Raw genomic sequence first — 114,520 nt, 5'->3', positions numbered from 1 at the left:
GAACGCTCTACGTCTATTTCACCAACAAGGAAGAGTTGTTTTCGGCGATGATCGAGGCAGAGCGTGCCGCCTTCGTGGCGGCAGTCCGCACCGCACTTGCCGAACATGACGAACCCGAAGCCGGTCTGTACGAATTCGGGATAAGCTTCGTCACCCACATGACCGATGAAAAGGTCATCAACGCCATGCGCACCGTTCTCGGCGTTCGCGACCGCATGCCGGCGCTCTGTCAACGCTTCTTCAAGGGTCCGGTAAACCTGCGCACCATCATGTGCGACTTCCTCGAACGGCACGTCGCCGAAGGCACACTCAAGATCGACGACATCGATCTGGCCGCCGGCCAGTTCCTCGATCTCGCCAGCGGCAGTTTCTTCAAGCTCCGGCTGTTCGGAAGCATGGAAGAACCGCCTTCCCGCGATGAAATCGACCGCGTCATCCGCGGCGCGATCCGGGTTTTCATGGCCGCCTACGGTGCGCGCCGGCACGAGACCGCCTGACCGCATCCTTGACTGCCACCCTCGATCGGCCAAAACTCCGCAAGCACGATCAAACCCGGCTGCCGGCTTTCCTCTATGGAAGAAGCCGCAACCAAGGGAGTAGAGATGAGCGCCATCGCACGGGCGATATGGTTCATAGAGAGCCATTTCGAAAGCGATCTATCGCTGGAAGAGATATCGGAAGCAGCCGGATTGTCGCGTTACCACCTGTCACGCGTCTTCGGGCTCGTCACCGGCCACTCGATCAGCGGCTATATCAGGGGGCGGCGCCTCAGCCGCGCCTTGCCCGCGCTGGTCGGCGGCTCATCCACCATTCTCGAGGTTGCGCTTTGCGCGGGCTACGGCTCGCACGAGGCTTTCACCCGTGCCTTCCGCGACCAGTTCGGCATGACGCCGGATGCGGTGCGCCGGCAGGGGCACGCCCGTAACCTTGTCTTGTTGGAGCCGATCAGAATGGAACCCGCCCACCTCAACGACCTCGAACCGCCCCGCTTCGAAACCCTTCAGCCGATGCTCTTTGCCGGCTTGGCGGAGATCTACCTCTATGGCGGCAATGCCGCCATTCCCTCTCTCTGGCAGAAGTTCAATACCCATTTCGGCCATATCTCCGGCCAGAAAGGCAACATTGCCTACGGCATCTGCACACATATCGACGGCGAAGCGGAGAAATTCCGCTATATGGCCGCGGTCGAAATCTCCGATGCCGGCGATCTGCCGGCTGATTTTGCAACGCTAAAGCTTCCGGGACAGCGCTACGTCGTCTTTAACCATCGCGGGCATGTCTCCGGCATTTCCGTGACCATGAACCGAATCTTCGGCACGTGGTGGCCGACCTCGGGATTGGAACACGGCGAAACACCTGACATGTTCGAACGCTACGACGAGCGCTTCGATCCTGATACCGGCATGGGCGTCACTGAAATCTGGCTACCTATCAGAGCATGATGCCGAAAAGTGTGAGCGGTTTTCGGACGACATCATGCTCTAACTCTGTAATTTAGAACAGGAATCAAATTTGAGACCGACCCGGTCTTAAATCATCCTGTTCTAGGGAATAAAAGTCACATCGATTTCGTATACCCCCTTGCGGCGCTTGTGCAGCAGACCGCCGACACTACATTGCGGGCGTCATCGGTGACGCAAGGGGATATAAGCTAATGCAGGAAATTATGACGCTCATTCAGGATCCGGCCGCCTGGGTGGCGCTCATCACGCTGGTGGTGATGGAAGTCGTTCTCGGGATCGACAACCTGATCTTCATTTCCATTCTCACCAACAAACTGCCCCCCGAACACCGGGAGAAGGCCCGCAAGATCGGCATCGGTCTCGCCCTTGTCATGCGTCTGGCTCTTCTCGGCACCGTCGCCTGGATCGTGCAGCTGACCGAACCCCTGTTTACGGCTTTCGGCCACGGCTTCTCCTGGAAGGATCTGATCCTGATTGCCGGCGGCCTGTTTCTCGTCTGGAAAGCCACCAAGGAAATCCACCACACCGTCGATCCCATCGACCATCAGGAGGATTTCATCGCGAAATCCGTCACGACAGGCTTTGCATCGGCGATCGGCCAGATCCTGCTGCTCGACCTGGTCTTTTCGGTCGACAGCATCATCACCGCTGTCGGCATGACGCCGCATCTGCCGATCATGGTCATCGCCGTCATCGCCGCCGTCACGGTCATGCTGGTTGCCGCCAACCCGCTTGCCAATTTCATCGAGAGAAACCCGACGATCGTCATGCTGGCGCTCGCTTTCCTGCTGATGATCGGCACGACACTGATCGCCGAAGGCATGGGCTTCCATGTGCCGAAGGGCTACGTCTACGCCGCCATGGCCTTCTCGGCTCTGGTCGAGGTGCTGAACATGATCGCCCGCAATGCTCGCAAGCGGAAACGCGACGGCGCGCATTGAGGCTGATACGGGAGGGCGCGCTGCACTGGCGCGCGCCCTCAGCGCCAGCAGGCCGTTGCGGACGTGGTTTTTCTTGACGCGCCCGGTTGAATATGGCCTAAGGCCAGCCGAACGGACGATCGGCGGATAGTGCGGGCGCATGCCCTTTTTCGGCCGGTTTGCCGATGAAGATATCTGCATCCTTCGGCCGAACGTCGCTTTCCCTGGAAAGCCGTCCGGCGTTCATTGACGGGCCATACCAATGACAACTTCCGGCGTCCGCGTCCGCATCGCTCCCTCGCCGACCGGCGAGCCGCATGTCGGCACCGCTTATATCGCTCTCTTCAACTACCTCTATGCCAAGAAGCACGGCGGCGAGTTCATCCTGCGCATCGAGGATACCGATGCGACGCGCTCGACACCGGAATTCGAGACCAAGGTATTGGACGCCCTGAAATGGTGCGGGCTGGAATGGAAGGAAGGTCCCGATATCGGCGGTCCCTACGGCCCCTATCGCCAGTCCGACCGCAAGCCGATGTACCAGCCTTATGCTGAGGAGTTGCTGGACAAGGGCCATGCCTTCCGCTGTTTCTGCACGCCCGCGCGCCTCGAACAGATGCGCGAGGCGCAGCGCGCTGCCGGCAAGCCGCCAAAATATGACGGTCTCTGCCTCAGCCTGACGGCAGAGGAAGTGACCTCGCGCATGGCAGCCGGCGAGACGACCGTCATCCGCATGAAGATCCCGGCCGAAGGCTCCTGCGACTTCACCGACGGCGTCTACGGCGACGTCTCCATTCCCTGGGATTCCGTCGACATGCAGGTGCTGATCAAGGCCGACGGCATGCCGACCTATCACATGGCCAACGTCATCGACGACCATCTGATGAAGATCACCCATGTGGCGCGCGGCGAAGAATGGCTGGCTTCGGTACCGAAGCACATCCTGCTCTATCGTTATTTCGGCTGGGACCAGCCGGTCTTCATGCATCTGTCGCTGATGCGCAATGCCGACAAGTCGAAGCTGTCGAAGCGCAAGAACCCGACATCGATCTCCTATTATTCCGCGCTCGGTTATATCCCGGAAGCGCTAATGAACTTCCTCGGCCTGTTCTTCATGCAGATCGCCGAAGGCGAAGAGCTGTTGACGATGGACGAACTCTCCGAGAAGTTCGACCCGGAGAACCTTTCAAAGGCCGGCGCGATCTTCGATATCCAGAAGCTCGACTGGCTGAACGGCCGCTGGATCCGCGAGAAGCTGTCGGAAGAGGAATTCCGCGACCGCGTGCTGAGCTGGGCGATGGAAAACGACCGCTTAATGGCCGGCCTGCGCCTGTCGCAGACGCGCATTTCCAAGCTCGGCGAGCTGCCAGATCTCGCCGGCTTCCTGCTGAAATCCGACCTCGGCCTGCAGCCTTCCGATTTCGCCAAGATCAAGTCGCCGCCGGAAGAGATCCTGGAGATCCTCAACACCGTTCAGCCGGATCTCGAAAAAATCCTCGAATGGAATGTCGAGACCATCGAGGCGGAACTGCGCGCGATCTCCGACCGCATGGGCAAGAAGCTGAAGGTGGTGGTCTCGCCGCTCTTCGTCGCCGTCTCAGGCTCGTCGCGCTCCCTGCCGCTCTTCGATTCCATGGCGATCCTCGGCCGCTCCGTCGTGCGCCAGCGCCTGAAGCTTGCCGCACAGGCGGTCGCCGCCCTCGTCGGCGCGAAGTAAGAACAGTCAGAGGATTTCAACAATGGCTGACACCAAGACCGAAAACACCCTGTCCTCCGACGCCACGGAAGTGCGCGCCCAGAAGCTGAAGCTGCTGCGCGAGCAGATCGGCGACGTCTATCCGGCGCATTTCCACCGGACGATGACCAATGCCGAGCTTGCCGCAAACTACGAGAACCTGGAGCCCGACACCGAGACGCAGGACGTCGTCACTGTCGCCGGCCGCGTCTATTCCTCGCGCAACTCCGGCATGTTCATGGACATCCATGACGCCGGCGGCAAGATCCAGATCTTCAGTCACAAGGACACGACACCCGAAGAGGTCCGCGCCCTGCTGCCGATGATCGACATCGGCGACATTATCGGCGTCACCGGCATCGTCCGTCGCACCAAGCGCGGCGAGCTGACGATCAACGCTCAAAAGATCGAGATGCTGACCAAGTCGCTGCTGCCGATGCCGGAAAAGTGGCACGGCCTGTCCGACATCGAGCTGCGCTATCGCAAGCGCCATCTCGACATCATGACCAACGAGGATTCGAAACTTCGCTTCCAGCAGCGCTCGAAGATCGTCTCCGGCATCCGCCGCTTCATGGAAAATGACGGCTTCATGGAAGTCGAGACGCCGATGCTGCAATCGATCTATGGCGGCGCCACGGCCGAGCCGTTCAAGACGCATCACAACACGCTGAAGCTCGACATGTATCTGCGCATCGCGCCGGAACTGTTCCTGAAGCGCACGCTGGTCTCGGGCCTCACCGACAAGGTTTTTGAGATCAACCGGAACTTCCGCAACGAAGGCGTCTCCACCCGGCACAATCCCGAATTCACCATGATGGAATGTTACTGGGCCTATGCCGATTACGAGGACATGATGGACCTCGTCGAGCGTCTGTTCGAGGGTCTGGCGCTCTCCATTCACGGCACGACGGAATTCGACTTCGGCGACAAGCGGTTGTCCTTCAAGGGACCGTTCAAGCGCGTGCCGATGCCCGCTGCCGTCAAGGAAGCCACCGGCATCGACTTCCTCGCGATCAAGACCGACGAGGAAGCCCGGACCGCTGCCAAGGCCGCCGGCTTCGCGGTCGAGAAGGACTGGACCTGGGGCGAATGCCTTGCTTTCATCTTCGAGGAAAAGGTTGAATCGACGCTGATCCAGCCGTCTCATGTCACGCATTTCCCGAAGGACATCTCACCCTTCGCCAAGGAAGTGCCGGGCGAACCGCGCCTGGTCGAGCGCTTCGAGACCTATTGCAACGCCTGGGAACTCGGCAACGCCTTCTCCGAACTCAACGATCCCGAAGAGCAGCGCCGCCGCATGGTCGAGCAGCTCGAGCAGGCGCATGCCCGCGGCGAAAAAGAAAAGCAGCTGGACGAGGAATTCCTCGGTGCGATCGACCAGGGCATGCCGCCGGCAGGTGGCCTCGGCATCGGCGTCGATCGCCTGATCATGCTTCTGACCAACGCACCGTCGATACGCGACGTCATTCTCTTCCCGGCCCGCCGCAACAAGGCCGACTGACAGGAAGAAACATGAGAAAAACGAAGCGGAGCGCCGGCAGGTGCTCCGCTTTTTTCATGCCGTTGATTCAGCGGGTCTTGGCAGCTTCCGCCGGCGGCTCTTCGGCCGGAGCCTCCGCCACCACATCGGCACCCACGCCTTCTTTGGCTGGCGCAGCTTCATGAGCTGGCGTGGCTTCGCCTTCGGCCGCCGGCGCTGCGCCATGTGCACCGCCTGCCGCCTTCGTTTCTTTGCCCTTTTCGCCGTTCTTCGTCGAACCCACAGCGACCGGGTCGACGCAATCCTCAGGATCCTTGAAGGCGCTGCTGATCATGGCGATTTCATCGAGAGGCAACTCTATCCGCTCGCCGAAGAACAGCCCGTTTTCGCTGGCCCTGCCGTCATAGTAGCGCGCCGTATAGGGCTTGTCGTCGAGGCCGGGAACAGCCTTGTCGGGATGCGGGATATAGACGACATCGGCGCCGATCGCCCTGCCGCGAATGTCGGAGCGCAGGGTCGGGCCGTTCTCGTCAAGCACCACCACCTGCACCAGATCCGGCTTCTGCGCGGCATAAACGGCCTGGGCGACACGAAGCGCAGTCTTGACCCGTGTCATCCCGTCGGTCGGTTCGGTCTTGATGTATTTGCGCACCCAGACGTGATCCTGCTTCCGGATCGTCACCAGGTTGACGTCGCTGCACTCGAGCCCAGAGCCACCGGCGGCACCTATTAGTCTGTCCTTGCCGAGATAGACGGCCGCACCGCCGGAAACGCCCGCTAGAAGAGCGACTCCACCGATGATGATTGCCAATTTCCGGGAAGGCCGGAATATACGCAGTAAGGCCTTCACGCCAACTGCTCCGCCATCTGAAACTCCAACGCAGGACAAGTGCTGAGAACGTTAAGGAAATGACGTTTCAGAAAGTTTAAGTGGGTGTGCGAAGCCTGCGTCCTTTTGAGAAAACACCAAAAAAGGTCCGCTTTTCCAGGCCGCTTGCCACGGCCTATTCCACCATGCTCTAAACGCCCATGGCCTTCACGCTTCGTCAGGTTCAATATTTTGTCGCCGTGGCCGAACAGGGGTCGGTGACCCGCGCCGCACAGAACCTGTCGATCTCGCAATCCTCGGTGACGGAAGCGCTGAAAGAGCTCGAAACCGACCTCGGCGTCGAGTTGTTCGAGCGCCATCCGCGCGGCCTGACGATCACCCATAACGGCCACCAGTTCCTGCGCCACGCGACGAAGATCCTCGCCTCCGTCTCCGATGCGCGCACCAGCTTCTCCGGCCAGCAAAGCGCCCTCTCCGGCACTTTGAACATCGGCGTCACCTCTCTCGTCGCCGGCTATGTGCTCTCCGATCTCCTGGCGCGATATCGCCGCGCCTGTCCAGGCATCGAGGTCAGCGCCATCGAGGATAATGGCGGCTACCTCGAACACCTCCTGGTCGGCGGCGAACTCGATGTCGCCGTCATGGTAATCTCAAACCTGCGCGACCGCATGGCGCTGCAGGCCGAGATTCTCGAAACCTCGCCTTATCGGCTCTGGCTGCCGATGGGCCATCCGCTGGTATCGGCCGACATCATCTCGGTCGCCGATATCGCCCGCGAACCGCTGATCATGCTGACGGTCGACGAAATCGAGGAGAACACCGGCAAGCTACTCTCCGCCCTCGGCGCCCGCCCGCATGTCGCCTTCCGCACCCGCTCGGTGGAGGCGGTGCGCAGCCTGGTGGCGACAGGCGCCGGCGTGGCGCTGCTTCCCGATCTCGTCTACCGCCCCTGGTCGCTGGAAGGCGACCGCATCGAAAGCCGCGACGTCTCCGGGTCGTTGCCGGTCGTCCAGGTCGGCATGGTCTGGCGCAAGGGCTCCAGCCTGCCGCAGGCAGCGCGCGACTTCGTCGGCATCGCCGAAAGTCTGCGGTCAGGCCGCATCCGTTGATATCGGAATTTCCGATATCGCCCTTCTGATAAATGAATTTGCGAAAGCGGCATTTTCGCGGCACCATTCCATCCGGGAACAAACCGCCACGAAAAGTGGCACCAGACCGGGAGACGGATGATGACCAATCGCTTGAAATCCTGCACGGCAGCACTCGCTTGCCTGAGCTTCGCGACGCAGGTGATCGCCGCCGAACCGATGAAGACGCTTGGCAAAGGCGAAGGTGCCGTCAGCATCGTCGCCTGGGCCGGTTACATCGAACGCGGCGAGACTGACAAGAACTACGACTGGGTCACCGATTTCGAAAAGCAGACCGGCTGCAAGGTTTCCGTCAAGACCGCCGCCACCTCGGATGAAATGGTCTCGCTGATGAACGAGGGCGGCTTCGATCTCGTCACCGCATCGGGCGACGCATCGCGGCGCCTCATCGCCGGCAAGCGTGTCCAGCCGATCAACACCGATCTGATCCCGAGCTTCAAGACGGTTGACGAGCGCCTGCAGAAAGGCCCGTGGTATACGGTCGACGATGTGCATTACGGCGTGCCCTATCTCTGGGGGCCGAATGTGCTGATGTATAATACCGATGCCTTCAAGGACAAGGCGCCGACCAGCTGGAATGTCGTCTTCGAGGAGCAGACCCTGCCGGACGGCAAGTCGAACAAGGGTCGCATCCAGGCCTATGACGGCGCGATCTATATCGCCGACGCCGCCCTGTATCTGATGGCCCACAAGCCGGATCTCGGCATCAAGGACCCTTACGAACTGACCGAAGATCAGTATAAGTCGGCCCTTGACCTGCTGCGCGGCCAGCGCAAGCTCGTCTCCCGCTACTGGCACGATGCAATGATCCAGATCGACGACTTCAAGAATGAAGGCGTCGTCGCATCCGGCTCCTGGCCTTTTCAGGTCAACCTGCTGCAGGCCGACAAGCAGAAGATTGCCTCCACCTTCCCGGATGAAGGGGTCACCGGCTGGGCCGATACCACCATGCTGCACGCCGACAGCGAACATCCGAACTGCGCCTATATGTGGATGGAACATTCGCTGCAGGCCAAGGTCCAGGGCGACGCCGCCGCCTGGTTCGGCGCCGTGCCCTCCGTTCCCGCCGCCTGCAAGGGCAACGCGCTGATGGGCGATGCCGGTTGCGCCACCAACGGCTTCGAGCACTTCGACAAGATCAAATTCTGGAAGACCCCGGTCGCCAAATGCACGACGCAGAGCGAATGCGTGCCCTATCACCGCTGGGTGTCGGACTATATCGGCGTGATCGGCGGAAGGTGAACCGATCCGCTCGTATGCCTTGAATCCCCTCCCCAGCCCCTCCCCACAAGGGGAAGGGGCTAAGAGTGGCACCGCCGAAGCCTGCCGAAACACCAAGGTATTTGCGAAAGGGTACGGCAGGTTAAGCCCCTCCCCCTTGTGGGGAGGGTTTGGGGCGGGTCTTCTAAGCCAAGACCAAAGCCCTCTCTAAACGTGCAAGACCGGAGTCCCCCATGACGTCAGCCGTCCGTTTCCAGCAAGTATCGCGCCATTTCGGCCAGGTTCGCGCCGTCGACGGCGTCGATCTTGAGATCGCGCCCGGCGAGTTCTTCGCCATGCTCGGTCCGTCCGGCTCCGGCAAGACGACGTGCCTGCGATTGATCGCCGGTTTCGAGCAGCCGAGCGCCGGTCACATCCAGATTTTCGGCGAGACGGCCGATGGCGTTCCGCCCTATCGCCGCAACGTCAACACCGTGTTTCAGGATTACGCGCTCTTCCCGCATCTCAATATCCTCGACAATGTCGCCTACGGGCTGATGGTCAAGGGTGTCGGCAAGGCGGAGCGGATGAAGGCCGCTGGTGACGCCCTCGAACTCGTCAAGCTGCCGGGCTACGGCGCCCGCCGTCCCGGTCAGCTGTCCGGCGGCCAACGGCAGCGCGTGGCGCTTGCCCGCGCCCTCGTCAACAAGCCGAAAGTGCTGCTGCTCGATGAGCCGCTCGGCGCGCTCGACCTGAAGCTGCGCGAGCAGATGCAGGAGGAATTGAAGAGCCTGCAGCGCGCGCTCGGCATCACCTTCGTCTTCGTCACACATGATCAGGGCGAGGCGCTGTCCATGGCCGATCGCGTCGCCGTCTTCAACAATGGCAATATCGTCCAGGAAGGTACGCCGCAGGATATCTACCGCCGCCCTAAGACCCGTTTCGTGGCCGACTTCGTCGGCTCCTCGAACGTGATCGCACCTGATCTAATGGCCTCGCTCGGCGGCGACGGCCGCTGGGCAAGCCTGCGACCCGAGGCGATCCGTCTGGCCAGCGACGGTATCGAGGCGACGGTCGAAAACGCAAGTTTCCTCGGCGCCGCCACCCGTCTCAGCGTCGATCTCAGGGGCAGCCGGTTGCATATCACCCTGCCGGCCGGCACACCTGTGCCTGATGTCGGCGCCGGTATCCGCCTCGCCTGGCAGCCTGCCGATATCCACTACATGGACGATGCGGCATGACGGCGCTCACCATCTCCGAGACCAGGACATCGATCCTTCCGGGACGCAGCGGTTTCTTCGGCCGGCTGTCGGATGCCTTCTGGCGGCACCCGAAGCTCTTGCTCTTCCTGATGCTGACGCCGCCGCTGCTCTGGCTCGGCATCATCTATATCGGCTCGCTGATCGCCCTGCTTCTGCAGAGCTTCTTCGCGATCGACGATTTTTCCGGGCTGGTGAATTACGAATTCACGCTTTCGACCTATGCCCAGCTTTTGAGCCCGACGAATTTCGACATCATCATCCGCACTGTCGTGATGGCCGCTCTCGTCACCCTCGCATCCGCATTGATCGCCTTCCCGATCGCCTACTACGCCGCACGTTACGCACAGGGCAAATGGAAGGTGCTCTTCTATCTCGGCGTCATGCTGCCGCTCTGGTCGAGCTATCTCGTCAAGATCTACGCCTGGAAGCTGATCCTTGCCAAGGAAGGCATTCTCACCTGGATCTTCGAGAAGCTCCATCTCTCCTGGCTGCTCGACGGCATTCTCAGCCTGCCGGTGGTCGGCGGCAATTCGCTCTCGGTGAGCTACCTCGGCACATTCATCGTCTTCGTCTATATCTGGCTTCCCTATATGATCCTGCCGACGCAGGCGGCCCTCGAGCGTGTGCCCGGCAACCTGATCGAAGCCTCGGCCGATCTCGGCGCGACACCGCGCCAGGCCTTCCGCACCGTGCTGCTACCCCTCGCACTCCCCGGCATCGTCGCCGGTTCGATCTTCACCTTCTCGCTGACTTTGGGCGATTACATTATTCCGCAGATCATCGGCTCGTCCAGGCTGTTCATCGGCCAGGCCGTCTATGCCCAGCAGGGAACCGCCGGCAACGTGCCGCTCGCCGCTGCCTTCTCGGTCGTGCCGATCGTCATCATGGCGCTCTATCTGTCGCTCGCCAAAAAGCTGGGGGCTTTCGATGCGCTCTGACCTCAAGACATCGCCACTGCCGCTGAAAATCGCCGCTGCCGGTGGATTGCTCTTCCTGCACCTGCCGATCCTGCTGATCTTCGTCTATGCCTTCACCACCGAGGAAAAGAGCTATCAATGGCCGCCGCCCGGCCTGACGCTGCAATGGTTTAGCGTTGCCTGGAACCGGCCCGATGTCTGGTCGGCACTCGGCCTTTCCGTGCAGGTTGCCGTCATCGCCACCGCGATCGCGCTCGTCCTCGGCACGCTCTGTGCGGCGGCCGTCAGCCAGACGAAGTTCTTCGGCCGAGAGGCGATCTCGCTGCTGGTCATCCTGCCGATCGCCCTTCCCGGCATCATCACCGGCATTGCGCTGCGCTCCGCCTTCAGCCTGTTCGACATCCCGTTTTCGATCTGGACCATCGTGCTCGGCCACGCCACCTTCTGCGTGGTCGTCGTCTACAACAATGCGGTCGCCCGCTTCCGCCGCACCTCCGGCTCGCTGATCGAAGCCTCGATGGATCTCGGCGCCGACGGCTTCCAGACCTTTCGTCATGTCATTCTCCCGAATATCGGCACCGCCCTTCTCGCCGGCGGCATGCTCGCTTTCGCCCTTTCCTTCGACGAAGTCATCGTCACCACCTTCACCGGCGGCCAGCAATCGACCTTGCCGATCTGGATGCTCGAAGAACTTATCCGCCCGCGCCAGCGCCCCGTCACCAATGTGGTCGCCATGGTCGTGGTGCTCGTCACCTTCCTGCCGATCCTGGCAGCCTATTACCTCACCCGCGACGGCGACCAGATCGCCGGCGGCGGCAAATAACAGGGAGAACATCATGGATATCCAAATGCTGATCGGTTCCCGCTTTGAAAAAGGCACGGAAACGGAGGAGCACATCCTGAACCCTAAAACCGGCGAGACGGTGATCGATCTTCCCGAGGCCTCGCTTTCCCAAATCGACGCCGCCGTCGATGCCGCCGAAAAAGCCTTCAACAGCTGGTCGCAGACGACGCCGGGCGAACGTTCCGGTTACCTGCTGAAGATCGCCGACGCGATCGAGAAGGATGCCGCCGGCTTCGCGACACTCGAGGCGTTGAATTGCGGCAAGCCGATCAATTCAGTGCTGAACGACGAAATCCCGGCGATCGTCGATTGTTATCGCTTCTTCGCGGGCGCGGTGCGCAACCTGCACGCACCGGCCGCCGGCGAATATCTGCCCGGCCACACCTCGATGATCCGCCGCGATCCGATCGGCATCGTCGGCTCGATCGCGCCGTGGAACTATCCGCTGATGATGATGGCCTGGAAGCTGGCGCCGGCGATCGCCGGCGGCAATACGGTCGTCTTCAAGCCTTCGGAGCAGACGCCGCTGACGGCGCTGAAGATGGCCAAGCTGCTCTCCGACATTCTTCCCGAAGGCGTCGTCAACGTCATCCTCGGCCGCGGCGAGAGCGTCGGCAACGCGCTGATCAACCATGCCAAGATCGGCATGGTATCGATAACAGGCGACGTTGCCACCGGCAAAAAGGTGCTGCAGGCCGCCGCCAAGACCGTGAAACGCACCCATCTGGAACTCGGCGGCAAAGCCCCTGTCATCGTCTTCGACGATGCCGATATCGATGCCGTCGTGTCAGGCATCCGCACCTTCGGCTATTACAATGCCGGCCAGGACTGCACCGCCGCCTGCCGCATCTATGCCGACGCCAGGGTCTACGATAATTTCGTCGCCGACCTATCCTCGGCGGTCGCAAGCATCCGCTTCAACCAGGCCGACGATACCGAAAACGAGATCGGCCCGCTGATCTCCAGACGCCAGCGCGACCGCGTCGAAAGCTTCGTCGCCCGCGCTTCCGAGCATAAACACATGGAGATCACCACCGGCGGCCAGGTATCCGGCGACAAGGGCTTCTTCTTCACCCCGACCGTCGTGGCCGGCGCCCTGCAAGACGACGAGATCGTCCGCCGCGAGGTCTTCGGCCCGGTCGTCTCGGTCACCCGCTTTTCCGATACCGACGACGCCGTTGCCTGGGCAAACGACAGCGATTACGGCCTCGCCTCCTCGGTCTGGACCAAGGATATCGGCCGCGGCATGAAGACGGCCGCCCGGCTGCAATATGGCTGCACCTGGATCAACACACATTTCATGCTGGCCAACGAGATGCCGCATGGCGGCCTCAAACAGTCGGGCTACGGCAAGGACATGTCGGTCTATGCGCTGGAGGATTATACCGCCGTGCGCCACGTGATGATCAATCACGGCTGAGCGACGGAAAAGACCGGATCTGGAGGGGTCCAGGCCGAAGTTCCGCGCGTTCATATTCGCTTTGGCGGCGTCGGCAGTGCCGGGCTGGTCACCAGCGGTCGGGAACAATTTCCCGGCTGCCGCGTATTTCCAGCAAACGCAAAGGATGTTGCCATGCTGAAATGGGCTCTGATATTTTTCGTGATTTCAATCGTCGCCGGCTTCTTCGGATTTTCCGGCGTATCCGCAGCCACTGCGACCATCGCCCGCGTTCTCTTCGGCATTGCGCTGGTGATCTTCCTGATCTTCCTCGTTCTCGCGCTGATGGCCGGCCAGGCGATCTTGTAAGCGCTGCAGGCGCGACGCAGGCCCGAACAATTCCGTGGCTCGACAAGGCGCGGACTACAGCATGTCGCGCAGAAGTTCTGCAGCTACAATACAGCCCTTAGCCAGGGATGAATGCCTGTGAGACGCTTTCTCAGCAGCCTGTCGATTGATATCGCTCGCGCCCCCGAAGCCGCCAGGACGAACATGCCGCCGGCAATCGCCAGGTCCTTTTCGAAATGCAGGAGTTCGTTCTGGCTGGCTAAATTCGTGTGAAAAAGCAAGGCCGTCGCCACGCAGAAGAAGGCCAGCGCTAACGCGCCAAGCCGGCAGAGAAAGCCTGTCGCAATGGAAAGGCCGGCGCCGATCTGGAGGGCAATCGTGGCAAACGCAACCGGCGCCGACAGCCCCAGCTGTGCGAAAGTGTCGACCGTCGCGGTGATATCCGATGCGAGGACCGAACCTTCGTGCAGGAAGATCAGCGACAGCAGCAGCCTGCCCAGAAGAAGAATGAGATCGACCAGTCGAGGCCGGCTTGAGACGCTTTTCATCATACCCTCCGGTTTGAGCAGGCGGTTGGCCGCCCGCTCCGCCAGATGGCACTATAGCAGGCTTGCCCCGACATTGATCGCCAGCGCCAGGATCGTCGTATTGAACAGGAACGACAGCAAGGCATGCAGCAGCGTCAGCTTGCGCATGCTGGTCGAGCCGACCGCGACATCCGCCGTCTGCGCGGCCACGCCGATGGTGAAGGAGAAATAGAGGAAGTCCCAATAGCCGGGTTCTTCGATTCCATCCGGAAATTTGAGGCCGCCCTCTTCGTCTGCCCCGCCATAGAAATAATGGGCATAATGGATGGTGAAAAGCGTATGAAGAAAGATCCACGAGATCAGGATCGTCAGCACCACGGCACCCGCCCGCGCCAGCGCGACGTCAGGTGTCGCCTCCTTGATCGAATGAAGCTCGATGCCGATGCCGGCAATGCTGGCAATTGCAGCACCGATCGAAAGGGCCAGCAAGACGGTGTCGGAGAAATCGAGATCCGCGGAGCGTTTCCGGATGCTTTCGACCGTCGCCCGCAGCATCTTGCGCCAGCTGAGCGCGACGAAAACGCCGGCACTGACATTCCAGCCGAACAAAATATTGCCGGCGCTGACGTCGCGCGAGGTCACAGCCAAGAAGACCACCAGTCCGGCAAGGACGGCGATGATGAAGCTTGCATGCTTGCGAGCAAATGCCACAAGCGAATTTGCCGGTTCCTCACCCGCCATATCAGTCTCCGACAGCATATGCCCTTGATAACAGCATGAAAAAGGCGCGGCTGCCAGCCGGCATCCGCGCCCTCGATTGCATGTCTAAGCCTATCAGGCGGCAGCGAGTTGCAGTTCCTTCTGCACCATGGTGCGCAGCGTCGTGAGATCCTTGGCGAAAGCGCGGATGCCTTCGGAGAGTTTTTCCGTCGCCATCGCGTCTTCGTTCATCATCCAGCGGAATGTCTTCTCGTCGACCGAAACCTTCGGATCCGGCTTGCTGTTGTCCGGAGAGAGCTTGCGCTCCAGCTTGCCTTCGTCCTTGGCAAGTTCGTCGAGCAGGTTCGGGCTGATCGTCAGGCGGTCGCAGCCGGCAAGGGCCTCGATTTCGCCAGCGCTGCGGAAGGAGGCGCCCATGACGATCGTCTTGATGTCATTCGCCTTGTAGTAGTTGTAAATTTCGCGGACGGAGATGACGCCCGGATCTTCCTCCGCGGTGTAGTCCTTGCCGGTCGATTTCTTGTACCAGTCGAGGATGCGGCCGACGAAGGGCGAAATCAGGAACACCTTGGCGTCGGCGCAGGCAATCGCCTGGGCCTTGCTGAAGAGAAGCGTCAGGTTGCAATCGATGCCTTCCTTCTGCAACACTTCCGCGGCGCGGATGCCTTCCCAGGTGGAGGCGAGCTTGATGAGGATGCGGTCCTGATCGATGCCGCGATCCTTATAAGCGGCGATGATCGCCCGCGCCTTGGCAAGCGACGCCTCGGTATCGAAGGAAAGATCGGCATCGACTTCGGTCGAAACACGGCCGGGGACGAGCTTCACCAGGGCGGCGCCGACGGAGATGGCCAGGCGATCGGCGACGGCAGAGGAAACGGCTTCGGGATTGCCGCCCTGCTTCTTGCCCCAGGCGACGGCTTCCTTGATGGCGTCGGCAAACATCGGCGTGCCGAGCGCCTTCAGCACGATGCTCGGGTTGGTCGTGCAATCCACAGGCTTCAGGCGGGCGACGGCTTCGATGTCGCCGGTATCGGCGACAACGGTGGTAATCTCGCGGAGTTGGTCAAGCTTGGATGTCATGGTCAATAATCCTTGTTGAACTTGGGCTGCGACCGGCGCGAGTTCCGCCCGGCAAAGGTGATCTACCGACAGCTTGTCTGCCTGCTGCGGGCGAAAATGCGCGCATCCGTCACGGATGATTCATAAACGTGAAGGACAGTGGCCGTGTTCCCGCGGCCAAGCGTTCGCCCGAACGCAAGCAACGGCTGCGGCTGAAAGGCCGGTCGTGACTTTCGGCATGCCCGCACTATGTCCTCCTCGGACGGACAGAACGATTTCCTGTCGCCAGGACTATCGCCATTCGCCCGAGGGAAAGTCAAGGACATTTGTGCATTTCAATTGACATAAGTGTCACACCCGTCATTATCCCCGCAACAAAGGTGCCGTGATAGCCGTTGATCCCAAAAAGGGATTTAGGGCGGGAATTCGGCTGGAGGAAATGTGGTCAAGCTCAAACGCGGCACGCACACGGCCTATTCCGAGGCATCCTCGCTGCGGCTGAGGGCGGCATGGCTCTACTATAATGAGGGCCTGACCCAGAAGGACGTCGCCGAACAGCTCGGCATCAGCCGCACCACTGTGATCCGCCTGCTCGACGAGGCGATGAAGCGCAGCGAAGTCCAAATCTGGATTAACGATTCGATCGGCGACTGCGTCGAACTTGCGGTAAAGCTGGAGCGCGCCTATGGCCTCGACGAGGCGATCGTCGTGCCGGCGCCGGTCCATGGCGACGTCAATTCGCTGGCGCGGAATGTCGGGCTGGCGCTTGGCCAGTTCCTCTCCGAAGCCATCCCCGACGATTATACCATCGGCGTCGGCTGGGGCCGCACCATGACCGCCTCGCTGTCGAGCTTCCGGCCGCCGCGCCGCGCCAATTGCAAGGTCGTCTCGCTGCTCGGCGGCATCGTCGCCGTGCACCAGACGAACCCGATCGATTACACATGGCGGCTGGCCAATCAGCTCGGCGCCGAATGTTATATGTTTCTGGCGCCGCTTCTCGTGGATTCCATCGAGACCAAGCGCAATCTGATCGAAAAATGCGGGCTGGACACGATCTACCGTCTCGCCGAGAACCTCGACCTAGCGATCGTCAGCTGCGGCGATATCGGCCCGCATTCGACCTCGCTGTCGGAGGGCTGGATATCGAAGGCCGAGCTGCGGGAGCTGATGGATGCCGGCTGCGTCTGCGACACGATGTTCAACTTCCTCGACAAGGACGGCAATTCCGTCGACCACTCGATCAATCGGCGTGTCATGTCCGTCGATCTCGATACGCTGAAAGAGGCCAAGCACATCGTGCTCTCCTCCGGCGGCGCCCATCGCGCCATCGCCATCCGCGCCACGATCAAGCGCATCGGCTGCAATACGCTGATCACCGATGAAAGTGCGGCCCGAGCATTGCTGGAATTGGCCGAAACATCGCCACCAGCCTCTTCTCCCCAGCGGGGAGAAGTGCCGGAGCAATAGCGAGGCGATGAGGGGGTGAGCGACGCAAGGAGAGAACGGTCGGAACGGTAAGCGACGAACGATCCGCCGCTCAGGCATGCGCCGATTCCCAACCGAGCATCGCCCGCTTGCGGGTGAGGCCCCAGTGATATCCCGTCAAAGCGCCATTCTTGCCGAGCGCGCGATGGCAGGGCACGACGAAGGAGATCGGGTTTGCCCCGACCGCCGCCCCCACGGCGCGCTGCGCCGTCGGCCGGCCGATATCGTTGGCGATATCGGAATAGGTGACGGCCTTGCCGAACGGGATCTTCATGAGGCTCTGCCAGACGCGCACCTGAAAATCGGTGCCGATCAGCACGACGCGCAGCGGCTGCTCGGAAGACCATCTGCCGGGCTCGAAGATTCGGGCGGCGTAGGGAACCGTCGCCTGCAGATCCTCGATATAACAGGCATTCGGCCAGCGGCAGGTCATGTCTTCGAGGCAGGCCCGCTCGTCGCCGGAATCGCTGAAGGCAAGGCCGGCAAGGCCGCGGTCGGTCACCATGATTAGCGCGATACCGAAGGGGCAGATGTGGAAGCCGTAACGGATGGTGAGGCCACCGCCCTTGGCCTTCCACTCGCCGGGTGACATCGCCTCATGGGTGACGAAGAGATCATGCAGCCGGCTCGGCCCGGACAGACCGACCTCGATCGAGGTCTCCAGTAACGGCATATCTTCCTTGCGCAGCAGCCGCTTGGCGTGATCGAGCGTCACCGCCTGCAGGAAGCCCTTGGGCGACAGGCCGGCCCAGCGGGTGAAGGTCTTCTGCAGCTGGGTCGGCGACTGGTTGAGCCGCGCGGCGATCACCTCCAGCGAAGGCTGGTCGCGGTAATCCTCGGTGATCAGTTCGATCACCCGGCGCACAATGTCATAATCAGGGCCGTCAGGCGTGATGTCTTTTTGCAGGTTCGCAATCATATTCATCGTCTTTCTCCTTGTCGTAAGGAGATAATCAATAGGCTGTTCGCAAACCACCCGTTTCTTGCGCACCTGTAGTTCAGATACGCTGCTTGACCGTGGCGAGCGCGCCCTTGAAGGCTTTGGCGAAGCTTTCACGATCGTCGGGGTTGAGGAAGGAACCGATATCGGTGCGGCGGCCCTCGCCGAAGATCTGCATGGAAAGGATGCCGATCTCCTGGTGCCGGCGGATGAGGAAGCGCGCCCAGTATGGGTTGAAGTGATGCTCCACCATTCGTCCCGATGGCGCAAACTTGCGCACCGACACATCGGTGCGCGACACCGTTACCTCCTCGCGCGCCCGTCCTGAGCGGTAGCTCAGCCAGAATGCGCCATAGAGAAGCAGGAAATCCAGCCCGAAGAAGAAACCGATCGGCCAGGCGCCGGTCGCGACGAAGAACGTGCCGTAGAGAAAGCAGAGGGAACCGGACAGGATAAGCAGCACCCTGAAACCCCGGCGGCCGAGCGACCGGTGGGGGAAGAGTTCGGCAGCGAAAACAGGCTGCTCGTTGAAGCTGTCGGCGTTGCTTTCCATCATGGCTGCTGAGTATAGATTCACCATGGCGAATCCGAAACTCAAATCCGTTGGCAAACCGTCGCAAAACTCGAATGTGATCGCCCGCCGCAAACCGGCGGCGGCGGTGAAGACCGCCTATTCGCCGGCCGAGCGCGAGGAGATCTTCCGCCGCTTCTCGGTGCAGCGGCCGGAACCGAGGGGCGAACTCGAGCATAGCAATCCCTTCACCCTGGTTGTCGCGGTCGCACTGTCGGCGCAGGCGACCGATGTCGGCGTCAACAAGGCGACCCGCGCGCTCTTCAAGGTTGCCGATACGCCGGAAAAGATGCTCGATCTCGGCGAGGAGCGGCTGCGCGATCATATCAAGACGATCGGCCTCTATCGCAACAAGGCGAAAAACGTCATCGCGCTCGCGCAGATGCTGGTCGACGATTTCGCCGGCAAGGTGCCGGAGACGCGAGAGGAGCTGGTAAAATTGCCGGGTGTCGGCCGCAAGACCGCCAATGTCGTGCTGTCCATGGCCTTCGGCCAAGCGACGATGGCCGTCGACACCCATATCTTCCGCATCGCCAATCGCATCCGGCTTGCCCCCGGCAAGACGCCCGACGAGGTCGAGGCGCGGTTGATGAAGGTGATCCCGAAACATTACCTCTATCACGCCCATCACTGGCTGATCCTGCACGGGCGTTATACCTGCAAGGCGCGCCGCCCGGAATGCGAGCGCTGCGTCATCGCCGATCTCTGCAAGTCGCCGGAGAAGAGTTGGGATGTGCCGGCGCCGCTCGTCGAGCTACCGCCGCAGGTGATCGGCGAGGCCGTCGAGTAAGGTTGTTATCGCCTGCTCGTAATCCCGCCGCTCTCCGCCCGCTTCGATCGCGATCGCGGCACGGTCGAAAGCCGCCGACAGCAGCGATGTCAGCGGGCCGAGCAGCGTTCCCGCCCCAGGCACAAGCGCCGCCAGTCCTGCACGCAAGGTCGCCTCCGCATTCTCGGCATCCATTGCCGCAGTCGCCGGCAAGCCGAGAACCGCAGGCGCTTCCATCAGCAAAAGCCGGGTTCGTCCGGGCTGGGCCATTGCGCTGAAATAGGCCGAAGCGCCGGCAATCAGCGCAGCGCGCGCCCCATCCCCAGGCGCCGAAGACGCCTCGATTACCTTAGCCACCTCTTGCATCTCGCACGCGATCACCGCGCGAAAAAGCGCCTTCTTGTCTTCAAAATGATGATAGAGCGCACCTCGGGTCACCCCTGCAGCCGCGACGATCTCCGGCGTTGCCGTTTCGGCATAACCTTTGCCGACAAAGAAGCCCCGGCCGGCGTCGATCAGCGCTTGCCTCGTCTGTTCCGTTCTCTCGCGATTGCTGCGGCCCATGGGGTCTATTTACATACAAACCGCATGTATGTTAATAGGCAAAAACATACATCCTGTATGTAAATTTAGCAAAGGAGCAAGGCATGAGATCGACCAGCTACTATCCGGTGATCATGACGGACGATGTTCCGGGTACCGCCGCCTTCTACATCAGCCACTTCGGCTTCAGGGCACTTTTTGAAAACGACTGGTACGTTCACCTGCAATCGGCAGAGGCCGAGCATGTCGCGCTCGCCATCCTCGACAGCAACCACGAGACCATTCCTGCGGTCGCGCGCACCAACGCTCGCGGCCTATTGCTCAATTTCGAGGTCGAAGATGTCGACGGTGTCTACGATGCCTGCCGCAACGCCGGCCTACCGATTTTGCGGGAGATCCGCGACGAGGATTTCGGCCAGCGGCATTTCATCACCGCCGATCCGAACGGCGTGCTGATCGACATCATCAAGCCGATACCGCCGAGCGCGGACTTCGCAGCGATGTACGACGCCTCCGCCCTGCCCGGTTGAGCCTCAGGCTCGCAAACCAGTGTCTCGCGCGGAAATCAGCTTGTGCAAATGCACCATCATGCCGGCGGCAAACAGCGGCGTGAGAAGATTGACGAACGGGATCGCCAGAAACATCGCGATCACCAGCCCGCCGAGGAACACGGTGGATGCGTGTTTGGCGCGGAAGAGCCGCGCCTCCTCCGGCGAACGAAACCGCATGGCGGCGAATTCGAAAAATTCCCGTCCAAGCAGATAGCCGTTCACCAGAAAGAAGGCGATCAGATTGACGCCGGGGATGAACAGCAGCAGCAAGGCAACGACGTTGCCGAGGATCACCACGCCGAGGAACTTGATCGAGCTTGCCATCGCCGGACCGAGCGGCATGGCGCTACCCGCTGCGTCCTTGGGATAATCGCGTTTTTCGATGACATCGGCGACATCGTCGAGAAACAGGCCGGCGATCAGCGCCGTGACCGGCGAAAGCAGCAATGCCAGCATCAGCGCAAGGCCGATGCCGGCGAGAATTGCAAATACCAGGGCGAGCCACCCCGCCCAATCCGGCACATCGGGAACGAAGCTGGTGAGCCAGGGAAAGAGGAAAGCCATGAAGGCCCCGCGCAGCGCGAACCACAGGCCGACCAGCACGAGGATTGTCAGGCCGAGCACTTTCCAGAAGACTGCGCGTGTTTCCGGCGCAAACAAATTGGTGAGCGATAGTCGAGCGGCGTCAAGGATCATGTCTCAGGCGTCTCCGGTTGCGCGGAAGATGTAGGAAAGATGGAGACTACCCACAAGAGAGAATAAAATTGCATGTGGTAATAGAAAACTTGTCGAAAATTAAATGCTAATATAGTATTGTCGCCTATCAAATATGCATGAGCCTGAGAAGCAGCTTCCGAAATAGTTGCAAAGACGAGGGGTCGCAACAGCGCGTCCACGGAACGCCTCTGAGGAAAAACGGGGGAGGCTGATGTGGAAGACTTTGTGCAAAAGCTCAGGCAATACGCAAAAACCGGCACACCGGCCGAACGCCGTATCGCGAAATATTTCACCGAACACCTGAACGACCTGCCGTTTGAGACAGCGGCATCCGTCGCCGACCGGCTGGATCTGTCGCCGATGACCGTCGGGCGCTTCCTGCGCGCGCTCGGTTATCAGGGATTGGACAGTGTCAAAGTGGAGATTCGCGAGACCGTGACGACATCGCCGGCGCAATTGCAAAGCGCCATGAGCGAACTGCATCAGGACGCCGCCGAGGGCAAACCGCTCGCCGTGCTGGTTGCCGAACAGATCCAGGCGCTCCACCATATCTATCATCTGACGGCGCAGCCGCATTGGTCCGAAGCCGTCAGTCTGATCAGCACCGCCCGCGAAGTGTCGATCGCCACGCATGCCCGGCTCGCAAGCCTTGCCCATCATTTCTGTCAGCGGCTGACGCAAGCCCGTGACGGCGTGCGCACACTCGACGGCGCCGACAACCGTTTTGCCGAACTCTTCGCCCGGCTGGCCGTCGACGATGCGCTGCTCGTCATCATCGATTGTCGCCGCTTCGCCAAGGCGCGCCTGCTTGCCCGAACCGCCCGGCGCTACGGCTATAAGGTCGTGCTCATTTCACCGCAGCAAGCAGACTGGATGGCCGACCAGTCGAATGTCATGCTGCCCTTGCCGCCCGCGCGCGCCCCCGATCTCGACAATCTTCCGCCGCTGATCGCGCTACTCGATTGTCTCGCGGAATCCGTCATCCTCCAAGTCGGGGAAGAGGCAGCCCTTCGCCGCCGTCGCATGCTGGAATTTGCGACCGTTCTTGGCGAAACGGCGAACCACTGAGCCGTCACGGCATTGTTTCCAACTCGGCGCGGTGCCGGTGCATGGCGAGAAGACGGCGGTAGTCGCGGTCATAGAGCGTCTGTTTTGCCTTGTCGGGAAGCCGTTCATCGCCGCCAGGATACATCGCCTCGCCGGCCGCCGCCAGGTCCCCGTGCAAGCCGCAGGCGACGGATGCGGCGATCGCCGTGCCGAGCAGCACCGCCTCGTTCATCTTCGGCACCACGACCTTGCAACCGGTGGCATCGCTGTAGAGCTCCATCAGCACCGGGTTCTTTACATGCCCGCCGGCAATATGCAGCGTATCGGGCACGTAGCCGTATTCCTTCATCATTTCCAGGATATGGCGGATGCCGAGCGCAATCGCCACGGAGGTGCGCCAGTAAAGCGCGCAGAGGCCATCGAAGGACGTATCGAGGCTCAGACCGCTGACGACGCCGACAGCGTGTGGATCGGCGAGCGGCGAGCGATTGCCATGGAAATCCGGCAGCACGAAAATGCGCGCCCCGAAGCCCTCGCCCTCCTCGGCCCGCAACTCGGCAATGCGAGCGACGATCCTCTGATGCAGTGCTGCCGTCGGCTCGCCGCCGGCGGCATGCATGCGCACGATGTGGTCGAGCAGCGCGCCGGTCGCCGATTGCCCCGCCTCCACCAGCCAGGATTGGGGAAAGACCGCCTCATAATAGGGGCCCCACATGCCATGGCTCGGCTGGCGTTGCCTGGAGAAGGTGACAATACAGCTCGACGTGCCGGCGATCAGCGCCAGCTGGTGCTCGCGCTTTGCCGGATCGGCGGCATAACCGCCGAGTGCGCCGAGCGCGCCGGCATAGGCGTCGATCATCCCGGCCGAGACATGGCAGTCCGTTGTCAGCCCCAGCGCCGCCGCCGCCTCCGGCGTCAGCCGACCGACGCTGCCTCCGACCGGCACGGTCTCATCCGGCAGCTGGCCGCGCGCCTGAAGGTCCTCGAGACCGATCCGCTCCAGGAAATCCTGCTGCCAGCCCTTTTCGAGATGGGCGAGATAGTGCCATTTCGCCGTCAGCGTGCAGCGCGATCGGGCAGGCGATCCGGTCGATTTCCACGTCATGAAATCGGCGAGATCGAAGAAGTAGCCGGCCTTTTCCCATGTCGAGGGCAGCTTCTTCTTCAGCCACATCAGCTTCGGCATCTCCATTTCGGGCGACATGACATGCCCGGAATGTTCGAGCACGGAGTGCTCCGTCGCCGTGCAGAAATCGGCTTCCTTCAGCGCCCGGTGATCGAGCCAGACGATCGTGTCGAACCGCCTCTCGCCGCCGGTTGAAACGCTGAGCTGCCGGCCCTCGACATCGCGCACGACAAGCGAACAGGTGGCGTCGAAGCCGATCGCCCCGACCGAGGCGGCGGCGATCCCTGATTGCTCCATCGCCCTGCGCACTGCCATGCAGGCAGCCGACCAGATGTCTTCGGAATCGTGCTCGGCGTGGTTTTCGCGCGGTCGGTTCATCACGATCGGGTGTTCGGCCTTGGCAAGCAGACGGCCGCTGATATCGAAGACGCCGGCGCGCGCGCTGCCGGTGCCGACATCCACCGCAACCACATGATCACGCATCAAATCTTGGTCCCATCCAGCTTATGGTTGCGGACAAGGTGTATCAATTCAGACATGGCGTCAAACACCACATCAGGCGAAAGCCGGTCGAGTTCGGCGCGATAGCCGGCGAAGTTGGCATGCGATCCGCCGGTGAAGGCGAAGACCTTCATACCTGCCGCCTTGGCGGCGGCAATGCCGGCCGGACTGTCCTCGACGACAATGCAATGAGCAGGCTCCACCTGCATTGCACGCGACGCATGCAGGAAAAGATCGGGCGCCGGTTTGCCGCGCTTGACCATCGTCGCGCTGAAGATGTCGGGCAGTTTGTCGAGAAGCCCGGTGACCGACAGCGACAGCCGGATTCGTTCCAGCTGGCTGGATGAGGCGACGCAGCAGGGAATGTCGAGCCCGTCGATCGTCGCGGCGATACCGTCGATCGGCTTCAATTCGGTGCGGAAACGGGCATAGAGATCGGTGCGGATGCGCTCGAGGAATTCCTCATCGGCATGGACGTTGAATTCGGTTTCCAGCGTATCGATGAGCGTCGACAGGCTGCGGCCGAGAAAGCGCTCATAGGCTTGGTCCTCGGTGATCGAAACGCCGAGATCGTTCATCGCCCCGACCAGCACGCTGATCGAGATCGGCTCGCTGTCGACGAGCACGCCGTCGCAATCGAAGATGATCAGCCGTGGTTCAGCATCAGCCATGGAGGACCCAATCTCAGTTCAATTTCGGACGCACGACCGTCCCGCTTCCACGCAAGGCCGGACGGATGGCGGCAACGATGCCACCATCCGGATTGCCTACACTGCGAGCTTGCCGTCGAGATAGAGCTGCAGCGTCTCCCGCGTGCCTTTATCCCACAGAGTTTTGAGAGCATGGGCGAAACGCTTACGGAAAAGTTCGGATTTCGCCACCTCGCCGAAAATATCGTCGAAGGCGAGGAAGGCCGACGGATCGTCCTTGGCCTTCAGTGCCGCCGCATGCAGGCGCTCGGCGCTGGCGTCGTTGAAGACGATATCCTGGCCGCTGTCGGTTTTGCCGGCGAAATAGCGGCACCAGAGCGCCGAGACCAGCGACAGGCCGACGACATCCCGGCCCTGGCGGAGATTGTCGAGTGTCGACGGCAGGATGAATTTCGGCTGACGGTTCGATCCATCCTGCGCCAGCCGCGGAATGGTGTCGGCAATCTTCGGGTTGAGCAGGCGATGTTCGATCAGCGCGAAATAATCCACCAGCGACGTATTCGGTACCGGCGGCACGATCGGGATGATCTCGTCTTTCTCGAGCTTGGCGAGGAAGGCGCGGATCAGCGGGTCTTCCATCGAATCATGGACGAAATGAATGTCCATCAGCGCCGCCGGATAGGCGATCGCCGCATGCCCGCCGTTGAGGATGCGGATCTTCATATGCTCGTAAGGCGTGACATCGGGCACGAAGGTTACGCCGACCTTTTCCAGCGCCGGCCGTCCGGCGGTGAACTTGTCCTCGAGTACCCACTGCTTGAATTCCTCGCAATAAACCGGCCAATTGTCCTCGATCTCGAAATTGTCCCTGAGGAAATCGATCTCCCGCTGGCCGGTTGCCGGCGTAATGCGGTCGACCATCGCATTCGGGAAGGCGACATTCGCCCGGATCCACGCGGCAAAGCCGGGATCCGACAGTGCGGCCGTGCCGACCACGGCATTGGCGGTGACGATGCCGTTATGGGGAATGTTGTCGCAGGACATGACGGTGAAAGGACCGATACCCCTGGCCTTGCGCGCCTTCAGCCCGGCGACGATCAGACCGAACACCGTCTTCGGCGCGTCGGGATTCTGCGCGTCGGCAGCAATCGCCGGATGGGCCGGGTTGAACGTGCCTGATGCATCGATGAAATAGCCGCCCTCGGTAATCGTCATCGAGACGATGCGGATTTCGGGATCGGCGAGCCTGGCGATGATCGCGGCGGGATCGCCGACCGGCAGGATGTCGATCATCGGCGCGGTGACGCGCGCTGCCGTCCTGTTGTTGTCCTGCTCGACCACCGTCGTCAGGAAATCCTGTGCCGCGAGCTTCTCGCGCATGGCGGCATCAGACGGCAGCACCCCGGCGCCGACGATCGCCCAGTCATGATCCGTGCCCGCGTTGAAAAGATCATCGAGATAGATCGCCTGGTGGGCGCGGTGAAAATTGCCGACGCCGAAGTGCACGATGCCGGCTTTCAACGACGCCCGATCATATCCAGGGATGGCGGCAGTGCGCGCCGCGTCGGAAAGCGTTGCCAGCGATAGTTTGCACGTCATGTTTCAGTCCCCTTGAAGGTCTTGCCGAAACGGCCGGGCGCCATCGCCCGGCTCGTATGCCTGCCCCCAACCGGCGGCCTGCCTCAGATGGCAAGGCCGCCCTCGTTGAATTTGTGAATACGCGAACGGTCCGGCGTCAGATAGACCGTATCGCCCGCCTTGGCGGCAAAATCGCCGCTGCCGCGCGCCGTCACCATGCCGATCTCCCCGGCATCGATATGCAGAAAGGTGTCGGAGCCGAGATGTTCGGCGACCACCACCCTGCCCTTCCAGTCGCCACTCTCCATCGACAGCAGCATATGTTCGGGACGGATGCCGATCGTATGCGCGCCGAGCTGAGCCGCATTCTGGCCTTTGATGAAATTCATCTTCGGCGAACCGATGAAGCCGGCGACGAACAGATTGCGTGGGCGGCTGTAAAGCTCGAGCGGCGAGCCGACCTGTTCGATATTGCCCCTGTTCAAGACGACGATCTTATCGGCCATGGTCATTGCCTCGACCTGGTCGTGGGTGACGTAGACCATCGTCGTCTTCAGCTGCTGGTGCAACTCGCTGATTTCGAGGCGCATGTTGACGCGCAGCGCCGCATCGAGGTTCGACAACGGCTCGTCGAACAGAAAGGCCGAAGGCTGGCGCACGATGGCGCGGCCGATTGCGACGCGCTGGCGCTGGCCGCCGGAAAGCTGGCGCGGCTTGCGCTCCAGGTAGTCGGTGAGATTGAGCACCCGGGCCGCATCCGTCACCTTGCGGTCGATCTCCGCCTTGTCCATGTTCGCCATCTTCAGCGGGAAGGCGATGTTGTTGCGCACGCTCATATGCGGATAGAGCGCATAGGACTGGAACACCATGGCAAGGCCGCGCTCCGACGGCGCCTTTTCCGTGGCGTCGCGGCCGTCGATGACGATCTTGCCGCCGGAGACGTCCTCGAGGCCGGCGATCAATCGCAGCAGGGTGGACTTGCCGCAGCCTGATGGGCCGACGAAGACGACGAACTCACCGTCCTGGATGTCGAGATCGATCGAAGGGATGACCTTGGCTTCGCCGAAGACCTTGGAAACCTTCTGAAGGGTAATGCTGCCCATGTTTGTCTCCCTTTATCTTATTTCACAGCGCCGAAGGTCAGGCCGCGGACGAGTTGTTTTTGGCTGAACCAGCCGAGGATCAGGATCGGCGCGATGGCCATGGTCGATGCCGCCGAGAGCTTGGCATAGAACAGGCCCTCCGGGCTGGAATAGGATGCGATGAAGGCCGTCAGCGGCGCTGCCTTGGAGGCGGTGAGATTGAGCGTCCAGAATGCCTCGTTCCAGGCAAGGATGATGTTCAGAAGCAGCGTCGACGCAATGCCCGGCACCGCCATCGGCGTCAGCACGTAGACGATCTCCTTCATCAGCGACGCCCCGTCCATGCGGGCTGCTTCGAGGATTTCGCCGGGAATTTCCTTGAAATAGGTATAGAGCATCCAGATGATGATCGGCAGGTTGATCAACGTCAGCACGACCACCAGGCCGGTGCGCGTGTCGAGCAGGCCCGAATTGCGGAACAGCAGATAGATCGGGATCAGCGCGCCCACAGGCGGCATCATCTTGGTCGACAGCATCCACATCAGCACGTCCTTGGTCCGCTTGGTCGGCGAAAACGCCATCGCCCAGGCGGCCGGAATGGCGATGATCAGGCCGATCAGCGTCGAGCCGAAGGAAATGATCACCGAGTTCATGAAGTGGCTGAGATAGTTCGACCGGCTCTGCACTTCCGCGTAGTTCTCCGTCGTCCAGTGGAAGAACAGAAACTGCGGCGGCGAGGCGATGGCGTCGGCTTCCGACTTGAAGCTCGTCAGGAAGGTCCAAAGGATCGGGAAGAAGATCAGGATGCCGAGCGCCCAAGCGATCGCGGTGACGATGACCTTGCGCCGGGTTGTGACTTTTCTGGCCATCTCAAGCCTCCAGATTCTTGCCGACGAGGCGGACGAGGAAGATCGCGACGATGTTGGCAAGCACGACCGCCACGATGCCGCCCGCCGAAGCGCCGCCGATATCGAACTGCAGCAGTGCCTGGGCATAGACGAGATAGGTGAGGTTGGTGCTGTCGGTGCCGGGCCCGCCATTGGTGGTGACGAGGATTTCGGCAAAGACCGAAAGCAGGAAGATCGTCTGGATCAGGATCACCACGGTGATGGCGCGGGCCATATGCGGCAGGATGATGTAGATGAATTTCGAGATCGGCCCGGCGCCGTCCATCTCGGCCGCTTCCTTCTGCTCCTCGTCGAGCGACTGCAGCGCGGTCAGCATGATCAGGGTGGCAAAGGGCAGCCACTGCCAGGCAACGATGAGAATGACGGAAAACAGCGGCGCATTGGCCAGCCAGTCGATCGGCTGCAGGCCGAGCGCCTTGGCAAGATGTGCAAAGAGGCCGTTGACCGGGTTCATGAACATGTTCTTCCAGACGAGCGCTGCCACCGTCGGCATGACGAAGAAAGGCGCAATCACCAGGATGCGCACGATGCCCTGTCCGTACATCGGCTGGTCGAGCAGCAGCGCGAAGGCAATGCCGCCGATGACGGTGATCAGGAGCACGCCGGCAACGAGCACTAGCGTGTTGATCAGCGCCGCGAAGAAGGCCGGATCGGACAGGAAATATTCGTAGTTCAGGAAACCGACGAAGCTCTCCATGCCGGGGCTGAGCAGATTGTAGTTCAGCGTCGAGAAATAGATCGTCATCGCCAGCGGGACGATCATCCATGCAAAGAGGAGCAGCACGGAGGGCGCAATCATCAGGCGCGCTGCGGAGCGGGTATGCAAGGTTGCCATGGCAATCACCGATCTGATCTGAAGCGGGGAGCGGCCGCCGGAAAGCTTTGTCCGAAAAGTGGCCGCCGATGCAGTTCGGGCATCGGCGGCCCAGAGGGGCGGATTGTCAAGGATCCGCCTTGGCTCAGGAGGAGTTATTTAATGTAGCCGGCCTTGGTCATTTCGCGGGTTGCCAGCTGCTGTGCGCTCTTCAGCGCCTGGTCGACCGAAATCTGGCCGGCAAGGGCTGCCGAGAACTGCTGACCAACCGCCGTGCCGATGCCCTGGAATTCCGGGATCGCCACGAACTGGACGCCGACATAAGGGACCGGCTTGACGGTCGGCTTGGTCGGATCGGCCGAGTTGATCGAGTCGAGCGTCATCTTGGCGAAGGGAGCAGCCTTCTGGTAGTCCGCATTCGCATAGAGCGACGTGCGGGTGCCGGGAGGTGCGTTCAGCCAGCCTTCCTTTTCAGCGACGAGGTTGGTGTAGTCCTTGCTCGTGGCCCAGGCGACGAACTTCTCGGCGGCTTCGACCTTCTGCGAGCCTGCCGGGATGGCGAGGTTCCAGGCCCAGAGCCAGTTGCCGCGCTTGCCGAGGCCCTTGTCCGGGGCGAGCGCGAAGCCGACCTTGTCGGCGACCTGCGACTGCTTCGGATCGGCGACGAAGGAAGCGGCGACCGTTGCGTCGATCCACATGCCGCACTTGCCGGTCTGGAAGAGCGCCAGGTTCTCGTTGAAGCCGTTGGAGGAAGCGCCCGGAGGGCCGGCATCCTTCATCAGCTTGACGTAGAAGTCGAGCGTGTCCTTCCATTCCGGCTGATCGAACTGCGGCTTCCACTTTTCATCGAACCAGCGGGCGCCAAAGGAATTGGACATCGCCGTCAGGAAGGCCATGTTCTCGCCCCAGCCGGCCTTGCCACGCAGGCAGATGCCGTAGATTTCCTTGTCCTTGTTGGTGATCTTGCGGGCAGCGTCCGCAACGAAGTCCCAGGTCGGGGCGTCGGGCATCTTCAGGCCGGCGGCGTCGAACAGGTCCTTGCGGTACATGACCATCGAGCTTTCACCGTAGAACGGCGCCGCATAGAGCTTGCCGTCCGTGGTCAGGCCGCTGCGGATCGCCGGCAGCAGATCGTCGACGTCGTAGTTGGCGCCGAGATTGTCGAGCGGCAGCAGCCAGCCCTGTTTTGACCAGATCGGAACTTCGTAAGTGCCGATCGTCAGAACGTCGTACTGGCCGCCCTTGGTTGCGATGTCGGTCGTAACCTTCTGGCGCAGCACGTTCTCTTCGAGGGTTACCCATTCAAGGTCGATGCCGGGATTCTTCGCCTTGAAATCATCCGTCAGCTTCTGCATCCGGATCATGTCGCCGTTATTAACGGTTGCGATCGTCAGCGTCTCGGCCGAAGCCATGCCGGCAAACGCCAGCGCTGAGCAGGCGCCCAGCAGAAAAGTTCTCAATGTCATATCTTCCTCCCAGAAGATGGGTGTGAGCATTCGCTTCGCTCGTGGGCAATTACTCAACAAACAATAAAGAATGTCAATCGGCAATCGTTGCTGCGGTGCCGAAGGCAGCAGCTATCCACTTGATTTAAAAGAAGTATTTTTTGCTCAATTCCTGAGCAAAAACTCAGCCGTCTCTTCGTCGGTAATCAGCGCATTGATTTGCTGGCCGACAACGGCGGCCCGGATCGCCTTGAACTTGCGCTTGCCCTTGGCGAGCCCAATGACCATCGACGCGTCGCGGGATGGGATCGGCGCCGAGGCGACGCGTTCGTTGATCGGGTTGTCGAGCAACCTGCCGTCGACGTCGAAGATCCAGCCGCAGATCTCGCCGACGGCGCCGCCGCGCATCAACTCCATCATCTCGTCTTTCTCCAGGAAACCGTCGACGCAGAGCGGCCCGTCGATGCCGAGCTCGCCGATGCCGACGAAGGTGACGTCGGCCTGCGCGCTCATATCGAGCGTCGAGCGCACCAGCTGCTGCCCATGCAGCAGCTCCCGCTCTTCCGCCGAGGTGACGAGCACCGGCAGCGGCATCGGATAGTGCCGCGCCTTGACCGCATCGGCCATGCTGAAGATGACGTTGTAATAGGCGGCCGATCCGTCCGGCGCGATATTGCCGGTCAGCGAGACGATCCGGTGATTGGGACATTCGATCGCCGGCAGCTGGTCGACGGCCGCCTTCAGCGTACGGCCGGTGCCGACGGCAAGCACGATCGGCTCGGCCCGTTTCAGCCACCGCTCGATCTCGGCCGCGGCCGCCTCGGCAATACCGACGGTCGCCGACGATCCGGAATCGCTCGGCACCACCTCGACATGTTTCAGCCCGAATTTCCGCCGCAGCTGATTGGCGAGCTCCAGGCAGGCGGCGATCGGATGATCGAGCCGCACCTTGATCAGACGCTCGGCAACCGCCAGCGATACCAGCCGCTGCGCCGATTGCCGCGAGATACCCATCGCGGCGGCGATTTCATCCTGCGTGCGCCCGGCGACGTAATAGAGCCAGCCGGCACGTGCCGCATCGTCGAGGCGTGCCGCGGTCTCGGATCTTTTTGCCATTCAATGCCTACCACGCAAAGTGAGCCGGCGGGCCGCCGCCGAACATGATTTGAAATTGTATCGCGCCAGATCAAAACAAAATTCCGGCAAATGTCGAGCCTGTTGAAAAGCGCTCCGCCAAATAACCGACGTTACTCAGGCAAACCATTGCATGACGAGATAGATCGCCGCCTTCCCCAGGCCGTAAATCACGCCGCCGGCAATGACCAGCGACACGGCCGTCATGATGAAGCCGATCAGCGCGAAGAGCCCGTCGCGGCCCAATATGCCGAAAGCGAAGACGGAGATCGTGATCGCCGGCAGCATATTGCCGAGCGGGACCGGCAGCAGCAGCACGATCGACAGCAGCAGGCATGCCGCCCCGGCAAGATATTCCGCCGGCGGCTCGGCGAAGATCGCCAGCCTCGGCTTCAGCATGCGCTCGGCCCAGGCGAGCCGGCGGTGGATACGGCCGACAATGGTTTCGAAATCCTCCCGCCGCATTGACCGGTCGGCAATCACCTTCGGCAGCCAGGGTTTCAGCCCGAAGGTCAGCTGTGCTGCCAGAAAGATCAACGGCGCGCCGAGCACTGCCGAAGTTCCGGGCGGCGTGGGAAAAGCGTTCGGCAGCGCGAAGATCAGCATCAGCGCACTGATCGCCCTGTCGCCCATCGTCTGGAACAGGTCGCCGATCGAAATCCGCTCCCGGCTCCGGTCGGCGGCCAGCTGCCGCAGGATGGATGAAAGGCGACGGCCTTTGGGACGTGGCGGACGCGGTCTTCTGCGTCTGTGGGAATCGGCGTTTTCGATGGTCATTGATCCGGGAAATGATGGAAGTGTAGGGCCGAATTTTGGCGATGCAATATGCCAATTGAATGACTTGCGGGGTTAGAAATGGCGGCAGGGGCGGCGATCATGTCCGCCCCACACCGTGCACTACCCCCTCTGCCCTGCCGGGCAGAAGGGTGACACGCGGCATACCCAAGCCCGACGCCAAACGAAAAGCTTGTAATTCCCGCCCAACAGTGCGAGCAGACGCCGAAGACCAGAAAAACGGCAGCGTGCAATGATCATTTCATTCGACATCGGCGGCTCCGCCATCAAGGGCGGCATCGCCCGCTCCGAGACAGACATCGTCCCCCTCGGCCGCCGTCCGACGCCTCGGGATGATTTTGCCGCTTTCGTCGACACCTTGCGCGCCATCACCGCCGAGACCGGCGAACAGCCGAGCGGCATTGCACTGTCCATCGCCGGCGTTGTCGATCCCGATACGCAGCGCCTGATCTGCGCCAATATCCCCTGCATCCATGACCGCACGCTCGCGGCCGACCTCGAAGCCGAGCTCGGTTTGGCCGTGCTGATCGCCAACGACGCCGACTGTTTCGCCATGGCCGAAGCGAGCCTCGGCGCCGGCCGCGGCCACCGCATCGTCTTCGGCGCCATCCTCGGCACCGGCGTCGGCGGCGGCCTGGTTGCCGACGGGCGCCTCGTCAACGAGGCCGGCGGTTTCGCCGGCGAATGGGGTCACGGGCCGATCATCGCGTCCAGCGCCGGCAATCCGCCCGTCGCCATCCCCGCCTATGCCTGCGGCTGCGGCCAGACGGGCTGCGTCGACACCGTCGGCGGCGCCCGCGGCCTGGAGCGGCTGCACAAGACGCTGCATGATCTCGACCTGACGAGCGAAGAGATCATCGCTCAATGGCAACAGGGTGAGGAAAAGGCGACACGCACCATCGACGTCTATGTCGATCTCGTCGCCTCGCCCTTGGCGCTGACCATCAATATCACCGGCGCCACCATCGTGCCGGTCGGCGGCGGGCTGTCCAACGTCGAGCCGCTGCTTGGCGAACTCGATCACGCCGTGCGCGCCCGCACCCTGCGAAAATTCGACCGCCCGCTGGTGGTCCGCAGCGAATGCCGCATCGAACCCGGCCTGATCGGCGCCGCGTTGCTGGGGCTGAAGGCGGAAGCGTTGCTTCCTAAAGCATAGGCCACATCCGCACGATCGCCGCGAACCGGTCCCAGTCCTTGCGTTCCAGCGGCGTCCAGGCGGCTTCGGCGACGGCCGGAAGGCGCGGGAAGACCAGTCGGTTGAAATAGGCGCGAGAGAGGAAGTTTTCAGTCCAGATGCAGGACTGGATGCCGCGCATCTTCTCCTGCAGCGCGTCCGGCAATTCGCCCTCGGCCTTATAGGCGTAGCTATGTTCCGGCGGCGCATGGCCGGCCCAGCTGGCACCGGGCTCATCCCAGGCTTCGGCCTGCGCCATGTCGAGATAATAGGCTTGGCCCGGCGTCATCACCACATCGTAGCTTTGCTGCGCCAGCTCGATCCCGACCGCAGGCTTTTCCCAGGCCATCAGCAGCGTGCCGTCGCGGTCGACGCCGCCGCCATGCGACACCTCGTTCCAGCCGGCGAGCTTCCTGCCGCGCTCCGACAGCATCGCCTTGATGCGTCTCAGGAAATAGGATTGCAGTTCGGCGGTGCCGGCGAGCCTCTCCCGCTCCATCAACGCCTTGCAGAGCGGCGACGACAGCCAGGCGCCCTGCGCCACCTCGTCTCCGCCGATATGGATATACTCACCGGGAAACAGCGTCGCTATCTCGTCGAACACCTTGCCGAGAAATTCATAGGTGAATTCGACCGCTGGGTTGAGGGCATTGTTGGGATAACCCTGCACCGCGCGGTAGCTGTCCGGCGCCTCCTGCCCGTCGACGAGTGCGGGCAGCGACAGCAGCGTCGCTGTGCTGTGGCCGGGAATGTCGATTTCCGGCACCACCTCGACATGCAGCGAAGCGGCATGCGCGACGATCCGCGTGACATCCTCCTGCGTGTAATGGCCGGAGCGCGGTTCGGCCCCGTCGCCGAGCTGCGGCACGAGCACCTCATTCGGGCCGCGGCGCGCGCCGATCTCCGTCAGCGCCGGATAGGCCTCGATCTCCAGCCGCCAGGCTTCATCGTCGGTCAGGTGCCAATGAAAGATGTTGAGCTTGTTCCAGGCGAGGATATCGATCAGCCGCATGACGTCGGCCACCGGATAGAACTGTCTGGCCACATCGAGATGGCAGCCGCGCCAGTCATAACGCGGCTGGTCGGCGATCGTGCCGAAATTGGGGAATTTGAAGGTCTCCCGATCGGCGCGCGCCCCGTGCATGAGCTGTGCCAAGCTGATCAGCCCGTAGTGCCGACCCGCCGCATCCGCAGAGGAGAGCACGATCTCATGCGCGGTAAAGCGCAATTCATAGGCAAACTCAGCGATTGACGATTCGGTGACGAAACGAATAGGGCGCCCGCCTTCGACGGCACTCAGCGAAAACGGCACGTTGTCGGCAGGATAGAGCCGCTGGTAAAGCGCGAGCACCAGGCAAAACGCCTTGATCGCATTGGGCCGCGTCTTCCCCGCCGGATAGAGGACGACCGGCAGCTCTCCCGCCTTCAACGCCAGCGCCAACGGCCAGGGCAGCAGCGAATAAGGCTGCTCGACCCGGCCCGGCGGCAGAAGTGGCGGCGCCACACCGCCATCCAGGCCTTCGTGAATGAGATCGCCGAAACCGACGGGAACATGGCGCCCGTCGCCAAGTGTCAGATAGGCCGATTTGGCGCCTGCTGTCGCATGTCTCGGCTCCCGGGTCAGCCCTTCGACGGTAAATCGCCAGTGCCCACCCGGCTGCACGCTCAGCCCCTCGGGCGGCAGGAATTCATGGAAATGCGCGACCTGCCGCTTGAGGCTGCCGCCGTCGCAGACGTGTTTGTCGGCAACCCGTGTCTCCGACGTATAGGCGAGCGAGAAGCCGGACAGCGGCTCGGCCGAAAGATTGAAGAGCGTGACGGTCAAGCGCCCGAAACCGCCTTCGACCGGGCGCCAGCTTGTTTCCAGACGATAATCGGCCATGGTCGCGCTCTCTCCCCGTCAACGAGCAGCAGCGATCGCGGCTGCTGTCCCGGCATGCTCCCGCAAGTTTAGCTCTTTCGAGAGGTCAAGGGAATCAGCGCGAACACGGACGAAGCGGCCGCAATGAGAATCCGCTGCAAGACTTTAGAGAGGAACCAGTGGCCCGAAAGGAAAACGGCGCGGCTTTCGCCGCGCCGTCCTCACTCGGCTGCCAACGCCGGCGGACGTCTGTCATCCGCCTCTTCCTGGATGGCGTCGGCATCCCGGCCTGGCTCGTCCTTCGCCTTCGGCTCGCGACCGAAGAAAAGGGCGTAACCGGCGGGCAGAACCAGAATGGTGAGCACTGTGGCGACGAGGATGCCGCCCATCATCGCATAGGCGAGCGGCCCCCAGAAGACGCCACGCGAGATCGGGATCAGCGCCAGGACGGCAGTCAGCGCCGTCAGCATGATCGGCCGGAAACGCCGGACGGCGGCGCCGACGATCGCCTCCTGCCGGTGCATGCCGGCCTTGATATCCTGATCGATCTGATCGACCAGGATGATCGAGTTGCGCATGATGATGCCGAGCAGCGCGATGACGCCGAGGATCGCCACGAAGCCGAAGGGCGCGCCGCTGATCAGCAAGGCGGCTGCGGCCCCAATGATGCCGAGCGGCCCGGTGGCGAGCACCAGCATCGCCTTGCCGAAATGCTGCAGTTGCACCATCAGCAGCACGATGATGACGGCGAGCATGATCGGCGCCTTGGCGGCGATCGACATCTGGCTTTCCGCCGCATCCTCGGCGCCGCCCTGGATCTCGACATTGTAGCCGGCCGGCAGACTGTCGCGCAGGTCCTTCATGTCGGCATACATCTTCGTGACAACGTCATTCGGCTGCACGCCATCGGGCAGCGTCGCTCGCACGGTGATCGTCGGCAGCCTGTCGCGCCGCCATTCGATGCCCTGCTCCATGACAGGCACGACCTTGGCGACCTGCGAGACCGGCACGAAACCGCCGAAATCCGTCGGGACATAGACCGAGTTGACCGCCGACAGCAGCGAGCGGCTGGCATCCGGCTCGCGGGCGACGATCGCGACCGTTTCCTCGCCATCGCGGAAATCGTCGAGCGGCGCCCCGGACATGGCGGTCTGCAGCATCTGACGCACGCGCTGCGAGGTGACGCCGAGAGCGCGTGCGCGATCCTGGTCGATCACCAGCTTCATCGCCGGCACCTGCTCCAGCCAGTCGTCGTGAATGGCGCCGAGCATCGGGTTGGCCTCAAAGCGCGCCTTCACCTGATCGGCAATCGCTCGCACTTCCTGGCGGTCAGGCCCCATGACGCGCATCTGCACCGGCCAGCCTGTGGGCGGGCCGAGGAAGAGCCGGTCGACCTTGCCGCGGATCGACGGGAAGTCTTCCGCAAGGATCGTGCGCAGCTTGACGATCAGCCTTTCGCGGGCCGGTTCGTCATTGGCCATGACGAGAAGCTGGGCGAAGTTCGGGTTGCGCAGCTGCTGGTCGAGCGGCAGGAAGAAGCGTGGCGCGCCTTCGCCAATATAGGTGGCGATGAACTTCTTGTCGGGATCGTCCATCATCTTGGCTTCGAGCGCCTTCGCCTGGACCTCGACCTCCTTGAGGCTGGTGCCCTCGGGCAGCCAGAGATCAACGAGAATCTCCGGCCGCGAGGATTGCGGGAAGAAATTCTGCGGAATGAACTGGAAGGCCCAGAGGCTGGTAACGAAGGTGCCGAGCGTCAAGAGCAGCACGATCACCTGGTGGCGAACCGCCCAGCCGACCGTGCTGCGCAGGCGGCGATAGAAGCGTGTATCAAAGGCGTCATGATGCTCGCCGGCGTGATGGCGCTGCTTGAGGATCATATAGCCGAGCCACGGGGTGAAATAGACGGCGACGAACCACGAGGTCACCAGCGCGATGCCGACGACATAAAACAGCGAACGCACATATTCGCCGGCCGTCGATGCGGCGAAGCCGACGGGAATGAAGCCGGCCGTGGTGATCAGTGTGCCGGTCAGCATCGGGAAGGCGGTCGAGGAATAGGCAAAGCTTGCCGCTTCGATCTTGACCAGACCCTCCTCCAGCTTGCGCTCCATCATCTCGACGACGATCATCGCATCGTCGACCAGCAGGCCGAGCGCGATGATCAGCGCACCGAGCGAGATGCGCTGCAGGTCGATGCCGAGTTCGTACATCAGCGCGAAGGTGGCGGCGAGCACCAATGGAATGGCGATGGCGATGACGAGGCCCGAGCGCCAGCCGATCGACAGGAAAGAGACCACAAGCACGATGACCAGCGCTTCACCGAGCGCATGCATGAATTCGCTGACCGCATCCGTGACCACGTCGGGCTGGTTGGCGATCTGATCGACCGCGACGCCATAGGGCAAAGCTTCTTCGAAGCGCTGGTAGGTCGCTTCGACGCCCTTGCCGACATCGGTCACATTGAAGCCCTTGGCCATCACCACGCCGACCTGAACGCTGTCATGGCCGTTGAAACGGTATTTGCGCTGATAGGGATCTTCGAGCCCGGAACTGACGGTGGCGATATCGCCGAGCCGTGTCACCTGGCCGCCGGCGCGAAGCCGCAGCTCGCGAATATCCTCCGCCTTCTTGACGTCGCCTTCGACGGAGATGCGCACCGAGCGCACGCCGGTATCGACCGAGCCTGCCGGATCAATATTGTTCTGGCCCTTGATGGCGTTTTGCAGATCGAGGATCGTCAGGCCGCGCTCGGCGAGCGCCTTGGACGAGACGTCGATATAGATCTTCTCAGGCTGGTCGCCGATGATAACGGCTTTCTCGACACCCGGTGTCGTCAACAGCATGTCGCGCGCCTGGATCGCGAATTTCTTCAGTTCCGGATAGGAATAACCGTCGCCGCTGATCGAATGCAGCGTGATGAACGTGTCACCGAACTCGTCGTTGAAATAGGGGCCGAGCAGGCCCTGCGGCAGCTCGCTGGAGATGTCGCCGACCTTCTTGCGCACCTGGTAGAAGGCATCCGCCACCTCCTGCGAATTGGTATCGCCCTTGACCTGCAGGGTAATGATCGCGCTGCCGGCCCGGGTGTAGGACTTGACCCAGTCGATATGCGGCGTTTCCTGCAGTTTGCGCTCAATCTTGTTGACGACCTGGTCTTCCATTTCCTGAATGGAAGCGCCCGGCCAAATCGCCTGCACGACCATGACGCGGAAGGTGAATTCGGGATCCTCGCGCTGGCCCATGCGCATCAGGCCGAGCACGCCGGTGATGATGATCAGCCCGAAGAGGAAGCGGGCGATGCTCGGATGTCCGATCGCCCAACGCGATAGATTGAAGGGCCGCTTTTCGGTGGTGTTGGCGTCCATGGTTTTCTTCCCTTTTGCGACGCGATCAGCGGACCGTCTGGTCCGTGTCGGCCAGCGCCGACTGCTGGTCCGGCACCTTCACCTTCAGGTTTTCGCTCATAAACTGCGTGCCGGCGGAAACGACGAGATCGCCGATATCGAGGCCGTCGGTCACATGCACGCCGTCACCGGTGAAATCGGCGACCTTGATGTCGCGGCCATGGACGGTCGCCGTATCGCGGTCGACGGTCCAGACCATCTGCTTGCCGTCCTTCTCAGCCAGCGCGCTGAGCGGGATCGAGACATAGTTGTTGCCGTTGCTGACGTCGGCTTCGATCGTCGCCGTCATGCCGAGCAATACCTGCGGATCGTTCGGCAGGCTCACACGAACTGCAAAAGTACGCGACTGCTGATCGGCGCTGCCCGAAACCTCACGCACCTTGCCGTCGAGCACCAGTCTGTCGTCGGCCCAGAAGCTTGCTTTGACTGTCTTGCCGGGCTTGAATTCGGCAATGTCGTTTTCCGGAACCGCAATCTGCACTTCCTTCTCACCATCGACGGCGACGGTGACAACGGGAGTGCCGGAGCCGACGACCTGGCCAATATCGGCATTGATCGCAGTCACGATACCGTTCTGGCCGGCCTTGAGATCGGTATAGCTTACCTGGTTCTTCGCCTGGTTGAGCGCGGAGAGCGCGGCATCGCGCTGCGAGATCGCCTGGTCATGGCTGAGTGCGGCCTGTTCGAGCTGCGATTTCGGAGCAACGCTCTTGTCGAAAAGCTGCTCGGCGCGCTTGTTGGCAAGATCGGCGGTTTCGACACCCCTTTCCGCCGCGGCGAGATTGGCTTCCGCCGTCTTGACCGCGAGCTGGTAATCGGTGGAGTCCATCCGGGCGAGCACGTCGCCCGGCTTCACCTTGTCGCCGATATCGACGAGGCGTTCGATGATCTTGCCAGCGACGCGAAACCCGAGGTTCATCTCCGTGCGTGCCTTGACCGAGCCCGAATAGTCGAGTTTGCGCGTGTCGCCGGCCTTGGCGATTTCGACGACCTTCACCGGCCGGATAGCTTGCTTGACCTCAGCTTTCTCTTCCGAGCAGGCGGAAACGCCGATGCCGATAGCACTGATGAGCATGAGGCTGGCGACGGACGGCATGCGAGGGCTGAAGGTCTTGAGCGAAAACATCGTCCGCACTCCTGAATCGTTGGGGGGTCGACGGCGGCGGCCGTCCGTTATTTCTTCAGCGCTCTGATCACATAGTCGATCAGTTCGTCGACGCTGGCGCGGTTGGTTTTGGCAAGACATTGCGCCACCATCTGCGGGTGGCAGAGATTGATCGTCGCCGCGCCGAAGCAACGCGAGGCAACGACCGGGTCCTGTTCGGCGAATTCTCCGGCGGCAATGCCTTCGGCGATGATTTCGGCAATCAGATCATGGACGCGATCGATATGTTTCTCGATGACGTGCCAGTCGCGTTCGATCGCGACGACGATCATCTCGTGCACCTTCATCTCGTCGAGCATCAGGTCCAGCGTCAACTGATGCTGGGTCTGGACATAGCGGCGCAGCCGCTCCTCGGCGCTGATCGGCTGGTGACGGATGTCGTAGGCGATTTGATAGGCTGTGGCGAGCATGCGGCCGCATAGCGCCTGGTGGATTTCCACCTTGGAGGCGAAGAAACGATAAATATTGGCTGGCGACATGCCGAGATCGCGGGCAATGTCGGCCACCGTCGTCTTGCTGTAGCCGTAGTGACGGAACAGCCGCTCGGCCGCATCGAGAATGCGTGTGACATTCTCCTGCCGAGTGACGTCGATCGTGTGCTCCGCGATGTCGTTCATGAGTTTCGATGCCTTGAATTACGACTGACGAATTTTGAATTTCGTCAGTCGTAAAATATTAAGCGTCACTTGTCAATACTGCGCGGCGCAACCCGGCTGCCTCGAGGGACGGGCGCGATTGCAGCCTATGCGTGTCTGTTTGGGAGATATAAGGGATTTCGTCAAGCGTTCGAACGATATCGAAAGAGACGAAAAGTGCCGCGACGCAAAACGCGCGCGGCACATCGCTATCAGCAGCAGGTCAGTCGAGCTTGACTTCGAGCGTGATCGGAACGGCGGCAAGCGCTTTGGAAATCGGGCAGCCGGCCTTCGCCTTGTTGGCGAGTTCGGCAAAGGTTGCCTCATCGGCGCCGGGAATACGGCCGGAGAGCGAAAGATGGATTGCGGTGACGGCAAAGCCGCCCTCGACACTTTCGAGCGTCACCTTGGCGGAGGTTTCCATATGCTCGGCGGTGAAGCCGGCTTCACCGAGGATCAGCGACAGCGCCATGGTGAAGCAACCAGCATGGGCAGCACCGATCAACTCTTCCGGATTGGTGCCGGGAATGCCTTCGAAGCGGCTGGCAAAGCCGTAGGGATAATCTTTCAGAGCGCCGCTCTGCGTCGAGATCAGGCCTTTGCCGTCCTTGAGACCACCGGTCCAATGGGCCGAAGCCGTGCGATTGATCTGCATGCCGTCCTCCTGTTTTCGATTGTGTTTTCAGAGCATGATGCCGAAAAGTGTGAACGGTTTTCGGACAACATCATGCTCCAACTATTTCCAGCAGCGGCGGCGCCGCTCCACGCCTGCGGGAGATCAGGTTGGCCCTCCCGACAGGCAATATAACGCTCTATCTGCAGAAGACGACAGGCTTGTAAAAATCTGCTGCAATCCGACCTGTTCAGGCGGGATGCTGCTGCACGCTGAGGCCGCCATCAATCGTCAGGCAGGTGGCGTTCATGAACGGGCACTCATCGGAGACCATGAAAACCGCCGCCATGGCGATCTCCTCCGGCGTCGCGATGCGGCCGCCGGGATGCAGCCTCATCGTCTCGGCCTTGGCCGCCTCCGGATCGGGGAAGCTGTTCCAGTAGTCGATCACCTTTTGCGTCGAGACGTAGCCTGGCGCCAGTGCGTTCACCCGGATATTGCGGGCCGCATATTCGAGCCCGAGCGACTTCGTCATTCCTAGCAGCGCGTGTTTTGCCAGCGGATAGGGAAATGTATGCGGAATGATGGTGAAGGCGTGCGTCGAGGCGACATTGAGGATGACGCCGCCGCCCTGTTCGATCAAGCCGGGCAGTACCGCCTTGCAGCAGTTCCATGCACCTTTGAGATTGATGTCGAAGCAGCGATGCCATTCGTCATCCGTCGTCTCGAGCGGCTCGGCAAAAACATTGACCCCGGCATTGTTGACGAGTGCGTTCAGCTGTCCGATCTCTTTACTGGCCCGCGCGACCGCCGTCGTGATCGTCCCGGCATCGGTAATGTCGGCCGGCAGATAACCGAGCCGTCCGCCGCTGCTCTGGAGTTTTTTTGCCGCCTCCGCCAGCAGCACGCCATCGCGATCGATGAGAAAGACAGCGGCATTTTCCCGGAGAAAAGCCTCCGCGATCGCAAGGCCGATACCCTGCGCAGCGCCTGTTATAAGGATGTTTTTGCCTTGCAGGCGGTTGCCCATCTTTCACCCCTCCGGTTGAGCCGGCAGCGGCGACATCAGGATCGTCACCTTGCCGGCAAGTACGTCACCCGGCGCAAGCGGTGTGAGCCCACCGAAGTCAGGCAGGTGATGGCCGTTCGGCAAATGGCTCATCGGCTCGAGACAGAAGAAGTCGCTTCGATCGACCGGCATATAGAGCATGAAGCGATCGAAGCCGCCGTCGGCTTCCAGCGCCGCCTGAATTCCGAGTTCCGGCCAGGCGATGGCGGCCCGCCTATTCCAGCCCTCGAAGGCATTGTTCATCCATGTCTGCGGCAACAGCTTGCCGGACCTGAAATCGAATTCGTTAGGTACGGGGCCGGGCATATCGGGAAGATGATCGGGCCGCTCGTTCCAGTAACAATTGGCCGCAATCGTCAGCCTCGTCTTTGGCGTGCGCGCAAGGAAGGGATGCTGGCCCAATCCGAAGGGAAGAGCGGTTTCGCCCCGGTTTTCAACGGAAAGCGTCAGCACCAGAGTATCGCCGGCGAGACGGATCTCCTGCCGGGTCAGATACGCATAGGGTGAAACCTCGTCGGCGCTGCGGGAAAAGGAGAACTGCGCATGCTCCACGCTGGCCTCTTCAAGCTGCCAGAGGCCGAGCCAGCCGTCACCGTGCCGATAGAGCGGATCGGACGTATTCGGCTGGAAGGCATAGTCGCGTCCGGCAAAGGACATGGCGTTGCCTTCTACGCGATTGCCGAATGGCACCATCGCAAAATTTGCCATCGCACCATTCGGCCCGCCGGCGGCCACGAAAAAGGGCATCTTTCGATACGTCGCGGCGGCGACCGCCGCACCCCGACGGCTGACGCGGACGGCGAGATCGCCGCGCGTGAGTACGATGTCGCCCCCGATCTCTCCGTCACTCATCCACGCCGTCCCGCAGCCGAAGATCTCAAATTGTCGAGCAGCACGGCGATCAACAGGATCAGGCCGCGCACGACATACTGATAGAATGCCTGGATATTCAGGAGATTCATAACGTTTTCGGCAATACCCATGATCAGCACGCCGACGATGACGCCGCTCATCGCAGCCCGGCCGCCGGCCAGCGAAACGCCGCCGAGAACGCAGGCCGAAATCACCGAAAGCTCAAGCCCCGTCGCCGCATTCGGCTGACCGGAGGTAATGCGCGATGCCAGCAAAATGCCGGCGATACCGCAGACCAGACCCTGCAGCGCAAAGATCCAGATGCGCATGTTGACGACGTTGACACCCGCAAGCCGCGACGCCTCCGGATTGCCGCCTATTGCCAGCGTGTTCTTGCCGAAGACGGTGCGGTTGAGCACGAAACCGAAGAGGACAAAAAGGAGCAGCATGATCCAGATCGGCGTCGGCACGTTCAGGAAACGCGACAGGGCAAGCTGGTAGAAGGCAGGATCATTGATACCGACAGCGCGGCCGTCCGAGGCGATCAGCGCCAGGCCGCGCACGATCTGCATGGTCGCGAGTGTGGTGATCAGCGCGTTGATGCGGAAGCGGGCAATGACGATGCCGTTGACGAAACCGACGACGGCGCCGCACAGCAGGGCGGCCAGCAGCCCGACGGGAATGGAACCGGTTGCGTTCGAGGCCATCACCGCGACCATGCCGGAGAAGGCGACAATCGAGCCGACCGAGAGGTCGAAGTCCCGGGATGCCAGGCAGAACATCATGGTGCAGGCAACGATGCCGATCGTGACGACCGATTGCAGCAGCCCCAGCATGTTGCGTTCGGTCAGGAAGTTCGGCACGAAGAGCGAGACGATCACGAAAGCGGCGGCGAAAATCACCACCAGCCCCTGTTCGCCGAGAAGGATTTTTTTCAACGAATTCATCGTCGGTGTTCCCAGTTCTAAATGGCGCCTGCGGCGTTCTTGTCGGGGAGCGCTGCCGTCAGGATGCTGCGCTCGTCGAAATCCTGGCGGGCGACATTGGCGGCCACCCTGCCCTGGCACATCACCATGATGCGATCGGAAATGCCCATGACCTCCGGCAACTCGCTTGAGATCACCACGATCGCCATACCGCCGGCAGCCAGCTCGTAGAGGATTTCGTAGATTTCCGATTTCGCCCCGACATCGATGCCGCGCGTCGGTTCATCGATCACCAGAACCTTGATGCCCTGTTCGGAGAGCCAGCGGCCGAGAATGACCTTTTGCTGGTTGCCGCCCGAGAGATTGATGATGTCCTGCTTGCGCGACGGCGTCCGCACCCGAAGCCGGGCGATGAACCGATCCGCCAGCGCCGCCTCTTGTCTCGGGCTCAGAATTCCGAAGGGCGAGAAATGCCGCCGCGAGGAGATCGCCATATTCTCCTCGATCGACCGCCCCTGGACGATGCCGTCGAACTTGCGGTCCTCGGGGCAGAGCACCAAGCCGGCATTGATCGCCGCCTTCGGATTGTTCGGCGAAACAGCAAGCCCATCGATCGTGACCTGACCCTGATGCCTGATGTCGGCGCCATACAGCAGCCGCGCCATTTCGCTGCGGCCCGCGCCGATCAGGCCGAAGAAGCCGAGGATCTCGCCCTGGCGGACGGAAAAACTGATCGGATTGCGCAGCTTCGGCCCCGACAGCCCCTTGACCTCCAGCCTGACGCCGCCGAGCGCACGTTCGCGCCATCCCCAGACATTGCTGATTTCACGCCCGACCATTTCCGAGATGATCTGTTCGCGCGTCGTCTCGGCGATCTGAGGATGGTGGGCGGCAAGCTTGCCGTCGCGCAACACAGTCAAGCTGTCGCAAAGCCGAAAAATCTCGTCGAGGCGATGCGAGACATAGAGAATGACCGTTCCCTTCGCCTTCAGCCTGTCGATGAGTGAAAACAGGATTTCGCTTTCGCGCGACGACAGCGACGAGGTCGGTTCGTCCAATGCGATCACCCGTGCATCGAGCATGACGGCTTTGGCGATCTCGACCATTTGCCGCGCGCCAATCGATAGCGAGGCGACCTTGGCCGACGGATCGATATCGATGCCGATGTCTTCGAGCTTCGAGCGCACCGTCTCGATCAGCGTCTTCGAGTGGATGACACCGCCCTTGGCCGGAAAGCGCCCGAGCCAGAGATTTTCGGCGACCGTCAGCTCCGGAACGAGCTGCAGTTCCTGGTGGATGACGATGACGCCGGCATGGAAGGCATCGCGAACCGATCCGTATTTCTGCTCCTCACCGCCAATCAGGATGCGGCCGGCATCGGCGGCCTGATCGCCCGACAGCACCCGGATCAGCGTCGATTTGCCGGCGCCGTTTTCGCCCATCAGTCCGTGAACGGCGCCCTTCTCGACGGAGAAGGAAACATTCGCCAGCGCCTGCACGCCGGGATAACCCTTGGAAATATCGTTGAATTCGAGGAAGGCCATCGTCGCTCCACCGAGTAAGACCCGGCGGCATGTGAAGTGGCCGCCGGGTGTACATCATCCTGGAAGGATGATCATTCGATGCCAAGATCCTTGCGGACCTTTTCGTAGTCGCCGCGCAGCGCCAGCGAACCGGAGGTCAGCGTCAGTTTTGCCGGCTCCTTGTTGTTGGCGATCCAGTCGTACATGTTCAGCGCCGTCTCATAGCCGTGACGCTTCGGCGAGATGATGACGGTGCCGAAGAAGCCCGTCGCCGCCGGCTTCTTGAACTCATTGATCGCCGATTCCGCGCCGCCGATGCCGACACCGATGACGTTTTCCGCCGGAATGCCGACCGACTCGGAAGCCCGGACGGCGCCGAGAACGGCTTCGTCGTTGAGACCGAAGGCGACCCAGTATTTAACGTCGGCATGTTTGTTGAGCACGGTGGTTGCCGCGTTGAGGGCTGCTTCCGTATCTGTCTTCGCTTGCGGCGCGTCATAGATGTTCTCGGCCGGAAAGCCGGCGGACTTCAGCACCGAGACCGCGCCCTCGACGCGGTCGACGGCGGTCGGCAGTTGATCGTAAGACACCCTGATCGCGCCGACATTCTTCATGTCCCAACCGCGCTTCTTGATCTCGTCGACGATCGCCTGTCCGACGCCCTCGCCGATCTTGGTGGCCGAAATGCCCATATGCGGCACATCTTCCAGCGGCTTGCCGTCGGCGCTGACGAGACGGTCGTCGACCGTCATCAGCTTCAACTGGTTGGCTTCCGCCTTGGCGATGATGCCGGGGCCGAGTTTGACGTCGGGCGTGCAGATGATGAAGCCCTGCACACCCTGGGCTCCGAGATTGTCGATCGCTGACTGAACCTTCTCGCCGTCTTCGGCGCCGATCTTGACGACGGTGAAGCCTTTTTCCTTGGCGGCCTGATCAGCGAATTTCCATTCGTCCTGGAACCACGGCTCTTCGGGCTGCTTGACGATGAACCCTATCTTGACGTCTGCGGAAAACGCCGAGCCGGCTGCCAGAATGGCGAATGTGCCAGCCAGGATGGCTGCTTTGAACAAGCGCATGTCTCTCTCCCTAAAACCGAGCAGCTGCCTCCCAGGCAGCGTCCAATCAATTATGATAAATCATCATACCAGTCAATTGCCAATGTATGATGATTGGAATAATAGGATTATCACCGAGGCCTAGGAGGAGCGTCGCAAAGCGCATCGAATTCGGATAATGAGATTCGGTTGCCTAGCGCCGGAAATAGAGCGGAGAGAGGTGAGTTGGAAACAATCGAGCCACAGAGCGGCGCCAAAAGCCCCGACATCGAGCGGCGCCCACGCGTCCGCCGCAACGTCACGGCTGCAATCGCCGAGGACATCTGTGCGGACCGCTATCCCTCGGGCTCGCCGCTACCCCGCGAGAATGATCTCTGCGAACTTTACGGTGTCAGCCGCACTGTTATTCGCGAATCGCTGAAAGTGCTGGAATCAAAGGGCCTTGTCCGCGGTAAACCGCGGGTCGGAACCACCGTCTGCGACAAGGACGACTGGAATATCCTGGATGCCGATGTGCTGGAATGGATGGGTCCCTATATCAAGGATTTCGACCTGCTCGGCTGCATTCTCGAAGCCCGCCGCACGATCGAGCCGGCTGCGGCCGAATACGCCGCCGAGCGCGCCAGCGCCCAGGAGATCGCCGATCTCGACAAGGCCTGGCGGCAGATGCGCGACAGCGCCGGCGATCCGGAAAGTTTCACCGATGCCGACGTCTTGTTCCACGCGGTGCTGCTCACCGCCAGCCACAACCAGGTCTTCCGCCGCCTGTCGAGCGCCATTCACGCAGCGCTGAAATATGCGCTGCACGCCTCCAACATCGGCGTCGAAAACCGCGAGGATGCGGTACTCGTTCATGGCCAGTTGGTCGAGGCCCTGCGCATGCGCGACAAGGCTGGCGCCCGCGAATGCGCCAACCGCATGCTTGATCTTGCGGTGCGCGACCTTGCTGCCGCTGAAAAGGCGATCGGCCGAACGAAATGATGGATCACTGAAAGAACAGCGATGAAGATCACCAAACTCACCACCTATATCGTGCCGCCGCGCTGGCTGTTTTTGAAGATCGAGACCGACGAGGGCATCATCGGCTGGGGCGAACCGGTGGTCGAAGGCCGGGCGCTCACCGTCGAGGCCGCGGTCCACGAACTGGAAGACTATCTGATCGGCAAGGATCCCTTCCTGATCGAGGACCACTGGACGGTGATGTATCGCGGCGGCTTCTATCGGGGTGGTGCGGCCCATATGAGCGCGATCTCCGGCATCGACCAGGCGCTCTGGGATATCAAGGGCAAGGCGCTGGGCCAGCCGATCCATTCCCTGCTCGGCGGCCAGCTGCGCGACCGCATCAAGGTCTATTCCTGGATCGGCGGCGACCGTCCTTCGGATGTCGCCAACAATGCCAGGGAAGTGGTCGCCCGCGGCTTCAAGGCGATCAAGCTCAATGGCTGCGAGGAAATGCAGATCGTCGACACCAACGAGAAGGTGGAAAAGGCGGTCGAGACAATCGCCCTAATCCGTGAGGCGATTGGCCCGCATATCGGCATTGGCGTCGACTTTCACGGCCGCGTGCACAAGCCGATGGCGAAAGTCCTCGCAAAGGAACTCGAGCCCTACAAGCTGATGTTCATCGAGGAGCCAGTGCTGTCGGAAAACAAGGAAGCGCTGCGCGATATCGTCAACCATACTTCGACACCGATCGCGCTCGGCGAACGGCTCTATTCGCGCTGGGACTTCAAACAGGTGCTTTCGGACGGTTATGTCGACATCATCCAGCCGGATCTTTCGCATGCCGGCGGCATCACCGAATGCCGCAAGATCGCGGCGATGGCCGAGGCCTATGACGTGGCGCTTGCGCCGCATTGCCCGCTCGGACCGATCGCGCTCGCCGCCTGCCTGCAGGTCGATGCCGTCAGCTATAACGCCTTCATCCAGGAACAGAGCCTCGGCATTCATTACAACAAGGGCAACGATATCCTCGATTACATCTCCAACAAGGAGGTATTCCAATATGCCGATGGTTTCGTCTCGATCCCGCAAGGGCCGGGTCTCGGCATCGAGGTCGACGAAGCCTACGTCATCGAGCGCGCCAAGGAGGGCCATCGCTGGCGCAACCCGATCTGGCGGCATGCCGACGGCAGCTTCGCCGAGTGGTGAAAGTGGAGGGTCGCGCAAGCGGCCCTTTTTCTTTCCGCGTGTAGGATGTCGCGTGTCCCGTCCGTCATAGTGGAAGCTCAAAGAGGAGATTTCAGAATGGCCAGAGCAATCGCAATCATCGTCGCCCGCATCATCTTCAGTTTCGTCTTCTTCATGGCCGCCGGCTTCAAATTCGCCGATATCGGCGCGACGGCAGCCTACATCACCGCCGCCGGCTTTCCGATGGCGACATTCCTGACCTGGGTCGCCGCCTTCTTCGAGATCGCCCTGGCGCTCGCCTTCATATCGGGCGCCTTCTTCACCGAGGCCAGCCTGCTCGCAGGCATCTACGTGATCTTCCTCGCCTTCGCCTTCCACGGACCATCCCATTGGCAACAGAACCAGGCCGAGTTCGGCTTCTTCATCGATCACTTCACCTTCCTCGCCGGCCTGCTCTTTGCCGCCGTCCATGGGCCGGAGAAATGGGCGCTTCGACATAGCCTTCTCCGATAGCGCCACCGACGCGCTCCTTCCGGAACCAAGAGCCGTGCAAAACATTGGCTTACCGGTAAACGGCAAGGAGAGCCCGCCCATGGAGCTGAAGGGAAAGATCGCATTGGTGACCGGTGCCGGTTCTGGCATCGGCAAGGCGGCGGCGCTCAGGCTCGCCGCCGAAGGAGCAAAGGTCGCCGCACTCAGCCGCACTGCCGACGAGGTCGAAAGCACTTGCGCAGAGATCAAAGCGGCGGGCGGCGAATCGATCGCGCTGATGGCCGACACCAGCGACGAGGCGCAAATGCGAGCGGCGGTGAAGGCGCTGACAGAGACCTTCGGCGGCCTCGATATCGTTGTTGCCAATGCGGGGATCAACGGCGTCTGGGCACCGATCGATGATCTGAAGCCGGATGAATGGGACAAGACCATCGCCGTCAATCTGCGTGGCACCTATCTGACCTTGCATCTGACCGTCCCGTACCTGAAAAGGAATGGCGGCTCGATCGTCGTCGTCTCCTCGATCAACGGCACCCGGACATTCACGACGCCGGGCGCCACTGCCTACACCGCAACCAAGGCCGGCCAGGTCGCCATGGTCCAGCAGCTCGCCCTCGAACTCGGCCGGCATGGTATTCGCGTCAACGCCGTCTGCCCGGGTGAGATCGAAACCAATATTGGCGCCAATACCGACAGCCGCCATCGCGAAGAGACGGAGGTTCCGGTCATCTGGCCGGAAGGCGATATCCCGATTGCCGGCGGCAAGGCAGGCAAGAGCGAGGATGTCGCCGAAACCATCCTCTTCCTCGCCTCCGACCGAGCTCGACACATCACCGGGACGCCGATCTGGATCGACGGCGGCCAGGGACTGTTGCGATAGCGCAGCTGTAACGATCAGGCGTTCAGCCGGGCGCCGTCGAGCGTATAGAGCTCCTGCGCGCGCTGCACGCCGCGCAATGCATAACGCCCGACGCAGGCGATTGCCGCGCGCTGTTCTTCCGGGATCGCCGCGGCGAAATCGGAGGAGATCAGCAGGTTGAGATCGACCGAACGGCACATCGAAGCGATGCGACTGACCTCATTGACTGCAGGGCCGATGACAGTGAAATCCAGCCGGTCCTGGCTACCGATATTGCCGTAGAAGACATCGCCGATATGCAGGCCGATATAGACATCCGTCGTTGGCCTGTTATCGGCCTCGCGTTCGGCGTTGAGCTTGGCAAGCTTTTCGCGCAGAAGCGATTGAGCTTGGAGCGCCGCACGGCAGGTCTCCGCCGGCACCTCGCCCTTGAAGATGGCGAGCACGCCGTCGCCGATCAGCTTCAGCACATTGCCGCCGGCCTCATGGATCGCCGAAATCACCACCTCGCTATAATCGTTGAGCAGCGGGATGATTTCCTCCGGCGGCACCCGATCGGAAATCTTGGTGTAATTCAGCAGATCGGAAAACCAGAGTGCGGCCGAAATCCGCTCCGATTTGCCGCGGCTGATCTTGCCTTCCATCACCTGGCGCGCCGCATCCTCGCCGAGATAGACTTCCGCAATGGTGCGGGCGATGCGCCCGAGCGCGATACACTTGATCGCCAATCCGAGGACCGGCACCAGCTTGCGCAGGATGGCGAGGTCGTGATCGGAAAAGCCTTCGGGGTGCTTCGTCGAGAAATTCGAGAAGAAGCAATCCATCTCGCCGATCGTGCCGGCCTCGGCAAAACGATGCATCATCGCGATGTAATCGGTATGGCCGGCCGCAGCGATCGTGTCGAGCATGCTGAAATCGATCGGATCGCCGAAGCCGATGCGGCGGCGCACCTCCCGCTCATTGCCGGACCAGAGATAATAGAAGGACGAACGCTTCCAGCTCTCGGCAGCCTCGCCCACACCCGACGGGCCATATTCGAATTCGGTCTCGATCTCCTCCACGCTATCCCAGCGGAAGGCACGGCCCTCATGCACGGGGTGCAGAGTATCCATCAGCGCCATTCCGCGGTCGAGCCGCAGGCCGGCCTTCCGGCAGGCCGCGCAGAAACCGGTCATGAGTTCGGATTCCGAAGCGCCCGTCAGTCCCTGCTCGGTGATCCAGGCCGCAATCGTACTGACGTCGCTGTAATCCATACCGCTCACCTCTACTCGTGTCAGAGCTGTAGCCTGAAGTCGGCGTTGAAGGAAGCCAATTGGCTCAATCGCCCGCAGGCATGTTGTAGGGCGTGACGATTTCAACTGATGAAAGCGAGGCCGGAACCGCTCGCCCCGATGCTGACGCCCGGCTCATGATCGCCCTGAAGGCCGAGCGCGCATCGGTCCTAAGATCGTGATGCAGCACGAAGCCGATCCGCCGAGCGGCAAGCAAGGTGCGATTATCAGCATCGAGATCATGGGCGACAAAGACGCCCACCGGGCGCTTGGCCGCATCGAAGGCCGCCAGCACCGCTCGGTTGCCGCCGCCGATCGAATAGACCGCATTGATAGTGGGATCGGCGGCAAGGGCTGCCGCCGCGAGCGTTCCCGTCGCCGCATCGGTGCCGTGCCCCTCGCTGATTTCGGTGATGCCGATCTTGGGATAATACGCGCGGATCACGCGGCGAAAGCCAATTTCGCGCTCCTCTTCGCCGCGAAACCGCCCGCTCGACAGCGTCACCAGCACCTTGCCGCCACGGTTGCCGAGCACTTCGCCGATGAGATAGGCCGCGGTCTCGCCCGCCGCCCGGTTGTCGGCGCCGGCATAGGTGATGCGCGCCGAATTCGGCAGGTCGGTCACCAGCGTCACCACCGGAATGCCGGCCGCGTCCAACCGGGCGACGGCGGTGGCTACCTCGGCGACGTCCGGCGCCTTGAGCACGATGCCGTGCGTGCCGCGCAGGCGGATGCGGTCGAGAAGCTGCACCATCTCGGCCGGCTTCATCACCTCGGCGAAATGGAACCGGCAGCGGAAGACGCCGGGCAGAAAGGCTGCCATCTCCGCCTCGAAGGCTGTGCGCACCGTATCGCTGAAACGCTGAGGCGTCTCCATGACGATATCGATCGCCAGCATGCGGCCGCTGTCCATCGCGCCTGCCTGCTGTTTTTCCAGCTCCGCGATCGCCGCCTTCACCCGCAGTTCCGTCTGTTGGCGCACACCCGGCCGGCCGTTCAGCACCCGGTCGACGGTCGCGGTGCTCAATCCGGCCTGGAAGGCGATGTCCTTGACGAGAAAGCGATAGGCCATGATATCGATCTGATGGTTTTTTGATGGATTCCTGATCTATATCACCCGGCACCGCGGCGTATAGTGCCTTCATCGACAGAGGAGGAGCCGCCATGAAAACCGACAACCCGCAGAAGCTACGCGCCGATCGTGTCTGGCTGAGCGAAGACAGCTGCGATCTCGAGGATTTTCGCCGTCTCGCGGAAAAGACCACCGCGCTTGCCGATTATCCCACCGCCTCGGCAGTTGAAAAAAACGTGCTGATCTATGACAGCCGCAAGGTGATGGCAGCAGCAGCCACGCCGGAGGGCCGGCGCGCGGTCCTGGCCGAGATTTGCGAGGCCTTCGGCGAAGGCCTCGGCGTCGCCGTGTTCAAGCATGCTTACGAGGATACCGGCACCATCGATCGCGCCAGCGCGATCTTCGACCAGATCATCGAGGAACAGCACCGCACCGCGACCGGCGGCGGCGATCACTTCGCCAAACCCGGCGCCAACGACCGCATCTGGAATTCGCTGGAAAAACATTGTCTCGCCGATCCGGCGAATTTCGCCGAATATTACGGCAATGCCATCATCGCACTGGCAAGCGAAGCCTGGCTCGGCCCGAGCTACCAGATGACGGCGCAGGTCAATCGCGTCAATCCGGGCGGCGCGGCGCAATCGGCACATCGCGATTACCATCTCGGCTTCCAATCGTCTGCAGTGATCGAACAGTTTCCGGCGCATGTGCACCGGCTCTCGCCGGTGCTGACGCTGCAGGGCGCGGTCGCCCATTGCGATATGCCGCTCGAAAGCGGCCCGACACTCTTCCTGCCACACAGCCAGACCTATGTGCCGGGCTACCTCGCGCTCAAGCGCCAGGAATTCCGCGATTATTTCGAGGCCAACCATATCCAGCTGCCGCTCGGAAAAGGGGACGTCGTTTTCTTCAATCCCGCCCTCTTCCATGCTGCCGGCACCAACCGTTCGGCCGATATCAAACGCGTCGCCAATCTCCTGCAGGTCTCCTCCGCCTTCGGCCGCGCAATGGAAACCGTCAACCGCGAGAGAATGAGCACCACGCTCTTTCCCGCCCTGAAAACATTGCAGGGCAAGCTCTCTCAAGACGAAATCGCCAACGCCGTCGCCGCCTGTGCCGAAGGCTACTCCTTCCCGACCAACCTCGACCGCGACCCGCCGCTCGGCGGCCTGGCGCCGAAGACGCAGGCGCAGCTGCTGCATGAGGCATTGACGGAAGGCTGGAGCGACGAAGCCTTCACGGCAGCGCTTGCCGAGCAGGCGCGGAAGAAGTTGAGCTGACGTAGAGATAAAAGCTCCCGCACCCGCGGGAGGCTATTCGCACATCATCACCAAGGAGGAACTATATGAGCACGGACCACGGCCGCCTCGATGGCAAGATCGCCATCGTTACCGGCGGCACGCAAGGATTGGGCGCCACCATTGCCCGCCTCTTTGCCGAACGCGGCGCAGAAGGCATCGTCATCTGCGGCCGCAACGAAGCCAAAGGCAAGGCGAAGGCCGCGGAGATTTCGGCTGCGACCAGCGCGAAAGTCGTTTACGTCAGGGCCGACCTATCCGAGGTCGAGGACGCCCGGAATGTCATCCACGCCTGCGACGAGGCTTTCGGACGGGTCGACGCGCTGGTCAATGCGGCCGCCATCACCGATCGCGGCACCATCCTCGACACCAGCCCCGAGCTCTTCGACGCCATGTTCGCCGTCAATGTGCGCGCGCCGTTTTTCCTGATGCAGGAGACGGTGAAGGTGATGCGCCGCGAAAAAATCGAGGGCACGATCGTCAATATCGGCTCGATGTCGGCCAAAGCGGGCCAACCCTTCATCGCCGCTTATTGCGCCTCAAAAGGCGCACTGGAAACGCTGACGAAGAACACCGCCTACGCGCTGCTGCGCAACCGCATCCGCGTCAATGGCCTCAACATCGGCTGGATGGCCTCCGAGGGCGAGGACCGCATCCAGCGCGAATATCACGATGCCCCCGCCGACTGGCTGGAGAAGGCGGCAGCGGGCCAGCCCTTCGGCCGCCTCGTCGACCCGCATGAGGTGGCGCGGGCCTGCGCCTACCTGTCATCGGCCGAATCCGGCCTTATGACCGGCTCGGTCATCTGCTTCGACCAGTCGATCTGGGGTGCTTACGACGGTTCACCGCACCCTGTTGCGGCGCTCTGATCGGTCAGGAGCCCGGCATTTCCCATGCCGGGCTCTGGCACCTCCCAGGATTTGCAGCTAGGAAGGGACGGCAGCATTCAGGGAGGAACTGGCTTGGCCGACAATCCGCTTTATGACATTCGCGATGAACGTTTTAGCGCTCTGGTCATCGGCAGTGCCGCACTCGAAGAGCTTTATTCCGGCTGCCGCTGGACGGAAGGCCCGGTCTGGTTTTCCGACCTGAACTGCCTGCTCTGGAGCGATATCCCCAACGAACGCATGATGCGCTGGACACCGGATGGTACGGTCTCCGTGTTCCGCTCACCCTCCAATTACGTCAACGGCAATACTCGCGACCGACAGGGCCGGCTGGTCTCCTGCGAACATGGCGGACGCCGCGTCACCCGCACGGAAGTCGACGGCACCATCACCATTCTGGCCGACAGCTACAAGGGCAAGCGGCTGAATTCGCCGAACGATGTCGTCGTGCATTCCGATGGCGGGGTCTGGTTCACCGACCCGACTTACGGCATCCTGTCGGACTATGAGGGCCACAAGGCCGAGCCCGAGCAGCCCACCCGCAACGTCTATCGAATCGATCCTTCAAGCGGCGCGATCGAGGCCGTTATCGAGGATTTCATTCAGCCGAACGGCCTTGCCTTCTCGCCCGACGAGACGAAGCTCTATATTGCCGATTCCGGCTCGGCAAAACATGAAGTCCCGCGCCATGTGAGAGTTTTCGACGTCGTCGACGGCCGAAGGCTGGAAAACAGCCGCTATTTCTGCAGCCTCGATGCCGGCAATCCCGACGGTTTCCGCTTCGATGTCAGCGGCAATCTCTGGACCAGCGCCGGCGACGGCGTGCACTGCTTTTCGCCTGATGGCACCTTGCTCGGCAAGATCAGGGTGCCGCAGACGGTGTCCAACCTCACCTTCGGCGGCCCGAAGAAGAACCGGCTCTTCATCACCGCTACACGCTCGGTCTATTCGATCTATACCAAGACGAACGGCGCCCAATATCCGTAAGGATCGATCGAAGGCCATCACACTCAGCTGCGCCGCTCGCGGGGCTCGACCGCCTGACATAGGTCGTGTGGAAGTGTCCGGCAGTTCCGGGATGACGACATGCATGAAAAAAGCTAAAGCGCACCACAGGAATCAGATGACGCGGAGCGCTTGCGCGGCTCGCACCTTATGGCTTCAAGGAGGAATACAAGATGACCCGATTTTCGAGCGCCGAAAAGCGCCGCACCGCTCCTGATGCCATGACCAGGAGAGCCTGAGATGCGGTCCGTCGTTTCCTTCAACGAAGGCTGGAGTTTCCACGAGGGCTTCGGCCAGCGCCTGCTCGAAAGCTTCGATGCCGCCAAGTCGGTCAGTCTGCCCCATACCGCCGTCGAACTGCCTTTCAACTACTTCGATGAAAGCAGCTATCAGCGCGCCTTCACCTATCAGAAGGTGCTGCGCTGGCTGCCGGAATTCGAGGGCCGTGAAGTGTCGCTCGTCTTCGACGCCGCCATGGCCGACAGCGTCGTCTATCTGAACGGCGAAGAAATCATCGCCCATAAGGACGGCTACACTCCCTTCGAGGCCCGCCTCACCGGCAAGCTCATCAAGGGTGAGAACCTCGTGACGGTGAAGATCGACGGCAGCGAAAACCCCGCGATCCCACCCTTTGGCGGCCGCATCGATTATCTCACTTATGCCGGCATCTATCGTGACGTCTGGCTGAAGGTCACCGATCCGGTATCGATCCGCAATCTCAAGATCGAAACCGCAGACGTTCTCGCCCCGGAAAAATCGGCGACCATCCACGTCGATATCGCCAATCCCGAGGGCCGCAGCTTCTCGGCAACCGTCACCGCCACGCTGAAGCAGGCAGACGGCACGGTGATCGCCACCGCAGCGACCGAGACGATCGGCGACCGCACCAGGCTTTCCTTCGGCGGCCTCACCGGCATCACGCTCTGGGAGATCACCGATCCCACGCTTTACGAAGTCACCGTCGAGCTCAGGACGGAACACGGCTCCGATCGTATCTCCACCCGCTTCGGCTTCCGCACCGCCGAATTCACTCCGGAAGGTTTCCTGCTCAACGGCAAGCCGCTGAAACTGCGCGGTCTCAACCGCCACCAGTCCTTCCCCTATGTCGGTTATGCCGCCGGCCGGTCCGCCCAGGAGCGCGACGCCGACATCATGAAAACGGTGCTGAAGTGCAATATCGTCCGCACCTCGCATTATCCCCAGTCGAAATGGTTCCTCGACCGCTGTGATGCGATCGGCCTGCTGGTTTTCGAGGAGATCCCTGGTTGGCAGCATATTGGCGATGCCGACTGGCAGAAGGAATCGATCGAAAACGTCCGCCGCATGATCGAGCGCGACTGGAACCATCCCTCGATCATCATCTGGGGCGTACGCATCAACGAGTCCCAGGACAGCCACGATTTCTACGTCGAGACCAATCGCTTGGCCCGTGAACTCGACAGCACCCGCCAGACCGGCGGCGTGCGCTATATCACCGAGAGCGAGCTACTCGAAGACGTCTATACGATGAACGATTTCATCCTCGGCAATGAGGAACTGCCGGGCGCCAACCGCCCGCGCACCGCATTGCGCGGTCAGGAGGAAAATACCGGTCTGTCCCGCAAGGTGCCGTACCTCATCACCGAGTTCAACGGCCACATGCACCCGACGAAGATCTATGACCAGGAACAGCGCCAGGCCGAGCATGTGCGCCGCCACCTCGAGGTGCTGAACGCCGCCTATGGCGACCCCGATATCTCGGGCGCCATCGGCTGGTGCATGTTCGATTACAACACCCACAAGGATTTCGGCTCCGGCGACCGGATCTGCTACCACGGCGTCATGGACATGTTCCGCGAGCCGAAATTCGCGGCCTACGCCTATATCAGCCAGTGCGATCCATCCGACGAGATCGTCATGAAGCCGGTGACCTTCTGGGCGCGCGGCGAGCGCAATATCGGCGGCGTGCTGCCGCTGATCATCCTGACCAATTGCGACCAGGTGGAACTGCAATATGGCGGGCTCAGCAAGCGCATCGGCCCGGACCGCGAGAATTATCCGCATCTGCCGCATCCGCCCGTCGTGCTCGACCATCGCCACTTCACCGCCGACGAACTCGGCACTTGGGGTTTGGAATGGATCGACGGCACCCTGACGGGCTATATCGGCGGCGAGCCGGTGGCCAGCCTGACGCTGGCGGCCGACCCGCTGCCGACAACGCTGGAGATCATCGCCGACAGCCAGACGCTGAGAGCCCGCGAACGCGACAGCACCCGCGTCATCATCCGCGCCCTCGACCAGTGCGGCCAGCGCCTGCCCTTCATGAACGACAGCATTTCTCTGAGGGTACATGGACCCGCAAGGATCGTCGGCCCGGCCAACGTGCCGCTGCAGGGCGGCACATCAGGCTTCTGGCTGGAGGCGACGGGTCTGGTCGGCGAGATCACCGTCGAAGCGGTCTCCTCGCGGTTCGCGCCGGTGACCCTTAGCGTAACGGCGGTCGCCTAACGCATTGAGCGTCACGCAATCCGCACTTGGCTATCGGGATCGAAGAACACAGCCTTGTCGAGATTGAAGGCAAGGCGTGTGCTTTGTCCGGGAGCGATACCGGTATCGGCGCGCAGGCGGGCGACGACGGATTTGCCGCCAAGCTTGGTGACGGCGAAGGTGTCGGAGCCGGCCGGTTCGACCACTTCGATCAGGCAGTCGCCTTCGGTCAGCGAACGCGCCTTGCGGTCGGCGCCGTCGGGATCGGTCAGCGCCTCGGGGCGAATGCCGAAGATCACCGGCTTGCCGGCATAGCGTGTCAGGCCGTCATTGCCTGCGATAACAGGCAATCTCAGCGGTGCGCCATTGGCCCGCTCCAGCGAGACCTCGAGCCCGCCGGTGCCGTTCTCGACGGTGGCGTTGAGCAGGTTCATCGCCGGCGATCCCATGAAGTCGGCGACGAAGAGATTGGATGGGCTGTTATAGATCTCGGCCGGCGTGCCGAACTGCTGCAGCACCCCTTCCTTCAGCACGGCGATCTTGGTCGCCAGCGTCATCGCCTCGATCTGGTCGTGGGTGACATAGACGAAGGTGGTGCCCATGCGCTGATGCAGCCGCTTGATCTCGGTGCGCATGTCGACGCGCAGCTTGGCATCGAGATTGGAGAGCGGCTCGTCGAACAGGAAGACCTGCGGATTGCGCACCAGCGCCCTACCCATGGCGACGCGCTGGCGCTGGCCGCCGGAGAGCTGGCTCGGCTTGCGGTCGAGCAGATGGCCGATCTGCAGCATGTCGGAGACCTGCTTGATCGCCTTGGCCCGCTCTTCCTTCGGAACGCCGCGGATCTCCATGCCGAAGGCGATATTGCCCGCCACCGTCATGTTCGGATAGAGCGCGTAGGACTGGAACACCATGGCGATGTCGCGCTTGGACGGATGCAATCCGCTGATGTCGCGGCCGTCGATCCGGATATCGCCCGAGGTGATCGTCTCCAGCCCGGCGATGGTGTTGAGCAGGGTCGACTTGCCGCAGCCGGACGGGCCGACCAGCACCAGGAAGCCGCCCTTTTCGAGTTCGAGGTCGATGCCCTTGAGGATGTCGACGGCGCCGAAGCGCTTTCTGAGACCGGAGATTTCCAGAAAGGCCATGGCTTACCCTTTGACAGCCCCCGCCATCAGACCGCGCACGAAGTAGCGGCCGGCGAGGATATAGACGACGAGCGTCGGAACGGCCGCGATCATCGCCGCAGCCATGTTGACATTGTATTCGACCACCCCGGTCGAGGTGTTGACGACATTGTTCAGCGCCACCGTCATCGGCATGGAGTCACCGGTGCCGGCATAGGCCGAGGCAAACAGGAAGTCGTTCCAGATATTGGTGAACTGGTAGATGACGGTGACGACGATGATCGGCAGCGAGTTCGGCAGCATGATGCGGCGGAAGATCTGGAAGAAGCTGGCGCCGTCGACCTGGGCGGCACGCACCAGCTCGGTCGGGAAGGCCTCGTAGAAATTGCGGAAGAACAGCGTGGTGAAGCCGAGGCCATAGACGACATGGACGAAGACCAGATTGACCGTCGGATTGCCGAAGCCGAAGTTAAAGCCGGTGGCGTTCTGCAGCGTCATGCCGAAGCGGCCGAGCGAGCCGAGGATCGTGGCCATCGGCAGCAGCACCGACTGGAACGGGATGAAGCAGGCAAACAGCATCAGCCCGAACACCAGCGTGTGGCCGGGAAAGCGCCATTTGGTCAGGATATAACCGTTCAGCGCGCCTAAGATGGTGGAGATCGCCACGGCCGGCACCACCATCTTGATCGAGTTCCAGAAGTAACCCTTGATGCCGGCGCAGGTCAGCCCGACGCAGGTCTCGCCCCAGGCCTTCACCCAGGGATCGAGCGTCGGCGCCTGCGGCAGCGCCAGCATGTTGCCGCCCTGGATCTCGTCCATGGTCTTGAACGAGGTCGTCAGCATGACGGAGAGCGGCATCAGGTAGAGGATGGCGAAGATGACCAGCAGGCCGTAGATGATCAGGCGGCCAATCCAGCGGGCGCTGTTGCCGCGCTCCGCTCCTTCGGCTGCCGATGCCGATGAGGACGTGCCGATGGAAGAGGTGAGACTGCTCATCGGGCCTTCTCCTTCAGTTCGGAATAGAGATAGGGCACGATGATTGCCGAGATCGTCATCAGCATGATGATGGCGCTGGCCGAGCCGACGGCCATCTCGTTGCGCTTGAAGGTATATTCATACATGAAGTTGGACGGCAGCCAGGCCGAGCCGCCCGGCCCGCCCGAGGTCAGCGCCACCACCAGGTCGTAGGACTTGATCGCCATATGGGCGAGCACGATGAAGGCCGACAGGAAGATCGGCCGCAGCAGCGGAATGACGATGCGCCGGTAAAGCTGCAAGGGCGAAGCGCCGTCGATCTGCGCCGCCTTCATGATCTCGCCGTCGATGCCGCGAAGCCCGGCCAAAAACATCGCCATGACGAAGCCGGAGGCCTGCCAGACACCGGCGATGACGACGGTGTAGATGACGAAGTCCTTGTTCTTGATCCAGTCGAAGTGGAAGCTCGTCCAGCCGAAGTGGTGCAGCGTCTGCTCCAGTCCGAGGCCGGGATCGAGGAACCACTTCCAGGCAACGCCGGTGACGATGAAGGAGAGCGCCATCGGATAGAGGAAGATCGGCCTGAGCAACCCCTCGCCGCGGATCTTCTGGTCGAGCAGGATGGCGAGGAACAGGCCGAGGGCCAAGCAGATACCGACATAGAGGAAGCCGAAGATCGCCATGTTGGTGATCGAGGTATACCAGGAGGATGGCGGATCGCTCTCGAAGGTCCAGCGCCACAGCCGCTGATAGGCGCGTGCGCCGGTCAGCGCATAGGAGGGAAAGGTCTTGGAATTGGTAAAGGAGAGATAGGCCGTCCAGACGATGAAGCCGTAGACGAAGACAAGCGTGATGACGAAGCTCGGCGCCAGCACGATCTTCGGCAACGCATCCTGCAGCCGGCCTCTGATCGAGACGCTCGTCGCTTGCCGCGGCGTCAGAACCGGATCGGTGGTGGCAACTGTGCTCATGGATATCATCTCCTCCCCTGCATCATCGGCCCCGCATGAATGGTCGCAGGGCCTGAAGCTTCCCCGCAAGAGGCGGGGAAGCGTGTTCATCGACCGTGATCTCAGCGGGCGTCGTCGATCGCCTGGACGAGCTGGGTGACGGCCTCGTCGGAGCTCTTGATCTGGCCGTGGACGAACTTCGAGACGACGTCCTTATAGGCGTTGGCAATCGCCGGAGGCGCGCCATAACCCTGAGCCAGCGAACCGAACAGCGTGCCGCCTTCGTTGGCCGCCTTCAGATCGGCAATGCCCTTCTTGCCGCAGGCGTCGAAGTCGGTATCGGGAACGTCGGTACGGGCCGGCACCGAACCCTTGACGACGTTGAAGGCCGACTGGAAGCTCTTCGACAGCGTTGCCGTCGCCAATGCCACCTGCGCCGCCTTGCGGTCGTCGGGAACGTTGAACATGCCGAACATGTCGGAGTTGTAGACCACGCTGCCTTCGGTGCCGGGGAAGCGGTAGCAGAGGAAGTCGGTATCCGGCGTCTTCTTGGCGGCGACGAATTCGCCCTTGGCCCAGTCGCCCATCACCTGCACCAGCGCGTCACCCTTGATCACCATGGCGGTCGCCAGGTTCCAGTCGCGGCCGGAGAAGTTCGGATCGACGTATTTGACGATCTTGGCGAGGTTGTCGAACGACTTCTTCATCGTGTCCGACTTCAGCGACGCCTCGTCGAGATCGTTGAAGGCCTTCTTGTAGAATTCCGGTCCGCCGGTCGACAGCACGATCGAATCGAACATCGTCGCTTCCTGCCAGTTCTGGCCGCCGAGCGCCAAGGGGATGACACCTGCAGCCTTGGCCTTGTCGAGCAGGGCGATCAGATCGTCGAAGCTCTTCGGCTGAGTGCCGCCGATCTTGTCCATCACGGCCTTGTTGATCCACAGCCAGTTGACCGAATGGACGTTGACCGGGGCGGCGACCCATTTGCCGTCATAGACCGAGAACTTCTGAAGTGCGGCCGGCACCGACTTGTCCCAGCCTTCCTTCTTCGCCGTTTCCGTCAGGTCGCCCATGACGCCGGCCTGGGCGTAATCGAGCACGGTATAGCCCAGCATCTGCGAGGCCGTCGGATAGGTGCCGGCCGCCACCATCGCCTTCAGCGCCGTCATCGCCGCGTCACCGCCGCCGCCGGCAACCGGCACATCCTTCCAGGCAAAGCCTTCCTTCGACAGATCCTGCTTCAGAACGTTCAGTGCCGCTGCCTCGCCGCCAGACGTCCACCAGTGCAGCATCTGCACTTCCTTCACGTCGGCAGCCTGCGCCGCACCAAGGCCAGCCATCATCACGACGGCAATGGCCGCCGAGCTCAAAAACTTGCGCATGAATTTCCTCCCATTGAAATCGGCGGCGGGCCCTCCCTGCCGCCCGATGTTTTCCACCGTTCCGGCGGTCGACATCGGCCGCACTCCTCCGCGCGGTTGCTAATTTAAAACGTTATAAGCCTCTGATCGTCAAGCCCTTTCTCGACTCCCGAGAAAAATATGCCTATTTCGATATCCTATTGAATTTTATGTATATTATTGATTTGGCTAACAGATCGCAAAAATTTAAAACGTTTTCATTCCTCGATTGCGCGTCCGAGTCATCGTGTTATTGTATCGCCAATTCCAGCACGGAAAGCCGAAAGTGACCGAACCGTCCCGGCCGCGACGCGGCGAAAATCTCGATATCACCCATAAGCGCGGCAAGCCGACCTTGCGGACGATCGCCACGATCGCCGGCCTTGCGGTGACGACGGTGTCACGCGCCCTCTCCGATGCGCCGCAGATTTCACTGGAAACCCGCCAGCGCGTGCACCGCATCGCCCGCGAGATCGGCTATCTCCCCGATCGGGCCGCGCAGCGCCTGAAGACCGGCCGCACCAATGTCATCGCCATCTTGCTCGATTCGCACGAGGAAGTGGTCGGTTTCAGCACCTCGATCATGTACGGCATCGCCAAGGCGCTGAAGGAAACCTCCTATCACCTCGTCGTCGCCCCGAACTTCCTGTCGACGACCGATGTCGAGGCCGCCGAATATATCGTCCGCAACCACCTTGCCGACGGGCTGATCTTCACGCGGACCGAACCGCTCGATGCCCGCGTCCGCCTCCTATTCGAAACCGGCTTTCCCTTCATCTGTCACGGCCGCACGGAATTTTCGACGCCCCACCCTTATGTCGACTACGACAATTTCACCTTTGCCTACGAGGCGACACGCCGGCTGATTGCGAAGGGCCGTAGAAAGGTGGCAGTGATCCTGCCGCCGAAAAGGCTGACCTTCTGCCAGCATATCCTGCACGGCTTCATGACGGCGGTGCGCGAAGCCGGCATTGCCTATGAGATCCCCGAAACGGTCGATCTCGACACGCCGGCGGATGTGCTGCGCGATTGCATCTGCAGCCGCGCAGCCGCCCCGGATGCGCCCGACGGCTTCATTTGTCCGGGCGAAGTCTCCGCACTCGCCGTCATCAGCGGCATGAGCGACGCCGGCCGGACACTGGCTGTCGACTACGATATCGTCGCCAAGGAAACATCCCGCCTTCTCACCCAATTGCAGCCGAAGGTCGACACCATTCACGAGGACCTGACGGCGGCGGGCGAGGATCTCGGGCGCATGCTGCTGCAGCGCATCAACAACCCCGACGCCGAAGACCTGCATCTGCTGCTGCCGCCGCAGATCAATTTCCCGATCGGCTAATCCCTCTGAAGCCTATTCCCAACAGGCGTGATTTGCCCTAGAAGCACGCCGTAATCCGGTCGCAGCCCACCCGGTCAAAACAAGGGATCCAAAATATGAAGACTATTGTCGTCTGCTCCGGCGGACTCGACTCCGTTTCGCTTGCTCACAAAATAGCAGCGGAACAACAGCTTATCGGCCTCGTCTCCTTCGACTACGGCCAGCGGCATCGCAAGGAACTCGATTTCGCCGCCCGGTGCGCCGCACGCCTTGCTGTTCCCCATCATATCATCGACATCGCCACCATCGGCGGCCATCTCGGCGGATCGGCCCTGACCGACAATGTCGAGGTCCCGGATGGCCATTACGCCGAGGAGACCATGAAAGCCACCGTGGTGCCGAACCGTAACGCCATCATGCTGGCGATCGCGTTCGGCTTGGCGGCCGCGCAGAAGGCGGATGCCGTCGCCGTCGCCGTGCATGGCGGCGACCACTTCATCTATCCCGATTGCCGGCCGGGCTTCATCGACGCCTTCCAGCATATGCAGAACGAAGCTCTGGACGGTTATGCCAGTGTCAGACTGCTCGCACCCTATGTCGATGCTCCCAAAGCGGCGATCGTGGCCGACGGCGCGAAACATGCGACACCGTTTGTGGAAACATGGTCCTGCTACAAGGGCGGCAGGCTCCATTGCGGGCGTTGCGGAACCTGCGTCGAACGCCGCGAGGCCTTCCACCTTGCAGAGATTCCCGATCCCACCGAGTACGAAGACGGGGATTTCTGGAAGGCAGCGGTGTCGCAATATTCCGCCGCGGAGGTGCGTTGATGTACCGCATCACCAAGGAGTTTCATCTCTCCGCCTCGCACCAGCTGGACCACCTGCCCGCCGATCATCAATGCGCCAGGCTTCACGGCCACAACTATATCGTGGTCGTCGAACTCGCGGCCGAAAGCCTCAATGACGACGGCTTCGTGCGCGACTATCACGACCTCTCGCCGCTCAAGCGCTATATCGACGAGGCGCTCGATCATCGCCATCTGAACGAGGTCTTCGGCCATTCGAAAGTCACATCCGAGTTCCTGGCAAAGCACTTTTACGACTGGTGCAAGCAGCGCTTCCCGGAGACATCGTCCGTCCGCATCAGCGAGACGCCGAAGACCTGGGCGGAGTACCGGCCATGAGCGCAGGGACCATTCGCGTCAGTGAGATCTTCGGCCCGACCATCCAGGGCGAAGGCGCTTTGATCGGACTGCCGACAGTATTCGTCAGGACAGGCGGCTGTGACTATCGCTGCTCCTGGTGCGATAGTCTTCACGCGGTCGACAGCGCCTACCGGGATCAATGGATTCCGATGGCGGTCGATGCGATCTGGCAGGAGGTGACGAGGCTTTCCGGCGGCAGGCCGATGACGATTTCCCTTTCCGGAGGCAATCCGGCGATCCAACCTCTGGGGCCGCTGATCGAGCTCGGCCATTCCCAGGGATACCGCTTCGCGCTGGAAACGCAGGGAAGTGTGGCCAGAGACTGGTTTCGCGATCTCGACGTCCTGGTCTTGAGCCCCAAGCCGCCGTCGAGCGGAATGCTGACCGATTGGGGTGAGATCGACAATTGTCTACGGCATGCCGCCGGCGGACCGGAGATCGCATTGAAAATCGTCGTCTTCGACGACGTCGATTACGCCTTCGCGCAACGGGTGGGCGAGCGTTATCCCTATATTCCCTTGTTTCTCCAGCCGGGCAACCATACACCGCCGCCGCCTGATGACGACGACGCCCGCATCGATATCGATGGCCTCATGGACAGGATGCACTGGCTAATCGATAAGGTAACCGCCGACGGATGGTTTGCCCCGCGCGTGCTGCCGCAGCTGCACGTGCTGCTGTGGGGCAACAAGCGCGGCGTGTGAGCCGGTCTATCGTTCCGGAAAGGCGAAGACATCGACAGGCTCTCCGAGCCCGCGCAGCGGGAAGGTGCCGAGACTGTCCATGTCTTTCGCGCAGCTTGCCATTTCGACGAAGGCCCGCGACAAGAGCACCGGACGCTTGACCTCCTTGGTCAGGCTTTCCAGCCGCGAGGCGACATTGACCGCCGGGCCGATGACGGTGAAATCCAGCCGGCGGCGCGAGCCGATATTGCCGTACATAACATCGCCGACGTGCACGCCGACGCCGTAGCGTAGCGGCTCGCGCCCCATGCGCACATGTTCCTTGTTCAACTCGGCCATCGACGCCTGCCCCTCGCGGATTGCCTGCAGCAGATCGAGGCAGGCCGTTTCCTTGGTCAGCGGGAAGATCGCCAGCAATCCGTCGCCCATGAACTTCAGGATCTCGCCGCCATAACGCTCGATCGGATCCGACATGGCGTCGAAATAGTCGTTCAGCAGGTGGATGACATCGTCGCGCGGCCAGAGATCGGAAATCGCCGTAAAGTCGCGCAGGTCGCAGATCATGATCGCCGCGCCGACGGTGGCGCCGCTGCCGCGCGTCGTCACGCCCGACAGGATCTGCTCGCTCGCATGCGGCCCGACATAGGTCTGCAGCAGCGTGCGCGCCATGATGTTCTTCAGCCTGATTTCGCTGACCAGCGTCAGGGCCGGCAGGAGATCGCGCAGGAAATCGACATGTTCGCGCTCGAAGCCACCCGGTCGGCTGGTGGAAAATGTCACGACATGCCGTTTGCCGAAGGTGTGCTCGACCGGCCAGGCGATATATTCGGTCAGGCCGTCGTCATGCAGTTCCTGATAGAATGCATCCAGGTCACCGTCGGCTGCGCCTTCCAGCCGTTTGCGCAGCTCCTCGGCACCCTGATGGATCGCATTGATCGGACTGTTCAGAAACTCCGGCGTGTTTTCGACACCATAGGCGAATGTGTCGATCTTCGCCTCCGCAAGACCGTCCTTCCAGAGGATGCGGGCGCCGACCCATTGCGGATGGTTCGTGCGGAAATGCAACGTCGCCCGCGCCACCGGCACCCCCGCCGAAAGCAGCTTCCCGCACATTTCCACCAGGATATTGTCGATGAAACGTTCGCTGCGCGTCTCGTTCACTAGCCAGTCGAGAACCCGCCTTCTGCGGATCGGCCAGACACCCTCCTCCGCCTCGACGGCACTCCCGGCCTTGTTTGGAAAAGACGACATCAAAAACTCCCGTTACGCCAGATCACCCGGCAAGGACCGAACTCGATTTCCGCTGTATGTGGTCGACGGGCAAGCAAATGATAAGGGGAAACTGCGGTCAAACCTCAAAAATCCCAATCCTCGTCTTCGGTCGCCACCGCCTTGCCGATAACATAGGAGGAACCGGAGCCGGAGAAGAAGTCATGGTTTTCGTCGGCATTCGGCGACAGCGCAGACAGGATCGCCGGGTTGACCTTGCAGGCCTCGCCCGGGAAAAGCGCCTCGTAACCGAGGTTCATCACCGCCTTGTTGGCATTGTAATGCAGGAATTTCTTGACGTCTTCGGTCAGCCCGACGCCGTCATAGAGCGCCTCGGTATATCGAGCCTCGTTGTCGTAGAGTTCGAGCAGCAGGTCGAAGGCGAAATCCTTGATCTCCTGCCTTCTCTCTTCCCCGAGCAGCTCCAGTCCGCGCTGGAACTTGTAGCCGATATAATAGCCGTGCACCGCCTCGTCGCGGATGATCAGCCGGATCATGTCGGCCGTATTAGTCAGCTTGGCGCGGCTCGACCAGTACATCGGCAGGTAGAAGCCGGAATAGAACAGGAAGCTTTCGAGGAAGACGCTGGCAACCTTCTTCTTCAGGGGATCACCAGAGCGATACTGCTCCATGATCAGCGCCGATTTGCGCTGCAGGAATTCGTTTTCCTCCGACCAGCGGTAGGCATCGTCGACATCAACAGTCGAGCACAGCGTCGAGAAGATCGAGGAATAGGAGCGTGCATGTACCGCCTCCATGAAGGAGACATTCGAAAGCACCGCCTCCTCATGCGGCGTTACCGCATCCTCCATCAGCCTGATGGACCCGACACCGTTCTGGATCGTGTCCAGCAGCGTCAGCCCGGTGAAGACGCGGATGGTCAGCTGCTGCTCGGCCGGTGTCAGCGTCGCCCAGGAAGGAATGTCGTTCGACAGCGGCACCTTTTCGGGCAGCCAGAAATTGCCGGTGAGGCGGTTCCAGACTTCGAGATCCTTATCGTCCTCGATGCGGTTCCAGTTGATGGCGCGCACGCGCGAGGCCGGTTTCAATTGCATGTTCATTGTGGTCCCTCTCAAGGAATTTGTCCGGATTTGCCCCTCATCCGCCTGCCGGCACCGACCGGGGTTGAACCACTGGTCTCGACCCGTCCTTCGGACCCCCGCCTGCGGGGCGAAGGGAATATGCCGCACCGGCTTCGTCACCCCTCAACGCTGCGTTTGGCACGTCCCCTCTCCCCGTTTTTACGGGGAGAGGGTTAGGGTGAGGGCAAATGCTCCGGAGCGAAGTCAACTCAAAGCGTGCAAGACACACACCCCTGCACTTCCGTACCCGAAAGTGCCATCTGGCGAAGTCGGATGTAGTAGATCGTCTTGATGCCCTTCCTCCAGGCGTAAATCTGCGCCTTGTTGATATCCCTCGTCGTTGCCGTGTCGCGGAAGAACAGGGTCAGCGACAGGCCCTGGTCGACATGCTGGGTCGCCGCCGCATAGGTATCGATGATCTTCTCCGGCCCGATCTCGTAGGCGTCCTGATAATAATCGAGATTGTCGTTGGTCATGAACGGCGCCGGATAATAGACGCGGCCGATCTTGCCTTCCTTGCGGATCTCGATCTTCGAGACGATCGGATGGATCGAGGAGGTCGAGTGGTTGATGTAGGAGATCGATCCGGTCGGCGGCACCGCCTGCAGGTTTTGGTTATAGAGGCCGGAGGCCATCACCGCCGTCTTCAACGCCGCCCAATCGTCCTGCGTCGGAATAGGGATGCCCGATTTGTCGAACAGCGCCTGCACCTTTTCGGTCGCCGGCTTCCATTTCTGCTCGATATATTTGTCGAAATATCCGCCGGAGGCATATTTCGAGTTCTCGAAGCCCTTGAAGCTGCTGCCGCGTTCGACCGCCAAAAGATTCGAGGCGCGAATCGCGTGATAGGTCACCGTATAGAAATAGATATTGGTGAAATCGACGCCTTCCTCGGAGCCGTAGAAGACCCGTTCGCGGGCGAGATAGCCGTGCAGGTTCATCTGGCCAAGGCCGATCGCATGGCTCTCGTCATTGCCCTTCTCGATCGAGGGAACCGAAGCGATGTGGCTCATGTCGGAGACGGCCGTCAGCGCCCGGATCGAGGTTTCGATCGTCCTGCCGAAATCGGCGGAATCCATGGCTGCGGCAATGTTCAGCGAACCGAGATTGCAGGAAATATCCTTGCCGAGATGTTTGTAGGAGAGGTCGTCATCGTATTCGCTCGCCTCGCTGACCTGCAGGATCTCCGAGCAGAGATTGCTCATCGAAATGCGCCCGGCGATCGGGTTCGCCCGGTTCACCGTGTCCTCGAACATGATGTAGGGATAACCGCTTTCGAACTGGATTTCGGCGAGCAGCTGGAAAAATTCGCGCGCCTTGATCTTCTTCTTGGAGATGCGGGCGTCCGCCACCATCTCGCGATACTTTTCCGTCACCGAAATCTCGGTAAAGGGCACGCCATAGACGCGCTCCACATCATAGGGCGAGAACAGGTACATGTCCTCGTTATTCCTAGCGAGTTCGAAGCTGATGTCGGGCACGACGACGCCGAGCGATAGCGTCTTGATGCGGATTTTCTCGTCGGCATTCTCACGCTTGGTATCGAGGAAACGCATGATGTCGGGGTGGTGGGCATTGAGATAGACCGCGCCCGCGCCCTGGCGCGCGCCAAGCTGGTTGGCATAGGAGAACGAGTCTTCGAGCAGCTTCATGACCGGGATGACGCCCGACGACTGGTTCTCGATCTGCTTGATCGGCGCGCCCGCCTCGCGGATATTGGTCAGCGACAGCGCCACCCCGCCGCCGCGCTTCGACAGTTGCAGCGCCGAATTGATCGACCTGCCGATCGATTCCATATTGTCCTCGACGCGCAGCAGGAAGCAGGAGACCAGTTCGCCGCGCTGTTTCTTGCCGGCATTGAGAAAGGTCGGCGTTGCCGGCTGGAAACGGCCGGAAATGATTTCGTCGACCATGTCGCGGGCAAGGGCCTCGTCGCCCCGCGCCAAAGCCAGTGCCACCATGCAGATGCGGTCCTCGTAGCGCTCGAGATAGCGTTTTCCGTCGAAGGTCTTCAGCGTATAGCTGGTGTAATACTTAAAGGCGCCGAGGAAGGTCGGGAAACGGAATTTCCTCGCATAGGCCTGGTCGAACAGATCGCGGACGAAATTGAAGGAATATTGGTCGAGAACCTCCTGCTCGTAATAGCCTTCGGTCACCAGGTAATCGAGCTTTTCCCGCAGATTATGAAAGAACACCGTGTTCTGGTTCACATGCTGCAGGAAATATTGCTTGGCCGCCATGCGGTCCTTGTCGAGCTGGATCTTCGCTTCGTCGTCATAGAGGTTCAGCATCGCGTTCAGCGCGTGATAGTCGAGGGTTTCCACCGCTTTCAAAGGGCGTTCGCCAGCAGCAAAACTGTCATGCGGTTTTGCGCCCGCATCCCGCGTTAAAGTTGTTCCCGTGTCCAAAATCGTTCCATCCCGTCTTTGACGTTGACGACATCCTCCTCGGTGCCCATGAGCTCGAACCTATAGAGGCAAGGCACCTGACATTTTCGCGAGATTACGTCGCCGGCGAGCCCGTATGTCTCGCCGAAATTGCTGTTGCCCGCGGCGATCACGCCGCGGATGTGTCCTCGGTTCTCCGCATCGTTAAGGAAGCGGATCACCTGCTTGGGAACGGCCCCCTTTACGATCCCTGCGGCGACGTTGCCGCTATAGGTCGGCACGACAAGCACAAAGGGTTCGCGGATATGGAACGGCCCTGCGCCGCCTGTCGGAATGCGCGCCGCGCGCAGTCCGAGCTTGGCGACGAAGCGATGGGTATTCTCGGATCGGCTGGAATAATAAACGATCAGCCCCATCGCTTGCTCCGATCAGGAGAGCGCGCTGATCATGTCAGGACGGAACCCCGCCCAATGCCGCTCGCCGGCGATGACGACGGGGGCCTGCATGTAGCCGAGGCTGCGGACGCGATCGAGCGCTTCGGCATCCTGCGAGATATCCACGATGTCATAATCGACGCCCATGCGGTCGAGAGCGCGGTAGGTGGCAGTGCACTGGACGCACGCAGGCTTGCTGTAGACGGTAATGGTCATGATATTCCTCGTGACGACGCGATTGGGCGCAGGACATCGATCGGAAATCTGTCGATATCCGTCGAAAATTCTTCGATGATCTGAGCTATGCGGCCGTTTAGCCGCTGAGCATACTCCGCCCTCTACCTCTAGCGGGTGGCGGCCTGAACTGAGATGCTGACATGACTTCACCCCGAAGTAGCTCAATACGAAGGTTTCGGGGCGGTGGTTCGGGCCTGCGAAACGCGACGCGGAGATTCCCCGCAGCCATGCAACGCGACCTTCCGGACACCCCGCCCGTGGACGTTTTGCTCGAGGCAGGTCTCCTGGCTCACGGGTCAAAGCAGTCTGCCCCAGCCTTCCCGGAGCATCATGCTCCAGTGACCTGAAATCGGACAGTTGCTCGCCGCTTACAGTTGCGGGGGCAGCTCCGGCATTGCCGCACCATGATGGCGAAGCGCACCGAATTCCCGTCTTAGCCATCAATCCCTACGAATCGACGGAACCTCGAACACTATATATGGTACTCGAATCGCTGATGACGTCAACAAGTTGTTGTGGCAGCGCAGCAATGGCGGGGACGAATCGCCGTGCCTGTGTATGATGTGGATAACGAAGCGTTAACGGAAAAGCGCTGTGGAGAACTCCTTTATAAAAGGGAGCCGGCAAAAGCCGGCTCCTCGAGATTGTTCGGAGATTTAAGCGCCCTTCACCGGCCCGTGGTCCGCAACACATGAGCGGCGGCGACCATGTTGACGAGTGCCGGACGCACCTCTTCCCACTTGCGGGTCTTCAGGCCGCAATCCGGATTGACCCACAACTGCCCGTCCGAGAGTCGCCCGCGGGCAAGCTGCATGAGCTCGGTCATCTCGGCGACCTCGGGAACGCGCGGCGAATGGATATCGTAGACGCCGGGGCCGATTTCGTTCGGATATTTGTAGCTTCGGAAGGCTTCCAGTAGCTCCATCTTCGAACGGGAAGTCTCGATGGAGATGACGTCGGCATCCATCGCGGCGATGGCGCCGATGATCTGGTTGAACTCCGAATAGCACATGTGGGTGTGGATCTGTGTCTCGTCGGCAACGCCGGTCGAGCACAGGTGGAAACTTTCCACCGCCCAGTCGAGATAGGCCTTCCAGTCCGCCTGACGCAGCGGCAGGCCTTCACGAAGTGCCGCCTCATCGATCTGGATCATCGCCGCACCCGCCTTTTCGAGATCGGTCACCTCGTCGCGAATCGCCAGCGCGATCTGCCGGCTGACATCTGCACGCGCAAGATCGTCGCGGACGAAGGACCAGTTGAGGATCGTCACCGGCCCCGTCAGCATGCCCTTCACCGGCTTTTCCGTCAGCGATTGCGCATAACGCCACCATTCCAGCGTCATCGGCTTCGGGCGCGAGACGTCGCCGAAGATGATCGGCGGACGGACATAGCGTGAACCGTAACTCTGCACCCAGGCATGGGCGGTGAAGGCGAAGCCTGAAAGCTGCTCGCCGAAATACTGCACCATGTCGTTACGCTCGAACTCGCCGTGAACGAGCACGTCGAGTCCGATCTCCTCCTGCCAGCGGATCGCCGATTCCGTCTCCTTTCTGAGGAAGGCCTCGTAATCGGAGCCGCTGATCGCACCCTTGACATAGGCCGCGCGCGACTTGCGCACTTCCGGCGTCTGCGGAAAGGAACCGATCGTCGTCGTAGGGAAGAGCGGCAGTCGCAACCGGTCGTCCTGAAGCGCTTTGCGCGCGAGGAATGCGCGACCTCGGCGTTTCATCCTCCCGTCGATGCCTGCCAATCGCACCGCAACTCCGGCGTCATGAACCCTTGAGGAAGAGGCGCGGGCAGCGACGGCGCGCAAAGACGCTTCAAGCGCACCGATAACGCCGCTCCGGTCCGCAGCACCGCTGCCGAGCACGGCAAGCTCGTCCAGCTTCTGCGTCGCAAAGGCGAGCCATGTTTTCAGCTCGCCGTCGAGCCCTGCTTCCAGATCGAGATCGATCGGCACGTGAAGGAGGGAGCAGGACGGCGCGATTTGAAGTCGATGTTCCCCTAACCTGGAAACCAGCGGCGCGATCCTGTTCAGGATGGCGTTTAGATCGGCCCGCCAGATGTTGCGTCCGTCGATGACGCCGAGCGACAGCACGAGACTATCAGGAGTCCTTTCCAGGAGAATCTCGACCTGCTGCGGCCCGCGCACCAGATCGACATGAAGGCCTGCGACCGGCAACTCAATTGCCGCCGGAAGATTGTCGCCCAAGTCGCCGAAATAACCGGCGAGCATGATCTTGAGATCCGGCACCACTTCGCCAAGCGCCCGGTAAGTCTGGTTGAGCGCGGCGCGCTCGCTGTCGGAAAGATCGAGGACGAGGCATGGCTCGTCGACCTGTATCCAGTCGGCACCTGCCGCACTCAACTCGGCAAATATCTTGGCGTAGACCGGCAGCAGCCGGTCGAGCAGCTCGACCGTGTCGAAGCCGGCCTCGGTGGATTTGGCGAGTTTCAGGAAGGTGACTGGCCCTAGAATGACCGGCCGCGTATGGATACTTAGCGCCTTCGCCTCCAGGAATGCCTCCAGCGGTCTATTCGCAGTCAGCGTGAACGCCTGGTCACGCCTGAGTTCCGGAACCATGTAGTGGTAGTTGGTGTCGAACCATTTGGTCATCTCCAGCGCCGGCACCCCGTGACCATGGTGGACATGGCCGCAATCGCCGTGATGGCTCTCGCCGGTCGAGCCGCGCGCCATCGCAAAATAGGTGTCGAGATCGACAGGACCGCCCTTCCAGCCATAAGCGGCCGGAATCGCGCCGACCATCACCGCGAGATCGAGAACATGATCATAGAGCGAGAAGTCATTGGAGGGGATGATGGCGATCCCCTTTTGCTGCTGCAGCTCCCAGTTCTCGGCGCGCAGCTTTTTCGCCGTTTCCAGGAGTGCTGCCGCGTTGCTCTTGCCGGCCCAGTAGCTTTCCAGCGCGAATTTCAGTTCGCGGTGGCTTCCGATCCTCGGAAAGCCGAGATTTGCAGTCTTGATGCTCATTTCCTTACCCCGAAGGTTATGGGCAAGGCACTGGCGAGACGCATCGACGAACGGACATGAAGGTACCGTTTCGCAGAAGGCGGCACACCGGGACACCCCGCCCGTGGACGTTATCGATCGTGGCAGGTCTCCTGACTTGCGGGTCGTTGCCACCGTCCAGTCTTCCCGGGCGTCTTTCCCAGTGACGTCAATTGGACGGCGGCTCTCCGCCTACAGTTGCGGGGGCAGCTTCGGATTGGGCGCTACTGCATAATTCCTGAAATCGGATTCCATTTCAGGATAAAATTATGCAGCAATTCAACACAGCGCCGCACCGAATTCCCTCTTAGCTCCGGACCGAACGATCCGCAGAACCACGATGCCGCGAGAATGCGCCCGCAAGCGGATGCCGTCAAGAAATATAAAGAAATGTTTATATCTTTATTCGAAGCAGTCGCAACGCATTGATCGTTACCAATACTGTCGCGCCGGTATCGGCGAGGATCGCCGCCCAGAGCCCGGTGATGCCGGCAATCGTCGTCACCAGGAACACCGCCTTCAACCCGAGCGCGATGGTAATATTCTGCAGGATGTTGCGCATCGTGCGTTTGGACAGTTCAATCATCCGTGCGACGTCGCCGACGCGTCCGTGCAACACGGCGGCATCGGCCGTCTCCAGCGCCACATCGGTGCCGCCGCCCATGGCGATGCCGATATCGGCAGCAGCCAGCGCCGGCGCATCGTTGATGCCGTCGCCGACCTTGGCGACGATGAAGCCCTGGCGCTTCAATTCGCCGACGACTTGCTGCTTGTCTTCCGGCATCATCTCGCCGCGCCAGTCGATGCCGAGCATGCCGGCAACGGCTGCCGCCGTTCGCTTGTTGTCGCCCGTCAGCATGATCGCCTTGACGCCTGCCAATTTCAGTGTGGAGAGCCCGGCCTGCGCATCCCCGCGCGGCTCGTCGCGCATGGCGATGAGGCCGGCCGCAACACCATCGACGAGCAGGACCGAGACACTCTTGCCTTCGTCGTTCAGAACAGTGATGCGCGCTTCCTGTTCGCCGTCCAGCGCGCCGCGCTCGCGGGCAGCGGGCGGCGACAGCAGGTCCAGCGTCTCGCCGCCGACCTTGCCGCTGATACCCTTGCCCGGCAGTGCTTCCAGCTCGAAGGCCGGCGGCACGGGAAGGCCGTCCGCCTTGGCGCGGTTAAGGATCGCCAGCGCCAAGGGATGGCTGGAACCCTGCTCCAGCACCGCGGCGCGCGAGAGCACCTGCGCCTCGCTCAATCCGAAGGAAACGATATCGGTCACCTGAGGCTTGCCTTCCGTCAGCGTGCCTGTCTTGTCGAAGGCGACCATCGTCACCTTGCCGAGCGTTTCCAGCACTGCGCCGCCCTTCATCAGCAGCCCGCGCCGCGCACCCGCCGAAAGCGACGCGGCGATTGCCGCTGGCGTCGAAATGACGAGCGCGCAGGGGCAGCCAATCAGCAGGATGGCAAGGCCCTTATAGACCCATTCATTCCACAAGCCGCCGAACAACAGCGGCGGCAAGACCGCAACAAGTGCTGCGATCACGACCACGCCGGGCGTGTAATAGCGCGAGAACCGATCGATGAAGCGTTCCGTCGGCGCCTTGGATTCCTGCGCTTCCTCCACCAGCTTGACGACGCGGGCGATGGTATTGTCGGCAGCGGCCGCCGTGACGCGGACCCTGAGCACCGCGTCGCCATTCACCGTTCCGGCGAAGACGACGGCATCGACGCCCTTGCGCACCGGCGTGCTTTCGCCCGTTACCGGCGCCTCGTCGATCGCGCTCTCGCCCGAGATGATGATGCCGTCCGCCGAAATGCGGTCGCCCGGACGCACCATGATGATCGCGCCGACGACAAGGCTCTCCGCCGGCACCTCCCGCGTCTGACCGTTCTCTTCGAGCAGCGCATTCTTCGGCACCAGCGCGGTCAGCGACTGGATGCTTTCGCGCGCCTTGCCGGCGGCCACGCCCTCCAGCAGCTCACCGACGAGGAACAGGAATACGACGGTCGCCGCCTCCTCCCCCGCATTGATGATGACGGCGCCGACGGCAGCGATCGTCATCAGCATCTCGATCGAAAATGGCGTGCCGGAGAGAGCCGCCATGACCGCCCGCCGCGCGATCGGCACCAGACCGACCAGCATGGCGATGATGAAGGCATAAGATCCGATCGCCGGCACCAGATGGCCGATCGCATAGGCGGCAATCAGCGCTGCACCCGAGAAGATGGTCAGCCGGCCCTTCTTGCTCTGCCACCAGGGACCGGTCGTCGGCCCATGGTCATGTCCATGCAGACCTTCGATTTCCTTTTCGCCACGGGCAAGGCCGTGATCGTGACCTGCGTGATCGTGGTCATGGCCTTCGTGATCGTGATCGTGACCCACGTGATCGCCGTGATCATGCGAGCCGTGGTCATGTGTCGGCGCCACGCCTCCGGCAAAGGGCGAGACGGAATATCCGAGCCCCGTCACCTTCTTCTCGATCGCCTTGAGATCGCTGCCGTCATGCCGGACGGTCATCGTGCCGGCCATCACCGAGACGGAAACATCCGCGACACCCGCCACGCGCCTGACCGCGGTATCGATCTTGGTTGCACAGGAGGCGCAATCCATGCCGCCGACCCGGTATCGTGTCTCGCTCGTTTCAGCCATGATCCGCTTCCTTGTCAAACAGAAGCATCTCTCCTACATCCTCTAGCGACTAGAGGTGCAAGAGAAAAATCATGAAAAAGATCACCATTGGTGAAGCGGCTCGCCAGAGCGGCGTCAAAGTGCCGACGGTGCGTTATTACGAAAGCATCGGCCTGCTCGCCGCGCCGAGCCGCAGCGAGGGCAACCAGCGCTCCTTCGAGCCCGCCGACATCAGCCGCCTCGCCTTCATTCGCCATGCCCGCGAACTCGGTTTCGAGATCGAGGCGATCCGCACGCTGCTCACCCTGCAGGATGATCCGCACCAATCCTGCGCCTCGGCCGATGCCATCGCCAAGGCCCGCCTCGTCGAGGTCGAACAGCGCATCCGCAGCCTGATGGCGCTGAAGGCCGAGCTGGAAACCATGGTGGAAGGCTGCGGCCATGGCCGGGTCGACCAATGCCGCGTCATCGAGGTTCTCGCCGACCACGGCCAGTGCACGCATTCGCGCCACTGACGAACTGACAATCTTGCAAGCAACCAACGCCCACGTCAAAACTGCAGCAGAAAGAATCGGGCGAAGGCATCCATGAACCAGAAGCGAATTGCCATCATCGGCGGCGGCCCGGCGGGCCTTGCGGCCGCCGAACTGCTTTCGCTCTCCGGCCATGCGGTGACGGTTTACGACGCCATGCCGACCTTCGCCCGCAAGTTCCTGCTGGCCGGCAAGTCGGGCCTGAACATCACCCATTCCGAAGATTATGCCCGTTTCGCCACGCGCTTCGGCGCCGCCGCCGGCCGTCTGCGTCCCGCGCTTGATGCCTTTACCCCTGGCGATATCAGGGATTGGGCAGCGGGGCTCGGGACGGAAACTTTCGTCGGCTCGTCCGGTCGGGTTTTTCCAACGGTGATGAAAGCCTCTCCCTTGCTGCGCGCCTGGCTCAGGCGATTGGAGGCGCAGGGCGTCACGCTGCGCAGCCGTCATCGCTGGGTCGGTTTTGCCGAGGAGGGCTACCTTTTCGAAACGCCCGAAGGACGCAGCATCGTCCATTGCGACGCCGCCCTGCTGGCGCTCGGCGGCGCAAGCTGGCCGCGCCTCGGCTCCGATGCGCGCTGGCTGCCCTGGCTATCGGAGAAAGGCGTCGAGATCGACGCCTTCCAGCCCGCCAATTGCGGCTTCGTCGTCGGCTGGAGCCAAAACTTCAGCGAGCGTTTCTCCGGCGAGCCGGTGAAGTCGGTCACCGCTACATCCGAGGCCGGCACCTTTCCCGGCGAATTCGTCATCACTGCAAGCGGCATCGAGGGCAGCCTCGTCTATGCCAATGCCGCCAGCCTCCGCGACCGGCTTCTGACCCACGGCAGCGCGGCCCTGACGCTCGACCTCACCCCGGGCCGGACGACCGAAAGGCTGGCGCGCGATCTTGCGCGGCAGGATGCCAAATCGAGCTTCTCAAACCGCCTGCGCAAGGGCGCCGGCCTCGACGGCGTCAAGGCGGCCTTGCTGCGCGAACTCGCCCCCGAGCGCAACCGGACCGACCCCGAACGTCTCGCCGGCATAATCAAAGCCCTGCCGATCCCCGTTCTGGCAACCCGGCCGATCGCCGAAGCGATTTCCTCGGCCGGCGGCATCCGCTGGAGCGGCATCGACGACGGCTTCATGCTGAAGGCGCTGCCGGGCACCTTCGTCGCCGGCGAGATGCTCGACTGGGAGGCACCGACCGGCGGTTATCTCCTCACCGCCTGTCTGGCGACCGGCCGGGCGGCGGCGCGCGGCATCGAAGCCTGGATCCAGCGCTAGGCCGAGGCCGGATGGAATGTCATGGCAAGGCCGTTCATGCAGTAGCGAAGCCCTGTCGGCTTCGGGCCGTCATCGAAAATATGCCCGAGATGGCCACCGCAGCGGCTACAATGCACAGCGGTCCGCACCATGCCGAAGGTGGAGTCGTTCTCGGTGCCGACGGCATCTTTCAGCGGCGCCCAGAAGCTTGGCCAGCCGGTGCCGCTATCGAATTTGGTCGCCGAGGAAAAAAGGTCCTGATTGCAGCCGGCGCAGGCGAAATTGCCCTTCCGCTCCTCGTGCAGCAAGGCGCTGGTAAAGCGGGATTCCGTTCCCGCCTGGCGCAGGACAGTATATTGATCCGGCGTCAGCAGCTTGCGCCATTCAGCCTCGCTATGCGTCACCGCGAAGGTCTCGCCGGCAAACGCCTTGCCGGCCAGGCCCAAGTGAACCGCGAGCGTCCCGAAAGCGACACCCATCAGCAACAATCGTCTGTTCATCATCGTCGGATCTCCTCGCCGGGAAACTTCGTTTCTGCACAGAACTACGGACAGGAGCGGTCTTTTGTTACATGATGACGGCTCGAACACCGAAATGTGAATTCAACTGTTTTGTCGGGAGGAGCCGCACTTGGATACCCACCAGGCGCCGGCTGATTGCAAACCCGCCGCTTTTCCATCAGACTATGCTTCGGTGGGAGGAGCCGATGCACGAAAACTCAGCACATGCCGATCACGTCTACACGTCTGCCCAGCGCGATTCCGCCGCGGCCAGTTCTCCAGTGGTCGCCTCCTGGCGGCGATGCATGACCATGCACCAGCTCGCCCCCGAGGATGAACGGGCGCCGCTGCGCCTGACCGACGAGGAATTCCGCCGTGCCCGCGAGCAGTCCGGGCAGCTGATCGCCAGCGCGACGGAAGAACTCGATCGCCTCTTTAACACCGTTGGCAAGGCCGGCTGCTGCCTGCTTCTGACCGACAAGAACGGCATCGCCTTGGAACGCCGTGGGGCTGCCGGCGACGACAAGGAATTTCACGAACTCGGCCTCTGGACCGGCTCGGTCTGGACCGAGGCAAGCATCGGCACCAACGGCATCGGCACCGCCCTTGCCGACGAGCGCGCCGTCGCCATCTTCCGCGACCAGCATTTTTTCTGCTCGAATACCAGCCTCAGCTGCACGACCGCGCCGATCCGCGATCATCGTGGCCGGCTGGCCGCAGCCCTCGACATCTCCACCTGCCGTGAAGACGTCAACGAGATGACCTTGGCGATCCTGACGCAGACCGTGCGCGATGCGGCGATGCGTATCGAACTCAACCTCTTCCGTTCGGCCTTCATAGGCGCCCGCTTTCTGATGGTCCCGGCCGGCGCCAATTCCGCCGCCGCCCTGCTTGCCGTCGACCGGCACGACCTCGTGCTCGGCGCGACACGGGCCGCCCGCATCGCGCTGCAGCTGGACGACAAGCGGATTGCCGCCGGCATTCCGGCCGCCGATGCGCTGCATGAAGCTGGTGTCTCACAGCAGGAAGAGATTATCGAAGCGGAAAAGGCAGCCTTGCTGCGGGCACTGTCGCGCACCAGCGGCAACGTCTCGCAGGCAGCCGTCGCGCTCGGCATCAGCCGCGCCACCCTGCACCGGAAGATGAAGAAGTTCGACCTGCATTGACGAAGCGGCCGAAGGTTCCGCCGACAACTGCGGTCCTTATGCGATCTGTCGCATGTCTGCGACAGTGTGCACTGCGGTATGGAAGACCTCCCCTGTTCCCTTCAGCAAAATCCGCACAATTTCCTCCCACTGGTTCACTTGGAACCTGGATCACCATGGGAGGATGACATGCTTCATCAGAAAATCGTCGAGTCGCCGTTCAAGCTGAAATACGGCAACTATATCGGCGGCGAATGGCGCGAGCCGGTCGAAGGCAAATATTTCGAAAACCTGACGCCCGTCACCGGCGGCAAGCTCTGCGACATTCCCCGCTCCAATGAAAAGGACATCAATCTCGCTCTCGACGCCGCCCATGCGGCCAAGGAGAAATGGGGCCGCACTTCGGCTGCCGAGCGCTCCAATATCCTCATGAAGATCGCCCAGCGCATGGAAGACAAACTGGAATTGCTCGCCCAGGCCGAAACCTGGGACAATGGCAAGCCGATCCGCGAAACCATGGCGGCGGACATTCCGCTGGCGATCGACCACTTCCGCTATTTCGCCTCCTGCATCCGCGCCCAGGAAGGGTCGATCGGCGAAATCGACCACGATACTGTCGCTTATCACTTCCACGAACCGCTCGGCGTCGTCGGCCAGATCATTCCGTGGAACTTCCCGATCCTGATGGCCACCTGGAAGCTGGCGCCGGCACTTGCCGCCGGCAACTGTGTCGTCCTCAAGCCTGCCGAGCAGACCCCGGCTTCGATCCTGCTCTGGGCCGAATTGGTCGGCGATCTCCTGCCGCCCGGCGTGCTCAACATCGTCAACGGTTTCGGCCTTGAGGCCGGCAAGCCGCTGGCGACCAGCCCCCGCGTTGCCAAGATCGCCTTCACCGGCGAGACGACGACCGGCCGGCTGATCATGCAATATGCCAGCCAGAACCTCATTCCGGTGACGCTGGAGCTCGGCGGCAAATCGCCGAACATCTTCTTCGCCGACGTGATGGCTGAGGATGACGATTTCCTCGACAAGGCGCTCGAAGGCTTTGCGATGTTTGCCTTGAACCAGGGCGAAGTCTGCACCTGCCCGAGCCGCGCCCTCGTCCAGGAGTCGATCTACGACCGCTTCATGGAAAAGGCGGTCAAACGCGTCGAGGCGATCAAGCAGGGCAACCCGCTCGACAGCGCGACGATGATCGGCGCCCAGGCATCGACGGAACAGCTGGAAAAGATCCTCGCCTATCTCGACATCGGCAAGCAGGAAGGCGCCGAGGTGCTGGCTGGCGGCACGCGCAACGATCTCGGCGGCGAACTGGCGAACGGCTACTACGTCAAGCCGACGATCTTCAAGGGCCACAACAAGATGCGTGTGTTCCAAGAGGAGATTTTCGGGCCGGTGGTTTCGGTCACGACTTTCAAGGACGAGAAGGAAGCGCTCGAAATCGCCAATGACACGCTCTACGGCCTCGGCGCCGGCGTCTGGAGCCGCGACGCCAACCGCTGCTATCGCTTCGGCCGCGAGATCCAGGCCGGCCGCGTCTGGACCAACTGCTACCACGCCTATCCCGCCCATGCCGCCTTCGGCGGCTACAAACAGTCGGGCATCGGCCGAGAAACCCATAAGATGATGCTCGAACACTACCAGCAGACCAAGAACATGCTGGTGAGCTACAGCCCGAAGGCGCTCGGCTTCTTCTGAGACTGATATGGGAGAGGTTTAAAACCCCTCCCCACAAGGGGGAGGGGCTGACGATGCCGCTCCACCAGCTTTCCTTGCCGAACTCTCAGCAAGGGATATGCCGCTTTTAGAGCGAGGCATTTCAATAAGTTAAGTCCCTCCCCCTTGTGGGGAGGGGTTGGGGAGGGGAATCCCTTTCCCCAAACGTGCGGAGGAAAACCATGGAAACCACCGTCAACGGCGAACCGCGTGTGCTCGCGACCGACGCGGCACTCGCGCTGATCGCAGAGATCACGCGCGATCATCCCGATATCCTCTTCCACCAGTCCGGCGGCTGCTGCGACGGCTCTTCGCCGATGTGTTATCCGGCTAATGAATTCATGGTCGGTGACAGCGACGTCAAACTCGGCGAGATCGGCGGCGTGCCGGTCTATATCAGCGCCAGCCAGTTCGAGGCGTGGAAACATACCCAGCTGATCATCGATGTCGTGCCCGGCCGCGGCGGCATGTTCTCGCTCGATAATGGCCGCGAGAAACGCTTCCTCACCCGCTCCCGCCTCTTCGGCGGCGGCGAGGCCTGCGCCGTCCCGGATGTGAGAGCCCGGCCGCTTTGAGCGGGAATTTCGCCTGTAGTATTCCCATAGTACCTTCTGCCTGTCGCTGTTTGCTAATCTCCAGCCGTTGGTTTCAAAGGAGGATACGATGCCAGCCTCAAAGATCCTGATGATCACCGGTGATTTCACCGAAGATTACGAAACGATGGTGCCGTTCCAGACGCTGCTCGCCTGCGGCTATACGGTCGATGCCGTCTGCCCCGGCAAGAAGGCCGGCGAGACGGTCGCCACCGCCATCCATGATTTCGAGGGCGACCAGACCTATTCGGAAAAGCGCGGTCATAATTTCGCGTTGAACGCCACCTTCGACAGCGTGCGCGCCGAAGATTACGATGCCCTCGTCATTCCCGGCGGCCGCGCGCCCGAATATCTTCGTCTCAATGCCGACGTCATCAGATCCGTCCGGCATTTCTTCGACGCCGGAAAACCCGTCGCCGCCATCTGTCACGGCGCACAACTGCTTGCCGCCGCCGGCGTGCTGAAGGGCCGCACCTGCTCTGCCTATCCGGCCTGCCGGCCTGAGGTCGAGCTTGCCGGCGGCATCTATGCCGACATATCAATCAGCGACGCGGTTTCGGACGGCAACCTGGTCACGGCGCCAGCCTGGCCGGCCCACCCGTCGTGGCTGCGTCAGTTCATGGCCGTGCTCGATGCGGCAGCCCTGCTCGAAACCAACGCCGCCTGAGGAGGATGGCACCGGGAGAACGACATGTGCGAACTGTTTATCAAGGCGGATGCACGGCTTTGGGAAAGCACCACCCGGTCGCTGCGCATCGACGGCATGGTCACCAGTGTAAGGCTGGAGAATTTCTTCTGGTCGAAGCTCGAAGAAATAGCCCGTCGCGACGGCATGAATGTCGTCCAGCTGATCACCCGGCTGCATCATGAATCGATCGATGCCGGCCATGATCTCGGAAACTTCACCTCTTTCCTGCGCGTCTGCTGCGCCCGTTATCTCGACCTGCAGCTTACCGGCGACATCCCGGCCGATGTCGCCCGTCCGATCTCAGACCTGGACGCACCCGTCATCCTTGGCCGAGAAGGGGCGAAGTATCACTGAAGGCCGGTCTGGCAGGACCAAGCACTGACGGGCAACTCCCGCGGATCGCTCCGCGGGAGTTCCGCAAGGTCTCTGATTTTGTCTGGAGCAATTCCAGGCAAAGTGCGAAGCGCTTTTTTCGGGATTTGCACAAAAAAACAAAAGGTTAGACCGATTCTGCGCTTCTGTGAAAAGTTGAGCCGCTTGCGACGGCGGGCTTGCGCTGCCGGGCGGACTGGATCAACTATGCCCGCACCACTCAACACACCACCGTCAGGAGAACGATTGTGATGATGAACGAGCAGAAAGCCGTGATCGTCACGGGAGCCGGCGGCAATCTCGGCAGCGCCGTCGTCCGCGAGTTGGCTGCCGGCGGCGCGAAACTCGTCTGCATGAACCGTTCGAGCCAGGAGTTGGAAGTCTTGGCCGGCGATCTTCCCGCCTCTACGGAATTTTTGTCGATCGCCGGGACGGATCTCACCGATTATGCCTCCTGCGCCGCCGCCGTCGCCCGAGCCGTCAAGCGCTTCGGCGGGGTCAGCGCATTGGTCAATACCGTCGGCGGCTTCCAGATGGGACCGGTCGGTCCGGATGCTCCCGCCCAATGGGAGACGATGATGACCGCCAACGCCCGCACCGCGCTGACGATCAGCGCCGCGGTTCTCCCGACGATGAAGGCATCAGGTTACGGTCGCATCGTTCACGTCGCTGCCGCACCAGGCCTGAAGGCCGGCCCCAATCAGGCCGCTTACGCCGCCTCGAAAGCCGCCGTCATCCGGCTGACCGAAGCGCTCGCTGCCGAATGCCGCGACGACCGCATCACCGCCAACTGCATCCTCCCCGGGACGATCGACACGCCCGAGAATCGCGCCGCCATGCCCAATGCGAAAACGGAGGGCTGGGTATCGCCTCAATCGATCGCCCGCCTCATCGCCTTCCTGATTTCACCGGCCGCAGCCGTCGTCACCGGCGCGGCGATCCCGGCAACCGGGCGCGAATAACGCAAGGCGCGGCGTGATCTGCTGCCGCTCCTTTGCTCGGATCAGTGGGCGGTGAACGACGAATCTGCAAGTTTTGGTCCCCGACATACGATCTGACTTGAGCTTCTGTTCGCCTTAAGGCAGCCTCATCTCCGCCGGCTCAGATGGTGGGCAGGAGACAGCGGGCGGACCTATGGTGGTGATGATCGCATTGCGGCGGCATTTGCCAGGAAGCGGGTGGTTTCGATGACGGACGGTCCGGCATTGCACGCCGTCAGCGCCACCGATCTGCTGCGCGAGGAATGGTTCCTCGGCGTCAGCCTCGCAACGAGCTTGGTCTTTCTTGCTTTCCAGGAACAGCTCTTCGCACAGCTCTCCGATCCACTTTGGTTCACTGTGGTTTTCGGCTGGCTGTTTGCCGTGGTGCTCGGCTCCGCTCTGTCGGTCGTGCGGCACGCAGACCATCTGGCGGAGCGGCTGAAGGAGCCTTACGGCACGCTCATTCTGACGCTTGCCATCACCTCGATCGAGGTGATGGCCATATCAGCCGTCATGCTTCACGGCGAAAACAATCCGACGCTTGCGCGCGACACGCTGTTTGCAGTCGTCATGATCATTCTGAACGGCATGGTCGGCCTGTCGTTGCTGCTGGGCGCATGGCGGTGGCCGGAGCAGCAGCATAACCTGCAGGGCGCCAACGCCTATCTCGGGGTGATCGTGCCGCTGGCGACGCTCAGTCTGGTCATGCCGACATTTCTTGCAGGCGCGGGCGGACAGCATCCATCGGCAGCAAGACAACTGATACTGGGCGTCATATCGGTCGGCCTTTATGCCACATTCCTGTCTCTCCAGGCCGGCCGCCATCACGATTATTTCACCACCGATCGCAACCACGATCAGCATCCCGGCGAACCCGCTCCCCCTCGCGGGCAGCTCTGGCCCCATACCGTTTTGCTCTTCGCCTATATGGGCCCGGTCGTCTTTCTGGTCGAGCAGCTTGCACGGCCGATCGACTACATTATCGAAACCCTGCATGCGCCCACCGCATTCGGCGGCGTTGTCATGGCCATCCTTGTCGCGACGCCCGAGGCGATCAGCGCCGTGCGCGCATCCATCGCCGATAATCTTCAGCGCTCCGTCAATATCTTTTTGGGTTCGGTCTTATCGACGATCGGGCTGACCGTGCCGGCGATGCTGGTCGTTAGCCGTCTTTACGGGCACCCGGTCACCCTCGGCCTGGAACACGGCGATCTGGTGATGCTGGTGCTCACTCTCGCCGTCAGCATCATCACCTTTGCCAGCGGCCGCACGCATCTGATGCAGGGTGCCGTGCATCTCGTGCTTTTCCTGGCTTACGTGCTGCTCATTTTCCAGCAATGATGTCCGCCGGCGCGAGAACAGAAAAGTAAAGAGTTCCACGCCCCCTCTACCTTCCGCTATGATGACAGCAGCAATTGCACAACCTGCAAGCATCGCAATGCTTGCTGGATTGACGTAACGATACGGAGACCGGACTTGAGCTCACTGTTGCTTGGCGGGCTTGTATTTGTTTTTCTGTCGGCGGCAACATCGATAGGAATGATGGTGCGCGGCCGCTTGCCGGATCATCATCTCAGCTCGGAATCCAAGGATGTCATCAGGCTCGCGACCGCGGTGGTGGGAACGCTGTCGGCCTTGGCGCTCGGCCTGCTGATCGCGTCCGCCAAATCGGCCTATGACAATGCCGAAGTGGAAATGAGAACGGCGGCGGCGCGGGTCCTCCTGCTGGACCGCGTCATGGCGCAATACGGCCCGGAGACCGACAATGCGCGCCGGCTGCTGCGCCAACTTATCGAAAGACGGCTGAGCCGCGGCTGGACTGCCGAGACTACCGACGCGGCATCCGGCAAGGCGCTGGGGGAGTATCAGGATATAGAGGCTGTCCAGGGTGACCTTCGATCCCTGTCGCCAAGAGATGCCGTCCAGCACGCTCTCCAGACACGCGCCCTCGATGTCAGCGGCATGGTGGCGGAAACTCACTGGCTGCTGGTCGAATCCGGCAGTGAGGGCCTGCCCGGGGCGTTCCTGGCAGTTCTCGTCTGTTGGCTCTCGCTGCTTTTTGCAACCTTCGGCCTGCAGGCGCCGCCCAACCCGACGGTGCTGTCCATTCTCTTTGTCTGCGCGCTTTCCGTTGCGGGCGCGGTCTTCCTGATCTCGGATATGGCCAACCCCTACATCGGGCTGGTCCGCGTTTCGGACGCACCCTTGCAATCCGCCATGGAACGGCTCGGGAGACCGTAGCCGCCCACGAACCCCTCGTGCCCGGGGTCTTCGTGGCTCAAACAGTTCAATTGCGCCCCAAGGGCTATTGCAATTTTTTGGAATGCCGCGACATAATATCGCATGCCTTGAACCTTCGGCAGGCCGATTGGGGGTCGCCGTCGAGGCACGCATGCAAACTGTGACTCTTGACCTGTCGAGGCGGCGACAATGCGTGGGAGATTGCATCAGGCTCTGCGACTTTTTGTGACATTTGCCGGCATGGCAATTCTCGCCGGCTGCGAGGAGAGCGGCAACAGCTACGTTCCCCCTCCGCCGCCTGCAGTTCGGATCGCGCAGCCGATCCAGCAGCCGGTGACGCTCTATTTCGAACTCACCGGCAATACGGCGCCGCTCAATGCCGTCGATATAGAGGCGCGCGTCCAGGGCTATATCCAATCCATCGACTACCAGGACGGCATGCTGGTGAAGAAGGGCACCAAGCTTTTCGGCATCGAGCGCGACACCTACCAGGCGCAACTGGATCAGGCCAAGGCATCGCTCGCCTCGCAGCAGGCCTCACAGGTCGGCGCAAAGCAGGAATATGACCGGCAGGTCAATTTGTCGAAACAACAGGTCACCACCCAGACCGCGGTCGACAGCGCCAAGGCAACGCTCGACGAGGCGAATGCCGCCATTCTGAACGCCCAGGCCAATGTCGAACTCGCGACGATCAACCTCGGCTATACCGAGGTGCTTGCTCCCTTCGACGGCATCGTCACGGATCACCTCGTCGATATCGGCACGCTGGTCGGCGTGTCCGGCCCCACCAAACTCGCCAGCATCGTCCAGACCGATCCGCTTTACGCCTATTTCAACGTCAGCGAAACGCAGGTGCTGATGATCAAGCAGACCCTGGCAAAGCAGGGACATACTTTCAGGCAGACGGACCTTCCGAACATACCTGCGGAGATCGGCCTGCAGACGGAGGAAGGTTACCCGCACAAGGGACATCTCGACTACGTATCGCCTCAGCTCGATGCCTCCACCGGCACGCTTCAGGTGCGCGCCCTGTTCGACAACAAGGATCATGCCATGCTGCCCGGCCTTTTCGTACGGGTTCGGGTGCCGGTCGGCCACAACGACAAGGCCCTGCTGGTGCGCGACGATACAATCGGAACGAACCAGCTGGGCAGCTACGTGCTCGCTCTCGGCAAGGATGACGTCATCGAACAGAAGCGGGTGAAGACGGGCCAGCGTGAAGGTCAGCTCCGCGTCATCGAGTCCGGTCTCGATCCGGCCGACTGGATCGTTGTCCAAGGTGTTCAGCAAGCCGTTCCCGGCAGCAAGGTCACGCCTGAGAAGATCGAAATGAACCCGACGGCCAATGCCGCCGGCGATGCCAAGACCAAAACCACAACGCAATGAATTCGCCACCACGCTTCATCTGAACGTCTGAGGACAACAGCATGATCTCGCGTTTCTTCATCGAGCGGCCGGTACTCGCCAACGTCCTGGCATTGGTCTTCGTGCTCGTCGGCGCGGTCGCCCTGTTCCAGCTGCCTGTAGCGCAATATCCGAATGTCGTCCCGCCGACGGTGCAGGTGACGACGCGCTTCCCCGGCGCCAGCGCACAGACCCTCATCGACACCGTGGCGCTGCCGATCGAGCAGCAAGTCAACGGCGTGCAGGACATGCTCTACATGCAGTCGACCAGCGCCAGCGACGGCACCTATGCGCTGACCGTAACCTTTGCCATCGGCACCGATCCGGATCAGGCGCAGGTTCTGGTGCAGAACCGCGTCGCCATAGCAATGTCGTCGCTTCCCGAAGCGGTGCAGCTTCAAGGCGTGACGACGCAGAAGAAATCGACGGCGATCCTCGGCTTCGTCACGCTGACATCGCCCGACAGCCGCTATGACAGCCTGTTTCTCTCGAACTACGCCGTCATCAACCTGCAGAACGAACTCGCCCGCCTGCCCGGCGTCGGCAACGTGACGGTGTTCGGCGCCGGCCAATATGCCATGCGGATCTGGATGGATCCGAACCTGCTGCAGGCACGTGGCCTGACGCCGCAAGATGTCGTCAATGTCGTGCAGCAGCAGAGCCAGGAGGTCACCGCCGGCCAGATCGGCATTCCGCCGGTGCCGAAAGGGCAGGTCTTCCAATACACGCTGAATGTCAACGGCCGGCTGAACGAGGCCGCCGACTACGAGAATATTATCGTCAAGGTCGAAAGCGGACAGGGCGGCCGCATCACCCGCGTCCGCGACATCGGCCGCGTCGAGCTCGGCGCGCAGACCTACAGCCAGTCCTTCACGCAAAACGGCCGGCCGGCCGCCGGCATCGGCATTTTCCAGCTGCCGGAGGCAAATGCGATTGCCGTGGCGCAGGCGGTGAATGCGAAGATGGCGGAGCTGTCGAAGAGTTTTCCGCCGGGCCTCGAATATCATCTGCCGTTCGACACGACGAAATTCGTCAAGGCCTCCATCGACGAGGTTTACGTCACCCTGATCGAGGCGGGCGTGCTCGTTCTCATCGTCATTCTGGTTTTCCTGCAGGATTGGCGGGCGATGCTGGTGCCGGCAACCACCGTGCCCGTCACCATCATCGGCGCCTTCGCAGCGATGGCGGCACTGGGCTTCACCGTCAACCTGTCGACGCTGTTTGCCATCGTTCTCGCCATCGGCATCGTCGTCGATGATGCCATCGTCATCGTCGAAGGCGTCGCCCGGCACATCGAGGCCGGCATGCCCGGCCGGAAGGCGGCCGAGAAGGCGATGGAGGAACTGCTCGGCCCGGTCATCGGCATCACGCTGGTGCTGATGGCCGTTTTCATTCCGGCCGCCTTCCTGCCTGGCCTGACCGGCCAGCTCTATCGGCAGTTCGCGCTCGTCATCGCCGCCACCGCGCTGATCAGCGCCGTCAATGCCGTGACGCTGAAGCCGACGCAATGCGCCCTCTGGCTGCGAGCCCCGGTGCCGCCCGAGAAACGCAACATCTTCTACCGCGGCTTCAACAGAGGCTATGATTGGGGCGAACGCCACTATGCCGGGTTGATCGGATCGATGACCCGCCACAGCGGCATGATGGCGATCGCCGCACTTGCGCTGATCGGCATCGCCATCTGGGGGCTGTCGCGACTGCCGACCGCATTCCTGCCTATCGAGGATCAGGGTTATGTGCTGATCAGCGCGCAGTTGCCCGACGGCGCCTCGAAGGAGCGGACCGATGCCGTGATGGAAGAGGTCGGCAAAATCGCCGAAGCCGCGCCCGGAGTCGATCAGGTGCTGACCATCAGCGGCCTTTCCGTTCTCGACAACAATGCCAGCTTGCAGAATGCCGGCGTCGCCTATGTCATTCTCAAGGATTGGGACGAGCGCGGCAAGCAGAAGGGACAGGACCTGCTGTCAATCTATCAGCATCTGAACGACGCGCTGCAGCATGTGCTAACCGCAAAAACGCTGGTGGTCGTGCCGCCGCCGATCCAGGGCATCGGCAATGCCAACGGCTTTACCATGCAGGTCGAGCTCCGCAACGGCGTCTCCGACTATCCGCTGCTACAATCGCTTGCCGATACGATCGTCAAGAATGGCAATGCCCAGTCATCGCTGCAAAGGCTGAGCACGCCGTTTCGCTCGAACGTGCCGCAGCTTGCGGTCTCCGTCGATCGCATCAAGGCGGAGACGCTGGGAATTACCGTGGGGCAGGTATTCTCCGCCCTCTCCGGCTATGTCGGATCGAGCTATGTCACCCAATTCAACAAATTCGGCCGCACCTTCCAGGTCTATGCGCAAGCCGCATCCGATTTCCGTGTCAGCCCAGATGACATCCGCAATCTGAAGGTCAAGGCCGGCGACGGGACGATGGTGCCGCTCGGCACGGTCGTCGATGTCACCACGACGCAAGGCCCTTCGCTGATCAGCCTCTACAATCTCTATCCCACCGCCACCATCGTCGGCGGACCGGCCGCCGGTTTCAGTTCCGGCCAGTCGCTCGAGGTCATGGAGCAGATCGCCGATCATACATTGCCGGCGGGAACCGGCTTCGAATGGACGGCCCTCTCCTATCAGGAGAAGGCCGTCGGCGGGCAGATCTACTTCGTCTTCGCGCTCGCCATGCTGCTCGTCTATTTCGTGCTCGCCGGCCAATATGAAAGCTGGATCCTGCCGCTGGCGGTCATTTTTGCTGTGCCGCTCGCCCTGCTCGGCACGGTGGCGGCACTCACGGCAGCAGGTGTGGCCAACAATCTCTATACGCAGATCGGCCTCATCCTGCTGATTGCGCTGGCAGCCAAGAACGCTATCCTCATCGTCGAATATGCGAGGGAAAAACGGGCGGAAGGCATGGAAATCCTGGAGGCGGCCGTGGAGGCCGCCCGCCTGCGCTTCCGGCCGATCCTGATGACGTCCTTCGCCTTCATTCTCGGCGTCCTGCCGCTTGTGCTGGCGACGGGCGCCGGCGCATCGGCCCGCAAATCGATCGGCATATCGGTCTTCAGCGGCATGATCGCCTCGACCTGCCTCGCCATCCTCTTCGTTCCCTCCTTCTACGTGCTGCTGCAGCGCCTCGAGGAACACTGGAAGCGGCGCGGCGCGACCGCGAACAAGCCCGCAAGTATGGCGGAGGCCGAGGTATCGAAAGTCGGGTAAGCCGATCGCAGCACTTACTGTACGATCACCTGCACATAGACGTTGCCGCTCTTGGCGTAATAAAGGCCGCCGCACCGATAATAATAGCCGCCATAATAGGGACCGTAGAGACACCCTGACGGGAGCACGGCAATTGTCGTCGCCGTCCGCGTGACGACCCGTCGCGTCGTCCTGCGGGCAACGCCCGCATAAGAAAGCGGCGTCAACGGCCTGCCGATGACGGCGCCCGCCGGCGTGGCGAACCCGATCGACAGCGGCATTGAACCTTGGCCCTCGACGCGAAAGTCGGTGAATGTCAGAACACCGGCCAGGCCGAGAGCGAACAGCAGTTTGTTGGAGGTCATTTTGGTTCTCCCGCATCGGCAGCCGCCGGAAGCTCATCGAGCGATTGCAGCTCGCTGAGATCGACTGTCTTCGCACTGCCAGGAATCTCGATGTTGTAGGAAACGGCCGCGACATCTGCGCCACTCTTGAAATCGCCGATCTCAAGCGTGTATTGCGGCGCCTGGACGACATGTTTGCTGGTGATGACGTATCGGCGCGGTATGGGTTGCGCGCCGGCTTGTATCCAGATCTGCCAGTCGATCTCGGGCGTCCGGAAAGCCAGATAGTCGCATTCGACGCCATCCACGAAAGCACTGGAAATGTGTTTGGCCTCGGTCACATCGGACATCAGCGTGTCATAGACGTTGGAGGACAGCAGATCGGCGCCGGGAGCCTCAACGCCGGCGGTCATCAGCCTGTCGATCAGCTCGTCGAGCGAACCCTTGCCATCGACCTTGGCATAGGCGTCGAGGTTCTTGCCGTGCACCGTCAGCGACGACCCGTCGAAACTCACATCGAGGTCGGCAAAGCCGCCGGTCCTGGTGACGCGCAGCTTGTCCGGCCGCGTCAGGTTGGCCGTCCCCGAGCTGACGAATTGGAGTTTCTCGAAGGCGGGCGTCACCGCTTCGAGCGATGATTGGTAGGTGAAGGATATCGTCTTCTGCGCCGACAGAAAATCGGACATCGTCTTTAGAAGCGCTTTCGCATCATCCGCCCATGCGCTGGTCGGCGGCGCGAGGCTGGCGGCAAGCGAAGCATAGAGGAGGATCCGCTTCAATCGCGGGAAAGAGAAAGTCGATGACATGGCAATGCCTTTCGTTGGTGTCGTCATTGATTTCATCGAATTGCAGATGGCGGCTGCCGGACCCGCCGCAGCCGGACATGAAAATTAAGGGATGCAATGCATGCAGGCGGGCAAACGCCGCTTGCATGCCTTTGAGTGATCGCGGGTACCGAATTCTCGCTGGGGCGCGACGACCTCTTTCTGAGAGAAGTTTCGAACGGGCGCTACAATCCCGAGGTCAGCACCCGATGGCAGGCTGGTGATACGCGCTGCAGATTGTCGCGCAGACAGGCAATGCCCCGGCCTCCCCCTAATGGCACCATCCGGCACAAGGCCCGGAAGTCCGCTCCGCAGGTTTCCCGCAGGATCATCACTTCCTCACGTGGGGAGAAGGCCGGCATCATCGCCTGAGGGGCCGGCGTGATCGCACCGGTGGCCGCCGCACCGCCGGTCGCAGCTCCGCTGGGTGCCCCCAATGCCGCAACGGCTTGCTGACATGGCGCCGATAAAGCAGCATTATGCTGTTGCAGACAGCTGAGCGCCGCCGCACCTCCCGGCGAGACACCCGAACATTGCGCCATGAAATCCCGCTGGCAGGCCGATTTGACCGCATTGCGCTGCGCCTGGGTCGGCTGCTGCGCCGGTGTGCCGGTCGCAGGCGCCGGAGTAGAGGCCGCGGTATTTGCAGGTGCAGCCGGCGTTGGCTGCGCGGATGTCGATTTCGGTTTGACGTTCACCGCCGAAACCGCTTTCTGGCAGCCTGCCGAAAGCGTAGCGCTGTGCTGCTGCAGACAGGTGAGCGCCTCGATACCTCCCGGTGTCACCCCGGAGCATTTCGCGATAAAATCGGAGCGGCACTCTGCCCTGATGGCATCGCGCTGCTCTTCGGTCGGCGCTTGCGCAGATGCAACCCCAGCGAAGAAGAGCACCGCACAGAACGCGGGCAAGCCGGAGATTACCAGTAGAAGACGACGCCTCCGATATCGAGACGTCAGTAGAGAAGATTTTCGCATGACTCCCCCCTATAAATCTCTGATCTACTTCATGAAATCGAACTGCCCTCTGAATAGGATAATAGGCGCCGCCGTGTAGACGGACGTTGCTTACCGCTATGGAAATATAAAAAGCACGCTGATCTACGTATATTAGAATATTATCTCTTTAGCAACTATCCAGTCGTCGCTCGCAGATCGGTCGCAACATCGTTCTGTCGCCCAGAAACGCCAAAAGCCCCTTCCGGGGCTTTTTGGGATAGGGAAAGGAATGTTGGTTTCGCGTTCAGGATTTGGGAGTTTTCTGTCCCGCTGGGTCGGCTTTGCCTCCGGTACGGCCCTATCGAAAGCGCGCGCTTTCGCAAGCGACCTTCGCCACATCCGGACCGACCCGAACCTACTCGGTCGATGACAATAATCTTGTGAAAAATCGAATATTAGGGCACAATTTATGAACGCAATGGAAGTTGCGGCGCAGTCTCAAATCCGGCCGTCTCGCGCCGGGCGACAGTTCGCGTCGGAAGGTCGGCGTCGATGGATCAGGGGTTCTTTCTTCTGTTCGCTACGGTATCCGTGATCACGGCCCTGACGGTGGTCCTGGCGCGCAATCCGGTTCACAGCGCATTGGCGCTGATGGCGTGCTTCCTGCAGGTCTCGGCAATCTTCGTCTTGCTCGAGGCACCATTGCTCGCCGTCATTCAGATCTTCGTCTATGTCGGCGCGATCATGGTGCTGTTCCTGTTCGTGATCATGATGATCGATGTGCGCGAAGCGGTGTTGCAGCGGTTCTTGCCGGGCGGCAACCTCCCGGCTCTGGTACTGCTCGTCCTGCTCGGGGTCGAGATGCTCGTGCTGGTGCTCTGGAGCAACCGCTTTTCGCTCATGGAGCCCGTCGCCATGGGCGGCGGCGATAACGTCAGGCAGCTTGGAACAGCCCTTTTCGCCGACTATCTCCTGCCGTTTGAAGCCGCCTCCGTAATCCTGCTGGCCGCCCTGATCGGCGCCATCATGCTGGCGCGGAAGGAGCAGGGATGATGGTTCCGCTCTGGTGGTATATTGTACTCGGCGTGGTCCTGTTCGTGATCGGAGCGGCGGGCGTGCTGCTCAGGCGCAATATTCTCGTTGTACTGATGTCGCTGGAACTGCTGCTCAACTCGGTCAACGTCAATTTCATCGCTTTCGGGCGCTACCACGCCGATTTCCGCGGGCAGATCTTCGCGATCTTCGTCATCGCAATCACCGCGGCGGAGGTTGCCGTCGCCCTCGGTATCCTGGTCGCCCTCGTGAGGAACAAATCCACCCTCAAGGTCGACGACGTGACAGTGATGAAGGGATAGCGGCTTTGGACCCGGTTGTATCGATCCGGCCGTTGCTTGCCATCGCTGTCGCCGGTCTGGCTGCCCTTGCAGTTCTCCTTTTGAACAACCGCGAGAGACTTCGCGATCTAGTCTCGCCATTGGCCGCGATCGCCATGTTCGCGATTGTCGTGTCGATGGCGCCCACGGTGCTGGCGGGCGGGACGGTCGAATTGCGCCTGTTCGAGATTCTGCCGGGGATTGACTTTGCTTTCCGGGTCGATGCGCTCGGCATGGTGTTTGCCACCGTCTCGTCGCTGCTATGGATCGTGGCGGCGATCTATTCCATCGGCTACATGCGGCATTTGAACGAGCATGCACAGACCCGGTTCTTCGCCTGCTTCGCCAGCAGTCTTGCGGCCGCCGCCGGCGGCGCCTTCGCCGCCAATCTGTTTACGCTGGTGATCTTCTACGAAGTGCTCAGCCTCGTTACCTATCCGCTCGTCTACCACCACGAGGACGAAGAGGGATGGAGGGGCAGCCACAAGTACCTCGTCTATCTGATGGGCGCCTCGAAAAGCGCGCTGCTCGCCGCACTGGCGCTGACCTACCATATTGCGGGATCGCTCGACTTTGTCGCGGGGGGGGTGCTGGCGGGCCGCGATGCCTCGGCAGCGCTGCTGACGGTGGTTTATTTCTGCTATCTCTTCGGCTTCGCCAAGGCCGCTGTGATGCCGATGCACGCCTGGTTGCCCGCCGCGATGGTGGCGCCGACACCGGTCAGCGCGCTTTTGCATGCAGTGGCAGTGGTCAAGATGGGTGTGTTCTGCGTGCTGCGGGTGGTGTTCCATGTCTTCGGCACGGGGTTGGTGGGCGGACTGGGCCTCGGCATCGCCACGGCCTATCTGGCATCGTTCACGATCCTGATGGCGTCGGTTTACGCCCTGACGCGGGACGACCTGAAGGCCAGGCTCGCCTATTCGACGGTCAGCCAGCTCTCCTACATCGTGCTGGGCGCGGTTCTGTTGTCGCCGGTCGCGATGGTCGGCGGGATCATCCACATCGCGGCGCACGCGTTCTCCAAGATCACGCTCTTTTTCTGCGCCGGGTCGATCTATTGCGCGTCGGGCAAGCGCAACATCAGCGACATGGCCGGTATCGGCCGCAGGCTGCCCTGGACGATGGGGGCATTTTTCGTCGCCTCGCTCAGCATGATTGGCGTGCCGCCAACCGCAGGCTTCGTCAGCAAGTGGTTTCTGGCTAAGGGCGCCGTGGCGGCGGGAGAGACCGCATTCCTGGTCGTGCTCCTGGTAAGCTCGATTCTGAACGCCGCCTATTTCCTGCCGATCAGCTATGCCGCCTTCTTCCAGGCGGAGAGACAGGAGAGCCGGACGACGGTCCGTGAAATTCCGCTGGTGACGATTCCACTGGTCATAACGGCAATCCTATCGGTGCTGATGGGCATTTTCCCGGGCTATTTTCTTACCCTGGCGGACGGAGTGATCCGATGATCAAGCATGTCGTCGACTTCTTTGGTGACGAACAATATGCGAGGCCGCGCCGCCGACTGTTCTACCTCGTGCTCGTCCTGATCGTCGTCGCCGACTTTCTGGTCTTCCGCGAACACGCCGAATATCTGTGGGACAGCCTGCCGGGCTGGTCCGCCGTCTACGGCTTCGTCTCCTGCGTCCTGCTTATCTTCGTTTCCAAGTTTCTCGGCCATCGGGTCGGGCTGATGCGGCGCGAGGACTATTATGACTGACTTCATCCATCCGGCTCTGCTCTTTATTCTTGGCGCCCTGCCGATCCCGTTCCTCTGCGGATCGGTCCGCAAGGCCTATCTGCTTCTGATCCCTGCACTGGCGATCCTTGCCGTGCTTGCGATGGAGCCGGGCAGCTATGGCGAAGCACGGTTCATCGGGCAGGAGATCCTGATCGCAAAGGTGGACAAGCTCAGCATCGTCTTCGCCACCGTTTTCACCATCATGGCGCTGATCGGCATGGTCTACGCGCTGCACCTGACGGATGCCGGCCAGCATGTGGCGGCATTCGTCTATGTCGGCAGCGCGCTTGGCGTCGTGTTTGCCGGTGACTACCTGACCCTCTACCTGTTCTGGGAGGGCATGGCATTTGCTTCCGCCTATCTGGTCTTCGCGCAGCGTGATGGGCCGGCGATCCGGGCCGGGTTCCGCTATCTCATGGTCCATATCACCGGCGGCGTCGTCCTGCTCGGCGGCATCATTTCCCACGGGCTTGCCACCGGTTCACTGCTTTTCGGCCCGATCGCGGGGGCCATCACCAATGGAGGACTGGGGGTCGGCGACTACCTGATCCTCGCCGGCTTCATCCTCAACGCGGCCGTGCCGCCGCTCAATGCCTGGCTGACCGATGCCTATCCGGAGGCGACCGTCACAGGGGCGGTGTTCATGAGCGCGTTTACCACCAAGACCGCCGTCTATGTGCTGGCGCGGGCGTTTCCGGGGACCGAGCTCCTGGTCTGGCTCGGCACCATCATGGCGCTCTACGGCGTCATCTACGCTGTGCTGGAGAACGATTGCCGACGGCTTCTCGCCTATCACATCGTCAGCCAGGTGGGCTATATGATCGCCGGCATCGGCATCGGGACCGAGATGGCGGTGAACGGCGCCGCCAGCCACGCCTTCGCGCATATCCTCTACAAGGCGCTGCTGTTCATGGGTGCCGGGGCCGTCATCTACGTCACCGGCCGACGCAAGCTCACCGAGCTCGGCGGGCTTTACAAGACCATGCCGCTGACCGTGGCGCTTTACATGGTCGGTGCCTTGGCGATCTCGGCCTTCCCGTTCTTTTCGGGTTTCGTCACCAAATCGATGGTGATAGCGGCCGCAGGAGCGGATCACCGCGCGCTGGTGGTGCTGGCGCTGACGATGGCATCGTCCGGGACGTTCCTGCACACTGGCCTCAAGCTTCCCTATTACATGTTCTTCGGGACAGACCGGAAACTGGAGGCACGGGAGCCGCCGCGCAACATGCTGATTGCCATGGGCATGGCGGCGGTGCTCTGCATTGCGATCGGGGTGTTCCCTCAGCCGCTTTATGCGCTTCTGCCCTATCCGGTGGATTTCGAACCCTATACGGGCCTGCATGTCACGGAGAGCCTCGGGCTGCTGATGTTCACTGCCCTGGGATTCGTGCTGTTCCTCTGGGCGCTCGATCCCGAGAACACGATCAGCCTCGACACCGACTGGTTTTATCGCAAGGGCGCGCGCGCCTTCATGTGGCTCGCCGAAAGGCCGCTGGCGCGCTATGAGCAGGCGGTGAGCAATGTCTCCGAGACCGCAGCGCTGCCCTTGCTGCACGGCGCGGCGCGGGCAGGACTCCGGCTCGATCTTGCCGGCGTCGATGCCGTTGTGAACGGCATTGCCCACGCGATCCTGCACAGCGGCGGGCGACTCAGGCGGCTCCAGACGGGTGTCGTGACCCATTACGTGCTGGCGATGGTCGGCGGTCTGATCGCAGCCGTCGCCGTCTTCGTCGTGGCGTGGCGGTAGGGGGTGCCATGGGCTTCCCGCTCCTCAGCTTCATCATATTCACCCCCGTCGCCGGGGCCGCGGTTCTGATGTTCCTGCGCGGTGACGATTCGGCGCGGTGGACTGCGCTCTCCTTCACCGTCCTCGACCTTGCTCTCTGCATCGCCATGCTGGTCGGCTTCGACACCACGACCCATGCCATGCAGTTCACCGAGACTCGCCCGTGGGTGCCCGCGCTCGGGATCAATTATGCGCTTGGCATCGACGGAATCAGCGCGCTCTTCGTCTTCCTGACCGCACTGTTGGGGTCGATCTGCGTGCTTGCCTCCTGGGTCGCAATCGACCGCAAGGTGAAGGAATTCATGATCTGCCTGCTCTCCATGCAGGCGCTGATGCTCGGGGTCTTCTGCGCACTCGATCTGTTCCTCTTCTACGTCTTTTGGGAGGCGATGCTGATCCCGATGTACCTCATCATCGGCGTCTGGGGCGGCGAGGGTCGGGTCTATGCGGCGATCAAGTTTTTCCTCTACACGCTGGCGGGCAGCCTCCTGTTCCTGATCGGTGTCATCGTGCTCTATTTCTACGGTGGCAGGACCTTCGATATCCTCGCTTTGACAGAGCAGGACTTGCCGTTCCGGATCCAGTCCTGGCTGTTCTTCGCCTTCCTGATTGCTTTTGCGGTCAAGGTGCCGATGGTGCCGGTCCATACCTGGCTGCCGGACGCCCATGTGCAGGCGCCGACGGCGGGTAGCATTATCCTCGCCGGCGTGCTCCTGAAGATGGGCGCCTACGGATTCCTGCGGTTCTCGCTGCCGATGCTGCCGGAGGCATCGATGTATTATTCGACGCTGATGCTGGCGCTTTCGGTGCTTGCGATCGTCTATGGCGGGTTGCTCGCGCTGGCGCAGGACGATCTGAAGAAGCTGGTGGCCTATTCCAGCATCAGCCACATGGGCTTCGTGACACTGGGGATTTTTGCGCTGAACCTTCGCGGGCTCGAGGGTGGTATCCTGCAGATGTTCAATCACGGCGTGACGACAGGCGCCCTATTCCTGTTCGTCGGGCTGATTTACGAGCGGACCCATACCCGCAGCATCGCCGACTATGGCGGGTTGATGAAGGTGGCGCCGGTCTACACCACGTTTCTGGCACTGTTTACCCTGTCGTCGATGGCGCTGCCGGGAACGAATTCGTTCGTCGGCGAGTTGCTGGTGCTGTCAGGCGGGTTTGCGGCCAACCTGGTCGCCGGCTCGGCCGCCGTTTTGGGCGCATTGCTGGGGGCTGCCTATCTGCTCGGCATGTATGGGAAAGTCGCGCTCGGCCCGGCCAGCGTCGGCGCCCGGTTGGCGATACGCGACGTGAACGCCCGTGAGATGGCTGCGATCCTGCCGCTGGCCGTCTTCGTACTCTGGGTTGGGCTCTATCCAAAACCCTTTCTCAACATCATCGATGCCTCGGTGAAGCATCTGCTGACGCACGTGCAAAGTAGGGGGAGCGGCCCATGACCGCCGCCATGCTTTTCCAGTCGGCCCTAGCGAGCCTGCCCGAGATCGTGGTGATCACCGGCGCCTGCATCCTGCTGATCCTGGGACAGTTTGTGCGAAAGGGACAGGAACATTTCCTTGTCTGGGCGTCGGTCGCGGTCGTGTTGATTGCCGCCTTGGCGACACTCATGCTGGCGAGCGAGGTGCGGCCGGCCTACACGGGCATGTTCATCGCCGACCGCTTCGCAGTCTTCTTCAAGGTCGTTTTCTACTTGGCCACCGTTCTGACATTCCTCCTTTCGCGAAAATATGCCGACATCGAAGGGATCGGGACCAGCGAATACTATGTCCTGCTGCTCTTCGCGCTTTCGGGCATGATGATCATGGCCTCGGCGACCGATCTCCTGTCGATCTATGTGGGCATCGAACTGATGGTGATTTGCACCTATGTGCTGACCGGCTTCCTGACGCGTGAGCGGCGGTCGAACGAAGCAGCACTGAAATACGTAATCCTTGGCGCGGTCTCGACCGGGATTTTCCTTTACGGCGTATCGCTGGTCTACGGGCTCACCGGCACAACGCAATTGGACGGGATGGCTGCGGCCGTGACCGGCGATCCGCTCGATCCCGGATTGCTGCTTGCGGTGGTCTTCATCGTCGCGGGGTTGGTCTTCAAGGTCGGCGCGGTTCCCTTCCATATGTGGCTGCCAGACGTCTATGAAGGCGCGCCGACGACGATCACCGCCTTCATGTCGATAGGCCCCAAGGCGGCGGGGTTCGCGGTGATCCTGCGGGTGTTCCTCAACCCTCTGGTCGCAGCCTCGGACGTCTGGATCATCCTCGCCGTCATTGCGGTGGTGACGATGGCGCTCGGCAGCTTCGTGGCGCTGGTCCAGGATAATTTCAAGCGTCTCCTGGCCTATTCCAGCATCGCCCACGCCGGCTTCGCCATTTTCGGCGTGGTCGCTGGCGGTGCCGATGGGATCGCCAGCGTCATGCTCTATCTGCTGATCTACGCCTTCATGAATCTCGGCATTTTCGGCACCGTCATCATGATGCGGAACGGCGATTTCTCGGGCGAGGTCATCGAAGACTATGCGGGTTTCGCCAAATCACATCCGGGGCTGGCGCTTCTGATGCTGCTCTATCTCTTCTCGCTGGCCGGCATTCCGCCGACGGCCGGGTTCTTCGCCAAGTTTTACGTGCTGGTTGCCCTCGTCGAGCGTGGTTTCGTCATGCTGGCGGTCATCGCAGTGCTGCTTAGCGCAGTCGCCGCCTATTTCTACATTCGCATCGTCATGGTGATATACATGCGCGAGCCGAAGAGGGCGTTCGCCCCGGCGCTGACGCCCTTAGTGCGCGCCACGCTGGCCGTCACCGCCGCCGGCACCATCGGGATCGGCCTATTTCCGTCGTGGTTTCTGAAGCTTGCCCAAGATTCGGTCTTTGGCGGGTGAGCGATTGGATTTGCAATGATCACACCGACGGAATAGACTTGAAGACGGAGGAAGGATTGCCCAAGTCGCCCCGTGGCGTGACCGATTCACCGGTTCGCGATGAGGTCAGTGGGCAACCGGTGCAGTGAGATGACTGCAATGGAATTCTTGCCCGTTCTTTTCATGGTCGCCGGAGTCGTTCTGGTGGTGGGGGTGACGTTGTTCGTTTCCTCGCTGCTGCGCCCATCCAATCCCTATCCCGCCAAGAACATGCCCTATGAATGCGGCATGGATGCAGCGGGCGAGGCGGCGGCGGGCCGCTTCAGGGTGCCGTTCTTTATCCTCGCGATCCTGCTGGTCGTTTTCGATGTCGAAGCGATGTTCCTCTTTCCCTGGGCCGTCGTCCTGAAAGAGATCGGGCTGATCGGCTACATCGAGATGTTCATATTCATATTGCTGCTTCTCGTGGGCTTCGCCTACGCCTGGTTGAAAGGAGCGCTGGAATGGGAGGCGTAAACAACGCGATCCGCGACAGCGTGCTGTTCACCACGGCCGACAGCATCATCAGTTGGAGCCGGAGATCGGCGCTGTGGCCGGAGACCTTTGGCATTGCCTGCTGCGCCATCGAGATGATCTCGGCCGGTTGCGCCCGCTATGATCTCGACCGGTTCGGCGTGGTCTTCCGCCCTTCGCCGAGACAATCCGACGTCATGATCATTGCCGGCACCGTGACCCGGAAATTCGCGCCCGTCGTGCGGCGGCTCTATGACCAGATGCCGGAGCCGCGCTGGGTGATCGCCATGGGCACCTGCGCTATTTCGGGCGGGGTCTACAACACCTATGCCGTAGTGCAGGGATCGGAAACTTTCGTGCCCGTCGATGTACATGTGCCTGGCTGTCCGCCCCGGCCCGAGGCACTGATGCACGGTTTCCTTCTGCTTCAAGAAAAGATCAAGAGGTCCCGGGCGCTCGCCGGCACACCTCTGAATCGGGTTATAGCGTCATGAGTGCGGAACCGTCCCTCAATCGCGCTCCGATCATGGAGCGCTTCGCAGAAACAATCGAGGACCTCGGCACTGCGCACGGTATCGACGCCTTTGCCGTCCCGCCCGAGAGGATCGTCGAATTCTGCCGGTTCCTGAAAGAGCATCCGGCGCTGCAATTCAATTTCCTCTCAGACATTTGCGGGGTCGATCATTGTCCCGAAACGCCGCGGTTCGAGGCGGTCTACCATCTCTATTCGCTGCCCAACAGGTGGCGGGTCCGCATCAAGTGCCGGCTTGGCGATCCTCCCGAAGTGCCTTCGGTCACGGGAGTCTGGCGCACCGCCAACTGGCATGAGCGTGAGGCCTGGGACATGTACGGCATCCGGTTCGAGGGACATCCCGATCTGCGCCGGATCTACATGTGGGAAGGCTTCGAGGGCTTCCCACAGCGCAAGGATTTCCCGCTCAGGGGCTATAAGGACAAGTTGAACCCTTTCGGTGCCGAAGGTCCGCCGCCAACGCAGCCCGACCTTGCCACCAGGGACATTCCGTAAGGGAGGCCGACCACGCCGGACCGTTGAGATGACCGAAGTCACCGAGCTCAGCAGGCCTGAGGGTGAAGCGCTCAATACCAGGGAAGTGCTTCTCAACCTCGGTCCGCAGCACCCCAGCACACATGGGGTTCTTCGGCTCGTCCTCGAACTGGACGGCGAGTTCGTCGAGCGCGTCGATCCGCATATCGGCTACCTCCATCGCGGCACCGAAAAACTGGCGGAGAGCTTCACCTACACCCAGATTTTTCCGCTCACCGACCGGCTCGACTATCTCTGTCCGCCCTCGAACAACCTCGCCTTCGCGCTGGCGGTGGAGAAACTCCTCGGCATAGAAGCACCGATCCGGGCGCAATATATCCGCGTGATGATGGCCGAGCTGGCACGGATCTCCGGTCACCTCCTGATCACGGGCGCGCTCCCGATGGATCTCGGCGCCATGACCGCGCTGCTTTACGTCATGCGCGAGCGCGAAATGATCATGGACCTTCTGGAAATGATCACCGGGGCGCGTATGCACACGTCCTTCTGTCGGGTCGGCGGGGTGCGCGAGGACCTGCCTGACGGGTTCTTCCCCAAGATCCGGGAGTTTTGCGACATCTTTCCGAACCGGATCCGCGACTATGAGCGACTGCTCGAAGATAACCGGGTGTTTCTCAATCGCACGAAGGGGATCGGCGTGATCTCCGCCGAGGATGCTGTTGATCTCGGCCTGAGCGGCCCGAACCTGCGTGCTTCCGGTGTCGACTGGGACATTCGGCGCGATGAGCCCTACGAGATCTACGACCGGCTCGCGTTCAAGGTCATCACCCGCAACGAGGGCGATTGCTATGCACGCTGGCGATGCCGCGTCGACGAGATGCGCGAAAGCATAGGGATCATCGAACAATGCATCGACCAGATGCCCGAGGGGCCGTTCCAGATCGACAATCCGACAATCGCCTTCCCGCTCAACAAGGATCGGGTGCACTGCTCGATGGAGACGCTGATCCAGCATTTCGACCTGTCGGCCTACGGCTTCAAGGTGCCGAAGGGCGAGGTCTATTCGGCGATCGAGGCGCCAAAGGGCGAGCTTGGCTTCTACATCATCAGCGACGGGTCGCCAAAACCGTTCCGCATGAAGGTGCGGGCGCCCTCGTTCGTCAATCTTCAGGCCCTCTTCGGGGTCACCAACGCCCGCTATCTGGCGGACATGATCGCCGTGCTCGGCAGCCTCGACCCTGTGATGGCGGAGGTGGACAAGTAGCAAGGATTTGAATGCGATGACCATGCGCGAAAAGATCGAAGAGGCGGCGGCGCGGTATCCCGACCAGCGCTCTGCGATCATGCCCGCGCTCCTGATCGCGCAGAGAGAGCATGGCCATCTGCCTGGTCAGGTGCTGCAAGAAGTCGCCGACATTCTCGGAGTCGAACGGATCTGGGTCTACGAGCTGGCGACCTTTTATACGCTCTACCATACCGAGCCGGTGGGCATGTTCCACCTGCAACTCTGTGACAATGTTTCCTGCATGCTGTGCGGAGCCGAGGACCTGCTGAAGCATCTGGAAACGGCGCTGGCGATCAGGAGGGGCGACACCACGCCGGACGGGCTGTTCACGCTTTCCTCCGTCGAGTGCCTCGGTGCCTGCGAGATGGCGCCGGTGATGCAGGTCGGCGACGATTACCATGGCGCCCTTGATGTCGCGCGGATAGATGCACTTTTGGACAACCTACGGGCTATGACGGAACGGGGCGCGAGCATCGAGCCCTCTGCGCGACCACGGGGAGAGTAGCGATGTTCGAGCCGGTTCTCCTCAAGAATCTCGCCGTGCCGGACAGTTACCTGCTCTCGACCTACGAGGCTGGCGGCGGCTACCAGGCACTGGCGAAGGCGCTGCGCGAATACACGCCTGACGAGGTTATCGACCTCGTCAAACAGTCCAACCTGCGCGGTCGCGGCGGTGCCGGATTCCCGACGGGCATGAAATGGAGTTTCGTGCCGAAGCAGGTCGACAAGCCGAAATATCTTTGCTGCAACGCCGATGAGGGCGAGCCAGGCACCTTCAAGGACCGGATCATCATGGAGCGCGATCCGCATCAACTGATCGAGGGGCTGGCGGTAAGCGCCTATGCGATCGGGGCCAAAACCGCCTATGTCTACATCCGCGGAGAATATGTGACGGCGATCCGTCGCCTGGAGCAGGCGATCGCCGAGGCACACGAAAAGGGTTATCTGGGAACGGGCATTCTGGGCTCGAATTTCGATTTCGCCATCCACATCCACTGCGGCGCCGGCGCCTATATCTGCGGCGAGGAGACTGCGATGCTCGAGTCGCTCGAGGGCAAGCGGGCGCAGCCGCGATTGAAGCCGCCGTTTCCGGCCGTGGCCGGGCTCTACGCCAGCCCGACTGTGATCAACAATGTCGAGACGCTGGCCTGTGTGCCGCATATCGTGGCGCGGGGCGCGGACTGGTTCCGGGGCATCGGCCCGGACAAGAGCCCCGGCCCGAAGCTTTACTGCCTCAGCGGGCAGGTGCGCAAACCCGGCCTCTACGAGTTGCCGATGGGCATACCACTGCGCGAGCTGGTCGAGGGACATGCCGGCGGGGCCTTGCCGGGACATAAGATCAAGGCGGTGATCCCGGGCGGCGTCTCGGCGCCGGTCATCCCTGAGCACGGGCTGGAGGTGAGGATGGATTTTGACTCGCTGGCTGCCGCCGGCTCGATGCTCGGTTCGGCTGGCGTTATCGTAATCGACGATAGCACCTGCATGGTCAAGGTCGCCACCAGGATCATCGAGTTCTTCCACCATGAGTCCTGCGGCAAGTGCACGCCCTGTCGGGAAGGATTGAACTGGGTCGTGAAGGTCCTGCGCCGGGTTGAAGGCGGGGATGGCGCACCCGGCGATCTGGAGCAGCTGGATATGCTCTGCAAGGGCATTTTCGGCAATACGTTTTGTGCCTTGGGTGACGGGGCAGCGATGGGACTGCGGGCAGCACTCGCGCATTTCCGAGATGAATTCGTCGCGCATATCGAGGAGCGGAGGTGCCCGTTTCACTGAAGCGACGTGCTGGATCCGGGTTGTGAGGAGACCATGCTTAAAGTCACGATCGATGGACAAACGCTGGAAGTTGAGGCTGGCTCGACGGTGTTGCAGTCCGCCCTGCGTTTGGGCATCGACATCCCGACCTTCTGCTATATGAAGCGCCTGCCGGCGCTGGCCTCCTGCCGCATGTGTCTGGTGGAGATCGAGGGCCTGCGCCGGCTGCAGCCGTCCTGCGCTACTGCGGTCACCGATGGCATGGTCGTGCGGACGAATACGCCTCTGATCGAGGAAACGCGCTCTTCCATGCTCGACATGCTGCTCGCCAACCACCCCCTCGACTGCCCGATCTGCGACAAGGGCGGCGAATGCGAGCTTCAGGACATGGTAATGGCCTACGGGCCCCGCGAAAGCCAATTCCGCGATGACAAACGTATGTTCCACTCCGAGGACATTCGTCTGAGCCCGGTCATCATCATGAACGTCAACCGCTGCATCCAGTGCCAGCGCTGCGTCCGGATGTGTGAGGAGGTCGTCGGCGCGGTGGCGCTGGGCACCGTCGAAAAAGGCATGGATACTGCCGTCACCGGCTTTGAGGGCAGTCTGGCGAGTTGCGACCAGTGCGGCAATTGCGTCGAGGTCTGCCCGGTCGGCGCGCTGATGAGCTTCCCCTATCGCTACAAGGCGCGGCCCTGGGATCTCACCGAGACCGACACGGTCTGCCCGCATTGTGGCACCGGTTGCCAGCTGACGGTGGGCACGCGCAAGGGCGAGTTCATGCGGGTGCGCTCGACGTGGGACGAGGGGGTCAATCACGAAACGCTCTGCGTTCGGGGACGCTTCGGCCTCGATTTCGTCGCCAGCCGGGATCGGATCAAGCGACCGATGATCCGTCGTGATGGCGCCCTGGTTCCGGTTTCCTGGGATGAGGCTGGGGACTATCTGCGCCAGCGGCTATCGGCCGTCGAGGGCAAGGCTGCCGGCGGGCTGGCCTCGCCTCGCCTCCCCAACGAGGTGCTCTATCAGTTCCAGAAGCTGATGCGGACGGCATTCCGCACCAACAACATTGATTGCTCGTCACGCTGGTCCACGCCCTTCGATGCGCTCGGCCCGCTACTGGCAGCCTTCAACAGCCGCGCACCGCTGGACGAAGTGATCGGCAACAACTGCGTGCTCGTCGTCGGCGGCAACGTCACCGAGGAGAACCCGGTCACCGAATACCTGCTGCGAGACGCCGCGCGGCGGCGGCAGACCGGATTGCTCATACTCTCGGCGCGGCCATCCCGTTTGGATGCTGATGCCAGGGTGGTAGTTCGCGCGCTGCCAGGCGGAGAAGCGGCGAGCCTTGCGGCGGTGGTGGCCAGTCTCGTAGCGGCAGTCGGTCAGGTCTTGCCGAGCGATGTTCTTGCGGGCATCGATGCGACAATCGGCAAGCCGGCAGCGGAAACCGGCAGCGAGGGACCGGATCGTCTGGCCGCGGCACTCAAGGAAGGCCGCAGCATCACCGTGCTTGTCAGCGTCGATCTCCTGAGATCACCCGAGGCGCGCGCGACGCTGCAGCAGATCAATAACCTGCTGCAGGTTGTGCGCCTGCTCGGCAAGGGTCTGGCGATGCAGTTCCTCTTCGACCGCGCCAACCAGATGGGCGCCTGGGACATGGGAGTTCTGCCTGCAGTTCTGCCGGGGTTGCGGGCGGTCGCCGACGATGTGGCGCGCACAACTCTTGCGGGGAACTGGGGCGCCGAAATCCCGTCTGAACCCGGCGCGGATCTCGACGCCATTCTGGAGCTCTGTGTCGGCGGCCGGATGGGTGCTCTCTACATCGTCGGAACCGACCCCCTGATCGCCTATCCCGACAGAGGTTTCGTGACGCGGGCGCTTGGCGCCGCCGATCTCCTCATCGTGCAGGACGCCTTCCTCACGGATACGGCCGGCCTTGCCGAGGTCGTCCTGCCCGCGGCAGGTTACGGCGAGGAAACTGGCACGTTCACCAACAACGAGGGTCGGACCCAGACGGTCCGCAAATTCCGCGAACCCGCCTTCGAGGCACGGAGGAATCTGGCGATCTTCGACTTCGTCGCGGCGCTTCGCACCCAGGTGCTGCGGCCTTCGACACCAGGCGAAATTTTCGACGAGATTGCCCGGCTGATTCCGGCCTATCAGGGATTGACTCTTGACGCGCTTGGCGCCGACGGCGCGTTCACCAAGGCGGCGCCGACGACACCCGGGGCTAAGTTCTTTGCGCCGCCGCCGGTTCGGACAGCAGGAGACCGGCTCATGCTGATCACCGGCGACTGCCTGTTCCACAACGGATATCTTTCCGAACGGTCGGACATCCTGAACACGGTCGCCAATGATCCCTATGTCGCGATGAGCGCGCAGGATACCGCACAGCTTGGCCTTTCGGATGGCGATCTGGTCATTGTGCGTTCCGCCCAGGGAGACCTGACGGCGCAGCTCAAGGTCGACAGGCGGTTTCCCCAAGGCCTCGTCTTCGTTCCGGAAAACTACAGAGCCTTGCGTCTCAACGGCCTGATGCGGCGGGGCGAATACCCATGCCCGGTGGAGGTCCAGAAGGTGCATGCCGCTCTGGAGGTCGACCGCACGAGCCGGATCTGGCGTGGGGCCTGAAGCTTTGGGGTCGGGCGGCGCCCCCCGGTAAGCTGCCCTGCCCCAGCGTCTTCACGTCGAGTTGGCGACGTCAATGATACCTGTTCCCGCAGATATAATCCTGCAGATCCTGCTCCGTGCGCTGCGCTTCGTCGAGCCTGTGTTTAACCACGTCGCCGATACTGACCACGCCGACAACGTCGCCTCCATCCATGACCAGCACATGACGGGTCCGCCGCTGGGTCATGATCCCCATCGCGACGGGGAGCAAATCCCGTGTCGAACAGGTCGCCACATTGCGGTTCATGACATCCGCGACCCGCATCATCGCCGCCTCGGCCCCGTATTCCGCCACCGCGTTGCAGCAATCCCGCTCCGATAGCGAACCCAGGAATTCGTCGTTCGATTGGCTGACGACAACGAAGCCGATATTGTTGTCGCGAAACAGCCTCAAGACTTCCACCATCGTCTGATCGGGAGCGACCGCTATGACACCGACACCCTTGTTCTTCATGATTTCGCCGACAAGCATCTGAGCCTCCTGTCTGCGCGCTCCGGTTTGACGGATGGCGCGCGTTCACGTTCGCCGGATATTCCGCCACCAGTTGTAGCCCTTCGTGTCTTTCGTCTCGACGAGCACGTCCTTCGTTGTATTCAGGCGCGCGGCAACCACGCCGCCGCCGGTTGCCGCCTTGCCCGGCTTGGCGAGCAGGTCGTCGCGCCCGATCACCAGGTCACGCGAGGAAAAACTCGAAAATTCGTACTGCTGGCCAAGCGCGATTGCATCCGCTGGGCAGGCGTCCTCGCACAGCCCGCAGAAAAGGCAGCGAGCCGTGTCGATCTCGAATTTCGCCGGGTGCCGGTTGCCCTTCTGGTCCTCGTAGGGGACGACTTCGATGCAGTCGCAGGGACAGATCCGCGCGCAGAGTTCGCAGGCCACGCACTTAATCTCGCCCTCTTCATCACGCGTCAGGAAGTGATGCCCGCGATAGCGTGAGTAGGGTAGCCATTTTTCCTTGTCCGGATACTGCATGGTTACGGTTCTGGAGAACAGGTAGCCGAAGGTCAGAGCCAACGCACTCGCCAGATCGGCGAAGAATGCCCAGCCAATCCATGTTCCGACTCTGTCCTGCGCGCGCGACATCGCCGCCTCGCTACGAAGCCGCTACGGCTCCTAAAAGTACACCGGTGATCATTATGTTCGCCATCGACAGAGGAAGCAAGACTTTCCATCCGATCGCCATCAGTTGGTCGTAGCGGTAGCGGGGGAAAGTGAAGCGGAACCAGATAAACACATAGACGAAGAATGCGACCTTCAGCACAAACCAGAGGAGCGTCGGCAAGGGGATTAGGACACCGTTCCAGCCGCCGAAAAACAGGATCACTACCAGGACCGATACCAGCAACACGATGGCGTATTCGCTGACCATGAAAAACGCAAAGCGGATACCGCTGTATTCGGTATGGAACCCGGCCCCTAGATCACCCTCCGCTTCCGCCAGGTCGAAGGGAATGCGCTGCGCTTCGGCCAATCCGGCGACGAAGAACACGAAGAAGCCGACCGGTTGATAGACGATGTTCCAGACATCGGCCTGCGCCCGCACGATCTCGAGAAGGCTCATGGATTGCGCCAGCATGACCACGCCAACGACCGCGAATCCCATCGGGATCTCGTAGCTGATCATCTGCGCGCAGGTTCTGAGGCTGCCCAGGACAGCATATTTGCTGTTGGACGCCCAGCCGCCGAAGATGACGCCATAAACCTCGATCCCGATCACCGAGAAAACGAAAAGGAGCGCCACATTCATGTTGGAGGCGTAGAGCGTGATCTCGTGGCCGAGGACCGAGACAGTTTCGCCGAAGGGGATCGCGACGAACACCACAAAGGGCGGGGCGAGCGCCAGGATTGGCGCCAGTTTGAACAGGAACCGGTCGGCCTCGGCCGGGATGTGATCCTCTTTCGTCAGGAGCTTGATTCCGTCCGCCACCGGCTGCAGCAGCCCGTGCCATCCTACGCGCATCGGCCCCATCCGTTGCTGCATATGCCCGGCGATCTTGCGTTCTAGCCAGGTTAGCGGCAACGGTAGCAACAGCAGGATCGCAATCAGGAACGCGACCTTCAAGACGATCAGGCCAAGGGCGACGAAAAGTTCCATGATCCCGGCTACTTATTCATCGGTTGAAGCGCGCGACGGAACTTTGGCTCCGGCTATACAATGAGCACTGCGCACACTTGTCAGACTACATGGTACAACGGCGACGCACCTCATACAATGCCGTCGCAGTTATGTCGTCGCTGGCTACCGCCAGCGATAATGGTCTTGCTGATCGTTGGTGAGGGAAAGTTGGTTCCTGGTTCAGGATTTGGGGGTTTTCTGTTCCGCATCGTCGGCTTTGCCGCCTTGCGGGCCCCTGATGAGGCGTTAACTCCTCGACCCGTTACCAAACAAAAAGCCCGCACGAGGCGGGCTATTTGTTTGGTTGCGGGGGCAGGATTTGAACCTGCGGCCTTCAGGTTATGAGCCTGACGAGCTACCGGGCTGCTCCACCCCGCGGTACCAGGTTTTTGCCGAGAGGCAAATACCGACTGCACTGCATTATAACACGAAAGGCCGCTTTGTGAGCGGCCCTTTGTTCGGCTTTGGGCCGTTTTTGTGATGAGAAGATTGATTTCATGAAGTTGCGATTTGCAGACCTGGCAGCGACCTACTCTCCCGCGTCTTAAGACGAAGTACCATGGGCGCAGGGGCGTTTCACGGCCGTGTTCGGAAAGGGAACGGGTGCAGCCACCCCGCCATAACCACCAGGTCGGCAAAGCGCAACTTAATTGTTTGAGAAGCTGGTGCAGGCCGAAGGCCTGCTTATTTAAACACGTCAAAGGCTCAAACCGGACAAACACTTGCGTGTTTGCCGGGCCCGTCGCAAAGGCTGACGCCTTCGCTCTGTCGGGAGGAATGCGATGCATTCGCCCTGAGATGAGCATAGTCAATGAGAACGATCAAGCCGATCGAGCTATTAGTACCGGTAAGCTTCATGCGTTGCCGCACTTCCACACCCGGCCTATCAACGTGGTCGTCTTCCACGGCTCTGATAGGGAATACTCGTTTTCAGGTGGGTTTCCCGCTTAGATGCCTTCAGCGGTTATCCCGTCCATATATAGCTACCCTGCTATGCCCTTGGCAGGACAACAGGTCCACCAGAGATATGTCCATCCCGGTCCTCTCGTACTAGGGACAGATCCTGTCAATATTCCTACACCCACGGCAGATAGGGACCGAACTGTCTCACGACGTTCTGAACCCAGCTCACGTACCGCTTTAATTGGCGAACAGCCAAACCCTTGGGACCTGCTCCAGCCCCAGGATGCGATGAGCCGACATCGAGGTGCCAAACAACCCCGTCGATATGGACTCTTGGGGGTCATCAGCCTGTTATCCCCGGCGTACCTTTTATCCGTTGAGCGATGGCCCTTCCACGCGGGACCACCGGATCACTATGACCGACTTTCGTCTCTGCTCGACTTGTCAGTCTCGCAGTCAGGCGGGCTTATGCCATTGCACTCGACGACCGATTTCCGACCGGTCTGAGCCCACCATCGCGCGCCTCCGTTACTCTTTCGGAGGCGACCGCCCCAGTCAAACTACCCACCATACACTGTCCCGGACCCGGATGACGGGCCGCGGTTAGACATCCATGACGATAAGGGTGGTATTTCAAGGATGGCTCCACGGAAACTGGCGTCCCCGCTTCAAAGCCTACCACCTATCCTACACATGCCGACACGAATGCCAGTGTAAAGCTATAGTAAAGGTGCACGGGGTCTTTCCGTCTGACCGCAGGAACCCCGCATCTTCACGGGGAATTCAATTTCACTGAGTCTATGTTGGAGACAGCGGGGAAGTCGTTACGCCATTCGTGCAGGTCGGAACTTACCCGACAAGGAATTTCGCTACCTTAGGACCGTTATAGTTACGGCCGCCGTTTACTGGGGCTTCGATTCAAAGCTTGCACCTCTCCTCTTAACCTTCCAGCACCGGGCAGGCGTCAGACCCTATACGTCGTCTTGCGACTTCGCAGAGCCCTGTGTTTTTGATAAACAGTCGCTACCCCCTGGTCTGTGCCACCCCACAAGAGTTGCCTCATATGGGGTCACGCTTCTTCCGAAGTTACGCGTGCAATTTGCCGAGTTCCTTCAACATAGTTCTCTCAAGCGCCTTGGTATACTCTACCTGACCACCTGTGTCGGTTTCGGGTACGGTCTATACGGTGGAGCTATTTCCTGGAACCGCTCCGCTGCCCTGATAATCCAATAAACCAGAACAACTTGTGCAATCCGTCACTACCACCAGGCCCACGAATATTAACGTGGTTCCCATCGACTACGCATTTCTGCCTCGCCTTAGGGGCCGGCTAACCCTGCTCAGATTAACTTTAAGCAGGAACCCTTGGTCTTTCGGCGAGAGGGTCTCTCACCCTCTTTATCGTTACTCATGTCAACATTCGCACTTCCGATACCTCCAGGAGCCCTCACAGGTCTCCCTTCATCAGCTTACGGAACGCTCCGCTACCACGTGTATTGCTACACATCCTCAGCTTCGGTGCATGGCTTCAGCCCCGTTACATTTTCGGCGCAAAGACCCTTATTTAGACCAGTGAGCTGTTACGCTTTCTTTAAATGATGGCTGCTTCTAAGCCAACATCCTGGTTGTTTTGGGATCCTCACATCCTTTCCCACTTAGCCATGACTTGGGGACCTTAGCTGGAGGTTAGGGTTGTTGCCCTTTTCACGACGGACGTTAGCACCCGCCGTGTGTCTGCCGAGTAGTACTCCCCGGTATTCGGAGTTTGGTTAGGATCAGTAAGACGGTGAGTCCCCATAGCCCATCCAGTGCTCTACCCCCGGGGGTATTCGCTCGACGCTCTACCTAAATAGATTTCGCGGAGAACCAGCTATTTCCGAGTTTGATTGGCCTTTCACCCCTAGCCACAAGTCATCCCAATCTATTGCAACAGATGCGGGTTCGGTCCTCCAGTTGGTGTTACCCAACCTTCAACCTGCTCATGGCTAGATCACTCGGTTTCGGGTCTAATGCAACAAACTATATCGCCCTATTCAGACTCGCTTTCGCTGCGCCTACACCTACCGGCTTAAGCTTGCTTGTTACACTAAGTCGTTGACCCATTATACAAAAGGTACGCCGTCACCCTTGCGGGCTCCGACTGTTTGTAGGCATCCGGTTTCAGGTTCTATTTCACTCCCCTTGTCGGGGTGCTTTTCACCTTTCCCTCACGGTACTTGTTCGCTATCGGTCATGCACGAGTACTTAGGCTTGGAGAGTGGTCTCCCCATGTTCAGACAGGATTTCTCGTGTCCCGCCCTACTCTAGGACAATCATGATATCTACGCGTACGGGGCTGTCACCCACTACGGCCGCACTTTCCAGAGCGTTCCACTTTAATCACAATTGCCACTGGCCTGGTCCGCGTTCGCTCGCCACTACTTGCGGAGTCTCGGTTGATGTCCTTTCCTGCAGGTACTTAGATGTTTCAGTTCCCTGCGTTCGCTTCTTACACCCTATTTTATTCAGGTGTAGATACCTTATCACAATGCTTGGAAACCCAAGCCGACCGCAGTCAGTTTGGATTTTCCAAGCATTTAAGGTGGGTTGCCCCATTCGGAGATCCATGGATCAAAGCTCATTCGCAGCTCCCCACGGCTTTTCGCAGCGTATCACGTCCTTCATCGCCTGTGCATGCCAAGGCATCCACCAAATGCCCTTACGACACTTAATCGTTCTCATTGCCAATGCTCATCATCTCGCTATCGCCCCAAAGGAACGACAACAGACCGGGTTACCTTTTACAACCCAGTCAATCCAACAATGCCATCGACGTGTTCGACAGGTCTGCTTTATTGGAGCTACGCCGAGCAGCCCACTTGCAGCCTGTCTTAAGACCAGCTTCT

Annotated in this window: 102 protein-coding genes, 1 tRNA gene, 2 rRNA genes and 2 riboswitches (1 of these 107 only partly in view); of the genes, 55 read left to right on the top strand and 50 right to left on the bottom strand. The window is 61.4% G+C overall.

All coding sequences use genetic code 11. From position 1 onward, the window contains the following. The 5 genes from FFM81_RS02695 to lysS form a co-directional block, all read left to right on the top strand. Positions 1-497, top strand: partial view of a TetR/AcrR family transcriptional regulator gene (locus FFM81_RS02695; protein ID WP_003566664.1) — the 3' portion only. 184 nt of this gene lie to the left of the window's left edge; only the last 497 of its 681 coding nucleotides appear in the window; its start codon lies beyond the left edge, outside the window; the stop codon is at positions 495-497. Positions 498-602: 105 nt separating this feature from the next. Then, positions 603-1,442 (top strand): AraC family transcriptional regulator, encoded by an 840-nt coding sequence (locus tag FFM81_RS02690; protein ID WP_003566666.1) that lies wholly within the window; start codon positions 603-605, stop codon positions 1,440-1,442. Positions 1,443-1,654: 212 nt separating this feature from the next. Further along, a complete protein-coding gene (locus FFM81_RS02685; protein ID WP_003566668.1) occupies positions 1,655-2,404 on the top strand; it encodes a TerC family protein in 750 nt (249 codons plus the stop codon). 241 nt (positions 2,405-2,645) lie between these two features. Beyond that, entirely contained in the window at positions 2,646-4,100 is a 1,455-nt protein-coding gene (gene gltX / locus FFM81_RS02680) for a glutamate--tRNA ligase (protein ID WP_003566670.1), read from the top strand. A 22-nt stretch (positions 4,101-4,122) separates the two neighbouring features. Continuing rightward, positions 4,123-5,619 carry a lysine--tRNA ligase gene (gene lysS / locus FFM81_RS02675; protein WP_138385314.1) on the top strand — a complete coding sequence of 499 codons (1,497 nt, stop codon included), beginning with the start codon at positions 4,123-4,125 and terminating at the stop codon, positions 5,617-5,619. A gap of 67 nt (positions 5,620-5,686) precedes the next feature. Here the strand turns inward: lysS and FFM81_RS02670 are convergent, their stop codons facing one another. Next, entirely contained in the window at positions 5,687-6,448 is a 762-nt protein-coding gene (locus tag FFM81_RS02670; protein ID WP_138385313.1) for a hypothetical protein, read from the bottom strand. Between the two features lie 179 nt (positions 6,449-6,627). Here FFM81_RS02670 and FFM81_RS02665 point away from each other — a divergent pair, with 179 nt between their 5' ends. From FFM81_RS02665 to FFM81_RS02635, 7 genes are all read left to right on the top strand, one after another. Then, on the top strand, positions 6,628-7,536 hold the full coding sequence (locus FFM81_RS02665) for a LysR family transcriptional regulator (RefSeq protein ID WP_003566676.1): 909 nt from the start codon (positions 6,628-6,630) through the stop codon (positions 7,534-7,536). Between the two features lie 120 nt (positions 7,537-7,656). After that, positions 7,657-8,817, top strand: a complete 1,161-nt coding sequence (locus FFM81_RS02660; RefSeq protein ID WP_025417088.1) for an ABC transporter substrate-binding protein — start codon at positions 7,657-7,659, stop codon at positions 8,815-8,817. 212 nt (positions 8,818-9,029) lie between these two features. Then, positions 9,030-10,016 (top strand): ABC transporter ATP-binding protein, encoded by a 987-nt coding sequence (locus FFM81_RS02655; protein WP_138385312.1) that lies wholly within the window; start codon positions 9,030-9,032, stop codon positions 10,014-10,016. Beyond that, positions 10,013-10,975, top strand: a complete 963-nt coding sequence (locus tag FFM81_RS02650) for an ABC transporter permease (RefSeq protein ID WP_138385311.1) — start codon at positions 10,013-10,015, stop codon at positions 10,973-10,975. The genes FFM81_RS02655 and FFM81_RS02650 overlap by 4 nt, the downstream gene beginning before the upstream one ends. Continuing rightward, complete coding sequence (locus FFM81_RS02645) at positions 10,965-11,777, top strand: ABC transporter permease (protein WP_003566684.1); 813 nt, start codon at positions 10,965-10,967, stop codon at positions 11,775-11,777. Before FFM81_RS02650 ends, FFM81_RS02645 begins: the two co-directional genes overlap by 11 nt. Before the next feature lie 13 nt (positions 11,778-11,790). After that, positions 11,791-13,218, top strand: a complete 1,428-nt coding sequence (locus tag FFM81_RS02640; protein WP_138385310.1) for a gamma-aminobutyraldehyde dehydrogenase — start codon at positions 11,791-11,793, stop codon at positions 13,216-13,218. A 153-nt stretch (positions 13,219-13,371) separates the two neighbouring features. Continuing rightward, positions 13,372-13,545: a DUF1328 domain-containing protein gene (locus tag FFM81_RS02635; RefSeq protein WP_003566688.1), complete on the top strand. Its 174-nt coding sequence runs from the start codon at positions 13,372-13,374 to the stop codon at positions 13,543-13,545. A gap of 83 nt (positions 13,546-13,628) precedes the next feature. Here the strand turns inward: FFM81_RS02635 and FFM81_RS02630 are convergent, their stop codons facing one another. The 3 genes from FFM81_RS02630 to tal all read right to left on the bottom strand — a co-directional run bounded on the left by FFM81_RS02630 (position 13,629) and on the right by tal (position 15,851). Next, positions 13,629-14,075, bottom strand: coding sequence for a DoxX family protein (locus FFM81_RS02630; RefSeq protein WP_173883755.1), 447 nt, complete (start codon positions 14,073-14,075; stop codon positions 13,629-13,631). Between the two features lie 48 nt (positions 14,076-14,123). Beyond that, positions 14,124-14,792 (bottom strand): DUF1345 domain-containing protein, encoded by a 669-nt coding sequence (locus FFM81_RS02625; protein ID WP_173883754.1) that lies wholly within the window; start codon positions 14,790-14,792, stop codon positions 14,124-14,126. 93 nt (positions 14,793-14,885) lie between these two features. Next, positions 14,886-15,851 carry a transaldolase gene (tal, locus tag FFM81_RS02620; protein WP_138385307.1) on the bottom strand — a complete coding sequence of 322 codons (966 nt, stop codon included), beginning with the start codon at positions 15,849-15,851 and terminating at the stop codon, positions 14,886-14,888. A gap of 420 nt (positions 15,852-16,271) precedes the next feature. On the opposite strand from tal, the gene FFM81_RS02615 reads away from it, so the two are divergent. Continuing rightward, positions 16,272-17,297, top strand: a complete 1,026-nt coding sequence (locus tag FFM81_RS02615; RefSeq protein WP_003566697.1) for a sugar-binding transcriptional regulator — start codon at positions 16,272-16,274, stop codon at positions 17,295-17,297. Between the two features lie 70 nt (positions 17,298-17,367). On the opposite strand, the gene FFM81_RS02610 is transcribed toward FFM81_RS02615, so the two are convergent. Together FFM81_RS02610 and FFM81_RS02605 are read right to left on the bottom strand one after the other, a co-directional pair. Continuing rightward, entirely contained in the window at positions 17,368-18,240 is an 873-nt protein-coding gene (locus FFM81_RS02610) for a methylated-DNA--[protein]-cysteine S-methyltransferase (protein WP_003566699.1), read from the bottom strand. A 73-nt stretch (positions 18,241-18,313) separates the two neighbouring features. Continuing rightward, a complete protein-coding gene (locus FFM81_RS02605) occupies positions 18,314-18,811 on the bottom strand; it encodes a DUF2244 domain-containing protein (protein WP_037091563.1) in 498 nt (165 codons plus the stop codon). Between FFM81_RS02605 and nth the strand changes: the two genes are divergently transcribed. Further along, positions 18,810-19,616: an endonuclease III gene (nth, locus tag FFM81_RS02600; protein ID WP_025417096.1), complete on the top strand. Its 807-nt coding sequence runs from the start codon at positions 18,810-18,812 to the stop codon at positions 19,614-19,616. The genes FFM81_RS02605 and nth overlap by 2 nt on opposite strands. Here nth and FFM81_RS02595 read toward each other — a convergent pair. After that, a complete protein-coding gene (locus FFM81_RS02595) occupies positions 19,581-20,159 on the bottom strand; it encodes a TetR/AcrR family transcriptional regulator (protein WP_003566705.1) in 579 nt (192 codons plus the stop codon). The genes nth and FFM81_RS02595 overlap by 36 nt on opposite strands. 83 nt (positions 20,160-20,242) lie before the next feature. Here FFM81_RS02595 and FFM81_RS02590 point away from each other — a divergent pair, with 83 nt between their 5' ends. Beyond that, entirely contained in the window at positions 20,243-20,668 is a 426-nt protein-coding gene (locus tag FFM81_RS02590; protein WP_003566707.1) for a VOC family protein, read from the top strand. 3 nt (positions 20,669-20,671) lie between these two features. Here the strand turns inward: FFM81_RS02590 and FFM81_RS02585 are convergent, their stop codons facing one another. Beyond that, positions 20,672-21,385, bottom strand: a complete 714-nt coding sequence (locus FFM81_RS02585) for a sulfate transporter family protein (RefSeq protein WP_003566709.1) — start codon at positions 21,383-21,385, stop codon at positions 20,672-20,674. A 234-nt stretch (positions 21,386-21,619) separates the two neighbouring features. Here FFM81_RS02585 and FFM81_RS02580 point away from each other — a divergent pair, with 234 nt between their 5' ends. Beyond that, positions 21,620-22,474, top strand: coding sequence for a MurR/RpiR family transcriptional regulator (locus FFM81_RS02580; RefSeq protein WP_003566711.1), 855 nt, complete (start codon positions 21,620-21,622; stop codon positions 22,472-22,474). 4 nt (positions 22,475-22,478) lie between these two features. Here FFM81_RS02580 and FFM81_RS02575 read toward each other — a convergent pair whose 3' ends face one another. The 9 genes from FFM81_RS02575 to FFM81_RS02535 all read right to left on the bottom strand — a co-directional run bounded on the left by FFM81_RS02575 (position 22,479) and on the right by FFM81_RS02535 (position 32,387). Further along, positions 22,479-24,062, bottom strand: a complete 1,584-nt coding sequence (locus FFM81_RS02575; protein ID WP_003566714.1) for an FGGY-family carbohydrate kinase — start codon at positions 24,060-24,062, stop codon at positions 22,479-22,481. Next, entirely contained in the window at positions 24,062-24,751 is a 690-nt protein-coding gene (locus tag FFM81_RS02570) for an HAD family hydrolase (RefSeq protein ID WP_003566716.1), read from the bottom strand. The genes FFM81_RS02575 and FFM81_RS02570 overlap by 1 nt, the downstream gene beginning before the upstream one ends. Positions 24,752-24,847: 96 nt before the next feature. Next, complete coding sequence (locus tag FFM81_RS02565; RefSeq protein WP_003566718.1) at positions 24,848-26,329, bottom strand: mannitol dehydrogenase family protein; 1,482 nt, start codon at positions 26,327-26,329, stop codon at positions 24,848-24,850. A gap of 83 nt (positions 26,330-26,412) precedes the next feature. Next, complete coding sequence (locus FFM81_RS02560; protein ID WP_003566720.1) at positions 26,413-27,411, bottom strand: ABC transporter ATP-binding protein; 999 nt, start codon at positions 27,409-27,411, stop codon at positions 26,413-26,415. Between the two features lie 17 nt (positions 27,412-27,428). Next, positions 27,429-28,259, bottom strand: a complete 831-nt coding sequence (locus tag FFM81_RS02555) for a carbohydrate ABC transporter permease (RefSeq protein WP_003566726.1) — start codon at positions 28,257-28,259, stop codon at positions 27,429-27,431. A 1-nt stretch (position 28,260) separates the two neighbouring features. Then, positions 28,261-29,133: a carbohydrate ABC transporter permease gene (locus FFM81_RS02550; RefSeq protein WP_003566735.1), complete on the bottom strand. Its 873-nt coding sequence runs from the start codon at positions 29,131-29,133 to the stop codon at positions 28,261-28,263. Between the two features lie 134 nt (positions 29,134-29,267). Then, positions 29,268-30,578 (bottom strand): ABC transporter substrate-binding protein, encoded by a 1,311-nt coding sequence (locus FFM81_RS02545; protein ID WP_003582446.1) that lies wholly within the window; start codon positions 30,576-30,578, stop codon positions 29,268-29,270. Positions 30,579-30,722: 144 nt separating this feature from the next. Next, complete coding sequence (locus tag FFM81_RS02540; protein ID WP_003566739.1) at positions 30,723-31,673, bottom strand: sugar-binding transcriptional regulator; 951 nt, start codon at positions 31,671-31,673, stop codon at positions 30,723-30,725. A gap of 135 nt (positions 31,674-31,808) precedes the next feature. After that, on the bottom strand, positions 31,809-32,387 hold the full coding sequence (locus FFM81_RS02535) for an exopolysaccharide biosynthesis protein (protein ID WP_173883811.1): 579 nt from the start codon (positions 32,385-32,387) through the stop codon (positions 31,809-31,811). A 331-nt stretch (positions 32,388-32,718) separates the two neighbouring features. Between FFM81_RS02535 and FFM81_RS02530 the strand changes: the two genes are divergently transcribed. After that, positions 32,719-33,642 carry an ROK family protein gene (locus tag FFM81_RS02530; RefSeq protein WP_003566835.1) on the top strand — a complete coding sequence of 308 codons (924 nt, stop codon included), beginning with the start codon at positions 32,719-32,721 and terminating at the stop codon, positions 33,640-33,642. On the opposite strand, the gene FFM81_RS02525 is transcribed toward FFM81_RS02530, so the two are convergent. The 10 genes from FFM81_RS02525 to FFM81_RS02480 form a co-directional block, all read right to left on the bottom strand. Further along, entirely contained in the window at positions 33,632-35,542 is a 1,911-nt protein-coding gene (locus FFM81_RS02525; protein WP_138385305.1) for a beta-N-acetylhexosaminidase, read from the bottom strand. The two genes, FFM81_RS02530 and FFM81_RS02525, sit on opposite strands and share 11 nt — an antisense overlap. Before the next feature lie 200 nt (positions 35,543-35,742). Next, positions 35,743-38,889 carry an efflux RND transporter permease subunit gene (locus FFM81_RS02520; RefSeq protein WP_138385304.1) on the bottom strand — a complete coding sequence of 1,049 codons (3,147 nt, stop codon included), beginning with the start codon at positions 38,887-38,889 and terminating at the stop codon, positions 35,743-35,745. 25 nt (positions 38,890-38,914) lie between these two features. Continuing rightward, positions 38,915-40,054 (bottom strand): efflux RND transporter periplasmic adaptor subunit, encoded by a 1,140-nt coding sequence (locus FFM81_RS02515; RefSeq protein ID WP_025417107.1) that lies wholly within the window; start codon positions 40,052-40,054, stop codon positions 38,915-38,917. A gap of 47 nt (positions 40,055-40,101) precedes the next feature. Then, on the bottom strand, positions 40,102-40,710 hold the full coding sequence (locus FFM81_RS02510) for a TetR/AcrR family transcriptional regulator (RefSeq protein WP_138385303.1): 609 nt from the start codon (positions 40,708-40,710) through the stop codon (positions 40,102-40,104). Positions 40,711-40,951: 241 nt separating this feature from the next. After that, positions 40,952-41,383 (bottom strand): OsmC family protein, encoded by a 432-nt coding sequence (locus tag FFM81_RS02505; protein ID WP_003566844.1) that lies wholly within the window; start codon positions 41,381-41,383, stop codon positions 40,952-40,954. Between the two features lie 208 nt (positions 41,384-41,591). Continuing rightward, positions 41,592-42,371: an SDR family oxidoreductase gene (locus tag FFM81_RS02500; RefSeq protein WP_003566846.1), complete on the bottom strand. Its 780-nt coding sequence runs from the start codon at positions 42,369-42,371 to the stop codon at positions 41,592-41,594. Positions 42,372-42,374: 3 nt separating this feature from the next. Next, complete coding sequence (locus FFM81_RS02495; RefSeq protein ID WP_138385302.1) at positions 42,375-43,262, bottom strand: aldose 1-epimerase; 888 nt, start codon at positions 43,260-43,262, stop codon at positions 42,375-42,377. Beyond that, on the bottom strand, positions 43,259-44,209 hold the full coding sequence (gene araH / locus FFM81_RS02490) for an L-arabinose ABC transporter permease AraH (protein WP_003566849.1): 951 nt from the start codon (positions 44,207-44,209) through the stop codon (positions 43,259-43,261). The genes FFM81_RS02495 and araH overlap by 4 nt, the downstream gene beginning before the upstream one ends. Positions 44,210-44,226: 17 nt before the next feature. Next, entirely contained in the window at positions 44,227-45,732 is a 1,506-nt protein-coding gene (araG, locus tag FFM81_RS02485) for an L-arabinose ABC transporter ATP-binding protein AraG (protein ID WP_003566851.1), read from the bottom strand. Positions 45,733-45,803: 71 nt separating this feature from the next. Then, positions 45,804-46,787 carry an arabinose ABC transporter substrate-binding protein gene (locus FFM81_RS02480; RefSeq protein WP_003566852.1) on the bottom strand — a complete coding sequence of 328 codons (984 nt, stop codon included), beginning with the start codon at positions 46,785-46,787 and terminating at the stop codon, positions 45,804-45,806. Between the two features lie 204 nt (positions 46,788-46,991). Here FFM81_RS02480 and FFM81_RS02475 point away from each other — a divergent pair, with 204 nt between their 5' ends. From FFM81_RS02475 to FFM81_RS02460, 4 genes are all read left to right on the top strand, one after another. After that, a complete protein-coding gene (locus tag FFM81_RS02475) occupies positions 46,992-47,747 on the top strand; it encodes a FadR/GntR family transcriptional regulator (protein WP_003566854.1) in 756 nt (251 codons plus the stop codon). Between the two features lie 21 nt (positions 47,748-47,768). Continuing rightward, complete coding sequence (dgoD, locus tag FFM81_RS02470; RefSeq protein ID WP_025417111.1) at positions 47,769-48,917, top strand: galactonate dehydratase; 1,149 nt, start codon at positions 47,769-47,771, stop codon at positions 48,915-48,917. 96 nt (positions 48,918-49,013) lie between these two features. Then, on the top strand, positions 49,014-49,409 hold the full coding sequence (locus tag FFM81_RS02465) for a DoxX family protein (protein WP_025417112.1): 396 nt from the start codon (positions 49,014-49,016) through the stop codon (positions 49,407-49,409). Positions 49,410-49,488: 79 nt separating this feature from the next. Further along, on the top strand, positions 49,489-50,268 hold the full coding sequence (locus FFM81_RS02460) for an SDR family oxidoreductase (RefSeq protein WP_003566859.1): 780 nt from the start codon (positions 49,489-49,491) through the stop codon (positions 50,266-50,268). A gap of 14 nt (positions 50,269-50,282) precedes the next feature. On the opposite strand, the gene FFM81_RS02455 is transcribed toward FFM81_RS02460, so the two are convergent. Then, positions 50,283-51,500: an adenylate/guanylate cyclase domain-containing protein gene (locus FFM81_RS02455; protein WP_003566861.1), complete on the bottom strand. Its 1,218-nt coding sequence runs from the start codon at positions 51,498-51,500 to the stop codon at positions 50,283-50,285. Between the two features lie 64 nt (positions 51,501-51,564). Continuing rightward, positions 51,565-52,590, bottom strand: a complete 1,026-nt coding sequence (locus FFM81_RS02450; RefSeq protein ID WP_003566863.1) for a LacI family DNA-binding transcriptional regulator — start codon at positions 52,588-52,590, stop codon at positions 51,565-51,567. Between the two features lie 92 nt (positions 52,591-52,682). On the opposite strand from FFM81_RS02450, the gene FFM81_RS02445 reads away from it, so the two are divergent. From FFM81_RS02445 to FFM81_RS02430, 4 genes are all read left to right on the top strand, one after another. Continuing rightward, complete coding sequence (locus FFM81_RS02445; protein WP_138385301.1) at positions 52,683-53,870, top strand: phytanoyl-CoA dioxygenase family protein; 1,188 nt, start codon at positions 52,683-52,685, stop codon at positions 53,868-53,870. 65 nt (positions 53,871-53,935) lie between these two features. After that, positions 53,936-54,757: an SDR family oxidoreductase gene (locus tag FFM81_RS02440; protein ID WP_097533090.1), complete on the top strand. Its 822-nt coding sequence runs from the start codon at positions 53,936-53,938 to the stop codon at positions 54,755-54,757. A 93-nt stretch (positions 54,758-54,850) separates the two neighbouring features. Further along, positions 54,851-55,762: an SMP-30/gluconolactonase/LRE family protein gene (locus tag FFM81_RS02435; RefSeq protein ID WP_097533089.1), complete on the top strand. Its 912-nt coding sequence runs from the start codon at positions 54,851-54,853 to the stop codon at positions 55,760-55,762. A gap of 258 nt (positions 55,763-56,020) precedes the next feature. Next, a complete protein-coding gene (locus FFM81_RS02430; protein ID WP_138385300.1) occupies positions 56,021-58,267 on the top strand; it encodes a glycoside hydrolase family 2 protein in 2,247 nt (748 codons plus the stop codon). Between the two features lie 11 nt (positions 58,268-58,278). Here the strand turns inward: FFM81_RS02430 and FFM81_RS02425 are convergent, their stop codons facing one another. The 4 genes from FFM81_RS02425 to FFM81_RS02410 form a co-directional block, all read right to left on the bottom strand. Beyond that, positions 58,279-59,394, bottom strand: a complete 1,116-nt coding sequence (locus FFM81_RS02425; protein ID WP_173883753.1) for an ABC transporter ATP-binding protein — start codon at positions 59,392-59,394, stop codon at positions 58,279-58,281. A 3-nt stretch (positions 59,395-59,397) separates the two neighbouring features. Beyond that, complete coding sequence (locus tag FFM81_RS02420; RefSeq protein ID WP_173883752.1) at positions 59,398-60,369, bottom strand: carbohydrate ABC transporter permease; 972 nt, start codon at positions 60,367-60,369, stop codon at positions 59,398-59,400. Beyond that, on the bottom strand, positions 60,366-61,319 hold the full coding sequence (locus FFM81_RS02415; protein WP_003566886.1) for a carbohydrate ABC transporter permease: 954 nt from the start codon (positions 61,317-61,319) through the stop codon (positions 60,366-60,368). Before FFM81_RS02415 ends, FFM81_RS02420 begins: the two co-directional genes overlap by 4 nt. Positions 61,320-61,420: 101 nt before the next feature. After that, on the bottom strand, positions 61,421-62,680 hold the full coding sequence (locus FFM81_RS02410) for an ABC transporter substrate-binding protein (RefSeq protein ID WP_173883751.1): 1,260 nt from the start codon (positions 62,678-62,680) through the stop codon (positions 61,421-61,423). A gap of 304 nt (positions 62,681-62,984) precedes the next feature. On the opposite strand from FFM81_RS02410, the gene FFM81_RS02405 reads away from it, so the two are divergent. The 4 genes from FFM81_RS02405 (at position 62,985) to queE (ending at position 65,924) form a co-directional block, all read left to right on the top strand. Continuing rightward, entirely contained in the window at positions 62,985-64,037 is a 1,053-nt protein-coding gene (locus FFM81_RS02405) for a LacI family DNA-binding transcriptional regulator (protein ID WP_003566890.1), read from the top strand. A gap of 95 nt (positions 64,038-64,132) precedes the next feature. Beyond that, a complete protein-coding gene (gene queC / locus FFM81_RS02400; RefSeq protein ID WP_025417122.1) occupies positions 64,133-64,843 on the top strand; it encodes a 7-cyano-7-deazaguanine synthase QueC in 711 nt (236 codons plus the stop codon). Beyond that, entirely contained in the window at positions 64,843-65,199 is a 357-nt protein-coding gene (gene queD, locus FFM81_RS02395; protein WP_003566894.1) for a 6-carboxytetrahydropterin synthase QueD, read from the top strand. Before queC ends, queD begins: the two co-directional genes overlap by 1 nt. After that, entirely contained in the window at positions 65,196-65,924 is a 729-nt protein-coding gene (queE, locus tag FFM81_RS02390) for a 7-carboxy-7-deazaguanine synthase QueE (protein ID WP_138386438.1), read from the top strand. The genes queD and queE overlap by 4 nt, the downstream gene beginning before the upstream one ends. Positions 65,925-65,930: 6 nt before the next feature. On the opposite strand, the gene FFM81_RS02385 is transcribed toward queE, so the two are convergent. The 7 genes from FFM81_RS02385 to FFM81_RS02355 all read right to left on the bottom strand — a co-directional run bounded on the left by FFM81_RS02385 (position 65,931) and on the right by FFM81_RS02355 (position 76,963). Next, positions 65,931-67,154, bottom strand: a complete 1,224-nt coding sequence (locus FFM81_RS02385) for an adenylate/guanylate cyclase domain-containing protein (protein WP_025417124.1) — start codon at positions 67,152-67,154, stop codon at positions 65,931-65,933. A 104-nt stretch (positions 67,155-67,258) separates the two neighbouring features. Further along, positions 67,259-68,233 carry a class 1b ribonucleoside-diphosphate reductase subunit beta gene (gene nrdF / locus FFM81_RS02380; protein WP_138386439.1) on the bottom strand — a complete coding sequence of 325 codons (975 nt, stop codon included), beginning with the start codon at positions 68,231-68,233 and terminating at the stop codon, positions 67,259-67,261. A gap of 230 nt (positions 68,234-68,463) precedes the next feature. After that, positions 68,464-70,665 (bottom strand): class 1b ribonucleoside-diphosphate reductase subunit alpha, encoded by a 2,202-nt coding sequence (gene nrdE / locus FFM81_RS02375; protein WP_425504973.1) that lies wholly within the window; start codon positions 70,663-70,665, stop codon positions 68,464-68,466. After that, the gene (nrdI, locus tag FFM81_RS02370) at positions 70,641-71,057 is read right to left on the bottom strand and encodes a class Ib ribonucleoside-diphosphate reductase assembly flavoprotein NrdI (protein WP_003566904.1); all 417 of its coding nucleotides are present in this window, start codon (positions 71,055-71,057) and stop codon (positions 70,641-70,643) included. The genes nrdE and nrdI overlap by 25 nt, the downstream gene beginning before the upstream one ends. A gap of 12 nt (positions 71,058-71,069) precedes the next feature. After that, entirely contained in the window at positions 71,070-71,291 is a 222-nt protein-coding gene (gene nrdH, locus FFM81_RS02365) for a glutaredoxin-like protein NrdH (RefSeq protein ID WP_025417128.1), read from the bottom strand. Between the two features lie 278 nt (positions 71,292-71,569). Then, a riboswitch (cobalamin riboswitch) is annotated at positions 71,570-71,795 on the bottom strand. Positions 71,796-71,979: 184 nt separating this feature from the next. Then, positions 71,980-74,304 carry a 5-methyltetrahydropteroyltriglutamate--homocysteine S-methyltransferase gene (gene metE, locus FFM81_RS02360; protein ID WP_097537292.1) on the bottom strand — a complete coding sequence of 775 codons (2,325 nt, stop codon included), beginning with the start codon at positions 74,302-74,304 and terminating at the stop codon, positions 71,980-71,982. A gap of 104 nt (positions 74,305-74,408) precedes the next feature. Beyond that, positions 74,409-74,677, bottom strand: a riboswitch (cobalamin riboswitch). A gap of 39 nt (positions 74,678-74,716) precedes the next feature. After that, on the bottom strand, positions 74,717-76,963 hold the full coding sequence (locus FFM81_RS02355; protein WP_138386440.1) for a heavy metal translocating P-type ATPase: 2,247 nt from the start codon (positions 76,961-76,963) through the stop codon (positions 74,717-74,719). Positions 76,964-77,034: 71 nt separating this feature from the next. Between FFM81_RS02355 and FFM81_RS02350 the strand changes: the two genes are divergently transcribed. Beyond that, on the top strand, positions 77,035-77,457 hold the full coding sequence (locus FFM81_RS02350) for a MerR family transcriptional regulator (protein WP_003566912.1): 423 nt from the start codon (positions 77,035-77,037) through the stop codon (positions 77,455-77,457). Positions 77,458-77,529: 72 nt separating this feature from the next. Beyond that, positions 77,530-78,738, top strand: a complete 1,209-nt coding sequence (locus FFM81_RS02345; protein WP_003566914.1) for a TIGR03862 family flavoprotein — start codon at positions 77,530-77,532, stop codon at positions 78,736-78,738. Here FFM81_RS02345 and msrB read toward each other — a convergent pair. Next, a complete protein-coding gene (gene msrB / locus FFM81_RS02340; RefSeq protein ID WP_138386441.1) occupies positions 78,735-79,220 on the bottom strand; it encodes a peptide-methionine (R)-S-oxide reductase MsrB in 486 nt (161 codons plus the stop codon). The two genes, FFM81_RS02345 and msrB, sit on opposite strands and share 4 nt — an antisense overlap. A gap of 203 nt (positions 79,221-79,423) precedes the next feature. Here msrB and FFM81_RS02335 point away from each other — a divergent pair, with 203 nt between their 5' ends. The 10 genes from FFM81_RS02335 (at position 79,424) to FFM81_RS02290 (ending at position 91,562) form a co-directional block, all read left to right on the top strand. Then, positions 79,424-80,383, top strand: a complete 960-nt coding sequence (locus FFM81_RS02335) for a helix-turn-helix domain-containing protein (protein WP_003566919.1) — start codon at positions 79,424-79,426, stop codon at positions 80,381-80,383. A 168-nt stretch (positions 80,384-80,551) separates the two neighbouring features. Next, positions 80,552-82,060, top strand: a complete 1,509-nt coding sequence (adh, locus tag FFM81_RS02330) for an aldehyde dehydrogenase (RefSeq protein ID WP_138386442.1) — start codon at positions 80,552-80,554, stop codon at positions 82,058-82,060. A 200-nt stretch (positions 82,061-82,260) separates the two neighbouring features. Continuing rightward, positions 82,261-82,653, top strand: coding sequence for a DUF779 domain-containing protein (locus FFM81_RS02325; protein ID WP_003566923.1), 393 nt, complete (start codon positions 82,261-82,263; stop codon positions 82,651-82,653). Positions 82,654-82,741: 88 nt separating this feature from the next. Beyond that, positions 82,742-83,338, top strand: coding sequence for a DJ-1/PfpI family protein (locus FFM81_RS02320; RefSeq protein ID WP_003566925.1), 597 nt, complete (start codon positions 82,742-82,744; stop codon positions 83,336-83,338). Positions 83,339-83,362: 24 nt separating this feature from the next. Continuing rightward, entirely contained in the window at positions 83,363-83,713 is a 351-nt protein-coding gene (locus FFM81_RS02315; protein WP_097537296.1) for a ribbon-helix-helix domain-containing protein, read from the top strand. Between the two features lie 272 nt (positions 83,714-83,985). Then, the gene (locus FFM81_RS02310; RefSeq protein WP_037091875.1) at positions 83,986-84,693 is read left to right on the top strand and encodes an SDR family NAD(P)-dependent oxidoreductase; all 708 of its coding nucleotides are present in this window, start codon (positions 83,986-83,988) and stop codon (positions 84,691-84,693) included. Positions 84,694-84,918: 225 nt separating this feature from the next. After that, the gene (locus FFM81_RS02305; RefSeq protein ID WP_097537297.1) at positions 84,919-86,052 is read left to right on the top strand and encodes a calcium:cation antiporter; all 1,134 of its coding nucleotides are present in this window, start codon (positions 84,919-84,921) and stop codon (positions 86,050-86,052) included. A 135-nt stretch (positions 86,053-86,187) separates the two neighbouring features. After that, a complete protein-coding gene (locus FFM81_RS02300; RefSeq protein WP_173883750.1) occupies positions 86,188-86,952 on the top strand; it encodes a bestrophin-like domain in 765 nt (254 codons plus the stop codon). Between the two features lie 189 nt (positions 86,953-87,141). After that, complete coding sequence (locus FFM81_RS02295; protein ID WP_138386443.1) at positions 87,142-88,338, top strand: efflux RND transporter periplasmic adaptor subunit; 1,197 nt, start codon at positions 87,142-87,144, stop codon at positions 88,336-88,338. Positions 88,339-88,379: 41 nt separating this feature from the next. Then, positions 88,380-91,562, top strand: coding sequence for an efflux RND transporter permease subunit (locus FFM81_RS02290; RefSeq protein ID WP_128398562.1), 3,183 nt, complete (start codon positions 88,380-88,382; stop codon positions 91,560-91,562). A gap of 14 nt (positions 91,563-91,576) precedes the next feature. Here the strand turns inward: FFM81_RS02290 and FFM81_RS02285 are convergent, their stop codons facing one another. From FFM81_RS02285 to FFM81_RS02275, 3 genes are all read right to left on the bottom strand, one after another. Next, positions 91,577-91,906, bottom strand: coding sequence for a hypothetical protein (locus tag FFM81_RS02285; RefSeq protein WP_003566939.1), 330 nt, complete (start codon positions 91,904-91,906; stop codon positions 91,577-91,579). After that, positions 91,903-92,691 (bottom strand): DUF2092 domain-containing protein, encoded by a 789-nt coding sequence (locus tag FFM81_RS02280; RefSeq protein ID WP_003566941.1) that lies wholly within the window; start codon positions 92,689-92,691, stop codon positions 91,903-91,905. The genes FFM81_RS02285 and FFM81_RS02280 overlap by 4 nt, the downstream gene beginning before the upstream one ends. A 203-nt stretch (positions 92,692-92,894) precedes the next feature. After that, on the bottom strand, positions 92,895-93,683 hold the full coding sequence (locus tag FFM81_RS02275; RefSeq protein ID WP_003566942.1) for a hypothetical protein: 789 nt from the start codon (positions 93,681-93,683) through the stop codon (positions 92,895-92,897). Positions 93,684-94,196: 513 nt separating this feature from the next. Here FFM81_RS02275 and FFM81_RS02270 point away from each other — a divergent pair. The 14 genes from FFM81_RS02270 (at position 94,197) to nuoG (ending at position 108,576) form a co-directional block, all read left to right on the top strand. Next, the gene (locus tag FFM81_RS02270) at positions 94,197-94,697 is read left to right on the top strand and encodes an NADH-quinone oxidoreductase subunit J (protein WP_003566943.1); all 501 of its coding nucleotides are present in this window, start codon (positions 94,197-94,199) and stop codon (positions 94,695-94,697) included. Then, the gene (gene nuoK / locus FFM81_RS02265; RefSeq protein WP_037091787.1) at positions 94,697-94,999 is read left to right on the top strand and encodes an NADH-quinone oxidoreductase subunit NuoK; all 303 of its coding nucleotides are present in this window, start codon (positions 94,697-94,699) and stop codon (positions 94,997-94,999) included. The genes FFM81_RS02270 and nuoK overlap by 1 nt, the downstream gene beginning before the upstream one ends. Positions 95,000-95,004: 5 nt before the next feature. Then, positions 95,005-96,468 carry a monovalent cation/H+ antiporter subunit D family protein gene (locus FFM81_RS02260; RefSeq protein ID WP_003566947.1) on the top strand — a complete coding sequence of 488 codons (1,464 nt, stop codon included), beginning with the start codon at positions 95,005-95,007 and terminating at the stop codon, positions 96,466-96,468. Further along, positions 96,465-96,719, top strand: coding sequence for a hypothetical protein (locus tag FFM81_RS02255; protein ID WP_003566949.1), 255 nt, complete (start codon positions 96,465-96,467; stop codon positions 96,717-96,719). Before FFM81_RS02260 ends, FFM81_RS02255 begins: the two co-directional genes overlap by 4 nt. Then, positions 96,712-98,487 (top strand): Na(+)/H(+) antiporter subunit D, encoded by a 1,776-nt coding sequence (locus tag FFM81_RS02250; protein WP_003566950.1) that lies wholly within the window; start codon positions 96,712-96,714, stop codon positions 98,485-98,487. Before FFM81_RS02255 ends, FFM81_RS02250 begins: the two co-directional genes overlap by 8 nt. A gap of 8 nt (positions 98,488-98,495) precedes the next feature. Next, positions 98,496-99,971 carry an NADH-quinone oxidoreductase subunit M gene (locus FFM81_RS02245; protein WP_138386444.1) on the top strand — a complete coding sequence of 492 codons (1,476 nt, stop codon included), beginning with the start codon at positions 98,496-98,498 and terminating at the stop codon, positions 99,969-99,971. Continuing rightward, positions 99,968-101,407: an NADH-quinone oxidoreductase subunit N gene (locus FFM81_RS02240; protein ID WP_025417146.1), complete on the top strand. Its 1,440-nt coding sequence runs from the start codon at positions 99,968-99,970 to the stop codon at positions 101,405-101,407. The genes FFM81_RS02245 and FFM81_RS02240 overlap by 4 nt, the downstream gene beginning before the upstream one ends. Before the next feature lie 129 nt (positions 101,408-101,536). Continuing rightward, a complete protein-coding gene (locus tag FFM81_RS02235; protein ID WP_025417147.1) occupies positions 101,537-101,902 on the top strand; it encodes an NADH-quinone oxidoreductase subunit A in 366 nt (121 codons plus the stop codon). Then, on the top strand, positions 101,890-102,393 hold the full coding sequence (locus FFM81_RS02230; protein ID WP_003566958.1) for a NuoB/complex I 20 kDa subunit family protein: 504 nt from the start codon (positions 101,890-101,892) through the stop codon (positions 102,391-102,393). Before FFM81_RS02235 ends, FFM81_RS02230 begins: the two co-directional genes overlap by 13 nt. Then, positions 102,390-102,926, top strand: a complete 537-nt coding sequence (locus FFM81_RS02225) for an NADH-quinone oxidoreductase subunit C (protein ID WP_003566959.1) — start codon at positions 102,390-102,392, stop codon at positions 102,924-102,926. The genes FFM81_RS02230 and FFM81_RS02225 overlap by 4 nt, the downstream gene beginning before the upstream one ends. Before the next feature lie 28 nt (positions 102,927-102,954). After that, positions 102,955-104,169, top strand: a complete 1,215-nt coding sequence (gene nuoD / locus FFM81_RS02220; protein ID WP_025417148.1) for an NADH dehydrogenase (quinone) subunit D — start codon at positions 102,955-102,957, stop codon at positions 104,167-104,169. A gap of 16 nt (positions 104,170-104,185) precedes the next feature. Next, a complete protein-coding gene (gene nuoE / locus FFM81_RS02215) occupies positions 104,186-104,695 on the top strand; it encodes an NADH-quinone oxidoreductase subunit NuoE (RefSeq protein ID WP_003566963.1) in 510 nt (169 codons plus the stop codon). Between the two features lie 2 nt (positions 104,696-104,697). Then, positions 104,698-105,963, top strand: coding sequence for an NADH-quinone oxidoreductase subunit NuoF (gene nuoF / locus FFM81_RS02210; RefSeq protein WP_003566965.1), 1,266 nt, complete (start codon positions 104,698-104,700; stop codon positions 105,961-105,963). 33 nt (positions 105,964-105,996) lie between these two features. Then, a complete protein-coding gene (gene nuoG, locus FFM81_RS02205) occupies positions 105,997-108,576 on the top strand; it encodes an NADH-quinone oxidoreductase subunit NuoG (RefSeq protein WP_138386445.1) in 2,580 nt (859 codons plus the stop codon). A 70-nt stretch (positions 108,577-108,646) separates the two neighbouring features. On the opposite strand, the gene FFM81_RS02200 is transcribed toward nuoG, so the two are convergent. The 6 genes from FFM81_RS02200 to FFM81_RS02175 form a co-directional block, all read right to left on the bottom strand. After that, the gene (locus FFM81_RS02200; RefSeq protein ID WP_003566968.1) at positions 108,647-109,087 is read right to left on the bottom strand and encodes a CBS domain-containing protein; all 441 of its coding nucleotides are present in this window, start codon (positions 109,085-109,087) and stop codon (positions 108,647-108,649) included. Between the two features lie 45 nt (positions 109,088-109,132). After that, the gene (locus FFM81_RS02195; protein ID WP_138386446.1) at positions 109,133-109,699 is read right to left on the bottom strand and encodes an NADH-quinone oxidoreductase subunit I; all 567 of its coding nucleotides are present in this window, start codon (positions 109,697-109,699) and stop codon (positions 109,133-109,135) included. 10 nt (positions 109,700-109,709) lie between these two features. Next, positions 109,710-110,711: an NADH-quinone oxidoreductase subunit NuoH gene (gene nuoH, locus FFM81_RS02190; protein WP_138386447.1), complete on the bottom strand. Its 1,002-nt coding sequence runs from the start codon at positions 110,709-110,711 to the stop codon at positions 109,710-109,712. A gap of 322 nt (positions 110,712-111,033) precedes the next feature. Beyond that, positions 111,034-111,110: transfer RNA gene (locus FFM81_RS02185), tRNA-Met, on the bottom strand. 138 nt (positions 111,111-111,248) lie between these two features. Then, a 5S ribosomal RNA gene (gene rrf / locus FFM81_RS02180) occupies positions 111,249-111,363 on the bottom strand. Positions 111,364-111,549: 186 nt separating this feature from the next. Further along, positions 111,550-114,348, bottom strand: a 23S ribosomal RNA gene (locus FFM81_RS02175). Between the last annotated feature and the right edge of the window lie 172 nt (positions 114,349-114,520).

It is taken from the genome of Rhizobium hidalgonense (assembly GCF_005862185.2).
In the GTDB taxonomy this organism is placed as follows: domain Bacteria; phylum Pseudomonadota; class Alphaproteobacteria; order Rhizobiales; family Rhizobiaceae; genus Rhizobium; species Rhizobium hidalgonense.
This window is presented reverse-complemented; position numbering and strand designations above follow the sequence as displayed.

What these genes read in the sequence shown, in the direction of transcription:
- FFM81_RS02195 (WP_138386446.1), bottom strand. Translation starts at nt 109,699, where the DNA reads ATGTCGCGCGCGCAGGACAGAGTCGGAACATGGATTGGCTGGGCATTC.
- FFM81_RS02350 (WP_003566912.1), top strand. Translation starts at nt 77,035, where the DNA reads ATGAAAAAGATCACCATTGGTGAAGCGGCTCGCCAGAGCGGCGTCAAA.
- FFM81_RS02610 (WP_003566699.1), bottom strand. Translation starts at nt 18,240, where the DNA reads ATGAATATGATTGCGAACCTGCAAAAAGACATCACGCCTGACGGCCCT.
- FFM81_RS02235 (WP_025417147.1), top strand. Translation starts at nt 101,537, where the DNA reads ATGACTGCAATGGAATTCTTGCCCGTTCTTTTCATGGTCGCCGGAGTC.
- adh (WP_138386442.1), top strand. Translation starts at nt 80,552, where the DNA reads ATGCTTCATCAGAAAATCGTCGAGTCGCCGTTCAAGCTGAAATACGGC.
- FFM81_RS02410 (WP_173883751.1), bottom strand. Translation starts at nt 62,680, where the DNA reads ATGCGCAAGTTTTTGAGCTCGGCGGCCATTGCCGTCGTGATGATGGCT.
- FFM81_RS02690 (WP_003566666.1), top strand. Translation starts at nt 603, where the DNA reads ATGAGCGCCATCGCACGGGCGATATGGTTCATAGAGAGCCATTTCGAA.
- FFM81_RS02545 (WP_003582446.1), bottom strand. Translation starts at nt 30,578, where the DNA reads ATGACATTGAGAACTTTTCTGCTGGGCGCCTGCTCAGCGCTGGCGTTT.
- FFM81_RS02650 (WP_138385311.1), top strand. Translation starts at nt 10,013, where the DNA reads ATGACGGCGCTCACCATCTCCGAGACCAGGACATCGATCCTTCCGGGA.
- araH (WP_003566849.1), bottom strand. Translation starts at nt 44,209, where the DNA reads ATGAATTCGTTGAAAAAAATCCTTCTCGGCGAACAGGGGCTGGTGGTG.
- araG (WP_003566851.1), bottom strand. Translation starts at nt 45,732, where the DNA reads ATGGCCTTCCTCGAATTCAACGATATTTCCAAGGGTTATCCCGGCGTG.
- FFM81_RS02430 (WP_138385300.1), top strand. Translation starts at nt 56,021, where the DNA reads ATGCGGTCCGTCGTTTCCTTCAACGAAGGCTGGAGTTTCCACGAGGGC.
- FFM81_RS02590 (WP_003566707.1), top strand. Translation starts at nt 20,243, where the DNA reads ATGAGATCGACCAGCTACTATCCGGTGATCATGACGGACGATGTTCCG.
- FFM81_RS02200 (WP_003566968.1), bottom strand. Translation starts at nt 109,087, where the DNA reads ATGCTTGTCGGCGAAATCATGAAGAACAAGGGTGTCGGTGTCATAGCG.
- FFM81_RS02295 (WP_138386443.1), top strand. Translation starts at nt 87,142, where the DNA reads ATGCGTGGGAGATTGCATCAGGCTCTGCGACTTTTTGTGACATTTGCC.
- FFM81_RS02335 (WP_003566919.1), top strand. Translation starts at nt 79,424, where the DNA reads ATGCACGAAAACTCAGCACATGCCGATCACGTCTACACGTCTGCCCAG.
- FFM81_RS02520 (WP_138385304.1), bottom strand. Translation starts at nt 38,889, where the DNA reads ATGGACGCCAACACCACCGAAAAGCGGCCCTTCAATCTATCGCGTTGG.
- FFM81_RS02515 (WP_025417107.1), bottom strand. Translation starts at nt 40,054, where the DNA reads ATGTTTTCGCTCAAGACCTTCAGCCCTCGCATGCCGTCCGTCGCCAGC.
- FFM81_RS02445 (WP_138385301.1), top strand. Translation starts at nt 52,683, where the DNA reads ATGAAAACCGACAACCCGCAGAAGCTACGCGCCGATCGTGTCTGGCTG.
- FFM81_RS02605 (WP_037091563.1), bottom strand. Translation starts at nt 18,811, where the DNA reads ATGATGGAAAGCAACGCCGACAGCTTCAACGAGCAGCCTGTTTTCGCT.
- FFM81_RS02385 (WP_025417124.1), bottom strand. Translation starts at nt 67,154, where the DNA reads ATGTCGTCTTTTCCAAACAAGGCCGGGAGTGCCGTCGAGGCGGAGGAG.
- FFM81_RS02345 (WP_003566914.1), top strand. Translation starts at nt 77,530, where the DNA reads ATGAACCAGAAGCGAATTGCCATCATCGGCGGCGGCCCGGCGGGCCTT.
- FFM81_RS02275 (WP_003566942.1), bottom strand. Translation starts at nt 93,683, where the DNA reads ATGCGAAAATCTTCTCTACTGACGTCTCGATATCGGAGGCGTCGTCTT.
- FFM81_RS02355 (WP_138386440.1), bottom strand. Translation starts at nt 76,963, where the DNA reads ATGGCTGAAACGAGCGAGACACGATACCGGGTCGGCGGCATGGATTGC.
- FFM81_RS02550 (WP_003566735.1), bottom strand. Translation starts at nt 29,133, where the DNA reads ATGGCAACCTTGCATACCCGCTCCGCAGCGCGCCTGATGATTGCGCCC.
- FFM81_RS02325 (WP_003566923.1), top strand. Translation starts at nt 82,261, where the DNA reads ATGGAAACCACCGTCAACGGCGAACCGCGTGTGCTCGCGACCGACGCG.
- FFM81_RS02635 (WP_003566688.1), top strand. Translation starts at nt 13,372, where the DNA reads ATGCTGAAATGGGCTCTGATATTTTTCGTGATTTCAATCGTCGCCGGC.
- FFM81_RS02280 (WP_003566941.1), bottom strand. Translation starts at nt 92,691, where the DNA reads ATGTCATCGACTTTCTCTTTCCCGCGATTGAAGCGGATCCTCCTCTAT.
- FFM81_RS02505 (WP_003566844.1), bottom strand. Translation starts at nt 41,383, where the DNA reads ATGCAGATCAATCGCACGGCTTCGGCCCATTGGACCGGTGGTCTCAAG.
- FFM81_RS02540 (WP_003566739.1), bottom strand. Translation starts at nt 31,673, where the DNA reads ATGGCAAAAAGATCCGAGACCGCGGCACGCCTCGACGATGCGGCACGT.
- msrB (WP_138386441.1), bottom strand. Translation starts at nt 79,220, where the DNA reads ATGATGAACAGACGATTGTTGCTGATGGGTGTCGCTTTCGGGACGCTC.
- nuoK (WP_037091787.1), top strand. Translation starts at nt 94,697, where the DNA reads ATGGTTCCGCTCTGGTGGTATATTGTACTCGGCGTGGTCCTGTTCGTG.
- nuoG (WP_138386445.1), top strand. Translation starts at nt 105,997, where the DNA reads ATGCTTAAAGTCACGATCGATGGACAAACGCTGGAAGTTGAGGCTGGC.
- FFM81_RS02565 (WP_003566718.1), bottom strand. Translation starts at nt 26,329, where the DNA reads ATGACGTGCAAACTATCGCTGGCAACGCTTTCCGACGCGGCGCGCACT.
- queD (WP_003566894.1), top strand. Translation starts at nt 64,843, where the DNA reads ATGTACCGCATCACCAAGGAGTTTCATCTCTCCGCCTCGCACCAGCTG.
- FFM81_RS02640 (WP_138385310.1), top strand. Translation starts at nt 11,791, where the DNA reads ATGGATATCCAAATGCTGATCGGTTCCCGCTTTGAAAAAGGCACGGAA.
- nuoF (WP_003566965.1), top strand. Translation starts at nt 104,698, where the DNA reads ATGTTCGAGCCGGTTCTCCTCAAGAATCTCGCCGTGCCGGACAGTTAC.
- FFM81_RS02665 (WP_003566676.1), top strand. Translation starts at nt 6,628, where the DNA reads ATGGCCTTCACGCTTCGTCAGGTTCAATATTTTGTCGCCGTGGCCGAA.
- FFM81_RS02575 (WP_003566714.1), bottom strand. Translation starts at nt 24,062, where the DNA reads ATGCGTGATCATGTGGTTGCGGTGGATGTCGGCACCGGCAGCGCGCGC.
- queC (WP_025417122.1), top strand. Translation starts at nt 64,133, where the DNA reads ATGAAGACTATTGTCGTCTGCTCCGGCGGACTCGACTCCGTTTCGCTT.
- FFM81_RS02420 (WP_173883752.1), bottom strand. Translation starts at nt 60,369, where the DNA reads ATGAGCAGTCTCACCTCTTCCATCGGCACGTCCTCATCGGCATCGGCA.
- FFM81_RS02510 (WP_138385303.1), bottom strand. Translation starts at nt 40,710, where the DNA reads ATGAACGACATCGCGGAGCACACGATCGACGTCACTCGGCAGGAGAAT.
- queE (WP_138386438.1), top strand. Translation starts at nt 65,196, where the DNA reads ATGAGCGCAGGGACCATTCGCGTCAGTGAGATCTTCGGCCCGACCATC.
- FFM81_RS02465 (WP_025417112.1), top strand. Translation starts at nt 49,014, where the DNA reads ATGGCCAGAGCAATCGCAATCATCGTCGCCCGCATCATCTTCAGTTTC.
- nrdF (WP_138386439.1), bottom strand. Translation starts at nt 68,233, where the DNA reads ATGAACATGCAATTGAAACCGGCCTCGCGCGTGCGCGCCATCAACTGG.
- FFM81_RS02240 (WP_025417146.1), top strand. Translation starts at nt 99,968, where the DNA reads ATGACCGCCGCCATGCTTTTCCAGTCGGCCCTAGCGAGCCTGCCCGAG.
- FFM81_RS02560 (WP_003566720.1), bottom strand. Translation starts at nt 27,411, where the DNA reads ATGGGCAGCATTACCCTTCAGAAGGTTTCCAAGGTCTTCGGCGAAGCC.
- FFM81_RS02285 (WP_003566939.1), bottom strand. Translation starts at nt 91,906, where the DNA reads ATGACCTCCAACAAACTGCTGTTCGCTCTCGGCCTGGCCGGTGTTCTG.
- FFM81_RS02530 (WP_003566835.1), top strand. Translation starts at nt 32,719, where the DNA reads ATGATCATTTCATTCGACATCGGCGGCTCCGCCATCAAGGGCGGCATC.
- FFM81_RS02315 (WP_097537296.1), top strand. Translation starts at nt 83,363, where the DNA reads ATGTGCGAACTGTTTATCAAGGCGGATGCACGGCTTTGGGAAAGCACC.
- FFM81_RS02645 (WP_003566684.1), top strand. Translation starts at nt 10,965, where the DNA reads ATGCGCTCTGACCTCAAGACATCGCCACTGCCGCTGAAAATCGCCGCT.
- FFM81_RS02320 (WP_003566925.1), top strand. Translation starts at nt 82,742, where the DNA reads ATGCCAGCCTCAAAGATCCTGATGATCACCGGTGATTTCACCGAAGAT.
- FFM81_RS02525 (WP_138385305.1), bottom strand. Translation starts at nt 35,542, where the DNA reads ATGGCCGATTATCGTCTGGAAACAAGCTGGCGCCCGGTCGAAGGCGGT.
- FFM81_RS02250 (WP_003566950.1), top strand. Translation starts at nt 96,712, where the DNA reads ATGACTGACTTCATCCATCCGGCTCTGCTCTTTATTCTTGGCGCCCTG.
- FFM81_RS02585 (WP_003566709.1), bottom strand. Translation starts at nt 21,385, where the DNA reads ATGATCCTTGACGCCGCTCGACTATCGCTCACCAATTTGTTTGCGCCG.
- FFM81_RS02495 (WP_138385302.1), bottom strand. Translation starts at nt 43,262, where the DNA reads ATGAGTGACGGAGAGATCGGGGGCGACATCGTACTCACGCGCGGCGAT.
- nuoD (WP_025417148.1), top strand. Translation starts at nt 102,955, where the DNA reads ATGACCGAAGTCACCGAGCTCAGCAGGCCTGAGGGTGAAGCGCTCAAT.
- FFM81_RS02305 (WP_097537297.1), top strand. Translation starts at nt 84,919, where the DNA reads ATGACGGACGGTCCGGCATTGCACGCCGTCAGCGCCACCGATCTGCTG.
- FFM81_RS02480 (WP_003566852.1), bottom strand. Translation starts at nt 46,787, where the DNA reads ATGCGCTTGTTCAAAGCAGCCATCCTGGCTGGCACATTCGCCATTCTG.
- FFM81_RS02595 (WP_003566705.1), bottom strand. Translation starts at nt 20,159, where the DNA reads ATGGGCCGCAGCAATCGCGAGAGAACGGAACAGACGAGGCAAGCGCTG.
- FFM81_RS02440 (WP_097533090.1), top strand. Translation starts at nt 53,936, where the DNA reads ATGAGCACGGACCACGGCCGCCTCGATGGCAAGATCGCCATCGTTACC.
- gltX (WP_003566670.1), top strand. Translation starts at nt 2,646, where the DNA reads ATGACAACTTCCGGCGTCCGCGTCCGCATCGCTCCCTCGCCGACCGGC.
- FFM81_RS02255 (WP_003566949.1), top strand. Translation starts at nt 96,465, where the DNA reads ATGATCAAGCATGTCGTCGACTTCTTTGGTGACGAACAATATGCGAGG.
- FFM81_RS02230 (WP_003566958.1), top strand. Translation starts at nt 101,890, where the DNA reads ATGGGAGGCGTAAACAACGCGATCCGCGACAGCGTGCTGTTCACCACG.
- FFM81_RS02225 (WP_003566959.1), top strand. Translation starts at nt 102,390, where the DNA reads ATGAGTGCGGAACCGTCCCTCAATCGCGCTCCGATCATGGAGCGCTTC.
- FFM81_RS02290 (WP_128398562.1), top strand. Translation starts at nt 88,380, where the DNA reads ATGATCTCGCGTTTCTTCATCGAGCGGCCGGTACTCGCCAACGTCCTG.
- nuoE (WP_003566963.1), top strand. Translation starts at nt 104,186, where the DNA reads ATGACCATGCGCGAAAAGATCGAAGAGGCGGCGGCGCGGTATCCCGAC.
- lysS (WP_138385314.1), top strand. Translation starts at nt 4,123, where the DNA reads ATGGCTGACACCAAGACCGAAAACACCCTGTCCTCCGACGCCACGGAA.
- dgoD (WP_025417111.1), top strand. Translation starts at nt 47,769, where the DNA reads ATGAAGATCACCAAACTCACCACCTATATCGTGCCGCCGCGCTGGCTG.
- nrdI (WP_003566904.1), bottom strand. Translation starts at nt 71,057, where the DNA reads ATGGGGCTGATCGTTTATTATTCCAGCCGATCCGAGAATACCCATCGC.
- FFM81_RS02415 (WP_003566886.1), bottom strand. Translation starts at nt 61,319, where the DNA reads ATGAGCACAGTTGCCACCACCGATCCGGTTCTGACGCCGCGGCAAGCG.
- FFM81_RS02425 (WP_173883753.1), bottom strand. Translation starts at nt 59,394, where the DNA reads ATGGCCTTTCTGGAAATCTCCGGTCTCAGAAAGCGCTTCGGCGCCGTC.
- nuoH (WP_138386447.1), bottom strand. Translation starts at nt 110,711, where the DNA reads ATGGAACTTTTCGTCGCCCTTGGCCTGATCGTCTTGAAGGTCGCGTTC.
- tal (WP_138385307.1), bottom strand. Translation starts at nt 15,851, where the DNA reads ATGACATCCAAGCTTGACCAACTCCGCGAGATTACCACCGTTGTCGCC.
- nth (WP_025417096.1), top strand. Translation starts at nt 18,810, where the DNA reads ATGGCTGCTGAGTATAGATTCACCATGGCGAATCCGAAACTCAAATCC.
- FFM81_RS02310 (WP_037091875.1), top strand. Translation starts at nt 83,986, where the DNA reads ATGAACGAGCAGAAAGCCGTGATCGTCACGGGAGCCGGCGGCAATCTC.
- FFM81_RS02570 (WP_003566716.1), bottom strand. Translation starts at nt 24,751, where the DNA reads ATGGCTGATGCTGAACCACGGCTGATCATCTTCGATTGCGACGGCGTG.
- FFM81_RS02655 (WP_138385312.1), top strand. Translation starts at nt 9,030, where the DNA reads ATGACGTCAGCCGTCCGTTTCCAGCAAGTATCGCGCCATTTCGGCCAG.
- FFM81_RS02630 (WP_173883755.1), bottom strand. Translation starts at nt 14,075, where the DNA reads ATGATGAAAAGCGTCTCAAGCCGGCCTCGACTGGTCGATCTCATTCTT.
- FFM81_RS02450 (WP_003566863.1), bottom strand. Translation starts at nt 52,590, where the DNA reads ATGGCCTATCGCTTTCTCGTCAAGGACATCGCCTTCCAGGCCGGATTG.
- FFM81_RS02455 (WP_003566861.1), bottom strand. Translation starts at nt 51,500, where the DNA reads ATGGATTACAGCGACGTCAGTACGATTGCGGCCTGGATCACCGAGCAG.
- FFM81_RS02500 (WP_003566846.1), bottom strand. Translation starts at nt 42,371, where the DNA reads ATGGGCAACCGCCTGCAAGGCAAAAACATCCTTATAACAGGCGCTGCG.
- metE (WP_097537292.1), bottom strand. Translation starts at nt 74,304, where the DNA reads ATGAGCATCAAGACTGCAAATCTCGGCTTTCCGAGGATCGGAAGCCAC.
- FFM81_RS02660 (WP_025417088.1), top strand. Translation starts at nt 7,657, where the DNA reads ATGACCAATCGCTTGAAATCCTGCACGGCAGCACTCGCTTGCCTGAGC.
- FFM81_RS02460 (WP_003566859.1), top strand. Translation starts at nt 49,489, where the DNA reads ATGGAGCTGAAGGGAAAGATCGCATTGGTGACCGGTGCCGGTTCTGGC.
- FFM81_RS02555 (WP_003566726.1), bottom strand. Translation starts at nt 28,259, where the DNA reads ATGGCCAGAAAAGTCACAACCCGGCGCAAGGTCATCGTCACCGCGATC.
- FFM81_RS02245 (WP_138386444.1), top strand. Translation starts at nt 98,496, where the DNA reads ATGGGCTTCCCGCTCCTCAGCTTCATCATATTCACCCCCGTCGCCGGG.
- nrdH (WP_025417128.1), bottom strand. Translation starts at nt 71,291, where the DNA reads ATGACCATTACCGTCTACAGCAAGCCTGCGTGCGTCCAGTGCACTGCC.
- FFM81_RS02625 (WP_173883754.1), bottom strand. Translation starts at nt 14,792, where the DNA reads ATGGCGGGTGAGGAACCGGCAAATTCGCTTGTGGCATTTGCTCGCAAG.
- FFM81_RS02685 (WP_003566668.1), top strand. Translation starts at nt 1,655, where the DNA reads ATGCAGGAAATTATGACGCTCATTCAGGATCCGGCCGCCTGGGTGGCG.
- FFM81_RS02270 (WP_003566943.1), top strand. Translation starts at nt 94,197, where the DNA reads ATGGATCAGGGGTTCTTTCTTCTGTTCGCTACGGTATCCGTGATCACG.